This window comes from Rhodopirellula halodulae (assembly GCF_020966775.1).
In the GTDB taxonomy this organism is placed as follows: Bacteria; Planctomycetota; Planctomycetia; order Pirellulales; family Pirellulaceae; genus Rhodopirellula; species Rhodopirellula halodulae.
On sequence record NZ_JAJKFV010000002.1, the window covers coordinates 1 to 115,343 of the forward strand.

A 115,343-nucleotide genomic window follows, 5' to 3' on the forward strand; every position below is an offset into this window, starting at 1 on the left:
GCATCGCATCAATCGGACGGATGCTCCGAAGACTTGCACCCGCTGGCGACCAACCTCCGTTCAAATATCGACTTACAACCTGAATCGGTTTCCGGATAGGCTCTGAAACCTACGGCAGCGACGAGCCGCTTGGTGTTTTGGTGCGAAGGATTGTGGGGCTCGATCGCACCGCGGCAAAAGCAGCCTTGGCCGACTTCCTTGCTGAAGGTCAATACTCAGCGGACCAAATTCGGTTTGTCGATTTGGTCATCGACCACCTCGTCGACAATGGCCTGATCGACCTTGCACAGCTCTTCGAGCCGCCCTTCACCGACATTCACGCTGAGGGCGTCGCCGGTGTCATGGGCGAAAACGCCGAAACATTCATTGGTGCAGTGCGTCGGATTAACGCGAATGCCACTGGTGTCGCTCAGTGAAGTTGAACAGCCGAATATGTTCGATCGCGCTACTCTGCGTTTTGTTCATCGCCGCTGGCATCAATCACTTTGTGTCGCCGGGCGTTTACCTGAAGATCATGCCGGACTATTTGCCTTGGCCGTTGCCATTGGTTTACGTCTCTGGGTTCTTTGAGTTGCTTGGTGGCGTTGGCTTGGCGGTGCCACGAATGCGGCGAGCGGCGGGGTGGGGATTGATCGCACTGCTTGTTGCCGTCTTCCCAGCGAACGTGGATATGCTGATGAACGCGGGCCAGTTTCCGGCGATCCCGGTTTGGGCACTGGTTGCTCGGCTGCCTCTGCAGGGTGTGCTAATCGCTTGGGTTTGGTGGGCGGCAGTGAAATCGCGATGATGTTCGCGTCTCCCAGCTATTCTCAGTGTCTCTAAATCAGATGACCCGGCAAACGGCGTTTGGGCTCTGTTTCGGTGGGTCGCTACGAAGTGGGTGATTGGAAACGTCGCGATTTTCAGGGGCAAACGCGGTTCTCAACTGGACCGAAAGGGAGGTCGCTACGGCTCCTAACCCAAACCGGCTAAGACACAGAGAACGTAAGAATTCTGGCCCAGAAACCGAAATCCGGCCGCGAGTGCCGGCCTGAGTGTTCTCAGGATTCTGAGACGACAGAGAAACCTCCGCCACGAACATCGACGCAAGTCGTGCGTAGACAGCGGGATAAAACGAAAAAAGCCGATGCGGAGCACGCATCGGCTTTTCGTTAACCGTTGGGTCAGAACTTGTTCCAACCTTTCAGAGAAGTTGCGGGAGCCGGATTCGAACCGACGACCTCGAGGTTATGAGCCTCGCGAGCTACCGGGCTGCTCCATCCCGCGGTATGTGACACGTTGAATCGGACGCCAAGGTTCGATTTCTACAGCGAAATTTCGCAAAAAAATCATTTCGTGGCGGCGTCGCAACGATGCGAGGACTATCGGTCACAAACCGAATCTCGTCAACCGTCTTCCAGCAATGTTGCTGAGATTTTCGTTTTTTGGCGAGCGATTCGCTATGTTGTTCTAAACTAGAGCGTTGCGCACCGGTCCCGGACACTCCCATCTGAATATGACTCTTCCCCCCGACACGACCGCATCCGATTCTTCGGGTGGACTGGAAGCATCGGGGATGTTCTCTTCCGGCTCACCGCAGAGTTCGGGCCCACCGCAGAGTTCGGGCCCGCCGCAGGTTCCGGGCCCACCGCAGAGTGCGGGCCCATCAAATGGTGCGGGGCAGTCGAATAGTGCGGGCACACCGGTTCCTCCTCCACCCGTGCCGCCACCTCCTGCCAATCCAAACGCAGCCACGCAGCCAGTTCCAACGGCACAGCCTACTTCGCCGCAACCGTCTGCCACGCCTCCGCCACCACCCCCGCGGTCGACGTTGCCTCCGGTCAATCCACCCTCGTCCGCGAAGCCGGGGCCTCGGTCTGGCCAGGCGAAACCCGAACCGTCCAAACCGTCTGCCGGTCGTCCACCTCAACAGGCTGCCTCGCGAAAAGTCACACCGTCAACTGCAACGCCGCCCAACGTCACGCCAGCGAACAATACGCCAGGAATGAACGGTGCAGTGACTACTGCATCAGCGACCGCGGCTTCCTCGACACCTCGGTCACGTTGGCGAACCGAGATTTCGGACGAAAGCAAACCACCGTCCGAATCGGGTGATGAAGAAGGCGAGTTGGAACCAGTCAAACGATCCGTGCCGGCATGGCTGGTGAGCATGGTGTTTCACTTGGTCGTGCTGTTGGTGCTGGCACTGCTGACCACTCCCGTTGGTGAAGGCCTGGGCAGCATGGTGCTGGAGTTTGGTGAGGCCACCGAATCGGAGAACTTCGAACTCGACAATCTCAGCATCGAGACATCGGAATCGATGTTGGAATCCACCAATGACCTCGAAAGCGAAACGGTCGTGGACACGGATATCCAATCGCTCATGGAAACGATGGAGGTGCCGACGGAAACGCTCGAGATGGTGCCGTTGGAATTGGGTGCCGGTCCTGCCAGCGAAATCGTTCAGCCGATGTTCAATGGCCGAAGCGGTCCAATGAAAAGTGCTTTGCTGGCGGCTTACGGCGGTAACGAAGAAACGGTCACCGCCGTCGAACGCGGATTGCGTTGGCTGGTCAAGAATCAAGAACGATCAGGTTCGTGGAGCATGGCAGGCCCCTACTCCGACGGAGCTCCATTTTCCGAAAACCGTTGTGCCGCGACCGCTATGGCGATGCTCGCTTTCCAAGGCGACGGCAATACACATCTGAGCGGCCCGTACTCGGAAAATGTCGAGAATGGATTGCGAACGCTACTGCGTGGCCAACGCAAAGACGGCTTTTTGGCAACTCAAGTTCGCGGTGACGATCAACAAGCTTACGGGCACGCTCAAGCAACGATCGCTCTCTGCGAGCTGTACGGAATGACGGAGGACTCGGCACTACGTGGCCCGGCTCAGGCCGCCGTTGACTACTGCGTCAACGCCCAATCATCTGCGGGTGGATGGCGATACCGACCGCGTCAAGACTCCGATCTCTCGGTCACCGGTTGGTACGTGATGGCGCTGACCAGTGCCCACTCGGCTGGTTTGGAAGTTCCCTCGTCAACGCTCCGGATGGCGGATACCTACTTGGATTCCGTCCAATCGTACGATGGCTCGGCTTACGCTTACATGCGCAATCAAGGCGCCAGCTATCCGATGACGGCGGAAGGTTTACTCTGTCGCCAGTACTTAGGATGGCCGCGAGACCAGGAAGGCATGCGGGTTGGTTTGAGCGACCTGGTCGACAGCGCGATGCTGGATCCAAACAATCCCAACGTTTACTACTGGTATTACGCCACCCAGGCGTTGCATCACTACGGCGGTGAACCTTGGAGAAAATGGAACTCCGTCATGCGAAAGGAAATTCCGCGATTGCAATTGCGGAGAGGTGCCGAAGCCGGAAGCTGGTCCCCACAAGCGGATGAATGGGGACGCCGAGCGGGCCGCCTCTACACGACTTGCCTGTCGATCTACTGCTTGGAGGTCTACTACCGCCACATGCCGCTGTACGACCACAAAATCAACTGACTCGATGATCGGGTCGGTCCCGTTCCAGCGGACGATTGAATCCAAACCACCCGTCAGGGGACTTGGTTTGCCGTTTCGAGTGTTCGCGTGCATTGTCTAGGATGGCAGTCTCGTTTCGATTCAGGACATTCCTCCGAGAGCGATTGAGTGACCGCCTCCGTCTCCCCGCCGCGTGGTGCTGCATCTCCGGGCGCCACATCACCTGGTGCTGCGTCATCAGTTACGGCCCCAGCCGGTGCGGCATCTCCTGAGGTCGCAGCCATTGCCGTGGATCGATTGAAGAAATCGTATTGGCGTGGGGGCAAGGAACAGGCGGCGCTGAGAGGAATTTCGTTTGAGCTTCGGCGAGGCGAGCGTCTGGCCTACTTGGGGCCTAACGGCGCTGGCAAGACAACCATGATTCGCTGCCTGTCAGGGCGAGCCAAACCAGATTCGGGCAGCATCCAATTGCTCGGAGAACCGATCGACGCGACGTCCGTCCGAGACTCGTTGGGTTTGGTTCCGCAAGAAATCGCGATCTATGAAGACCTGACCACCACCGAAAACTTAGCAGCCTTCGGGCGGTTTCACGGACTGCGTGGTCGACGGCTGAAGGAAAAGATCCAGTGGGGCCTGCAATGGACCGGCCTGGCCGACCGAGCCCATGACCTGGTCGGCACGTTTTCGGGCGGCATGAAACGTCGCGTCAACTTGGCATGCGGCGTCTTGCACGAACCCGAGGTGTTGTTGCTGGACGAACCCACCGTGGGTGTCGACCCACAAAGCCGCCAACGAATCTTTGCGATGCTGGCGGAACTGAATGCCGACGGCACGTCGGTTTTATTGACAACGCATCACTTGGACGAAGCCGAAACGCAGTGCGACAGGATTGTGATCGTGGACCATGGCGAAGTTATCGCGACCGGCACGTTTGAGGAGTTGGTGCGACAAACCATCGGCGGCGACCGCGAAGTCACCGTGCGGCTGGATCAACCACTTCGTGGACATGGGAACGAACCGCTGGCCGTGACCGGATTGCAAGTCACCGCGAGACCGGGCGAACCTGTTGTCACCACCAAAATGCGAGAGGTCGCCAAGGGATTGCCTCGATTGATGGACGCTCTCAGCGAAGCCGAGTACGGCGTGCTTGATGTGGAAGTCCAATCGCCTTCGCTGCATCACGTGTTTCTGCATCTGACCGGCCATGCTCTGCGAGACTGAACATGGTTTGGAAAGTCATTGAGATTCACTTGAGGCGATTACGTCACAACCGTGTCGAATGGTTGCTGACGTTTGTCGTTCCGATCGCTTTCTTCAGCATCTTTGCCTTGATCTTCTCGCGAGGCGTGGGCGGCACACCGCGAGTGAAGGTCGCTTTGATTCGCGACGCGGCAACCGCGAACTCAGCCGATGAAGGTGCGACATCGACGACTTCGTTGCAGTGCGATGAGGTGATTCAAACACTTCGCGAAAGCGACGGTTTACGATTGGTCCGCGACAGCGAAGAGGATCCGCGGCTCGATCGCGCGGCGGGCGAAGACTTGGTCCGCCGTGGGTCAGCCACCATCGCGATTGTTCTGCGGGAAGATGGCGAACAACTCACCGCTGAGCTACTCAACGACGCATCGGACCAAGTCGCCAGCCAAGTGGTGTCGGCGTTGGTGATGCGCGCGATGATGATGGCCCGCGCCATCACGGCACTCCCCAGCGGCCCCAACGAGCGACCGATTCAAATGCGAGCGGACATCATGTCCGACGAACCGTCAGACGACTTGGTTCAACAAGCGAACTTTCAAGAGTTCGTGCGAAACGTCGCCCAAGAAAACTCGGCAACCACCTCGGATGCCTCGTCGGAAATCGCCACCGAAACAGGCCTGTCACCGCCATCGGTGAACGTGGTCAACGTGATTGGCGAAAACAAATCCAATCCGGTGATCAGCGTGTACGCCGCGGGAATCGCCGTCATGTTTTTGTTGTTCGGCGCGACCAGCGGCGGTGGCGTGCTGCTGGAAGAACGCGAAAACCAGACGCTGGAACGGTTGCTTTCCACGCAAATGACAATGGACCATCTGTTACTTGGGAAATGGTTCTACCTGACGTTACTTGGGTGCATCCAAGTCACAGTGATGTTTGTTTGGGCTCAGTTGGTCTTCGGTTTGGACCTGCTCGGCAACCTGGACGGATTTGTGATGATGACCGTGGTGACCTCCGCCGCCGCGGCCTCGTTCGGTTTGTTCTTGGCCACGTTGTGCAAGACACGCGGGCAACTCAATGGTTTGTCCGTGGTCGCCGTTCTGACCATGAGCGCGTTGGGTGGATCGATGGTGCCTCGGTATGTGATGAGCGAGGGTCTCCGCGAAGCGGGACTGTGGACCTTCAACGCTTGGGCACTCGATGGGTACGACAAAGTCTTCTGGCGGGAGCTGCCTCCCAGTGCGTTGCAGCCGCAGTTGACGGTGCTGCTTGGGACCGCGTTTGGACTGCTCATCCTCGCTCGTTTGCTAGCAATTCGCTGGGAAACTTCTTGAGAACTTCGCGGTTTTCGTTGCAGGAAACGCGGGATGCTTGCCTATCGTGGTTTGACGTCGAAGTAACGACAGACCGTTTGGCGCGTCGTTTGCCTGTCGGAGGTCCTGATCGGCCGATCTCAAACGACTTGGAATCGCAAGTGCTGCGAGCATCGGCATCAGGTTTCTAACTGGCTATTTTCCGTTTCTCATGCCTTGTTGAAAGCGGGGTTCCAAGATGACTGAACGAATCTGGGCAAATTTGCGACTGCTCCGTCGTGGTTCCATGAACGCAACCGCTTCCAACCGTCTGGCAAACGCGACCACCAGTGGTCTTGTAACGGCCGAGGTGGTGGATACAAGGTCACACGCGATAACGGCCAACGGAATTCGCTGGAAACCGGGTGATTGGGCCATCTATCGAAAGAGCAAACGCGGCAAGGTGCCAGGGCCGCGTGCAAGTCGCGTGAAACCAAACTTGAAGGGCGATACGTATAACTACGTCGTGGAGAAGTTCTGGATGGTCGACGAGGTTCATCTGGACGGAACGCTGACCATGCGAACCACGCGAGGCAAGACTCATCGCATTGGTGCGGACGATCCCAACCTGTCTCGTCCGAGTTGGTTCGCTCGTTTGCGATGGCGCGAGCGGTTCGTGGCCATCGAATCTCAGTTTGGAAATTCGACGTACGCCGCTTAACGCATACTGCTTGCACACTGCTTAACGTTCGCTGCTCGATGTCGCCGCTTCGCCCGCCGCTGCCAACATCAACGGACACTGGCCGACCTCATCGGGCCAAACGCGGAGCTCTACTTCGCGATTTTCTCTAGCAACGCGGCCACGGCGGCGGGGTCGTCCGATTCCCGCAGCTCCTCAATGCGAGCTTCCGGCACACCCACCTTTTCCAGGTGGCTGCACAATCGTTTCCATACGGTCGCCCGTTTCTTTCCCTCGCTCAGGTAGAGCTCGGTGACGGCTTCCTGAGCCTTCTGCAACCCGATGGCATCCCGGTTCTGGTAATAGTTCCGGATGATCTTTTCTTGGTGCGGCGTACGATTGGGAGCCATGGGCGATGCTTCAGCCTAGCGTTGGTTGCGTTTTTCTTCGGCACGGGCAGCTTGCAAAGCAGCTGCTTCGCGGGAGAGTTTAAACTCAGGCCCAGCGGGGAAGTACTGGACGTCGTCCTGCAAATAATAAGGACTTGGCAGCGTTTGGCCATTGAGCGAAACCTGACATCCGGTGTTGGTCGCCAACAGGGCCGCGAGAGCCAGGGTGCAGACCGTCCCGCGGGTGATCCAGTGCGTGTTCATCTTGTTTTCCATCGTTGTACGCCCCAACGCGTAAGGTTTTCGGACCGAACGGCTCACGCAACGAGAGCCCGTCTGCCTGAAATCGGTGACAGAATCGTTATCGGCGGAAGAACCGGAAAACCTTGACTGGATTCGCGAAAAAGTCCTGGGAGCCCCGAAAGACTCGCGGGGACCAAATGTCCAACGTCCAAATGCATGCGTTCAGCACTGCCTCGCAGTTTCACGCGGACGTTTCGACATGCCCGCAAACCACGCAACCACGCACGCTGTTTGCCTCGAGCGGCCTCCCCGCACCCCATCGGCCGCACCGCACCAATTCGGCGTGACTCACCGGGACGAATTCGCCACAATGGAAGAATGAACGAGACGCCACGCAACCAGCCTCCAAAGCTCCGATTGTCCAACATGTTTGATCGACGCCGATTTTTGCGAACCAGTTTGGCGGGTGGGGCTGCCGCAGCCACGGGAATGCTAAGCCCGCGAAACGCACACGCCGCCAACCGAGCCAAATGGGAAGAATCCATTCAGCGCGGACTGGAATGGCTCAGCAGCAAACAATCGTCTCGCGGCCAGTGGAACACCACCGTTTATCCCACCGCCATGGCTGCGCTCTCAGGCACCGCGTTGATTGGCAGCGGCAGCACGACGACTCAGGGTCCCTACGCCAAGCAGATTGCTCGCGCGTCGGACTTCCTGATCAGCAAGTCTCGCAGCAATGGATTGATCGGTGACCCTCAAACCGATTCAAGATACACCTATGGCCACGGGTTCTCGATGTTGTTCCTATCACAGGTCTTGGGCGAAGAAGGCTTGCTCGACCGACGCGAGGAGTTGGTGGAGGTTTTGCAAAAGGCGGTTGAATTCAGCGGCAACGCCCAAACAGCCGCGGGAGGTTGGGGCTATGTCTCGGCCAAAGAGGGCAACGACTTCGACGAGGGCAGCACGACAATCACCCAAGTCCAAGGTCTTCGCGGGTGTCGCAATGCGGGCATCCCCGTCAGTGGCGAGGTCATCGATAAAGCGAAGGAATACATCTATCGCTGCAAGAATCCCGACGGCGGAATCAGCTACAGCAGCCGACAAACGGGCAGCAGTCGCCCCGCCATCACCGCCGCCGCGTTGGCCGCGTTGTACAACGCGGGTGCGTACGACAGCGAACATGTGCCGGAGATGCTGAAGTACAGCAAAGAGACGCTGCACGACATCAACAACGGCGCGCGAGCCTTTGGACATTGGCACTACACGTATCTCTACTACAGCCAAGTCGTGTACCGGCAGGGCGATGAATTGTGGTTGCCGTTCCGCGATCGTTTGTACGATCGCATCGCCGCGGAACAAAAACCCGATGGCTCGTGGGAAGGCCAAATCCATCCGGTCTATGTGACCGCTTGCAACCTGATCATGATGCAAATTGACCGAGGCTTTTTGCCCATCTATCAACGCTAAGGCCAAACGATGGACTTGGAATCGTTCAGCCAGCGTGTACTCGAGATCGTCCAGCGACATTTCCCCACCGAAGGCTTCCGCATGGGTGAGGAACTGGGTGTCTTGTCCTGTGGCGAGATGCAATTCGGTTTGTCAAATCTGCTGGCCCAATACCATCAATCGAATCTCGACGATGACGAATTGGACGAAACCGTTCGCGTGACGTTCGCTCGGATGTTGGAAATGGTTCGCGCCGCGGACCAAGTGCTACCGGAAACATGGGAAGAAGCCAAGCCTCGCTTGCGGGTCCAACTTTGTCGCAGTGACATCGATGCGTTGCGGAAAGCCATCACGTTTCCCTTCGCCAGTGACATCACCAGCAGCGTCGTGGTGGATTCGCCACATGGTTACGCTTACATCCGACCGGAAGATGCGGAACGATGGGGCCAATCCGTCGTGGATTTGATTGAGATCGCCAAGACAAATCTGTTGGCCGATTCGTTGGATTGCCCGATGGGTGTGGTGGAAGGACCGCCCAAATTCATTGCGATTCAATCCGGTGATGGCTACGACGCCGCGCGAGTGTTACTGCCACAAATTCGCGAACGATTGATCCGAGAATTGAGCGAGGACTCGGAAGCGTCCGATGGGGAACCCGCCGCGATCGTCGGCGTCCCCAACCGAGATTTCTTGATCGCGTGGTCAGCGGCCTTGCCCACCGAGTTGCACGAGCAGTTGGCACGCACCGTTTCCGAAGATTCGCGACGGCAATCGCATCCGCTCTCCGAGCAGACCTTTCGCATCACCGCCGAAGCAATCTGGCCCATTCACGGGTTTTGAAACGCAGCAGGTATCGGCGTCGTTACCACAAACTCGCTATCTATTGCCTGGCTGCTTTCACGCACCGTGCGGCTTGCGCCGCGACGCTAAGAACGTAGGCCGGACCGAAGCGAAGCGGAGCTCCGGCAGCAGAACGTCAACCACCAAAACACACCGCGATCCAACTCGCGTCCTACCGTCTTAGCGGAATGGGCGCAAGCCCTCCGGTACCAGCAACCACCACCCACCTGTGACGCCCAACTCTGAAATCATCTTTTCGCAAACCAACACTCGAACACCCTTTACACACCGTGCGGCTTGCGCCGCGACGCTAAAAACGTAGGCCGGACCGAAGCGAAGCGGAGCTCCGGCAGAGGGACATCGCAAGGCCCAAATTAGGTCGACAACTTTTCCATGATTTGATCGGCGGAACGTCGTAGCAACACATCATCATCGAGTGTTTCATCGATCTTGCGAATCGCGTGCAACACGGTCGAGTGATCTCGACCACCAAAGGCGTCGCCGATTTGAGTCAAACTGAACTCGGTCATTTTACGAGCCAACCACATCGCCAACGACCGAGCACGAACAATGTTCTGTCGTCGCGAACCACTCCGCATGTCGGTCGATTTGACTCCGAGTTGACGCGCGACCGCGGTGGTGATGGCTTTGATCGAGATCGACTGAGCTCCACCGGCGGTTTCGATCGCCGACTGCACGGCTTCGCTGCAGATCGGTTGATCGTGCATCCGACACCACAACGCGATTTGCTTGATCGCGGATTCGAATGAACGCACCGTGCAATCCACCGGCAGCCCCGCATCCAACAACGACAACATCTCCGGTTCGACCTCCGGTAAATGAGCCAGCATCAATTCGCGGAGGATGGTGCGACGGGTATCGCCTGACGGAGGTTGCAACGTGACGGTCAATCCCGGCAACGTGCGGCTGACCAACGCCGGTCGAAGCCCGCGCACCTCGGACGGCAAACGACGACACGTCACAATGGTCAATCGACCTTCCGCATCACGGGCTTCCAACCGCTGAGCCAACTCTTCTTGAGCGGGCCCCTTGTCAGCGATCAGATGCAAATCATCCAGCACCAGAATCGGAACCGAATCAAGCTTCTCGCGAAATCGCGGCATATCCTTCGAATCAATCGACGATGCAAATTCGCGTGCGAAATCGATCGCTGGCTGATACAGCACACGACTGGACAGCACCCGCGAAGTGACCTCAGTCGGTCCGCCTTTGGGTGTTTGCTCATCCAATCCCATCGCGTCCCACACATTGCTGATGCTCATCCGTTTGGACAGATGCAATGCCAGCGCCGTTTTCCCCGTCCCCGGTTGACCGACCAACAGCATGGGTCGCGAAATTTCGAGCAGGGTCTCGATGGGGTTCTCGCACACGTATCCCGCCAGCCGATTTTCGTCACCGCAATAAAACAGCGGAACGATCGGCCGAACAATCTCACTATCGCGGCGACGGCGACGCAGCGAGGGCCGTTCCAGCGCGAAAGAATTGACGTTGGGAGACGAAGCAACCACGACGGGGCACGAGTTTAGAGCGAGGTGGTGAAATCCAGACAGCTTCACTCTAGATTGAAATTTCGTTCACCGCCATCCATTTCTAGGCAAGTTATCCACAGCCTACCCGTCGATTGCCCTCGAAAATTGCCGAGAAATCAGCTCAGCGGCCCGCTCAATTTCGGCCTCCGTGGAAAACCTCGACACGCTGAAACGAAGGGCGGAATCCAGCAGACTTTTGCCCACTCCCATTGCCTGCAGCACGTGACTGGGGGGACTGCTGCCGCTGCTGCACGCCGATCCGCTGCTACACGCCACCCCGGCCATATCCAGAGACATCAGCAAACTTTGGCGATCGGCTCCCGGCAACGAAACGCAAGTGGTCGATGGCAACCGAGCCGCATCTTTGCCGTGCACCACCAATGTCGGATGGTCGCGTAGTAACTTGGATTCCAACAGGTCTCGCAGTCGCCGCATTTGATCGGCGGATTCAGGCAACGCCTCACACGCGATGCGGATCGCTTCGGCCGTGGCAACGACCAACGCCACGGGTTCGGTTCCCGGCCGAGTCCCCAATTGCTGTTCGCCGCCCTGCAATCTGGCTCGGACTTCGAGCCCCGCCTCGAGCCATAAAAAGCCAACGCCGACCGGACCGTGGATCTTGTGCGGAGTAATCGTCGCGGCAGAGACACCCCATTCGGTCAAATTGACCGGCACCTTGCCAATGGACTGAGTCGCATCGACATGCAATGGAACTCGAAACTCTCGACAGATGTTTGCTGCCTGTTCGATTGGTTGGATCACGCCCGTTTCGTTGTTGGCTGACATGATTGACACCACGGCGACGGAGTCCGACTGCTGCGCATCACGCGTCTGCTCGATCAAGATCTCTCGCAGTGAATCCAACTTCACCACGCCATTTGGATCAACATCGATCCATGCCACCGTTCGTCCCGCCTGTTCCGCGGTCGCCGCGGCAGCCAAGACGCTGGGATGTTCCACTCGGCTAACAACGATTGCCGCATCCGGTTCTCCGATCCCGTGAATCGCCAAGTTGTTCGATTCGGTGCCGCCGCTTGTGATCAACAAACGAGGAGCATGCACGCGGGTGAGGTCACTTCCAAGACAACGTCCAATGCGGTCCGTCGCCTCGTCCAATCGCATTCGTGTTTGCTGTCCCAATCGGTGTTGGCTGGACGCATTGGCGGGCGTTTGCAAAAGGGCCTCGGTCAGCACTCGTGCCACGCTGGGATCCATTGCGGTCGTGGCGTTGTTGTCGAGATAGATCATGTGGTTTCTGCGCCGCCGTCTGACGCATCGCCAGTTGACGAATTCGCGTCGGGCATCAGGGATTGCAATTCGGGGTTGTCGGGTTGCTCCGCCAATGCCTCCGCCATCAGAGCATCTGCCAATTCATCGCGGCCCGCATCACGCATATCACGAATCAACGTGACGTACTCGCTGGCTAAATAGCGGTCGATTGATTGCTTCCAATCAGCTAAACCGTCCGCGTCCCGCGTCAGCTCCAAGATTCGCGGCATCAACACATAAAGTTCACGATTGGCTAGGTCTGCGATCTTTGGCCACAATTCCTTTGCCAGCTTGGGATGATCAACCGACCACTGCTTCCAAACCGCGACGCTGTTTTCCATCAAACGCAGATGATCCACCAGCAAGGCCGCGTCGCCCGGTGCCGCTTCGCTCGCCCCGCGTTCGACTTCGACCAAGTGCCACACCGTGGGTGCTTGATTGGGCAACGGCAACGTCTTGGACTGGGTGAGGAAACGAGCCGTTTCAGGCGTGTTGCTGACGCGGTGAATCGGTGTGATCTGCCATCGCAGCAACGGGATCTCGTAGAAAGAAAACCGACGCGTTTGAAAGTGCGTCGGGCTGAACTCGGTGCCTTGAACGGAACCCGTCGCCAAAATGATCAGAAACAGCACGCCGCCCAAAATGATGGTCGACAGGACGATCAGCCAAAACTTCGCGTTCAAGAAGAAGCGTCTCCGAGAACGCTTTTTGGACGAACGAGGTGCCACCAGCGGATCTGTGCTGGATTGGCTGGTTGAATCGGCAGCGGTCGCTGGCATCGTGGAAATATCCCGGCAGACGTCAATCAAACGGTTTGGTAGGTTCGCGACTCGTCCAATTTGTCCCGAGAAACCTTTTTCCAAGCGTAACAAAGATGAATGGCTACGCCACACCTTGGAAGCGAGGTCCATCCAGCGGCGTTGCCGGAATCGCCGCGTCGCGAACCACGCCGCAAGCCTCGGCTTGGACCAGCCCCACGCAAGGCCATCGGACTGCGACGCAACTGGCCGGGGCCGCACTCAGGCGACTCCTAACGGGCAACGGACAATCCACGCGGCGCTCGGCCTCCTTTGACCAGCCATTTGGGCAGGAAAACGCCGAGTCGATGGCGGGCGTAGACGCGGGCTCCAACGGTCATTCCTCGGACGCGAACCCGGCAGCGGACACCGACGCGGTCGATCCGGAAGATCGCCTGGCCGCTCGAGCTCGGGTCGAAGGCGTGTTGCTGATCGCGAAATCCCCGCTGAATTACCGACGTTTGGCGGCTCTGGCCAACGTCGAAGACGCTACGTCAGCACGCACCTTGGTGGGCGAACTGAACGAACTCTACGAGCGGATGGGCCGTGGAATTCGCATTGAGCAGGTCGCCGGTGGACAACGCATGATGACGCGTTCGGTCGTCGCCCCCTGGCTTCGGCGACTTGGTTTTTTGGCTCCAGCGGTCCGGTTGAGTTGGCCGATGATGGAAACGCTCGCGGTGGTGGCCTACCGGCAAGACGTCACGCGGGCAGACATCGAAGCCGTGCGTGGTGTCGCGTGCGGTGAAATTCTGCGACAGTTGATGCAATTGGATTTGGTCCGAATCAGCGGTCGCAGTGAAGAGTTGGGGCGTCCCTACCTTTACGGCACCACCAAACGTTTCTTAAAAATCTGCGGATTGGCGTCGATAAAGTCGCTTCCGCCGATTGACTGGCACGCATCCTGCGATGATGTTTCTGAATCTGACGACGGGTTGGATGAAACAGTCGTCCAGGATGAAAATGTTGACGAAGTGACATCGAGAGAAAACTCTCAAACCGAATCCCATCCTCGCCGCGAATCGTCTGCCGATCAGTCGGAAACGGATCCCTCGGCAACCGAGAATTTGCACCCCACCAAGGAGTCTGACGTGAGTATCGCCGCGACCGAAACTCTCGCCACTGAATTCACCGCTTCACTCGACGCTGATCTGTCTGGCGGCGTGGCCGTGTTGGATGCCCCCGTGGCCGATGAGGGCACTTCCTCCGCAGATCCCACCGCCGTGATCGAAGATGAAGAAGACGATCTGTACGAAAACGGATTTGATCTCGACGACGATGAGGACGACGACTTCGACGACGATGACTGGGATGACGAAGACGACGAGGAAGATGAAGACGAGGACGACGACGAAGAGTCAGATGACCTCGACGATGAAGACGACGACCTCGACGGCACCGACGACTGGGAAGAAGTCGACGACGACGATGCCGACGAAGACTGGGAAGACGACGATGACGACCTGGATGAAGAAGACGAAGACTGGGAAGATTGATCGCGTCCATTTCGGGTTGAGGTAGCCCCGGCCTCGCCGGGTGCTGCCACGCGTCCTCTGCTGCCAGCCGCGTATCCAGCAACACCGCGGACCGCTCGATCGGTCCAGCGTCGACGCGGCATCTCAACATGGGTCCGGCGCTACAGATCCAACAGCACGGATCCGACATCTCATTTGTTGGAACCGGACCTTATTGGAACCAGACCTGCCTTCGCGATCGTGATTCTGGTTGTGACGATTGCTCGCTTCTTGACCGTTGCTTGGGTCATGCCGATCGCACCTTCCATTGCGACTCGGCAAACTTCACCGGCTGACGACTTTCGTCATCCATGTGGTGTTTTTTCAACATCGAGCAAATGGTGACCTACCTTTCAGACGGTAGCTGTCCTTTTGTATCGCAATCGTTGCTCGAACCCATGTTTGAAACCACCCAAGCCCAACTGTTGATGCTGGAACCCGAACAAGTGCTCGCGGACTTGGCCGCGTTTCGCTTGGAACTCTTGGGTTATCGGTTGGAGGTGGTCGGCAGCGGTGCCGAAGCCGTCGATCGACTGAGAAGCCAACCGGCGGACCTGCTGATCTTGGACACCAAACTTCCTGAAGGCGACGGTCTGGAATGGCTGACCGAACTGCGTTTGGAATTTAGCCCCGAACAAGTTCCCGCCTTGGTCTTCTCGTTGGACCCCAGCTTGGAAATGGTTCGCCGAGCCTACCTCGCCGGTGCCCAGGACTACTTGATCACACCGTTTGATCCCACCGTCCTGGAAGAGAAGGTGCAAAAGCTCCTTCCGACTCACGCGGAAACCGTTTGAGCCCACGCCGCTGATCCACCACGTCGTAATCAATCACCCCTTGTTCCAACGAATCCTTAGCCTGCACGGACCGAAGCGATGAAACGAATTGGCGACATTTTGGTTGAACTGGAGATTCTGACCAAAGAACAAATGGACGCCGCGTTCTCCGACAAGCCTCGCGGCGTGATGATCGGTGACTGGCTCGTCCGTCAATCGTTGATTAGCAATGCGCAGCTCGGTGCCGCATTGTCCGAGCAATTCTCGGTGCCTTTTGTTGACATTGATTTTTCAAGCGTGAACCCACAAGTCGCGCGATTGCTGCCCGAGGATTTCGCACGGTCTCAAGAAGCCGCCGCCATCGACGTTGGCGAACAAATGTTGACGCTGGCAATGGTCGCTCCCGACGACATCGAAACCATTGCGGAAGCGGAGTTGATGACGGGGTACAAGATCCGTCCCGTTGTCGCGCTCGAAGATGACGTTCGCGAATTTTTGAACCGCATTTACGACGACCGAGCCTTCGCACGTCAAACCATCGTCGACATGAAGTTCGCCGAGATGGCGGAATCCGGCGAAGTCACCGAAGAAGACGAATTGGCAATGTCCGCCGTCAGCCAAGAAGACGCGCCCGTGGTGAAGTTGGTTCAAGCCATCTTGTCGGGTGCGGTGTCCGCCGGTGCCAGCGACATTCATTTGGAACCGCACAAACCCGAGATGCGAGTTCGCTATCGAGTCGACGGTGAGTTGCAAGTCGTCATGACAATTCCCAACCACATCGAAGATTCCGTGGTCAGCCGTATCAAAGTCATGGGCGACATGGACACCACCGAAAACCGACGACCGCAAGACGGCCACCTCACCGTTTATGAAAACGGTAAACGAGTGGGCTTTCGGATCAGCGGCATCCCCACGGTGGACGGTCAAAAATTGGTGCTGCGACTGCTGGACGAAGGCGGACAAACGTTCGACCTCGCCAACATCGGAATGCCTCAACGAGACTACGACTCCGTCCGTCGCATCATCGACAAACCACACGGCATGTTCGTGGTCACCGGTCCGACGGGTAGCGGTAAGAGCACGACGCTGTACGCGGCACTGCAGCACTTGAATGACGATGATCGCAATATCGTCACCGTGGAAGACCCGGTGGAATATCGCTTGGCCGGAATCAATCAAGTTCAGAGCGACAACGAATTCGGGATGGGCTTTGCCAACGCATTGAAATACATCATGCGGCAAGACCCCGACGTGATCATGCTCGGTGAAATTCGCGACTGCGAAACCGCCTCCACGGCCGTGCAAGCCGCTCTAACGGGTCACCTTGTGATCAGCACGCTGCACACCAATGACGCTGTGGGTGCCGTGCAACGTTTGGCTGACCTTGGCGTCGACAACTTCAAAATCGCCGGTTCGTTGATCGGCAGTGTTGCCCAACGGTTGCTGCGTTGTGTTTGCGAAAACTGCAAGGTGGACGCGCCGGCCAACTTGAACCTACTCGAAGCACTCGATCCTGAACAAAGGGTGCCTCGCAACACCACTTTCATTCGTGGTGCGGGCTGCAAACGATGCCTTGGTACCGGGTTCGCCGGACGGATGCCGATCTTCGAAATCATGCCGCTGAACTCTGAGATTTCGGCCGCGATCGAAGCCGGTGTTCCGCACTCGCAATTGGAAGATTTGGCCTTGGCAGCCGGCATGGTGCCACTGCGACAAGCGGGACTCGAAGCAGCCGTTGCCGGTCGAACATCGCTGGATGAAGTCTACTTCAAAACCAGTGGTGATCGACGCAGCACGCAATCGGCCCCGGTAGCGGGTGGACGCAGATCTGCGGACGGTCCAGTCCCCAGCGCCATCGCATGATGTTCGAACGAGTCGCAAGTGATCGATTGAAGAATTAGGAAACACGTTCATGTCCATGTCACCCAGCACCACAACCACACCGACCGATGGCGGCTTGATGGGGTTCTTGCGCAAGCTGAACTCGATCGAAGTCGGCGGTCCGAAACGAGGTGTCCCCAAAGGCTGCGATCCAACTCGCATTCCTCCAGTGCCACTTGCGCAGTTGATGCGAATGCTGCTGATGCTGCTTCAGAATGGGCTCACGCTACCCAAAGCACTCGGTTCGTTGGCCATGGACGCGTCCAGCCGCCGCTACAGCAACGTGCTATTGAAGATGCGAAGCACGATCATGGCGGGCGGCTCGATCAGCGACGCAATGGCGCGTTATCCGCGCACGTTCAACAAGATGCAAGTTCAACAGGTCCGCTTGGGTGAACGCAGCGGTTCGCTGGAAACCGCGTTGCTTCGCGTTTGCGAGCAAGTCGAACGCAAAGTCGCACTCCGCAAACGCATCATGAAGAAAATCAGCTACCCGATTCTGATCACGGTGGCTGGCTTTGGCTTGATGATCTTCATGTGTGTCGTGGTGGTTCCTGAATTTGAAACCGTCTACACCGCCAGTGGTGTCGACCTGCCTCCCGTGACGCAGTTTGTCACCGGTATGAGTCGCTTCCTGTTGACCAAGGGGATCTTCGCCATTCCCGTGATCATCGTGTCGGCCATTTTGTGGAGTCTGGGCAGAAAGAAGCCCAAGATCGCAGCCAAAATGGACGCGGCGTTCCTCAAAATTCCTGTTGTCGGACCATGGCTTCGCGACGCTGCGGTGTTGCAATTTGTGGAAGCCACCTCGGCCATGGTTCAGTGCGGTTACAAACCCATCGAAGCCATTGAAGTCGCGTCAACCTGCGTGAAGAATCGGTGCGTTCGCGGCGCCATCGAAGACATCAACCAAGGAGTGCGCCGGGGCGAGAAGCTCAGCGTTGAGTTGGCACGTTACGAACAGTTCTTTCCACCCACTCTGTGCCAACTGATTGGCGTCGGTGAGCAGTCCGGCGAATTCTCGCGATCACTGCAAGGCACCTGCGATCACCTACGCGATCGATTGGAATCACGCATCGATGCCTCCGTCGGCATGCTGGAACCCATCCTCACGATCTCCTTGGCGGCCATGATCGGCGGCATGGTGCTGTCTATTTACACCCCAATGTTCCACATGTTCGAGGTGCTTGAATGATCAAACGTTTCCTTCCACCCCAACGTGGCTTCAGCGTTCTGGAAGTCATCGCGGCACTGACCATCGCCACGATGTTCGCCATGACGGGTTTGGCATTCCTTCAAACCCATGGCGAAACCGCGCAGTCACGAGCTTGCGAAGCCCATCGCGCGGCATTGCAGAGCGACGTCACGTTGTACGAACAAGAAAACGGACGACTGCCGACTAGCGCCATGCGTGAACTGGCTGATGCGGACTACACCGGCGAAGTGCTACCCACGTGTCCCACCTCGGGAAACGCATACCGTCTCGACCGAGGCAACGTGGTTTGCCCCACTCACGGGCAATGATTGAATGACGGCCAGTGATCGAGCTAGCGAATCGAGATCGCGGTTTGAAGCGGCCGAAGCACGCTGTCGATCAGATACTCGTCGACCAAATCGCGACACAACTGCGATAGCCGAGTGAATTCGTCGGCGTAGTTTTCTTTCGCACCCAGCGAATCGTAGCGACGCACCATCATGTAAACGCTGAGCTGTTCTTCCGTGAACTCGCCCGTTCGAATTTGGAACGCTCCCGTTCGCGACTCGAAGCTGATCCGGCACTGCGTCTTGCAATCTTCGTCCAAAGCAAATTGGATCACCGGTTCGTTGGACAGCAGTTTGCCGTAGGGCAGTTGCGTGAACTTCTCCAGTCCCGGAGCAATCCCAATCGCTTCGGTCACGATTTCGTTGTGGTTGCCTTTGCAAGTGAAATCGAAACCGAGCATGACCGTCAACGCTTCGCAATCCAGCGGGCTAACCGACAGCTCATACGGAACCAACTCCAACACCGCGCGATGCTGCTCACACGCGTCTTCGTAACTGGGTGGGCTGACCATGCCGCTGTTGACGCGTTTGGGTTCGATCGAAACCCAGCGGTAGGCTCCGCTGTCTTTTTCTTTCTCCTCTTCCAGCACGTACTCGTCTTTCTCGCGTGCATAGAAGTTCGCCATCTTCGGATAACGACGCTGGACCTGCTCGAAGTAATGCAGGACTGATTCGCGACCTTGCGGCAACTCCATTTCAGTGGACAGGTTCATGTTCACGTAATATTCGTCGCCGAAATTGCCGTAATCACTCATATCGTTTGCACTCAATGAAAAAGCGTGTGAGGAAAAGGTCGAACCACCAGAACCGATCGTTGCTGACGAACCGTTCAGAAAAGAATTCTCGAACGAGAACGTCGCCCAAACATCCTGATCCGGCTGGTTCGCGACCGACCGCGGAGATGCGAGATCTCCCGTGACGGCACCACACAGTTTAGCAACGCGGGAGGCCCTGCAGTGTGCTTGGACACCTGAGTTTGCAAGCAAAGCCCTCACACAGGTGGAAGGGTGCCACACCGTCCAAAACAGCAACCGCGTGGCGGTCAAATGAGACGAAAAAGAGAAGCCGTTGGTTCATCCCAATCGCCGACAAACCACTTGCCGGCAAACCGATCACCGAACAAAAGTTCCGCGAAATGATGGTGTCGACTATTTGCACCACGTGCCGTCGTCAACCGACACAGGCGCTATCCAATGGGCTGCGACGCGGCCGCCAGTTTTCCCATCGACACGTCCGCATCCTCGATGGCATGGTCGCTCAGTCGGTACGGCAAGATCACCCAAAAAGTACTCCCACGTCCGAGTTCGCTTTGGAAATCAATTTCGCCACCAAGCAACACCGCCAACTCCTTGACGATCGACAACCCCAACCCGGTCCCAGCAAATTCGCGAGTCAGTCCATCACCATCCAGCACTTTTTTACTCTGGCGGAACTTCTGGAAAATGATCGGCTGATCCTCTTCGGCAACTCCGACACCGGTGTCCGTCACTGACAAGCGGAATCGGTCGTCATGCAAATCCACTACACGCACGGTGATCATGCCTCCCTCAGGAGTGAACTTGATCGCGTTGCTAAGCAGGTTGTTCAGGATCTGCCCAAGTTTGTTGGGGTCTTGGTAAGCGACCGGCAAATCTTCTGGCACCTCGACCGACAAGGAAATGTTCTTGTCCTCCGATAGCGACTGAATCATGTCGCATTGTGCGCCCACCAAACGAGACAAATGGAATTCGCTACGACGGACCTCCATCTTGCCAGCCTCGACCTTTGCCAAGTCAAGAATGTCGTTGATCATTTCCAAAAGCAAACGACCACTCTTCTGAATATTGGACGCGTAGCGACGTTGCTTTTCCGAGAGGGAATCAATGCCCTGCAAGACTTCCGAGAAACCGATGATGCTGTTCAGTGGCGTGCGGAGTTCGTGACTCATGTTGGCCAAGAAATCCGTCTTCAATCGGTTGGCTTCGTAGAGCTGAAGGTTGAGCTGAGCGAACTGGTCGACGCGCGCATCGAGTTCTCGGTTGACGCTTTGAAGCTGCGTCTGGGTTTCGGTGAGGTGACGAAGCATCCGATTGAATGCATCCGCCAGTTCACGAAATTCATCGTCGGTGGAAATGGTTGCCCGTTGATTGGTGTCGCCGTGCGTGATCGCATCGCTGACGTCACGCAGGTGCAACAAGGGTTGCAGCACGAGGTAGCGAACAATCGCGTGCAACACGAACAACGTGACCGCAACAATGAACATCGCAATCGACACCACGATCGCTCGGATCCCTGTCATGTCTTTGACGATCTTGTCGTCCGGCATGCTGATCCGCTTCACACGGTACGGCAACTGGGCGGCCAACTTCGTTGGGTCTTCGTCCTTCGACAGCGAGATGATTTGACCGCTGGGTGCGTGGCACGGCATGCAGTCGTGTGTCATGAACACCGGTTCGTAGTAAACGTAGCGACCGTTCGTCGGACCGAGTTCTTCAAAGACAGGCCGATTGGCCGGACCGATCCGGCTCATGGCGGCATCGTCCGCCAAGTTGACGGTCTTGCTCAGATCAATCGGGTCATCTGAAAGCAAACGTTCCAACCGAGCGCGGAACTGCGGCTCCAACGCTTGCAGCAATTGCAGTTCACTCGGCTCAGTGGGCTGAATCGGTGCGGACAAATTGTCGAACGGCTGCGGGTCTTCCAAACCCAAAATGTCAAACTGGATGTCTTGGCTCAGCAACTGCGATCGCAACCCGGCGATCTCTTGCCGAGTCATGTCGAGCTTGTCTTCGGGCAGATGAGCCGAATACATCGCCTCGGCGTGGATCAGCATCATCTCCGTGGCCGCCGCGTCGCGGGCCTGTTGCTGCGTCGTGCTGCTGACCCAGCGGTCGGCGAGCAAAAACACCATGCAAAAAGCGCCGCACATCAACACGACGAGCGCCGAGCCAAAGAACAACAAACACTTGCGTTCCAGACTCATCGAAGCAAATAGGCTTTGGACGATCCGCAGCATGGGCGTCCAGCGAAAACGCTGGTTCAGACGGGTCGGGCAGACTCAATCGGGCCGAAGATCGACCGCCGAAAGAGGGCCTCAAACAGGAGTTAAAACGGGACGGCAGCCCTCTATTCTGAACAATCCAGCGTCTCACGACGAGACGAATCGTCTGGATCCAGCCGGTCGGCAGCCGTTTCAATCGTTTTTTTTGTCATTTTTTGTCTCGGGCGGCCCGGAGTTTGGTCCGTAAATCGCCGCTGAAAAGCTTGTTTGCCCCCCTCACCACAACTAGGATGCGACACTCAAACACGATCCCAACCGATCAGATTTCGCCTCTTAACTTCCCGCCTTCTGACTCTGAGAATCCGATGAACCGTTCCCTTCGCCTCACTTTGCAGTGGACGTTGGTGGTCTGCATGATCGCCATCTTGAGCGTGAGTCCTGCTTCGGCTGGATGGCTGCTGAAGCGAATCCATGGCAACAATGCCGCCAGCTGCGAGATTGCGTCGGACACCTGCTGCCCAGCGCCACAACCTGTGTGCTGCGAGCCTGTTGCTTGTGAACCCGTCTGCTGTGAACCAGCTCCCGCCCCAACCTGTTGCGACAGCGCGGAAATCATTCCCGCCCCCGTGGTCGCCCCCATGGTCACTGATTGTTGCGGTGGCGGTGTGGTTGGCGAAGTGATCGTCGAGCAACCGCTGATGGGCGAAACGATCTTGAGCGAAACTCCCGTCGAAGGCGGAATCATCGAAGCACCCGCCATCGTGTCGGAAAAACCGGCTGACGAAGAAACGGACACCGCACCACCGATGCCCGCTGAAACGGAAGAGCCCGCCGTGGCTCCCGAAGCAGACCCGGCCGCCAACGCGGAACCCACCGAAGCCGAAGCTCCCGTGGAAGCGCCAGCCCAGGAAGCTCCCGTCGTGGATGAACCCGTGATGGAAGAGCCTGCCGTTGAAGCTCCCGCTGTGGAAGAACCAACGGTCGAAGAGCCAGTGATGGAAGAGCCGGCTGTCGAAGAACCCTTGACGGAAACTCCCGAAGCTAACCCATTCCCAACCGAAGCTCCCGCGGAAGAAGCTCCCTTCGACATGCCCGTTGAGGAAGCACCGGTCGAAGCCGAGCCTGCTGACGATGGCTTCGGTGACTTGTTCGGCGGCGACACTGAAATGCCAGCTGAGCCTGCCACTCCTGACGTGGAAGCTCCCGCAGCCGACCCCATCGACGACCTCTTCGGTGGAAACGACGCGGCTCCCGCCGACATGCCAGCCGAGCAACCTGCTGACGATGGCTTTGGCGATTTGTTCGGTGGTGACACGGACCCAGCTCCCGCAGAGATGCCTGCCGATCAGCCCGCTGACGACGGCTTTGGTGATCTGTTTGGTGGCGAAAGCGAAGCACCCGCGGATGCCTTGATGCCTGCTGAAGAAGCCGCTCCCGCCGAAGACGGCCTGAACGATTTGTTCAACGAGGGCGGCAATGACGCGGCTCCCGCCGACGGTGGATTGGACGATCTGTTTGGTGATCCACCAGCAGACAACAATGCTGACACGGATTTGGATGACCTGTTCGGAAAAGCGGAAACTCGTTTGGCCGATTCGGAAGTCACCCAAGTCGTGACCGAAAAGAAAGCCGCTGACTCCATCGACGTTTTGGAAACCACCAAAACGCGAACCTGGATCGACAACACTGGCAACTGGGGAACCGATGGCCGCTTGGTCGAAGTTCGTCCCAACGAAATCAAGATCCTGAAAACGAACGGCAAGACTTGCACGGTTCCGATGGAACGTCTCAGCGACGCTGACCGGTCCTACGTCGAATCGATTCGTGCCCAAGTCAACGAATTGTTGTTCGCGATGGCTTCGGCGAAGTGAGCTGGCGTCGGGTGAGTCTCCCCTTTGCCGCAAAAGGCATCACCGCGTTTGGCGGACATTGAGGGAACTGGCCCAGGCTCGGCTCACCCTCACTGCATTGCACAACGCCCAGTTGGTTCAACCGACTGGGCGTTTTTTATTTTGGGGCTCAAGCCGCCCGCCCTCTCAGCCGAATAGAACGGTATCAGCGATTGAATCGCTCTGAGCCGGAAACGCTCACTAGTCAAAGCAATGCATGCATTGCCCCGACGCTGGAAAACGCTTCCAACGGGACGGGCTTGACGGAAAAGCACTCGTTTCCTAACTTGCTCAGCTTGTGCAACAGGCAGTTTTTGACTGGCTCCAGCACGTGAAGGCGACGTGGCCAAGTGGCTAAGGCGAAGGATTGCAAATCCTTTATTCGTGGGTTCGAATCCCACCGTCGCCTCTGATGACGGCCGACTTCCGAGGTGTTGACCCTTTTCATCGCCGAATCGGACGGCTAACATCGTTTCCAACGGTGAGAGTGCTTGTAAGCACCCCTCACCATCGCCCTTGTAGCTCAGTTGGTAGAGCAACGGACTCTTAATCCGTGGGTCCTAGGTTCGAGCCCTAGCGGGGGCATCTTTTTGCCTCGCATGACGCTGAAACAGCGTGTTTTGCGATGGCTTTGGTCGGGGTGGAAACCTGGACCGGTTCTTGGCCCGCTTGATGCGGTTTTGGTCCGCGAATTTTTGCTTGGCCGCACGGCTCAACGCACCTGCTCTTTCCGTCGCCGCTGGCCCGTTCGTCTGATCGTTGGAAGCTTTGCGTTCGAGCGATCTCTACAGGTGACGCTGCCGCTTCTACAATCCACTTGGCGGATTGAAAATTGATTCGCAAGCGGACGGAACCGGCGTGTCTCTTTGAACCGAGACACGCCTTTCGCGATTCGAGAACGCTGGCACGCTCACCTATCACGGCCGCATTGATGAACGACAGCACGCCATCCGCCACCGGACGCAATCGGTTCGGCTTGGGACCGGGAATCTTGGTCACCGCCGCCTTCATTGGTCCAGGCACCGTGGTGACTGCCAGTCGAGTTGGCACGCAGCACGGATGCGAATTGCTGTGGACGGTGTTGTTTGCCGTGATCGGGACCATTCTGCTTCAATCGATGGCCGCCCGACTCGGGATCCTCACGGGCACCGGTCTGAGTGAAGCCATTCGCGAGAATCTGCGGGAGTCGCGTTGGTTAAGGCCAATCATGCTTCTGACCATCGTGGCGATCGGATTTGGAAACGCCGCTTATCAAACCGGGAATCTCACCGGTGCGGTGGTGGGCGTGTCCGCTCTCTTCGGCGGTTCTTCGTTGGCATGGAACCTTGCGATCGGAACCTTCGCAACGTTGGTCATCGTTTCGGGACGCGATCGGTTGCTCCAAAGCGTCTTGATGGTGCTCGTCTTTGCGCTCAGTGCTGCGTTCTTGTTCACGGCTGCCACCCACATGCCCTCGCTACAACGTGTCGCCTCGGGATTGCTGATTCCAAAGATCACGTCAGAGAACTTGACCTTGGTACTTGGCATGATCGGTACGACGATCGTTCCCTACAATCTGTTCCTGCACGCAAGTCGTTCCGCAGCGACCTGGAAGGCCACTCCACCGCAAGAAGCCATTCGCCAATCCAACTGGGACACCGGCCTGTCAATTTCGTTGGGCGGTTTGGTGACGGCGTCGATCTTGCTCACGGCATGCGTGGGGTTCCACGATCGAGGCAGCAACTGGGAAACGCCAGAACAGATCGCCAATGGATTGGGTCCGGTGCTGGGACCGCTCAGCGGTCATGCATTTGCGATGGGAATGTTTTGTGCCGGGCTCACCAGCGCAGTCACCGCACCCCTTGCCACTTCCTACGCGGTGTGCGGTTGCATGGGTTGGCCCGCCAATCCATCGAGCCGGCCATTCCGCGTCATCGCCGTTTCGGTCATCGTAATCGGAGTCACGGCGGTCCTGGTCCTGAACGGAAGTCCTGCTGCGACAATCATCATTGCGCAAGTCGCCAACGGCATGCTGTTGCCGATCGTCGCAGCGGTCATGTTGATTGTGGTTCGACGATCCTCACCATCCACTTCGCGAAGCTTGTCGCCTTGGGCAACAACGATTTCTTGGATAGTGGTCGCGTTCGTCACGTCGCTCGGACTTTGGCGAATCTACTCAGCCTTGCCCTTTTAGATGCGTTCGCGGCAATTTCCAAATGTGAGCCGGCTCGCTCGTTGAAGCAATTTGGTCATGCATCGCGACTCAGATATTGATGCACGCAAGTGATGGCGAGTGCACCGTCGCCGGTGGCGAACGCGCATCGCTTGGTGGTTCCGCTTCGAACGTCACCAGCCGCGAACACACCGGGGCAGGTCGTCTCCAATTCGCAAGGCTCCCGTTCCAGCATCCATTCCCCGCGACCGCGAATCGCGGGACCGGTCAACACAAAGCCATGATCATCGAGTGCCACACCCTCGGGCAACCAATCGGTGTGAGGTTTCGCACCAACGAAAATGAACACACCCGAACACGCGACTGCTTGCTGATCGCCGCTGCTTGAGTTGCCGATCACCACCTGCTCCAACTGCTGCTCGCCGCCCAATGCTTGGATTTCAGTGTTGAACAAGACTTCGATGGCGTCTGTTTTTTCAATCCGATTGGCCAAGTAGTCGGACATACTCTTGCGCAAATCATCTCCACGCAGCAACATCTTCACGGAGCTTGCATGCCGAGACAGATACATTGCGGCTTGGCCGGCTGAGTTCCCACCGCCCACCACGATTGCGGTGGAATCGCGACACAGACGTGCCTCGACGGAGGTCGCCGAATAGTAGACACCCGCGCCTTCCAATCGGTCACAATGTTCGATCGGCAAACGTCGGTACGAAGCTCCCGTCGCGATCAACACCGTTCGGGTACGCACGGTTTGCCCTGTGCACAACGTGACCAGATGATTTCCATCATCCATGCACTGCATCGAGCGGACTTCTACCGGGGCAGTAAATTCAGCGCCGAACTTCATCGCCTGCAAGAAACCCAAGTTGGCCAGTTCGGTTCCGGGCAATCCCGCCGGAAAGCCCATGTAGTTTTCAATCTTGGAGCTCTGCCCGGCTTGGCCTCCCGGTCCCATTCGATCGACGACCAACGTCTTCAATCCTTCGGAAGCTCCATACACAGCTGCGGCCAAGCCCGCCGGACCAGCGCCAAGAATCAACACATCGTAGAGGTCCTCACGAATTTCTCGCGAGATTCCCAAGCACTCCGCAACCTTCGCCAGACTCGGTTGGCTCTCGACGTGTCGGCTGCAAACGATCACCGGCGTTTGTTCGGAGGTCATGCCCACCTCTTGCAACGCTTGCTGACCAACGGACTCCGCAACATCCTGAAACGTGTGCGGCACCTTGTTCTTGTAAAAGAACTCTCGCAGTCGCAACAACTCTTTGCAATTCGCATGGCCGATCACACGAATCCCGAGGAAGTCGGACTCCTCCAATAACTTGCGTCGCACCTGGAAAGCGGCCAGCAGTTTGTCGCTCAACTCAGGCACCTCGGACAGCGTGTGCCGGATGGTGCAGGACGTGATTTCAATGACTTGCACATCGCCGCGAGCCCGCGCCGTGACCACCGCAGGACGCCCGGTCAACATGGTCACGTCGCCGGTGAATTCACCCGGCCCATGGGTCGCCACCGTTTGGTCCACACCGGACGTCGCTTCGGTGACGACTACTTCCCCCGATTCAATCGCGAAGAACGAATAATCTCGCTGACCGTCCTCAAACAAGACATCTCCATCACGAAGCTGTTTTCGCGTCCCCAATTTGGCAAGACAGTCCAATTCGGACTCGGTCAATCTCGGAAAGGCGGTCGATTCATTCTCATTCAACATCAGTGGCGCCTTCGCGAAAAAGTTGGGACAGGAACGTCAACGGTCGGAACCTGCCACTACATCCTACGCGAATCGCAAAGAGTCACTGCAAAGACTCATCGTACGGACGAACCCCACGACCCCAAAAATGGGATCGATTGGCAAAGCGGGCTCACTGCGTGTTCGCTCGAAAGACGAATCCCTTTTGCTCATTCGGATCCGCCAAACGGATCTGTCCATCGCATCCTTGGGCTGACGAGCACGTCCCCGACGCCACCAGCAGGCCTCCCTCGGGTCCCGCTTCGATGCCCAGCGCGCAATTCGCCTCGTAGCGACCCACCATTTCGAAATCACCATCGGTGACCAGCAAGATCGCAGGCGAACCGTAACAACCAAACCACCACCGACCGTTTGCAAACGAAGCAGTTTGGATTCCCAAATGCGTGTGCCCACTGGCCACCACATGTTTTCGGACGAACTGAAATTCACCGTCATATTCGTAGACGTAGTTTTCATCGATGGACTCCGGCAAGCCACCAACGACGAAAAAATGGCCATCCCGATGCCCGATACCGCCAGCACCGTGGAAAACCTCCTGCACCTCGTGACGACTGATCTCTTCCAGCGTCTCGGCATCGTAGACGTAGACCCATGAGTCGGCGTTGCCCTCGGCGTCATTGAATCTCCCCAGATTCACGGCCACGTAGATCTTTCCGTCGCGAACGCAGAGGTCACCGTGATGGTTGGCGGCGGACACCTTCTTCAGAACGATTCCGGACGAATCCGTTTTGACCAGAGATGTCGTGAAGGACCAATAAAGATGCTCACCATCGGAACCAACGCCTTGCAGGTGATGTGAGTAGTGCCCCTCACAGTGAACCGGCGACGGGTTTGTTTCCGCAGCGATCGTGAGGCTGGAATTGCCGCCGAACGCGATGAGAAAGCCAACGAGCATCGCGGTAGGCAAACGCAAAAAACAACAACGAAAAGAAGTCAGGGTGCAAAGCATAGGAGGAACCGTTTCAAAAAGGCGGATTGACCAAATCGAACCGGACTGTCGCGAATGCCGCAGGCTCATGCAAACCTTCTTCAACGAGAATTCATGAACGGAGTGTTCAGTCCAAGTTGGCTTTGCGAGCCAGCAACAACTTCATCATTTCCTCTGCGGATCCGACAGCGATGTTGCGAATGCGTTCGCGGTCGGTCTCATCGCCGAATTCGTATGTCACGGCGTGGATACCAATCTCACGTGCCACCCATGCTTTGCTGGTGCTCCGATGAGCATTGTGACCATCGTCACGAATCATCGTGGATTCGCCCAGTCGATTGTTCATCGACTGCAACCAATCCGCGGTGAAGCCTTCCGGGAAAAGCTTGGTCTTCTTGGGAACGGTGTAGAAGACTTCGTTGTAGGTGCTGTGGAAGTCGAGGAACAACCACATACGTTTGCCTTGTTCGCCACGCAGGCTGACAATGTCGTTGTGGATGGCACGCGTTTCGGGTTCTTTGAATTGCAGCCAATCACGATTGAGATCCACACCGTTGGCGTTGGAACGCCAGTACCCCTTGGCGACTCCGTCCGGGTTGGCAATGGGAATCGCAACCGTCAGGAATTCTTGCCGGTATCGTTTGGCAAGCTCGCTATCACCACACAATGCTTCGATGAAGTGCATCATGCCGATCGTGCCGGTAACCTCCGGCGGGTGCTGGCGTGATAACGCGTAGACCACGTCTCGCGTGTCGGGGTTACCGATCGCCAAACGATGAATGGGCCGATCCATGACCGAGTGACCAGCGACGGACGATTCCACAAACGGCAACTTCGCCAGCGTGTCGACCCAATTGGCGATGTCTTTGTTGCCAACTAATTCTTGCCCGGCCACCCATAGCATTTGGTTGCTGACTGGCAAACGTAACGTCACCTCGCGACCGCCAGGATGACGCGCCACGATCAAATGCTCCGCCGGTTCCCAGTTCACACGGTCGCGGCTGATCTTGGGTTCGTACCGATGCGATCCGCCTTCGTACCGCAAGCGAACTTTGATGTGACGTGGGTTTGTCGAAGAGACCCGGAACGCGTACCAGGCACTGTCATTGATGGGTTCGTTTTCAGGGCGGATGAGGATCTCAAAATCATCGCCGCTGTATTCGACCAATTCGTCAATCTTGCCACCGGCAAAGTCCGTCTCGAAGCTGACCTCATTGTCTTGAGACAGGAACTTCAGCGTCGGCGTGATTTCCGCAGACGGGTCTGCGAAAACGAATGATGCACCGACGATCGTAAAGACAATCACGAGCGACGCGTTGCGCAACAGGAGACGTGCGTAGGACAAAGTTTCCCAGCGGGATAGAGAAAAAACAAATCGCATGATCAACCCTTAGGTTTCAACGCTTCACCTGACGAAGTGTTTTCCGACCGGGGGCGTCCATTGCGGAACGACGAACGGGGGCACACCGGGTTAACCGTTTTGACACGGTGATTCCGGCAGTCGCGCGTCGACGTTGGCTTCCAGCGGACTGGTTCAACAGTGGGTGGAAGCAATCGCAAGCGACGTACCTCGGGGGCAGCGTCTGGTTGCTCGGTGGGAGTTGGGTGGGAGAAAGGCGGGATTCCTGTTGGAATTTTCAAAGAAATTCTAGACCATCGTGAAACAGGCCGTACTTTCCCAGTTCCCGTGCTCGCCTGATTGGCAAATGGTTTTCCGCTAACTGGAAATTAGGTTTCCACCTCAGCAGTACGCGTCGGAAGATCAGTTATCGAGCGGTCGAATTCGAAGGTGTCTACCAAGCAAATTGGAACGTTCGGTGAAATCATCTGTCGATCGCTCCAGCGGGACATGGATTGGTCCGGCAGATGCGTTGCTGCGGCGAGTCCGTTTCCCCGCGACGAGGCTGCGTCTGGTGCGATGCCAGCAGATTGACGGGGATGGATTTCACCCCGGAAAAACTCGTGAAGCGATTGTCGTTGCGATCGGATTTCTTGGCCGTTGTCTGTGCCGCATCCACCGTGTTTGGTCCGTTGTTGATCGGCCAAGCCTCCACCCATGCCGCAGATTGGCCCAATTGGCGTGGTCCAACTCAAAACGGAATCTCCACCGAGGTCGGTTTGATCGAAGCGTTCGACCCCAAAGGCGGTCCCGGCAGCAATGTGCTTTGGAAAAGCGAACTGGCGGCGGGGACCTCTACGCCGATCGTGATGAACGGAAGACTATTCACAATCGTTCGCGATCAGCCGGGCATTCGAAAGGACGCGGAGAAAGTCATTGCCCTCGACGCGGATTCAGGCGAGTTGCTCTGGGAGAACGTTTACAACGTTTTTCTCTCGGACTTGCCCGCCGAGCGTGTCGGGTGGTCGCATGTTTGCGGTGATCCTGAACTGGATCGTGTCTACGCCCTGGGAGCGTGTTGCTTCCTTCTGTGCATGGACGCCGCGACGGGCAAAACCGTTTGGTCGCGATCGATGAGTGAAGAGTTTGGCATGCTCAGCACCTACGGCGGCCGCACGAACACACCGGTCGTGTTTGAAAATCTCGTCATCATCAGTGGCGTGACGACGGGCTGGGATGAGAACGCTCGTCCCGCTCATCGGTTCTTTGCCTTTGACAAGCAAGACGGCACGTTGGTTTGGAGCATCAGCACCCGACCTCTGCCGGAGGACACCACCTACAGCACGCCCGTCGTCAAAGTCATTGGTGACCAAGCGGTCATGGTGGCGGGAAGTGGCGACGGAGACGTGTACGGGATTCAACCTCGCACGGGAAAGATCCTGTGGCGTCAAGCAATTTCGCGCCGTGGCATCAACACTTCGGTGGCGGTCGATGCGGAAGGCAATGTCTTTGCAACTCACGGGGAAGAAAACCCCGCAGGAACCGCCATGGGCGCGGTGGTTCGGATTGATGCGCGTCATGCCTCTTTGGAATCGGCTTCTGCAGAAGCTTGGCGAACCGAAGAAATCATGTCCGGAAAAAGCTCCCCGTTGCTTGTGGGCGACCGCCTCTACGTGGTGGAAGACTCATCGCGATTGCGAATCCTGGACCGGCAATCCGGCGAAGAGGTTGGCGAGCCGATGAAGCTGGGCACGTCGATGCGTGGCAGCTTGCTGTACGCCGATGGCAAAATCTACGCCTGCACCGTACAAGGTGTCTTTCATGTGTTGCGACCCACTCAGGATGGCGTGGAATCGTTGTTCAAAATCCGATTGCCGCGGGGACACGAAGCGGGCGGGTCACCCATCGCCGCGGAAGGTCGGATCTACTTGCCGACCACCGGCGGACTGTTTTGCCTAAAGAACGAAACCGTCACTCGCGGGCAAGGCAATCAAGAAGATGCGGCCAACTTGACCATCTCGGGAAGCGACCTTTTGTCAATGGAACGCGATCCCGCGGAAGATCCAACTCCGGCGCAACTGCAGTTGGTCCCGGCCGAAGCGATCGTTCAACCGGGCCAATCCCTTCCATTCAACGTTGCCATCTTCAATTCGCTGGGCCAGCAATTGAAGTTGAGCGAGGAAGCGTTGAGCTTTGACATTCAGGGTGCCGGCACGATTGACCGGGATGGGTTGTTTGTTGCTGATTCGGAGTTGCTGCACCGTTCCGCCGTCGTGCGAGTACGAATGGGCGAGTTGACCGCCACCGCGAAATTGCGAATCGTCCCGGCGTTGCCTTGGGCTTTCAACTTTTCTGATGGAGACGTGCCGATCACTTGGATCGGGGCTCGGTATCGACATGAAGGTCGGCAAGCGGACGGCAATGGCGTGATCGCGAAAGTGTCGACGATTCCTAAGGGCACGCGAAGCCAAGCTTGGTTTGGTCCGACGGACTTACACGATTACACCATCACCGCGGACGTGAAGGCTCAACCGGGCAACAAACTGCCTGACATGGGAGTCATCGCCCAACGCTACACCTTGGATTTGATGGGTGAGTCCCAGCAATTGCAGATCCGGACTTGGGCGGCCCAGTTGCGGATGGCTCAGAGCGTTCCCGTGACTTGGAAAGCGGGCGTGTGGTACACGCTGAAATTCCAAGCCACGACGGAAGGCGACCAGGCCGTCCTGCGGGGAAAGGTTTGGCCTCGCGACAAAGTCGAACCAAGTGAATGGACGGTGACCGCAACGGACGAGGCTCCCAACCGCAGTGGAAGTCCCGGTTTGTTCGGAAACGCGACCAACGCTGAGTTTCTGATCGACAACGTGACGGTTCAGCCCAACTGATCGCCATCCGTTTCCTCAACGAACCAAGGTTTGTCACTCAAGAGTGGCGAGGCTTGGTTCCTGCATTCGTCCGCACGCCAACCTCGTTTGAATCATCCTTCGTTGTCCAACTCTTCGCCATCCAAAACCACCGTCGCCATTGTCTGCTTCATCGCGGCGATCGGTTTCGCTTTCGATATCTATGAACTGTTGATGCTGCCGTTGATATTGCGGCCAGCGTTGCAGGAACTCGAAGGAATCAATCCAGGCACGCCTGAGTTTGAATATTGGCGTGGCATGTTGTTCTTTGTGCCCGCGATGGTGGGCGGTGTTTTTGGATTGTTCGGTGGCTACCTAACGGACTTGATGGGACGTCGTCGCGTTTTGACGTTCAGCATTTTGCTTTACGCCATCGCCGCGTTCGCCAGTGGCTTTGTAACCTCGATTGGTATGTTGCTGTTCCTGCGATGTCTGGTGTTCATTGGGGTTTGTGTCGAGTTCGTTGCCGCCGTGGCTTGGGTTGCGGAATTGTTCCCCAATGTCAAACAACGTGAAGCCGCGCTGGGCTACACCCAGGCGTTCTCGTCCGTCGGTGGATTGTTGGTCACGGGAGCCAACTACTTGGCCATTCAATACGCCATGTCATTGCCGGAAATCGTCGGCGGTCATGAAGCGTGGAGATACACGGTGATCTCGGGTGTGATTCCCGCGATTCCGCTGGTGCTGATCCGACCGTTTCTTCCCGAATCGCCAGAATGGGCACGCAAGAAGGCCGAAGGAACTTTGCAACGGCCGAGTATCTCGGCTTTGTTTGCACCCGATTTACGACGCACAACGATCGTCACCACGTTGATGTTCGCTTGCAGTTACGGAGCTGCGTTTGGTGCATTGCAGCAAGTGCCTTCGATCGTTCCAAGCCTACCCCAAGTCAAATCGCAAACTGCTGGACTGACTCCGCCCGCAGCGAAGAAGGTCGAACAATCAACCGCTGCAACGGTGAACGGTTATCAGGAGATCGGTGGATTGCTTGGACGTTTTGCTTTGGCGGCGTTGGCCGTGGCCGTGGTCAGTCGACGGTGGCTGCTTCGAATCTTCCAGTGGCCAGGATTGGTGATCGTCCCGCTCGTGTTTTGGTTTCCCGCTCGAGGTGACTTGGAGTGGTTGAAGTGGGGCATCTTGCTGTGTGGCTTCTTCACCGTTGCTCAGTTCAGTTTCTGGGGCAACTATTTGCCACGAGCGTTCCCACTGCACTTGCGAGGCACCGGCGAAAGCTTTGCCGCGAATATTGGAGGACGAATGATTGGGACGTCCTTTGCCGCGGTGACGGCTTGGCTGACCACCATGCTGCCATCGGGAAGCACGGCGGTCGCGGCGGCGGTCGTTGCATTGTTTGTCTATTCGGTGGGATCTCTGCTCTCGTTTTGGTTGCCAGAACCACTGCCGGAAGAAACGATCTAGCAAACGTTCAGGTCAGCCTGCCGTTCCTGTTCAGTGGTCCGCGTGTTCGGTCGCAGCCGGCAATTGCAACATGCAATCTTTGTAGCCCGTCACCACGGGATACCTCGCCGCGAGCTTGATCGCGTGTTCGAGTAACGCAATTGCCGTTTCTCGGTCGCCGACGCTGGCTCGTGAGAACGCTTGCTCGGCAAAATCCGAAGCCTTGCGAGCGTCCGTTTCGACCTGTTCCAGCCAAACCGCCGCCAAGTTCCAACATGCGGCCTCTTCACCACGGAGTGCCTTCGCGGCCAAGGAAGCCTGTTGGCTGGTCAATCCATTCAGATTGACTTCGCAGGTTCCAAATTGGGTGTCCCAGCAGCAACCCGACCAGGCGTTCTGTGCGGCAAGGATGGATTGCCGAAGGGACTCAAGCATGGAGCGAGGTTTGAATGAGGAATGTCGGTCCATTGCGTTCGCTTCATGGCGTTCCGCGAATCCCGAATCTACAATGGACCAGTCCCCATCGGATGCAAACGCTGTACCCGCCCCTCATCGCTCTTGCCGTCTTTCAGTTTCATTCGCAGTTCTCTTTCCACCGTCGTCTACTGCATCGCACTCGCGGTCAACTCGTTGTTGTTGACCAATGCGATCGTGCGGAGCGAATCGAACTGGGGTTACTTCGTTCTGCTAACACTGCTGTTGCTCTACGGTGTTTTGCAACGATTCGAATGGCGGCGGAAACAACGGATTCAAACATAGGAATCGCTGGCGAAGCAGCAAGTTGAGCGACGACGGCAACGTTTGGAGTCGCTTGGGACACTCGCCAGTGGAATCGCACATGACCTCAACAACTTACTGACACCAATTTTGATGAGCGGCAAAATGCTGCAACGCGAAACACCCAACGTCGACCGAGTTGCGTTGGCAGACACGATCGTCGCCGGGGCGACACGCGGAGCCGACTTGATTGCTCAGTTGCTAACGTTTGCGCGAGGTGGCGATGGGAATCAGTCTCCGGTGCAGCTGGCGAAACTCTTGCCAGAGACCGGTCGCATTTTGGAAAGAACTTTGCCGAAAGGAATCTCGCTTCATGTTTGTGTGGATTCGGACTTGCCCGAAGTTATCGGCGACGAAACCGAAATGAGCCAATTGTTGATGAACTTGGCCATCAACGGTCGTGACGCGATGAACGGTAATGGCGAACTGATAATTGCGGCGGAACGAGTTTCGTTTAACACCGAGCATTCCTGCTCCTACACCGTTTTGCCTCCGGGCGATTACGTGAGAATCAGCGTGACGGACAACGGACATGGGATCGATGAGTCGATCCGAGATCGCATCTTCGAACCTTTCTTTTCCACCAAGCAACGTGGCAACGGAACAGGGCTGGGGCTCAGCACCACCATTGGAATCATCCAAAGCCATCGAGGAGCCATCGAAGTGGACACCAAGGTCGGGGAAGGAACCACGTTTCATGTCTTGTTGCCCTCGGTTTCGCACTGAATGAATCATTTAATGAACGATCGTCCCACGCTGCTGGTGATTGATGATGACCCGCTGATCTTGCAGTGCATGCAGTTGTGCTTGCCGGAGCCTGACTACCAAGTTTTCACCTCAACCAACGCGGCAACGGGGATGGAAAGCTTTCGCCGTCATGAACCGGATGCCGTGCTATTGGATGTGCAGTTGCCCGACCAATCGGGTTTGGCGTTGATCCACGAACTGCGAGAGACTGACCGGCGTGTCCCGGTGATTCTGATGACCGGTCATGGAACAGCCGAGACAGCCATCACCGCGATGAGCGGTGGCGCGTTTGAGTACATCACCAAACCGTTTGAACCAGATGAAATTCTTCCGCTGATCGATTCAGCACTCGAAACCAGCCGAATGGCACGGCGACCTGCGGCTTTGCCAAACGATCCCAAGCCAACTGGTGGCGGCAAGTCACCCGTGGCGGCCCGAGCAGACTTGGTCTTGGGAAGCTGCCCGCAAATGATCGAGGTATTTCGTAGCATTGGACGTGTGGCCTCCCGAGAAGCCACCGTGCTGATCTTGGGCGAAACCGGAACGGACAAAGAAGTGGTTGCTCGGGCGATCTATCAACACAGCCAGCGTCACGACCAAGTTTTTCACGCGATCAATTGCGCAGCGATTCCCGAGACGTTGCTGGAGAGCGAACTGTTTGGACACGAGAAAGGTTCGTTCACCGGCGCGGACCAACGGCGAGTCGGCAAGTCTGAACTCTGCGATGGCGGCACGTTGTTCCTGGATGAAATCGGTGACATGTCGCCGGTCATGCAGACCAAGCTGCTGCGGGTGTTGCAAGAGAAGGAGTTCGAACGAGTCGGTGGAAGTCGGCCGATCAAGACCGATGTGAGAATCATCGCGGCAACCAATCGCGATCTGAAATCCGCCATGAATGACGGCAGCTTCCGAAGTGACTTGTTTTATCGCCTCAATGAGTTCACGATTGAGTTACCACCGTTGCGACAACGCGGTTGCGACCTCGTTGAAATGGCCGAACACTTCTTTGCGTTGTATGCGACTCAACTCGGAAAGGACTTCGTTTCGATTGCGCCGGAAACCATGCAGGGACTGTTGGCTCACCCGTGGCCGGGCAATGTGCGTGAGCTTCAAGGCGTGATCAAACAAACCTTGCTGAAGGCCAGCGGCCCCGTCATTGTTCCAGCATTCCTGCCCAACGCTTTTGGCTACGAGAGCGAACCCGAGATTCATCATCCGGTTGCGATCGGCTGGCGTGAAGGATTGGCGGAAGATGTTCGGCAGCGAATCGCCGCGGGTAGTTTTTCGGTCAGCTCAGACGTCCACGACGAAGCCGATCGGATACTGATCTCCGAGATGTTGAAAGCAACAGGGAACAACCTCAGCGAAGCCAGTTCGCGACTTGGGATTAGCCGACCAACCTTGCGAAGCCGTATCCGAGCTTTGGGGTTGCGTCCGGACAGGATGTGACAAACCACGCTGGCTTCTCCGATCACATCGTGATGCAGTTAGAATGTGGCGTTCCTCACACCCGCCTACCTCCCCCCACCGAGTCTCCGTATGTTTTCAAGTCCCTTCCGAAATGTCGCTTCACTCTACCGACGCACCGATCGGCGTTTTCGAACATCTCTTCTGCTCACCGTATTTTGTGTGCTTCTGACACCTCTGCCTCAGTCATCTGCCCAGGACAACAGTGAGTTCCCGCTGAAGAACGGTCGCGTGGTGGTGGGACCCGATTTCTCAATGGCGGAAGAGCTCAAGGATCTCGGCAACCCGAAGGGCAAACAGATTGAGTTCATGATGCCGTTAGCCGACAGCGAGATCTTCGATGGAACCGACAGCACTCTGAATCGACGCAAACCCGTCCGCAAAGAGCGCAAGATCGTGGTCTACGTTCCCGCGGCCTACGAAGACGGCACAGCTGCCCCGTTCCTGGTGATGCACGACGGCCCCAGCCGTTTGAATTTGGTCCGCAATGCACTCGACAATATGACGATCTCAAAAGATCCACACCGCAAGCTTCCCGCCTTCGTTGCCATCGCGGTTCAAAACGGTGGCGACGACAGCAAAGGCAGCCAACGCGGATTGGAATACGACACGATGTCCGACCGACTGGCTCGCTTCATTCAATTGGAAGTCTTGCCCGCCGTGAAAAACCACCCAGCGATTCGAAAGGCCTATCCAAACTTCGAACTCACCGATGATCCATGGGGCCGCGCGGTCATGGGTTGCAGCAGTGGTGGTGCGGCGGCCTTGACGATGGGTTGGTTCCGTCCCGAATGGTTCCGCCGTTTGATCACCTATTCCGGAACGTTCGTTGATCAGCAAGACGACGATGCTCCCGAGGAAGCCGACTATCCGCTGGGTGCGTGGGAGTATCACTCGAGCATGAAGCTAATTGAAAACAGTGACAAGAAACCACTGAGGATCTTCACGCACGTGGCTGAAAACGACAATCGTGCGAACGATCCGGAGTCCACCTATCACAATTGGGTGATGGCCAATGAGCGAACCGCGGACGCGTTGGAGGCGAAGGGCTACGACTATCGCTACGTGTTCTCCAAAGCCAGTCGTCACTGCGATCGCCGAGTCTTTGAAGCCACGCTCGCCGACACGCTCGCCTGGATGTGGCACGGTTACGAGCCCGCTGATGATTGACGGTCGCCGCGAGATCATGCGAACAACTCATATGGACGCTGCTTTTGCGTAGCAGAAGGCGACGATGGAGTTGGCAGTTTGCGTCGTGATCAGTCTTGATCGGTGCGAAGAACCGAGATGAAGGCTTTTTGCGGAATGTTGACGCTGCCAAATTGCTTCATTTTGGCTTTGCCCTTCTTCTGCTTCTCCAGCAACTTCTTTTTGCGAGTCACGTCGCCGCCATACAACTTGGCGGTGACGTCTTTGCGATACGGAGCGATCGTCGTCCGCGCGATGACCGTGCCACCGATGGCTCCTTGAATCGGGATTTTGAATTGGTGACGAGGAATCGCCTCGGCTAATTGCTCGCAGTAGTGAAGCGCGCGGGCACGTGACTTTTCTCGGTGGACCAAGTAAGCCAGTGCATCCACCGGTTCTTTATTGACCAAGATGTCGACTTTGACGATGTCAGTCTTGCGATATTCAATCGGCACATAGTCGAACGAACCATAGCCGCGAGTGATCATCTTCAGCTTGCCGTAGAAGTCGAACAGGACTTCCCCCAGTGGCATCTCGCTGGTCACTTCCAAACGTCCGGCTGAGAGATAATTCATCGTTTGGCTTTCGCTGCGATGTTCACGGCAAAGCTCCATGACCGGACCCACGTATTCTTCCGGGATCAAAATTTGAGCCTTGATGTAGGGCTCGCTGACCGAATCAATCGCGGATGGGTCGGGCCAATAAGTCGGGTTGTCGATGTCGAGTATTTCGCCATCTTTCATCCGAATCTGATACAGCACCGAAGGCGCGGAGATCACCAAACCGATGTCAAATTCTCGCTGCAATCGTTCTTGAATCACATCCAGGTGCAACAGTCCCAAGAAACCGCAACGGTAACCAAAGCCAAGTGCCGCTGAGCTATCTTTTTCGAACGTCAACGCGGCATCGTTGATCGACAGCTTTTCAAGAGCCTTGGTCAGGTCTTGGTATTCGTCGGTGCTCATTGGATACACCGACGAGAACACCACTTGTCGAGCGGGTTGATAACCGGGAATCGGTTCGTCAGCAGGTTCGTTCGCGAGCGTGATCGTGTCGCCGATTTCGATGTCCTGCACCGACTTCACACCCGCGACGATGTAGCCGACTTCACCCGCAGACAACGATTTCTTCGGCACCAACTTGAACTGGTTGTAGCCCAGTTCATCGACGGTGAAATCTCGATCGGCATGCATGAAGTGAATGTCGTCTTTGGGACGCAATGTGCCCTGCATGATGCGGCACTGCAAAATCACACCGCGATACTTGTCGAAGTAAGCGTCAAAGACCAATGCTTTCAGCGGTGCTTTGGGATCGCCGGTCGGCGCGGGCAAGTGCTGCACAATGCCTTCCAACACATCCTCGATCCCTTGCCCCGTTTTCGCGGAAACGGGTATGGCCGCGAAAGGATCCAGTCCCAGATCTTCATCGATTTCCTCCCGGACCCGGTCGACGTCGGCGGCCGGCAAATCGATTTTGTTGATGACCGGCAGCAGTTCCAGGTCGTACTCCAACGCCAAATACAAATTCGCGACCGTTTGGGCTTCCACGCCCTGCGACGCATCCACCACCATCAGCGCGCCTTCACAGGCCATCAGCGACCGGCGGACTTCATGGGAAAAATCCACGTGACCGGGCGTGTCGATCAAGTTCAGTTGGTACTCCTGCCCGTCTTTGGCGGTGTAGTCCAACGTGACCGTGTTGCTTTTGATCGTGATCCCACGTTCGCGCTCGATGTCCATCGAGTCCAGCATTTGGTCGTGAAACTCGCGCTGCGTGACGCCTCCGCATGCCTGGATCAGTCGGTCGGCCAGGGTCGATTTGCCGTGGTCGATGTGGGCGATGATGCAAAAATTGCGGATCTGTTTCATGTCTGTTCATTGGACGTGGGAGGGAACGTCTCATCCTAGTGAAAGAGGGGTTCGATCAACAGGGATTTGCGACGTGGTTCGCTTCGGGCAATTTGCGAATTTTTTTCGTTTGAACTGAATTTCCTGCCCAGCCGTCGCCGATACCGAGGATGAATTGATCTTCCGCCGAAAGCCGATCTTCGAGATGATCGACGATTCGGAGGACCGTTTATTTTGTTTTCAAGGATGTGTCATGCGGACATTGCTTTTGCTGGGACTGGCTGTCGGTGCGGCATTCATGGCGGGATGGTTCACCATCGAGCGTGATGGCGACACCACTCGGATTGAAATCAACAAAACCGAGATCCGCAGCGACGCCCGATCCGCAATCGATCGCGGCCGAGAAATTCTGGACGAGCGTCAACAGGCTCAGGAAGCCCAGCAAAACGGCGGGCAGCCCGGGTATCCACCTCAGGGTGGCTATTATCCCAACGGTGCCGCGGCCAATCCCAACGCATGGCCTCCGCAGGGTGGCACACCTGTCCAAGGTGCGGGTTACTCCACGCCCCGCCAAAACCCGCCGAACTACAACACGGCCCCCAATTACAATCCGGCGCCCAACTACAACGGTTACCCACCAAACCAACCGGCCCCCGGGTATCCAACCCCAAACTACGGTGGCAACGCGCCGACCGATGGACAAAACCGATGGGACTCGGCTACCGCACCTTGGAACCAGCAATATCGCTAACAGCACCGATTCCGGTCGGAAGTCTCCCCCGAAGTGGCCCCGCAAACACAACCATGTGATTGCTGAATTCGGCTGCTGAGGACAGAAATTTTCTCCCCTCGAGAGTCTGTGAACCATTACCTTTAAAATGGTTCACTTCTCTTCTCAACGACTTCTCGGGGATTCGCGATGTTGGTTCACCATCCGTCGCCCGTCTGCCGCCTCGCGGTTTTCGTGGTTTGCTTGATGCTCACCGTGGTGCCCACCGCCGCGCAAGACAGCCTTGATGCTTCCATCATTGACGATGGAACTCAACCAGCAATTGCTGATCCGGGTGCAGCGGGTGGTCAATCGCTCGCGGATTTCAGTCAACTGATGCAACTGATCCAAACCACGGTGGAACCCGAGTCATGGGAAGCCTTGGGCGGCGTGGGAACGATGGCTCCTTACCCCGCCGGGATCGTTGTCTCGCCCGCTGGCTTGCTGAGCGAACACGAACCAGCAACCGACAACGACTCAAAAGACGTGGACTGGCAACAACAAGCCAACTCATTGCTGCTGGATGCCACCCGATCTCGTCCGGATTCAATCCGCTGGAGTGCAGATGACTGGAAGTCGCCTTGCAAGATTCGATGCATTTCGGTCCGACGTTGGATGCAAGCACTTGCTGCCGCCCCGCGGCCAACAACGCCCGACGCGCCAAACAACACGAACATCGATGCACTGACGATGGCCGGCGGCCTGTCCAAGATCTCCTTGGTGCTGATCACCGAAGACGACATTCTCTTGGCTGGAACGGTCGGGGGCTTTGAGAAAGTCGACGGTTGGTGGATTGATCGCAAGAGCGGTTTGCCGCCGGTGAACTTGACGGCTTTGGCGGTTGGGTTGTCCGCTGCTCGCAATCAACAACCGTTTGGTTGCACGATCGATCCCACCACGGAAGGACTGCAACGTGCAGCGGCGGTTGGACAACAAATTGTGTCCGGTGCCATCGCAACAGGCACCGCGGCGGAATCGCTGGCGGAGGCGCTGGGTCGTCAAGACATCCGAGTGTTTGGAACACACGCGAATCATGAGGTTGCTTGGCTGCTGATCGAAGCGGACCGCCACATGAAGCGATTGGCTCTCGGTGAAACGGACATGCCCGACGGCGTGAAGAACTACTTGGAAATCGTTCGATCCACCGCCGCCAACTCGCCGCCTTCGGACCTATTGCTTCGATTGTGGTTCACGGGCCAACCGCTGCACGTCCGTCACGAGAAAGTGAACTCCGATCACGTGTGGCAATTGGCGGGAACGCCTTTGCGACTGAGCGGAGAAAACGAATTGGCGTTGCTGAGCGGCCAACGCGGCAATCGTGTGCTTGATCCATCCACCGAAGCGTTCGTGAATCACTTCAACCAACAGTGGCAGACCATTCGAACGAAGTACCCGCTCTACGGTGCATTGGAATCTGTCTATCAAGCCACCGCGGTCGCACAGTTATGGTTCCTACATGCGAGCGACACCGCGGCACCAAGCGACCACGAAACTCTTCAACGAGCCCTGCTGCATTTTGCATCAAAACGATCGACACAGTTGGCAACGCCAACGGAAGTGGAATCCATCGCCGTCATGCATCGCTATCGTCAACGCAATAAAATGCATCAATTGGTCATGGCCAGCGGTGGCGTGAGCATTCAACCTGCGGACTTGCTGCCGACGCAAATGCAACCCCATGCCAGCTTGCGAGAGTATCGAACCCTCGCCGAGTCGCGTCCGGACGATCGTTGGTGGTGGAATGCCTTCGACAACTGATCGTGAGTGAAATTCACTTGTCGAATCAGTGAATTTGCGACTCTCGCTAGAACACTTCGCGATAGAGTGACCGGGTGGAGTCCTCATCGAGTTCGATCGGATTGAATGTGCCGGTCCACTGCTGAAGGGCATCGTCAACGAACTGACCGATGTCGGACGTGGGAATGGAAAGCTCGTCCAAGCTGGTCGCCAGGTCCGCTTCGCGCATCCAAGCCTGAATCAATTCGGCCAAACGGTCCGGTGCCGCGTCCACACTGACGTTGGGTTCGACTTCACGAAGCAACTCAGCGTACCAATCGGCATGACTTGTCCCATTGAATCGAACCACGGCCGGCAGCATCAATCCAACCGCTTGACCATGAACCACATCATGCCGCGCGGTCAGCGGATTCGCGGTGGCATGAGCGGCACCCAACATCGATGTTTCGATGGCCATGCCGGCGAGGCATGCTCCCAATTGCATGTCGGCACGAGCTTCCAAATCATCGGGCGTCTGCAGAACACGAACGAAAGACTGGCCGAGCAATCCAAACGCCCGACGACTGTAGGTGATCGACATCGCGTTGCGTTTGCGACTGACGTAGGTCTCGACCGCATGCGAGATCGCATCGATTCCGGTCAATGCGGTGACCCCGCGAGGCTGCGTTAGCGTCAACACAGGATCCAAGACCGCGATTCGGCATGCGGCTTTGGGATCACCACACGCCATCTTCACATGCGTTTCGGCATCGCTGATCAAAGCAAAACTCTGGGCTTCGCTTCCTGTCCCGGCTGTCGTCGGAACGGCGATCATCGGCAACATGTCCGCGGTGGCTTTTCCGACGCCATGGTAGTCATGGATCCGGCCACCGCAGCTGTAGACGAAGTTGATTCCTTTGGCGCAATCCATGCTGCTTCCACCGCCCAACCCGATCAGCAAATCCGGCTGGAATTCCGCGGCAACTTGAACGCCCGCATCGACCATGGCTGAAGTGGGGTTCTCCGCGAACTCATGAAAGGCCTGAACCTCCCAATCGCCTTCGCGAAGTGAGCGAGTCAAACGCTCGAAATGGCCCGCCGCCACGATGCCAGGATCGCACACCACCAACACGCGAGGTCGACCGAGGCTGAGTGCCCCTCCGATCGAACGAGCCAGCTCGCTGATTTGATCGGAAACGTTCGGTCCAAACACGATGCGAGTTCGTGGATGAAGATCAAACGATTGCATACGGAGACTTCCTCGATGCGGGGCGGGAAAAGGGTGGCGGGACGTAATAGTTGAGCGAATTCAACGCTCACGCCAAACCCCACTGGCGTCGCAGGGCCCATTCAACGGACAAAGCCCCGGCAAACAACAGAAAAATGAGCCATCCGCTGAGTGGACCGTCACCCAAGCGAAATTTTTCGATGACGGTCCGCACGGATTCGGTGCGTCGTGAACGAATCGTCTCCACCAATGCGTCCACATCCTCGGGCTGGTAAACACGGCCGCCCACGCCGGAAGTCGCATCGGCCAACTGCCGCAGCAACGAATGATCGGTCTGCGACGTGGTCAACTCTCGCGTGTCGTCCAAAACCTGAAACGCAACTTCCGCCGGCTCCAGCGATTCGGCATTCGCCCCCTCGGAACGAACTCTCAGTCGATGAAATCCCGGTGGAAGCTCAGGCAACTTACCCGACCAAATCCGCTCCGCCTGACGCCCACTGTTTTCTGCGCCGCCGATGGGCACGGGGATCGTTTTTCCAGACTCCAAGATCACCTCCGCCGCTAACTGCCGGTTGGATCCGTTCGACTCAGCATCACTTCGATCGGTCGCCGTGAACGATGGTTGTTCCGTTCCCACGAACCTTCGCGGTGATAGCTGCAACTGAAGCGATAAAGAAGCATCCTCCTCCCGCGCCAGCGACCACAAAATCAACTGCCGCCAAAACCGTCGATGAAAGTCACCCAACCCGGCACGACGCCATGTCCAAGTCGAATCGAACGCCAAAGCAGCCACACGGCCTCGACCGTATTCGCCGATCACCATCAACGGTTTTTGCCGCGGCGACTGCAACAGGACCTGCACGCCAGGAGCCACTCTCACCGATGGCCACGGATTCACCCCGGGCATTGCCGGCAAGTCTTCCCAACGAACCAAGCGGTCTCGTTGCATGACTTGGATCGAAGTGATCGGATGCGATGTCGCGGGTTGCATTGTCACCGGAGATCGCATGGCATCCGGAACCGTTGCTTCGACTGGATCCAGCGGACCGGGCGGTTGCCGCAAACGATCGTCCAGTTGGACCGGTAAAACATTCGCCAATGGCGTATTCGCGTAACCGCCGCGACTGTAAGTGTGTTCGCCACCCAGCATGATCAAAGCCGTGCCTTGGCCAACCGCTTCAGACAACTGCTGCAACTGCTCGTCACCGAGAGCCGCCGAATGCAAGTCGCCCAAAATGATCACGTCGTAGCGTCCCGGCGAAAAATCATCCACCAAATCGATCGGCCATGAATTCACGGTGTCGCGAGGGATCCACCGGTAGGTCAATTCAAGATCCAAGAACTGTCCGAGAGCCCAACGCAAATCCTTCTGCTCCAAACGCGGTGTTCCCTCCAAATACAACACCCGGCCGCCACCTTCACGAACATCAACAAAGGCGACCTGCGAATTGTTGTCCGTGATCGTTTCTCCCGTCCGAGTCTCCATTTCCGCAATCAAACGGTACTGCCCAGGCTTGGGTGCAACGATTGGTATCTCAAGCGAGGTCACTTGATCCATCTTGTCAGGTGTGATCGTTCGGTTCGCGGCCGTCGCCGTTTGACCGTTCTCATCCAGCCAACGCAGAGACACCTTCACCGGTGATTGCACGACACCTCGCGAGCGAACTTGGAACGCGACCAAAGACTCATTGCCGGTGAACATCCGCAACGTTTCCGGCAACGACTCCACCGACAGATCAATTCGCCGTGAAGCCTCATCCGGTGGCCCCAATGGCACCGTCCAAACCGGTACTCCCATCGCTCCAAGCAGTCTCGCCTCACGCTGCGGATCCGCAGGAACGTCGGCCGACGCCTCGCGACTGTTTGCGATCTGTGTGCCGTCGCTGAACAGGACCACGCCCGCCAGCGGGCTGGTCCTGCCGCGGTCCATCGCCAAGGTCAGGGGCGCAGCCAAATCGGTCGCTCTGCCGGTGTGTTCTTGTTCCCCAATGCGATCGGCGATTGTCGCCAGTTGCTCGGTGCCACTCTCGTGAATCGATTGGGCTGCTTCGTCAAAGCCCATCACTACCACTTGCAACGCTTGATCCGAACCCGACAAACCTGAAATCAGTTTCTGCGCCGATTGTTTTTGTTGCTGCCAACGATTCATGGCCTCGCCCGACGACAATTCCATGCTGGCCGAGGTATCCAATGCAATCGCCAACGTGGCCGCAGCCGGGCGATTGTCAGACTGAACCAGCGACGGACGTAGCAACACGAGCACCAAAGCAATCGATGCCAAACCACGCAGCGTCAACAAAATTTGACGTCGCCGTCCGCTCACCCCCGGCGGCAAGATGACAAACATCATTGCAACGATGATCGCCACCAGCGTCAACGCGATCGGCAGCGAACCGTAAATGGGATCCAGCCCCCAACTCATATGGCTTCTCCCGCTCGGCGATAGAAGCGGTTGCTCAGCAGTTGTTCTCCTAAGAAAACGATCACCGCCAACAACATCATCGGGCCATGCAACGAGACCGGTGGCGAACCACCCAGCCGGCCCTGAATTGACAATTCGTTGCCCGATGAAGATGGCGTCCATTGCTGACTGCCGAACCGCCGATCCATGTCGGCCGGCTGTGCACGTTCATCGACGGACCAGACTGGATCCAGATTGGTTGAAAAGCCTCCCCAGTAATTCGGGCCACGTAAGAATGTGGTTCCGAGACGGCCATTTCCTACAAATACTCCATGTTGTTCACCAAGACTCACTTCCGCAACGTCAGTGGTCTCGCCCGCCCCCACAGTTGTCGACACCGGCGGAAACACCAAAACCCGCGAAGCCTCCGCTTCCTGCGACACAGGCTCTTTTCCCGCAATGATCGCGGGGTCTTGATCCGGAACGACCACGGCGGCTCCCACTAACGCATTCAGCGACGAATCGGTGACTCCCGTGGCCCAGTGAACCATGCTTCGCCAAGTCACGAAGGCAGGCCAAGGATCCGATCCGCTGAACAACTCGTTCCACGATCGTGACGCCGCGGCCAACGCCGGCAGAGGCGTGGTCATGATCAGCAAACGCCCATCCGACTGGTCATTGGAAGTCTTGATTGTCCGAGTCAGCATCGCCGGATGTTCGGTTCCCGCAAACTGCATCGGAATTTGCCAACCCGAGTTGGATTTGGGCCGGCACTGCCAATACCGATGAATACGAAACGCGTTCCAGGCGGGCTCATCATCCAATTGTTCCAACGCTCGCAACGCCGGGTGAGAGGATTGCTGCACATCCAAGAACGTGCCAGGTTCAGGCACTCGCCAAGACCGCACGATATCAGGCAGCCGCGTGGCGTTTTCGTCGGCCGCGTCTATCCGGTCTTTCGGACGTGGGACCCCCACCACTTCCATTGATGGCCCCAGCAACACCAAGGCACCACCGCCGCGCTCGGCCAATTCAACCACCTGCTGCCATGCGTTCTGGCTCAGGTTCTCGTGTGAAAGCACCCTTTGCGACTCACCATCGACCCGCAAAGGAGGGTCGATCAGAACCACCGCATCCAACAGATCCCAATCAACGGCGGACAGATCCTGGTAACTAATTCCGGCGACTCGAATGCCAGCCGAATCATCGTCCGGAGGCTGCGGCGCGGTGAGTGCCGCCCCCAGCAGATTGCGTTCGTCAACGTTTTCGCCGACCAACAAAACGCGTGGCGGTGTTGGAAGATGGATCGTCAGATAGCGTCGATCGTCCCACGCAAATCCGTCGTTGCCAATCAACTCGATCACCGCGTGGTGGATTCCCAACTCCAATGGCGGAAGCGTCATCACCACATCCGCTTGGGCACCGGGACTGACACGCACCGAGGCTCGGTCGACGCGACGCAGCGATGGCAACACGACCTCACCATCGCGAATCACGGGCAGCGTTGGATCGCGATCGTACAAACTCATCTGCACCGTCACGCTCAACGAGTCCGCCGGTGCGTCTCCAGTGTTTGACCCTGCTTCCACACCGATCGACATGGAAACCGGAATGGGAACCTGAGGAGCGGGCGCGGCGTCGACCAGCTTTGGCGTCGTCAAAAATCGATTCAGCGGGACTCGATCAGCAGCGGAATCAGCACCTTCCTCCGCAACATCGATTTGCAAAAGAGTGACCGCGACATCGTCCCAAGAGGCTTCGGCTGAATCTCCATCACGAGCCCAGGTTTCAGCGTTCCAGTCCGACACCACCACCAACTGCTTGCCAGGCAGATCACTCGAACGCAGCAACTCCACCGCCGATCGCATGCGTTCATCCATTGGCAACGGATTCGGAAGCGATTGAATCTGTGACAGCCGAACGCGAGCCGACGCGATATCCAATGAAAATCCAACGGGAGTCGCGGAACGATCCAGCACCACTAAACGACTGCCTTCGGGGAGCCGATCCATCACCGCGATGGCTTCGCCGATGGCCCGACGCAAACGAGTCATCCCAGCATCGGAGGAGCCGCCGTTTGCAGTGCTCGTGGAGTTGTTGTTTGGCGACGCTTGGCGGGCGGAGGATGGACCATTGTCAATCAACAACGCCATCGCCACTGGTTGTTCTTGTCCCAGATCGATGTCCTCAGAATTGGCCCACGCTCGCGTCGCGAGCAACATCGAACCCAACAGAGCAACCACCCCGGCGATTGCCATTCCAATCGCGAGCGACCGCCCCATTCCTTTCGCGATCGCGACGCTTGCCAAAACCAGAAAACCAACCCCGGTCGCACCAACCAAACCGATCGTCCACCAAGTGGATGCGGCCGCCGAGGCAATGTGCGGCCGCGCGAGCGCCAACGCGAGTGCCATCACCGCCAAGATTCGCAATGCCAACAGCCACCACCGGCGAACCTGCAACTGGCTGCGTTGCGTGGTCAGTTTGGGACGCAGAAACTGCACGCCGGGGAACACCACCCGCTGCGGTTCACGTTTGGCCAACATGTGCAACGCGATCGGTACCACCGCGGCCAGCGTCCCGAAGATCAGCGTTGCGTTGAAAAACGTCACTGCCCGTCCGTCAGTTCAAGAATCCATTTAGCCAACTGATCCAACGTGCCGGCTTCAATCGTGTGCGGTCCTTGGAAGGGCCGGAACTCCCACTCAGCGGCTTCTTCGTTCAGTGTATCGGCCAACGTCGCCGCACTGGAAAATGGCAGGATCGAATCCATCGTGCCGTGCGATTGCAACACGCGAGTCGACGCCAACCGAGCCTTGCCCTTTTTCGATGCGGCTTCGATCCATTGCGGGCCACACACCAATGTTCCGGAGAACTGAACCAAAATTTCAGGAGGAGGCAGCTCGCTGGTCAGCGCCACATTCATCGTGACCATCGCACCTTGCGAAAAACCGCCCAGCACATACGGCACCTGCGCGTTGGCTTTCGCATTGGGCATCGATTCCAACACCGCTCGAACCGTGGAAGTCAGTTTCTGACTCGCGTCGTCAATTCCGGGTGGTGTCTGGTCATGCAATTGTTCGAACTGAGACGTCTGCAGTAGCTGTTGCAAAGACGCCATGTTCAGAGGCCACCACGCGCGGCCGCCGGGCATGCCTTGATCCGCCAAATCACCCGGTGCCACGGGAAAGACGAAACGGACCGACGTGCCCACCGGCCCGAGCTTCTGAAACAGATAATCCGTCAGCCCGACCAGATCATCGCCGGGGGCACCGTATCCATGACACAAAATCACCGGCAACGTGGGTGCATCCGAACCGTCGACCACGGTGCAAGCCAACTCACCCAACGAGTTTGCATGAAAAGTTTGTTTGGGAGTATTCATGTCTCCCAAGATAGTGCTTTGGCACTGGATGAGTCAGCCCAGGTTTCGTTCGCAATCAAGCGATCGAAAGCCGCTCTGACATGCCATTCAAACGATCATTCCAGCCAAATGAACCCCGGATGCCAAACGTCGCCGTTGCCGCAATCGCCCGTCAGTTGGAAGTGGGCATGCCGAGCTGTCGCATTTTTCGGTAGAGATTGGAACGGTGCAGCCCCAGCTTGCCAGCCGCTTCGGTCATGTTGCCGCCGCACGAAGCGATCAACCGTTCGATGTGCTGAATTTGAAACGCTCGCGTGGCATGATTCAAATTTCCGTCCGCGTCTTCCGCCCAACCCGTGTCCGCCGATGGACGATTCACGGACGGAGTCATCATCAAGTCTTCGGATCGAATCACATCGCCTGAAGTCAGGTAACAAACACGCTCGATCGTATTACGCAGCTCCCGCACATTGCCTGGCCAATCATGGGACAACATCGCTCGCCGAGCATCTTCCGAAAACGTCGGCATCGTACGCCCAATCTGGCGACAGAAATCCTCAAGGAAATGGTTGGCCAGCTCCATCACATCGTCGCCACGTTGCGACAACGATGGCAACGTCAGTGACACCACGTTCAGACGGAAAAACAAATCCTCACGGAATTTCTTGGCTTCGATCAACTGTTGCAACGGTTGATTCGTGGCGGCGATCACTCGAACATCCACCGGGATGGGTTGCGATCCTCCCACGCGAACAACGACTTTTTCTTCCAGGACTCGCAGCAACTTGGCTTGCCCGCCGGCACTCATGTCCCCGACTTCATCCAGGAACAATGTGCCGCCGCTGGCCAGTTCGAATTTGCCGACGCGAGTGTCCGACGCATCGGTGAAGGCGCCTTTCTCATGCCCGAACAGTTCGCTCTCGAGCAAAGTTTCCACCAGCGCCGCGCAGTTGACCGCGACAAAAGGGCCGTTGCGACGTTCGCTTTGATAGTGAATGTGTTGGGCCAAGACTTCTTTGCCGGTCCCATTGCTTCCCAACACCAAGACACTGAGATCCGTGGGAGCCACCTTGGTTGCGTTACGGCGAATCTCTTCCATCGAATGATGGCTGCCGATCAGTGGTTTCGATTGAGCCGCTTGTTCCACCAACCGATCGCGTGTCTCGGTCAAATCCACTCGGGTGCGATAGGACTCGATGGCGAGCGCCGCGTGCATTGCCAGTTCGCTCAACGTTCGCACGTCCGCCGCATCAAAGCTCTCGTTCCGATGATCTCCGGGATCCGCGTTGATGGCTTCGAACACGCCGATCACTTGATCTCGCGAATTGACCATCGGGACCGCGAGCAACGAACGCGTCGTGAAGTTTTGGGCCCGGTCGATCCGCCGGTTCACACGTCCTTCATCGGTGCCGCCGGCTGACCACCAGCGCGGGCTCTTGCTTTGCAATGCTTCGCCGACAATGCCCGCGTTGTCCTCCACCTCCAACACGCCGCTTTCAATTCCGATCGCGGGTCGGCCAATCAACTTCTTCGTTCGTTTGTCCCACAAAAAGATGGTGGCTCGTTCGCAATTCAACACTTCACAGGCACAGTTGGCCATCGAATTCAGTAGCGATGCGTCATCATCCAGTTGCTGCCAAGCCGCCGCGTGCTGCAGCATTTGAGTCGTCTGCCACAACCGACGCGTGTCGTTTTGATGAGACCGTTGTAGCGACAGGTATCGCCCCAACACGGATGCCAACATTCGCAGCGTGGCTTGATCGGCGGGCTGCTCATTGATCGACAACACGATCGCTTCGCTGCCAACGCCGGGCAGCACATCCGACTCGGGTTCGCCGGCGGAAGCAGTCGCGTCAGGTTGCACCAGAGCGTCCACGCCGAGAGCAGCAAAATTGCCCGACTGAACCCATTCGTCGTCCGCAACGGCCTGGCTGGCCAGCGACTCCGCCTCGTCCCAAGCATCCCCGGTCCAAAAAGCGGTCTGCCATCGGTCTCGGTTCTGCTCCACGACACCGCCGCGCAAAGTCGCGTTCTGCCCGACCAACCCCAGCAAAACGGGCATGAACGACGACAACGAGTCAGCAGATGTCATGACATCCTCCGGCTTGGCAGAAGCGCGAACCGAAGGCAAAACCGAATGCGACCGATCCATGGCAGAACGCGATTTGACAACATGAGGGGATGAGTAACCAATCACTCGTCTGATTTCCCAGAGAGAACGTCGGCTTGTCGGTCACGGAAACCACCGCGATGATGTTCACCGCTGGACAGTAAAAAACAGAACCAAGCCGAAAAGGTTGAAGATGCAATTTGAAGGAAAAAAGGGTTTGATCATTGGGGTCGCTAACGACCACTCGATCGCATGGGCGATCGCACAACAGATCTTGCAACAAGGCGGCACCTGCGGTTTCACGCACCTTCCTGACCGAGAAGACGATGAAAAACAGCGAAACCGACGCCGGGTTGCCAAATTGACAGACCCCGAAGATGGCGCCGCATTTTTGCTACCTATGGACGCGAATAACGACGACGACATCCGCACCGTTTTCGAACACACCGAGAAAACGTTCGGAAAAATCGACTTTTTGCTCCACTCGATCGCCTTCGCCGACCGTGACGATCTGGGCCGAGAAACGATGCACACGTCGCGATCTGGATTCAAATTGGCGATGGAATCCAGCGTCTATTCGCTGCTGGCCGTCACCGCCGCCGCTGAAAAGATCATGAACCCCGGCGGTGCCGTGCTGACCATGACCTACTACGGCGGCGAAAAATGCGTGCCGGGTTACAACGTGATGGGCGTCTGCAAAGCCGCTCTGGAAGCCTCGATGCGGTACCTGGCATTCGACATGGGTGCCCGCAACGTCCGCGTCAATGCTCTGTCGGCCGGCCCCATTCGAACCCTGGCCGGTCGTGCCGCGGGCGTGGAAGAAATGCTGACGATGTACGAACACATGGCTCCCATGGGCCGAAATGTGACTCACGAGGAAGTCGGCCAGTCCGGTGCATTTCTGCTGAGTGACGCCAGCAGCGGCATCAGCGGCGAAATCCTGCACGTCGACGGTGGCTACCACGCCATGGGCAGTCCCGGCCGCCTCCTCGACGAAATCAAAAAGCACCAGTAGCTCCTCAGCCCTCAGCCCTCAGCCCTCAGCCCTCAGCCCTCAGCCCTCCCAAAACTCCCCATGGTTCGCACCGCTTCCACAATGATGCCGCTGGGCACCGCTGCCCCCGACTTTTCGCTTCCCGAGACCGACGGCGGCACGGTTTCGCTCGCTGATTTCAAAGATCACAAAGCCCTGCTGGTGATCTTCCTTTGCAATCACTGCCCCTACGTCAAACACGTAGCCGAGCAACTCAAGCTTCTCAGCGACGAGTACATGCAGCACGGTGTCGGCGTGGTTGGGATCAGCAGCAACGACATCGAGAAATATCCCGATGACAACTTCGACGCGATGAAGGCGGAAAAGGAATCTCGCGGCTACGCGTTTCCCTATGCCTTGGACGAAGACCAATCGGTCGCCATCGCTTACGGAGCCGCTTGCACCCCCGACTTTTTCCTCTTCGATGCCGACCACAAACTGACCTACCGCGGCCAACTCGACGCCAGCCGCCCCGGGTCGGACTTGCCCGTGACCGGAAGCGATTTGCGAGCCGCTTTGGACGAAACCATCGCCGGACGATCACCCAAGGAGGACCAACGTCCTTCGATCGGCTGCAACATCAAATGGAAAGAAGGCAACGAGCCGACCTACTTCGACCCCAACGGCACCGCGTGAACCAGCACGCTCACGGACCGCTGATTGACGACGCCCGAGCCATGTTCGCTCGCGGCGTCGATGCGGTACTGGGTGACCGCCTGCTGCTGAACTCGCTGTCCGCCGACGCCACACATCTCTGGGTCGGCGACCTTGCCATCCCACGCGATTCATTCGACCGTTTGGTGGTCATTGGGGCTGGCAAAGCATCCGCCGCAATGGCCGCGGGTCTGTCGCAGTTCATCCAGTCACAATTGCCGACCCTGACTGGCCAACCGATGCCGGTCATCGGACACGTCAATGTGCCCGAAGGCTGCTTTCGCGATTTGCCAGGCATCACAATTCAAGAAGCCCGGCCTGCCGGCGTCAACGAACCGACCGAAGCCGCGATCCAAGGCACGGATCGAATCCTCGAACTGGTCAGCAACGCGGGTCCACGTGATCTGGTGATTGGGCTGATCTCCGGTGGCGGCAGCGCTCTCCTTTGTCGGCCATCGCCCGGCATTTCATTGACGGACAAACTCACCGTCACGCGCTGGCTCAGCTCGCACGGTGCCGACATCGTGGCCCTCAACACCGTTCGCAAACACCTCAGCGACGTCAAAGGAGGAGGACTGCTTCGCGCCAATCGCCATGCACAACTGCTGACGCTCGTGCTGTCGGACGTCCTCGGCGACCCGCTGGACCTGATCGCTTCCGGTCCCACCGTCCCCGATCGCTCCACACCACAAGACGCCCTGTCCGTCCTGCAGCGTTTTGATCCCGAACAACAACTGCCTTCATCCATTTGGAATCGCCTTCGACACGCAGCAGACCATCCCATCGCCACCACCGCCGACGAAGACCACCACCAGACGATCGTGTTGGGCAACAACGCGGTCGCAGTTGACGCGGCGGGCATCGAAGCCGAAGCAAGAGGCTACAACCATGTCATGCACTGCCACCGCGAATCCGAAGGCGACGCGGAAGTCGCGGGGCGACACTTGGCCGACCTCACTCACGCCATGCTCATGGCGGCCCCCAACGTCCACCGGCAGGATGCCTTGCTCAGCGGTGGCGAACCCACGGTTTCATTGGCCGACGCATCCATCCGAGGCGTCGGCGGTCGCAATGGGCAACTGGTCCTGGCGGCCTACGCCAGATTGCTCGAGATCGGTTTGACCGACGACCAATGGTCGCGTCTGGCAATTCTGTCCGGCGGCACGGACGGAGAAGATGGCCCCAGCGAAGCGGCGGGCGGCATGGTCAACGGGGAGATCCATCGACGCATCCAAGAACAAAACTTGGACGTTCACGACACGCTCCGACGCAACGACTCCCATGGCTTCCTGCGACGCGTGGGAGGCCTGCTGCTGACCGGCCCCACTGGAACCAACGTCTGCGACCTACGCATCGCCCTCGTCGATCACCCTCAACACCGCCGCCACACGCCGTCAGCCTCCTAATCAACCACCTATTCCCCACCGCTCCCATCCGCCACAATCAGAAGCGTGCTGAACAAGCACAAGCACCCGTGGCACAACTGGATAGCGCATCGGCCTCCGAAGCCGAAGGTTGTGGGTTCGAATCCCGCCGGGTGTACTCGATCCAAAACCTCTCGGTCTCATGCTTCCACTTCGCACGGACGATTTGAAATGGCTCCGCAATCGGCGCGGCGCCAACCATTCGATGTCGTGATGACCATGGTGCGACCGCCCCATGCGACTCAACGCATCTTCTTTCCAGTGAGGGGCACACCGATCATGCGATCACATTTCTTTTCCTGCAGACTGTTCGTGTTTGCTCTCATGGTTCTGATGTGTGACTCCTTCAAGTCACTGGCTGATGAACCTTCTGCTCCTGCAGACGTGGTCGAATTGCTGGACGGGGCGGACTCTGCCGAGGCAGCCCTGAAGGCGATGATTGCCGCCTCCAATGCCGGGGACGATCAGGCCGCAATGCTGTTGGTCGACCCTGCGATTCGTCCCTTGTTACTGCCCAGCATTGCCATCGAACGATGCGCCATTGATTCTTACTTCTTAGAAACGTGGGCGTTTGGAGAGGACAAAAAATTCCTCGGAGGACAGCTATTCCATTTCACACTCCGAGATCTCGTTCGCATCCGAAGCATCAAACAGTTGGAAAAGCGATTGGTTGATGACAAACGCGTTGTGTTCACGGTACTCACAACCGAGAAGAGCTACCATGAGGAAAAGCACATTCACAACGTGCGATCTTTCCTAGCGATCCGACGTTCGGATCGTTGGTATCTGTTTCGCCCATTCGGAGAACTGACAAATCTCGTTATTGGTTCCTCGGATTGGCAAGACACGAACGAACCGGTGAAATTGGTGAATGCTCATGCCCCTGGTGAGGAAAGTGACAATCGCCAAAACGTCAATTGCGAGTTCGAGTATCTAATCCCCATCGAACTTATCCACGAACACTTGGCGGAAGCAGCAACTGCCCCGGAGATCAAAGAGGCCAATCAATTGGCAAGCAGATTGCAACGCCACTACGACAGCATCGTCAACCGAGCGAAGCGAGGCGACTACCAAAGTCGAAATGAACTCAAAGACGCGATGGATCCGATCGACGATTGGGCTGACATACTCTCAGGAACAACCGCTTCACTGGCCCCGGGCTTGATCGAATTTGCGAAGAAACACGGCCTACAACCAGAGCCAGAATGAATTTAATTGTCATCACAGCGAGGGCCGGGACTGGTGATGATATCAACGCCATCGCAAATTCAAGAGCGATTGTCGGTCGAGATTGATCTGCCCGGCGACAATTTCGTCAGCGATGATCTCCACGAGCGGGGCGATGAAGGAGAAGTGGTCGTGGCTGGGGATCCTGAGAAATTCAATCTTTGGATTCCCGTTCGCATCGACCATGAGCTCGATTGCTCCGGTGCAGTTTCGGGAGGCACCTGCGAAGCATTTCTCACAACTTCGCCCCGGACGGGGCCAACTTCACTAGCTCGGGGTGGAAGCCCCGAGAACGTTGGCGGACATCACTAGGCCGCCCCGAACGGGGCCGCCGTCGATGATGCGTCGCGAAATCAATGAATCTCTGCGCATCCAGGACTCGCTTCAGCATCCACTGCATAAAAACCAAGTTGACATCGACATCTCCCCCCTCGGCAACGTGGAAAGTCCCGCAAGCGAAGTCCACCAAGTCCGCATTGATTCTTACACATCCCAATCGAAATGACGATTGGTGGGTGAACCCGAGATGAAGGTGTTGGCCCACGTGTACATCGAATTTGTCGGGTGTGGTATGGTTTACAACAAGCAGTCGTTCAAGGTGTTCCTATGCCACTCACAGCCGCAGTTGGCAGCAACCTATCCAAAAACCAGTTCGATCAACGTGGTCACCTACGTCGAGGATGCCGGGGATTCGATCAACATCGGAATCACGCCGATCGCGACACGCTCCTTCGGACCGCCGAACCAAGTCAGCATCCCGGTCGAAGAGTGTCCCGAACCGCCGTACGACGAGGACGATTGCGAATACACCTGCAACGCATCCACCGAGGAGTGGGTGAAGACGAAGGATTGTCGCGAACCATGCAACTGCACCGGCCCGCCGGTGGGTGATGGTGTCGAAGACGGCGAGGTGCGTTTGTTCGCGTGTTAGGGCGGCTAGTAACCGCTTGGTTCCCGCAAAGCGGGACACTGATCGGCAAGCGAAATGTCGGGTTTCTCTGGATTGTAGTAAGATTCTCTGCCGATTTTGACCAAACGTGTCATGAGGGCTCAAGTAGAATCGAGTTATGAGCAGAAAGAAGAAACCAGCAAGTTTCACGATTCGAATCAAGGGAGACGGTGTCGACCCTGAGTCGATACCGGTCCGCACGTTGTCCGAAGCCGCTTCTGCCGTCATGCGCCTCGCTGTCGGCGATAGCAAGAGTGAAGCAAGCAAGGTCCGCGTCCTGGACGTGAAACGCGGTTCAGCGATGTACCCGTGTTTGATTGACGACGGGCATGATGTGAACCGGAACCTCGTTGACGCTGGGGAGGCTGCTTCTAACCCAATGTCGGAAAAGCTCGACGCTGAAATGCTTGGTCCGATCAGAGAGCTTTCGTTGATAGCCGGGAAGTATGATGCGGGGTCCGTCGAAATTTACCTTGGTGAGGTCTCGACGAGGAAGCTGAAGGAGGTTCGTCCCGTGGTTGTTTTCAATGGCGGTACCTATTCAGCAATCGAATCGAGTGTGATCGTTCGCGACACCGCATCGATTCGGGGCTACCTTGTCGGCGTCGGCGGTGCTCAAGAGCGGAAGTGCCGAATCAGGATTCCGGATCGTTCAAAGTTGCTTTACTGCAAGGTGCCAGACCAAGACTTGAGCCGTGAACTTGGCGAATGCTTGTACACCTATGTCACTCTCTACGGACGCGGCACTTATTTTCAGCGAACGTGGTGGCTTCTCGATTTTGAGGTGTTCGAACTTGAGAAGAAGTCGGATGACTCCGTGGAGTCCATTCTCGGAAGAATCCGAGAGGCAAGTGGCGATGGCTGGAGCAACGTACAAGACGTTGATGCTGAGTTGCGTTCCCTGCGATGACGAATTCAACGGCCCGTGCCGGCATCGACACAAACATTTTGATCTATTCGACCAGGACCGATGCGGATATACGGAAGCTAATAGACGAGCAAGCGAGGAAAGAAGCTAGAAAGCTCCGTGCGGCTTCACAACGACTACTAAAACGATTACGTCAAGACGATTGGCAAATCTTCATCTCGACAATCACGCTCGGAGAGTACTTGGTCAAAGTCGATCCAAGGGCGCATGCCAAGACGATCATTGAGTTGCGGTCTTTGTGTACGTTCGCAGAATTCAACATTAGAGCCGCAACGCTTGCTGCAGAAATGACGGGAAAGGCGAAGGCTGTCAAACAGACGATGCGTCTCAAAGTCGACCGACCAGTGCTGATGGCTGACGTGAAAATTATCGCTTCCCTCAGAGCAGCCGGCGTCCAGCATTTCTACGTAAACGATGGCGGGTGCTGCAAAGTTGCTCAACAGTTCATGAAAGCAAGCTTGCTGCCGATGGAACCAGTCACTCTCCTAGAAATCATGGAGCAAGACGAAACGGAGAGTGATTGAAACGCCGGCGGTCTGACCTCAAACGTTTTGGGAGGTCTTGCTCATATCAAATACCGCAAACAACGCGACAGCACGAAACGCCTTGCGACAGAGAAAAGCGGGTGATAGCGTAGGTTGCTACGGGAAAACGTTTGGTTTTCGCACCGCGCCAAAAAGGCCTTCAAAGCCGAAGGTTGTGGGTTCGAATCCCGCCGGGTGTATTGGCGTTAACCCCCGTGGTTCGTGGAGCCTCGCGATTGGCTTTTTGGGAACACCGAATCGCGTTGCTGGTTCCGCGCACGCTCTTTTGTTGCCTGGCCAACATTTCTTGACGCAATCAGTCCGGTGGGCCACGCCTTACCAAACGCCCGAACTCGGCATGTTGATTGGATTGTGGATTGGATATTGAAATCGGCGAACTTACTCGTCGGACGAGGCGGGTAAGTCCTCAAAGGGCGCGGGTTCGCCACTGGTGAAGGGCGACAAGTGTGGAGCACGTTTCCCGGCGACCGGGCGGAAGACTTCAGGAAGTGGCAGGAGTTGATCGAGATAGTTCAGTGACTCGTTGCCGTGCAATGCCCGCAGTTCTCCGCCTCGCGCCCACGTGCCGCAGGTTCCGCACAACGTGACGGTGTTTGTCTTCGCTGTGACCACTGTCTTCTCTGCACCACCACCGTCTCGTTTCTTGGCGTCCTCCCCAACGGTGACAACCACCGCATAAGCCGGACTGTGACCGCAGAAAGGGACGTTGTCATCATCCGCCAATTCTTTACGCAATAGCGTGCGAAGCCGGTTGGTCTCGTCGCGGTTCAGCAAGCGAGTCCCAATCACATCAGCCCGGCAATTTTGCCATTCCGTTGGCATCGTGTGATCACCCGCGATCACGCCACGTGGATCCAGCAAGTGAATGACCACTCGGCCCCGAGGAGGATCCGCCGATGCAGGAACAGCCAGCAAAGCGATCAATGGCAAGGCCGAAAGACAGCGTGCGATCCACACAACACTCTTTCCACCATCGGTCACAACATCACCGTCTTGATTCACCATGGTTTTTCCGCAAAGGTTGCAAGGAACGTGGGGCTGTATTGCGACAAAAGATCATCGGAATACTTGTCTTCAAAGATCTCTTTCAATCGAAGCCCCGCTTGAAGTTGCCCGCCGATCAGGTCTTCCAACGAGTGGCTGAAACACAACGGTTCGGAATCTGTTCGTAACTGGTCCAGCTCTTCGGCACTCAAATGCGTTTCGTCGGCATACGGCAAACGGTGCCGGACGGTCAGCTTATCTTGCTCCAGATCATTTTCATCGAACATGAATCGGATGGGATGAACGAAGCCAGCCAACAACCGACCTCCTGGCCGCAAAACGCGACTGACTTCTTCAAAAACTGATCGGACATCAGGTACGAAGCAAACCGAGCAAGGATTGAAAACAACGTCAAAGCTGTTGTCGGCAAAGCACGACAGATCTCGCATGTCCCCCAACACCGAGCGAATCGAAAGACCCTCGCGACGAGCGACCACCTGATCCTGCTCCAATTGATTGGGCGAGTTGTCGAGCACCGTCACCTTCGCTCCCGCAGCCGCAAGCACGGGTGCTTGCTGACCTCCACCGGACGCCAAGCCCAACAGATCGGCACCGGAAAGATCAGGAAACCAAGACATGGGAACCGGTTTGGTTGGCGTCAGCACGACCTGCCAATCTCCAGCTCGGGCTTTGGAAATCACGTCAACGGAGACAGGCACCGTCCATCGGTTCCGCTTCGTTACCTGCGCGTCCCAAGCCGCACGGTTGTAAACCGCGATGTCTTTCATGGAATCCTAGTCCTGAGGGCGTTCGCATCACTCATGCCCTTCGCAAGAACGCAATCCGGAATGCGATAACTTCGGTGATGAACGCATCGCAGACTGGAGCGTTCCTTTCCAAAGACACACAGCCTAACCTGCGGATGCATGACGCATCAAAACGCCAACTCGATTAGGATCAATTCAGGCGATCGCTGGCTCGGGAAGCGGAGCCGACGCCGGGATTCGCGGCGGGACACCTTGAGCCGACTGTTCAATGAATTGCGTGTCCATTCCCAAATCTTGCAGCAACAAACGAGAACTGATGCGGCTGGATTCGTAGATCACGGGCAAACCACTGCCGGGGTGGGTTCCTCCGCCAACCAAGTAAACGCCATCCAGTTCTTCAAATCGGTTGCGAGGCCGTCGATGCAACATTTGCCCCAAGTTGTGAGCCAGATTGAACGTCGCACCCTTGTAGATCGCGTAGTCCGATTGCCATTCATCCGGCGTGATCTGATGCTCCACCCGAATTCGATCACGAAGGCCGTCGAAGCCGACCTCTTCGAGCTTGTCCAAAGTGGTCTCCCTAAAACGCGGAGCTTCCTTGGACCAATCCACGTTTTCGGTTTCGTGGGTGACCGGTGCCAAAATATACAGCGTGCTATGACCGGATGGTGCCAAACTGGGATCGGTCACCCCGGCGTTCTGCACATAGACCGACGGATCCTGACTGAGCACGTGATCGATTTCGATCTCACGGAGATTTCGGTCGTAATCTTTGCTGATGTGAATGCCATGATGCGGTTGGTCTTCGTACAAGCCTTCCACACCCAGATACAACATGTACGTGCTGCAGGAAAATTTCTTCTTCGCAATTTTCTCGTCGGACCAACGGCGACGAACCGAATTGGGAATGGTTCGTGTCATCCAGTGAGCAAAGTCGGCGTTGACCACAAAAGCGTCCGCGTCGTAACGATCGCGACCGGTGTGCAACGCTCGCACACGCCGACCTTCCATTTCAATGGACTCAACGGGTTCATCCAACCGAATCTTCACGCCCATGTCCTGAGCAATCTCGGCCATTCGTTCGCTGACTCGGCTGCACCCGCCGATCGGATGAAAGACACCGTATTCGTATTCGAGGAACGACAGAATGCTGAACAAGCTGGGGCAGTTAAACGGCGACATGCCCAGGTACTTTGATTGGAACGCGAAAGCGATGACCAGCCGCGGATCTTTGAAGTAACGCTGAAGCTCCTTACCGAGCGTTCGCATGGGATGCACGTGAGCCGCCGCCCCCAACAACGATGGCTTCAGCAAATCCATCGGTGAGTTGAAAGGCGACTCCAGGATCGGACGAAACTTTTCGAGTTTGACACGGTTGTCGTCCATGTAGCGTTTGAGTTGCCCGACATCTTCGGGTGAGATCTTGGCGATCTGGCGATCCATCTCATCCATGTCCGGCGTGCAATCCAGCTGGCCACCCCCGCCGAAGGTCAACCGATATTGCGGATCCAACCGCTCCATCGGCACCTCTTCCATCAGATCGTGCCCGGTCGAATGAAAGATCTCATCCAAAACGCGCGGGTACAAAAAGAACGTCGGTCCACAATCAAACCGATATCCATCAATCTCGATCGCGGAGGTCCTGCCGCCGACTTGGTTTCGTCGTTCCAGGATGGTGACATCGCAACCACCGGCCGCCAATTGCATGGCTGATGCCAACCCACCGGGGCCTGCCCCGACAATGACGACTTTCCGCTGCGACATGACTACCTACCGACCGAACCGTGAAGACCACTCAACCGCACGCCCAAACGGTGCTGCGGGACTGGGTATCTTACGCGTCTGACCAGTGTCACCGATACGGCAGGTCAATTTGCACCTGCGATCGGGCTGACGCCATCGATCGCGACAGGGCCGTGGGTCACAGATATTGCTGGTAGGCAGCGACCGCCAACTGATCGCAACGTTCGTTTTCGGTGTGACCCGCGTGGCCTTTGACGTGATGGTAGGTCACACGATGCGTTTGCATCTGCTGATCGAGTTCCTGCCACAGTTCGACGTTCTTGACGGGAACCAGCTTGGAACCGTCTTTTCGCTTCCACCCGCGACGTTTCCAACCCGCCATCCAACTCGCGATGCCTTGACCGACGTAGTTGCTGTCGGCGTACAGCTCCACCGCACAGGGTTCTTTCAGCGTTTCCAGCCCGCGAATCACGGCCATCAATTCCATTTGATTGTTGGTGGTGTGCGGCTGGCCTCCCGATCGCTCGATCTCTTTCAACGTGCGAGGACAACGCAGCACAAACGCCCATCCGCCGGGGCCCGGGTTTCCACTGCAAGCACCATCGGTGTACAGCTCCACCGGCTTCAATGCCTTGCCTGAAGTTGATTGCGTCATCGTCGTTCCGCCTGTGCCTTGAGATTCCGTTCGGATCGTGTTGCCAGTGGTGCTGCCGTTAAAATTTTCAGCCGGTGTTGCGTCCCAACTGCAATCCGTCGGGGGCAAAGATGCCACGCCCACCATCCACCGGCAGACAAACTCCGGTAACGAAAGTGTTTTCGCACAAAAAGCTGACCGCGTGAGCCACATCGTCTGGGGTGCCGACGCGGCCGACCAAAGTGCTCTGAGCCAACTCGGCCACGGTTTCTTCCGTCACGTCGTCGGACAACAGCACCGGACCGGGCTGCACACAATTGACTCGAAGGTTGGAGTTCATCGCGCCAAGTTCTACCGCCAACGACCGAGTCATGACCTCGATGGCACCTTTGCTGGGGAAGTACGCCGCGTGGTCAGCGTAGGGTCGCACCGTCGCCCAATCACCCAAGTTGATGATGCATCCGCCGCTGGGTTGCGATGTCATGTGACGCCCCGCCGCACGAGCGCACAGCAGCGAGGCAACCGAGTTGATCTGAAAGTAGCGACGGATCTCGTCACCGGTGATTTCGGCCAGCGGAGTCGGCGTCCAGATCGCGGCGCTGTTGACCAAAATATCCAGCCGCCCGAAACAAGCCGCGGCTTCGTCGACGATGCGGTCACAGGCCTCGTCGTCTTCCAACGTTCCCTGAACAACGGCCGCACGACGACCGAACCGCTCCTTCCAAGTTGCGGCCGCTTCGTTTGCCTCGTCGGTGCTGGTGTTGGCGTGCAGCACCACATGACAACCGCGACGCGAGAGCTCTTCGGCGATCACGCGACCGACACGGGGTGCTCCACTACCGGTGACCAATGCCACCGGATCATTGGTTGCAAACGTTTCCTGCAATCGCGAGCGACGTGTTCCGCTACTCACGTCAGACGCTGACCTCTTCGCACGATCCGGTGACTTCAAAACCCAAGTCACGAATCATGTCGTAGTCAGCTTGAGGAGCTTGCCCCTGCGTCGTCAGGTAATCACCGACGAAGACACTGTTCGCGACGTACAGCCCCATCGGTTGCAATTGACGCAGGTGCAGTTCACGACCTCCCGCGATGCGCAGTTCACGATCGGGATTCACAAAGCGGAACATCGCGAGTGACTTCAAAGCGTCTTGGGGTGACATCGCATCGGTGCCCTCGAGCGGCGTTCCGTCGATCGCGTTCAGAATGTTCACCGGAATGGACTTCACGCCCAAGTCCCGCAGGTCAAACGCCATCGAGACAATGTCCTCTTTGGATTCGCCCATTCCGATGATGCCGCCGCTGCACATCTCCATACCCGCGTCGCGAACATTTCGCAGCGTTTGCACGCGGTCTTGATAAGTGTGCGTGGTGCAGATCGTTTCGTAGTGCGATTCGCTGCTGTTCAAATTGTGGTTCACGCGGTCGACGCCGCAAGCTTTCAAACGCTGTGCTTGCGACTCATCCAGCAGTCCCAAACAAGCACAGATATCCAATCCATACTTCTGCTTGATTTCAGGAACGATGGTTTCCACCGCTTTCATTTCACGCTCGTTGGGCCCCCGTGCGGAGATCACCAAACAGTACGTTTTCGCACCTCGTTCGGCGGCCACCTTCGCGGCTTCCATCAACGCATCGCGTTTCAGGATGTTGTATTTCGGAATGGGTGCGTCGGAGACCTTCGACTGGCTGCAGTAGTGGCAATCCTCGGGACAAAGACCACTCTTGGCATTCATCAAGAAATACAACTGAACGCTATTGCCAAAGTGTTGATGCCGGATCCGATAGCCCGCCGACAGAATCGCGGGCACATCCAAATCAGACGCCTCCAGCATCGCCAACGCTTGCTCGCGAGTGATCGGGGTGCCATCGAGGACTTGTTGAGCCAGCGCGTCGTAGTATCCCGGAGGAGAGAACTCACCGGCTTTGGCAGCCGGGGCAACAACGGAATCAGCAGCACTGGAGTCAGCAACGCTCATGGAACCAATTGGGTCAGCGGGGAGGGGACGAAGACGCGAATATTTGATCGTCGGCACGATTCAGCGTGTCATTTCAGACTGCATCGTCGACGTTTGGACTTCCGACGACAAGCCGGGGCGTTTCCCGGTGGGTGAGGACGGGACAGCCAACTCCAGAATTTGATCCAATTGCTCTCGTAATTCAATCATCTGATGCTTGCTCAAACCTTGCCCAATCCAACTGGCAATGTGCAGGCCGAGGATCCCCAGGATCGCGATCGGCAGAGCCCACACCGCACTGATAGCACGGCCCAAACTCCACTGCACGTAAACCACCAGCAATCCACCACAAAACAGCAGCCCCAACGCGAAGTAGAGGAACATGCAGAACGTCCAAATCTCGGGGCGTGGCGAAAAACGTCCAAATAGCTGCGAGCGTCCCGCAGGTGAATCCTCGGAAGAAACCAAAGCTGACGAGACGTGGTCGTGTCCCGACTCAGGGACGTCACTGATCTGCACCGACAGATGAGGCGACCAGAACCGAGTCTCGTCTTTCGGTGGCGCTATCTCGACGCATGTCCCAGCGGTCACCGCCCGAGTAGACGCCCCCAAGGAAGCGATGGCGTGCCGCACCCGACCCATCAACTCTTTTGACGGGAGCGGAAAATCCATAGAGAATGTCGGTTGCATTTCAAGGGGGGACATCGTTCAGAACCCTTTTTGCGGCGGATGATCAGCACAACTGTATTCTGGATTGCCTCGACAACGGAGACTATCACAACAAAAAAGGCCACCACAGGAGCGATCCCGCCCGCTGCCGTTCCGGCTGGTTGCTGACTTGGCGATTGGTCGCGACACTTCGCCGCCTCGTCACTTATTTCCGCTCTTCGAGACGCAACCGTGCAGGACTACCGCCACACAAAAATCATCGCCACGATCGGCCCCGCTACCCAGTCCCCCGAAAAACTGGCTGCGTTGATTGAAGCGGGTGTCGACGTCATGCGTTTGAACATGGCGCACGGAACGCCTGAGTGGGTCCTAGAAATCGTTGCTCGCATTCGCTCCGTCTCGAAATCCATTCACCGCCATGTCGCGGTCATGATGGACGTCAAAGGCCCTGAAATCCGCACCGGGGCGGTGGATGACCCCATCGAGCTGAAAGCCGGCGACGAACTGGTCCTGTTCACCGACGAATGCTCGAACCAATCCGCACTCGAATCGGATGGCACACCACGCGTCAGCGTCAACTATCCGGGACTGCCGGGTGCCATTGATTTGGACAGCACCATCTTGGTCGACAGTGGGCTGCTGCATTGGCACGTGTTGGCAAAGGATGCCACGACGATCCGCTGCCGAGTGATCACCCCCGGCGTCTTGGAATCGCGACGGCACATCAACCTGCCCGGAATTCAAGTCAATCTCCCCGCGATCACCGACAAAGACAAAACCGACTTGATCGCCGGGATCGAAGCGGGCATCGATTTCGTGGCGTTGTCGTTCGTTCGCCAGGCCGAGGATGTCGAGACCCTGCGCGAATTCCTGGACCAACATGATTCACATGCACGTATCATTTCCAAAATCGAAGACCAAGCCGGTGTTCGCAACATGGAAGCGATCATTCGCCAATCCGACGCCATCATGGTCGCTCGCGGTGACCTCGGAATCGAAATTGACTACCACCGCCTGCCGCTGGTCCAAACGGAGCTGATCCGTGCCTGCCAAGTCGAAGGCAAACCGGTCATCATCGCGACTCACTTGTTGGAGTCCATGATTCACTCGCCGGTTCCGACCCGAGCCGAAGTGTCCGACGTCTGCAACGCCATTCGCGAACAGGCCGACGCCGTGATGCTTTCGGGCGAAACCACCACGGGCAAATATCCGCTGGAGTCCGTCGGTGTGCTGCAGAACATTATCGGCAGCATTGAACCAACGGTCAGCCGCCAATTGAATTCCAAGATTGTCCTGCGGGAACCCAAATCAAAGATGCTTCGGTCTTCAGCCATCTTGGCTCAGGAGCTTGGCGAATCAGGAATCGTCGTCTTCACCCGCAGCGGTTTCCTGGCTTACGTCCTTGGTGCGCTGCGACCGCGTGGCGTGCCAATTTTTGCGTTCACCGACATCGAACACACCTTCCACCACCTGTTGCTGCCTTGGGGCGTGGAACCTTTCCTGATGGACTTCTCGGAAGACCACGATGAGACGATTTCCAACGCGTTGGAAATCTTAAAGGAGAAAGGCTGGTGCAAACCCGGCATGTGGCTGGGCGTGATCACCAACGCGCTCGCCGACGAGAAGATCGTCGACACGCTCCAGCTCCGCGAAGTCCAGTAGACCCGCGCGAAGCCCAGCAGAGCCAATAGTTGGCCAAACCGTCTTCTACGCACCGCTCGTGCGATTGGTTTGGCCGACTGCCAACATGTTCCTTTCGCAGAGTCCCGGCTCGCGAATTGGCACACTCGTTGCATTTTCTGGGTGTCACTCAAGCTGCCACTGTCAATTTGTCAAACTGACATACCGACCGCTGGCGGCTCTTTTCTGACACCCATTCTTTTGTTGCACACCCGTGTAGCTGGAGGACAAAGATCATGCTTGCGACCCGCTGGGAACCCTGGAACGAACTGAATCGTTTGTCACGTGAGATGGATCGACTCTTCACCCGCAATGGGGCGTCCGTCCCATCGTCGGTGACCTATCCCGCGCTCAACGTATGGGAAGACGAAGGGCACTTGCACGTCGAGGCCGAACTGCCCGGTTTTCAATCTGACCAGATGGAAATTTACGTGGATGCCAATCAACTGATACTCAAAGGCGAACGAACGGCACCCGAGCGGAAAGAGGGAACATGGCATCGACAGGAACGAGGCTTTGGAAGCTTCCACCGTTCACTGGAGCTCCCCGCTGATGTCGACGCAGACGGCGTCACGGCGGACTTCAAAAACGGAATCTTGCACGTGACGCTACCTAAAAGCGAAGAAGCCAAACCGCGACGCATCGAAATTCAATCTCATTGACCTTCGTTGCATTGAATCAAAGCGTTTGCCGTTTCAACACAAAGCCCATTTGCTTGGAGATCCATCATGAGCACAACTCTCACAACTCAATCGAATGAATCCGCGTCTTGCCACGAGGTGCAACACACCGGAGGCGAAGAACCACTTCGCAGCCGAACGTTCATGCCTCGGTTTGACATCTGGGAAGACGAACAAGAACTCACGCTTTTTGGCGACTTACCAGGTGTTACACCGGAGGACCTCGACGTCGAATTCGAAAATCGAATGCTCACCATTCGTGGCAAAGTCGCCTCGGGTGACCGACCAGCCAAATCGTTGCAATCGGAATACGAAGTGGGGGACTACCAACGCAGTTTCACCATCGGCGAAAAGATCGATGCTGCCAACATCACCGCTGAACTGAAGGACGGCGTGTTGACACTGCATCTGCCGAAAGTGGAAGAAGCCAAACCCCGCCGTATCGAGATCCGCTCGAACTGACCGGCCGGACGGGAAGCAAACCCGCTTTGCCGTTCATCCAACTGAATCGCCTCAATACAAACGTCCGCGTGGGATTTCCCATGCGGACGTTTGTCGTATGGCTGCGTCGTGTGAACGCGTGGATCAGTCGACCAACTTCATGGTCTTCAGCGCTTCGCGAATCTTGGCTTGTGTCTCCTCACAAACATTGCTCAGCATCGGCTGGATCGGGCCTGTTTCAGCGACACCCGCCAACCTGACTGCCTCGTGCAGCACCCGAATCGGATGGATCCCATCTCGCAAATCTTCCAGAGGGCGGAAGTACTGGCGAATGGATTCGGCCATCTCGATGTCATCGCTTTGGATCGCTCCCAACATGTCCATGCTCTTACGAGGCGAGACACAAACACAACCGCTGGTGAAACCGGTGATGCCAAAGTCACGAAGGTGAACGATGGCGGGTTGCTCACCGATGCCGCTGACGATCCGCTCCGCGGGGAATACGTCGGTGACCTCGCGAAGGTAGTTGTCTTCGGCGGGGTTCTCACGCACGACGGCGTACTTGATCCACGAGATCGCACCGTCTGCTTCCAATGACTGGATGTCTTGCGGTTCCAACCAACGGTCGTGTTTGAGATAGACCACCAACGGCTTGCCATACTGCTCGGCCAACATCCGAATCCCCGTTGCGATGCCCGCCGAATCGACGATGTCTCGCGAAGGCAACAACATGGCGGTGCCGAAATCGAACTCTTGCAAAATGCCAATTTGGTCCGAGGCGATTCCGTAGGACGGCCCGATCGATGGCACGACGGTCGTGTCGGGACCAGCCGAATCCGAAAGCATGGCGAGCAAGTTGTCAAAGTCAGCGAGGCTGGTGTGATACAGCACCGCGTTGCCACCGTAGAGTAGCGAACGCACGCCACCGGCTTCGAGGTAGCGGATGATCTTTTCGTTTTCGTCAGCGTCGATTTGATAGTCGGAATCACGAGCCAACGGTGGCACGGCAAAAACAGACTCAGGCAACAAAGCGGGATTGAAGGGTCCGGTTTTCATGGTGGGAACTCAGGAGGCGGGTCCGCAAACAACCACGTCGAGTTTTCGCGGCAAAGTGTGGGGAGAAAATGAGGCCAGTAGTAAGGCCAACAAAGTAACCACTTCCAACGGTGGAAGCGACGGTGCCACAGCTCGGTCCCTCGCGGACCAGTGCCAAACCGACCACGCCAGACGGCCGACTCCACGATCGCTGACCGGAAAATACCAAGGACAACGGCCCGGAGGTTTGGGTGGATTGTGCGATGTTGCGAAAACGCAACGTCTGTGCGTTTGACGAAACGGCCTCGGCAAAATAGTGAAGATGACTGCCCGGGTGGCTTGCAAAAGTGTCGTTTTTTACGGGTTTTTTATGCATTTGGCTTAAGTCTTGCCTACGCTTATTTGTGCGGCCAATTTTGGCCGGGGGATGCTTGCCGCGCTGATGGCAAGCCCTTTCCTTTGGACACGCCATTGCAACAATCCGGTGTGCTCCGCGAATTGGGAGCCGGCGAGTTCGTCTCGACACACTCGCCGTCCGAATTGCGGAAAGTCCCATTTGAGAATCGCCAACATGAACGCATCCAACGGCCTTCGCCTCAAAAACTTTGGTTTGATCGAACCTATGATTCACTCCGTTCTGTCATCGAAATCTGCCAAGCTCGCTGCTCTGGGCGTTATGCTCTCAGCCACCAGCGCCGAGGCTCAAGATGCGTGCTGTTTCACTCCCCAATACCGCTTGCAGACTCAGACCGTCATGCAACCGGAACTGGTCGAGCGAACTCGTCTCACTTACGAGACCCAATATGTTGAAGAAGAGGTGACCAGCTATCGACCGGTTCTGAAGACTCGAGTCGAAGAACGCGAAGTCACCGTCCCCGAAACGGTCACGGAAACTGCCTTTCGCGAAGAACGCTACACGATCTACAAACCGGTCACCGAAACCTCTTATCGCGAAGAAACGGTGACGCAAACTCGCTATGTGAATGAGCAAGCCGAACGCGAAGAACAGGTGACGACGTATCGGCCCGTGACCGAAACGCAGATGTACCAACGCCAGTACCAGGTGCAACGTCCGGTGACGGAAACGCAAATGGTCCAACAACAGTACATGGTTCAGCGCCCGGTGACGGAAACTCAACTGCAAACGCAGCAAGTGACCTCGTATCGTCCTGTGACGACGGTTCAGCAACAAACTGTGGATGCCGGCGGATACGTGCCTCAAACCACGGTCACCCCTGGACAACTTCAATACGGTCTGACTTGGAATCCGCGTGCCTATTACAAACCCGGACCGCTCGGTTTGCTGGCGTACCCTCGCGGCGCAGCGGCAACCGTTCCGATGGTCACGCCACCGCAAGTTCAAACGCAAATGGTCTACCGACCGAATTACATCAACCAACAAGTGGCTCAGACACAGTACGTGCCTGAAGTTCAACAGGTGCAACGACCGATTCAAGTGACTCGGATGCAATCGGAAATGGTCACGCAAAATGTGCCCGTGACCGTGCAACGCATGCAAACCGAGATGGTCACTCAAAATGTGCCCGTGCAAACCACTCGCATGGTCCCGCAAACGACCGTTCGCAAGGTGCCTTACTTCGTTCAGCGTCCCGTGACGGAAACCTCAACACGCAAGGTTCCTGTCCAGACCAAACGCTGGGTCGCCGAAGAGGTTGTTCGCAAGGTTCCCGTTCAAACCAGTCGCGTGGTCTACAAGACTCGCCGCGAACCGATCACGGTGAAGTACTACGAACAAGAAGAAGTTCGCCAAATGGTGCGTCGCCCCGTGTCGGTGCCGCGTTACCAAACCTATCAAGTGGAAACGATGGTTCCGCGAACCGTGGTTGAGCGTGTTCCACTGTCGTACGTGGATCCATTCAGTCCCGCGATCACCAGCGGTTACTCCTCGTTCCGTCCGATCGTCGACACGACGCCTTATTCCAGCGTGATCAGCGAGCCCGGAACGATTATCAGCTCGCGACCCATCGTCGAAGAAACGGAACTGGACGCTCCTTATCAGTCGGAACCAGCAGAACCTCGCTCGACCATGGGCAAGGTGGACATCGGAGCTCCCGAGCCTGAGTCCAATAGCGATCTGCCGGACAACTACGACTACCTGTTCGAATCGGAGGATTCGGATTCCGCCAGTGACAACGACGAAGTCGAACAACCACAACTTGGCGAGAAAGAAGCCAACTGGCGTCCACGGGGAACTTCCAGTCGCCCCGCCAGCGTTCGCAACATCTCCCATCGCGTGAAGTGGAATCCAACCTTCGCTCGCGAACTTTGATCGAGCGAAACCCACAGCAGTCCAACGAAAAGGCGAGTCAAATGACTCGCCTTTTTTTGTGTCCCGTTCACCGTTGGATTTCAGATCAATCTGTGACTCACAGATTCTTGGGCTCAACGGTTCATCTGCTCGATCGTCAGATCGTAGATTTCATCCGCGTCCAAAACCAACGAATTGGATGTAAACAGTTTCGCGATCGCCGCTTTGTGCGTTCGCATTTTCAGACCGCCCACGCCAATGGGTCCGTAGGACACGGGACCATCTTCGCTGCCCTCACGCATCGGCTTGGCTTTGTCAAAGGCTTCCACGCCGCCCAGTCCCGCCGGCGGCACCGCATTGAGATCAATCGCGACGCGCAACTTGGAAAGGTCCTGCAGGATCTCCTTGGACGCCAGTTCGACACCAGCGGCTCCACTGGCAATGATGATGTCCGCGCGTTCCAGCAATGCCTTCAGCGCCGCTTCGTCTTCCGGTGCAACAGCTTCCAAGTTGCCGGAGCTGACATTTTGGCCAATCTCTTTGCAAGCCGTTTCCGCTCGATTGAGTGACCGGCTGGTCAGCAAAACATTCGCATTTTGTCGCGCTAGCATTTGAGCGACACGTCGCCCCACGGGACCGGTTCCGCCCAGAACCACCGCCGTGCACCCATCCAGCTCCACGTGCTTGGAGGCGGATGCCACGGCCGCTGCGGCGGTCGTGTTGCAGCCCGACGCATCCAACATCACCGAGACCCGCACCGGGCCAAAGAAAGCCTTCTGCGTCTCACGGAACAAAGCTTCGGCTTGGACGACATCGTTGCCGCCAATGAAGACCGCAGAGTTCTTCAGGTCGTCACCGCCTCGGGTAAACATCGCGCCGTGCACCAACGCCTCGACAGCTTCGGCTTGCACGCTGCCGTACTGGAACAGGTGGTCCACTCCCGCGTCCACCGCGACCACGGCGTCGAAGGAACTGGGATGCGGATCCACATCCAACTGAAAGAGAATCGTTTTGGTCATCGCTCAACCGCTGCTGAAAAGAAAACGTCGACGGGGACAAAAGAAAAGCTTCGAGTTTGCACCCGAAGCTTTTCGTCATTTGCATTGGACCGAAGTCGTTGCTCAGAAGCCCTTGAATGGGTGAGCCGCGTTGTCCTTTTTGGCCAGCATGTCATCTGCGGATGGCTTGCCTTGCATTGCCGACTTCAGTGCGTCCTTGGTGGCTTCGTAGTTGTACTTGTAGATCTTTTCGTCGTCTTCGGCTGCTGGGTGGATGAACACGCCGCAGACGCAAACCAGGTCTTCGCACTGGTCCTTTGGAATGATGCCTTCGCTAACGGCGTCTGCAACAGCTTGAGCAACAGCGGCTTGGGCAGGGCCGAACATTTGGACGGCTTGCTTCATGCCTTTGATCGTGACCTTGGTCACCATCACGGTCGATGGCTTCACAGCAACGTTGGGCTCGAGAACAGCCAACAGGTTGGTGTGACCTTCGCTCTGGTTAGCCAACGCGTTGGCGAATGCGGCACCAACAGGTCCGTCCTTGCTGCCGATCATCAGATCGATGTGCGAAACTTCGTTACCGTCGCCGACGAGGGATTCACCAATGTGAAATTGCATGAGAAGATGCCTTTGGAGAGGGGAAACAAACGCCCAAAGATTTACCGGTGGGAACACATGGTCCTTACCCCACACGCAGGATGAACGTACCAATGGCGATGGGTGGGTCGGGCAAGCTGGAAACGGTAACAAACCCCCGCGACGCTGAAAACCTCCCCGCAATCCTGCTCGTGGGGGCTTCTGTTCGCTGGAGTGCTGAATCCCTGCGTCGCGGCCTGCCGAATTCTCGGATTTTGGGCCTGGATTGGTTCGGTGACTCGGACACGCGAGCCGCCTGCGACCGAGTTTGGCTGCTGCAATCCCCTGGCGGCGGCAACGCCAGCATCGCCCAACAATGCCGTGGGATAGCCAGCGTGAGCGATGCCCAAATTGTTACGGTGGGCGGCATTCAGGACCCTACATTGCTCGCGGGCCACGCCCATGGCTCAAATCTGATTGAGGACGGGTCGCCCAATGAGAGGCTCACCCGATTGCATGCCGCCGTGCATTCAACCGCGAAAGAGATTGCTCACAACCCTCTCAACGCGACAAAACTGGACCGCGAAAATTTGGTGAAGGTTCCTCGGACTTTTTGGTGCGAAGCGGGCGTCTGCCAGCCGCTGGGAACAGAGGATTCCGCGCGGCCAACGGCACAGTTGCTTTCGGAACTTTCGCGACCGTCCGCGGGTGATGCTGGGTGGCTTTGGAAAGCCCCCAACTCGACGGCGGGGCTGGGTGTTCGAAGTTTTAAGCCGTCCGCTTCAACCTTTGGCGACGAGGCTCGTTCCGGATGGATCCAACAACGCATTTTTGGACGTCCGCTCGGACTGGTGGCACTTGCGAATGGCGAAGCGACTCGGATCCTTGGCATCACCCGCTCGTTGACGCGGCGACTTTCCGACGCGAGTGGCCACCAAACTCCCTTTGTCTATTCAGGCTCCTACGGTCCTTTGCATCCATTCGCTCGGCCAATGATAGAGTCCCACTGCGACATCCCTTGGAGACACCTGCACGCCCTTTGCGAACGCGTGCAACAAACCTTTGACATCCGAGGCTTGTTCAACCTGGACTTCATCCGAGACCAGGACGGTGGGTGGTGGCTGCTGGAATTGAACCAACGCCCCAGCGCGTCGTGCGAAGTGATCGAACGAGCGGCCATCGACAACGGTCAATTGCCGCCGGGAAGTTCACTGATGCGCATGCACGTCGATGCTATCACGCGATCGCACCGTTCGGTTCCATCCAACAATGATGGTCTCTCCCCAAAAGATGGTCTCTCCAACAACGACGGCTTCTTGGCATCTTGGACCGAGCCCGCCAACCAAAGTGTTTCTGCACACTCAACATGGATCAAACGCATCGTTTTTGCCAATCGCGATTGCCGCCTGAGCGGTGAACGCATTCGCGAGGAATTGCGGTCTGCGGACTTGGACGTTGTACTCGCAGATGTGCCTGTCGGAATCGCGAATGTCCGAGCCGGAGATCCGATGCTCACGTTGCTGGTTCCGATCCGCGCTGACAACGAAGCCAAGCAGTACCGACAAAAAAAAATGGCCGCAACGCGAATGCGCCGGGCCATTGAGATCATTCGATCAAGCTCACTTGCGTAGCAAGATCGCCCAATCTTGGTCTTCATCCGAAGGCGGGTTGCCGATCAAGACCGATTGTCCGGCAGCGACCGCGGGAATCGAACCCGTTTGCAGCTCGCCGCCGATCCGAGGGTTGTACCAGTGCACTTGGAATTCTCCATCGGCTTCGCTGAGATCAATCGAGGTCGTTCCACCATCGGCCAAATAGACAACATAGACCTCACCGGACTTTGCCAGGCAATACTTTGAATTGCCATGGTCACTGTTTCCGACCAACTCATCGGCATTGATCATGCTCCAAAACGGGATGTCATTGTTTTGGAAGAACTCGATCGCGATGCGGCAGTAGTCCCAGCTCTGGTCACGACTACGCCAGTCTTCGCATTTCAAATCGTTCTCTTCGTATTGGTAGCCGAAGTAATACTCGACTCCGCCACCACCACCCATGAAGTTGCCCCACAAAGTTTGCTTGCGGACTTCGTGTTGGGTGTAGGTCATCTTGCCGGTTTTGTCGCGACCATCGTAGCCACGGTATCCCAGGTCGGGGCACTGTCCGTGAGCGGCGGAACCCGACTCATCAAAGGCGACCACCCACGGCTTGCCAGCCGAACGTGCCTTCTCACTCCACTTCACCGTTTGCCAGTGCGTGTCTTTGATGTGGCTGTTCTGCAGTGACACTCCCGTCAAGTTGGACTTGTCACCGAGCAACGGATCGTACTTCTGGTCCTGCTGGCTCGGATAAGTGTGCAACACACGGTGATGACCGTAGGGATCCATTGCTTCGATGTAGTTGAGCATTGCCAAATGCTCGTCCGTGGTCTGCGTGGTCTCTTCGGAAAGGTTCCAGTTAAGCGCCAAGTTGTGCCCAAAACGAGCGATCATTTCACGGAGATACAACTTCCGTTGCGGTCCGAGCTTTCCACCGTCCAGCGACTCGGGCTTGTAACCCGACTTACCTAGTCCCGTACGGTGGTCGTCGTTTTCCGTTTCCTGAAGCTTAAAGTGCAGGTACATGCCATTGTGGGTGCCGTGCTCGAAGACGATGCCCCACTGGTCCAATTTGCTGCAGTCGTAGTGCATCTTGTCATCACGCTGGATGAACGGCCAAACATTGTCGCCGTCTCCCCCCGCGTTGTACGTCAAGAACGAAAAGGCGTTGCAGCCTTTCGCGGCCAAGTAGCTGATCGCACCGATCAAGCCTTTGCCTTTGCCGTTTTTCCATGTTGGGTTGCCGCCTCGCCAATCACCAACGTGCGGTTGATAAGTCTTCAGCGGCACTTTCTTCGCCTTGCCAGCGACTGTGTTATCAAACTCGGTGTAACCAAGCAGTGTTTCGGGTGCGTCGGCTCCCGCTTTCAGGAAGTACTCTCCGCTGCCCGCAAATTGAAGATGTGATTTGCCGACATACTGCAAACGCCCGTGGGCTCGGAAGTCACGCCCTTTCTTGTTGCTTTTGCCGATTTGGATCGAGCCCGTTTTGCCGTCAAACGGTGACACGGATTTCGCCTCGGCATCGCGATCGATCGCGGCGTGCTTGCCGGTCAAGAAACGAATCGTGTAGTCCCATTTTCCGGTTTCATCGGCTGCGAAATTCACTCGCCACTGAGTCCCGTCTTCTGCGGAAGAATTCGCAGCATCGCCATCCGCCGCGAAGTAACCGGGAACCAGATAGGTCTTGCCGCTGGAATGCTTGAACTCCACTTCCATTCGATGATCCGTGAATGGATTGGGCGAGTTATCTTGTTCGTGTGCATAGGGCCCGTTCAGTGTCAGCGTGACCTTGTGCCACAAACGCTTTTCGCCAGTGACTTGAACCGATCCGTCACCATCAGCTTTACGAGGCAGATGCAGCGGAGCAGCGCTGACTGGTTTGGTGGGACTGCCGTCTCGCCTGGCATTTTTCGCAACCGCATCGTTGGGATTGTTTTTGACAAACTGAGCCACCGCTTTCGCCGTTGCTTCGTCCGCGGGAGTGAACGTCAATCCGCTCCATCGAGCACGGCTGTATTCTTGCCCATCAGCGGAAGCGATCGTCGAGCTGACTTCCAATTCCGCTCCGTCGGTGATCTGAACATCCGCGAAAGTCTTGTGGAACTTGTTGCCTTCTTGGAACGTGTCGCTGGCCAATGGGCAAGTGAACGTGCCAAGGACTTCTTTGTCGGCTGACAGTTTGTACGTTGACTGCCCGTCGTTCTCACCCACGGCTTTCAACGTGACGTCGTAGTGACCGCTGGGGAAAGGAAAGACTTTCTGCGCCGCGGCCGTTTTGTTTCGATCGGGATTGATCGCCAACCATTTTCCTTGGTCGACGTAATACCCTGAATTTTCAGTTTGGAATGATTTGGCCGGAAGCGTCAGCGTTTCCTTCGCCGTGTTCTGCTGCGGCTTGTCAGTCGGACTGGCGGCGGGACGCTTAAAATTGCGATCGGTGGTCATCAACCACTGGTCGAATTCAAAACCGTCTTCTCGCATCGAGAAATGAATGGTGTGCTCGCCTGGTTCTTTGATCTCAAGATAGATTTTGCCTGGCTCGCCGCAGTGCTGAGCTTCTGTGCGTTGTTTGCTGTCCCAATACCATGAATGCTTACCTTGGCACCATTGGAGACGTTGTCCCGTATTAGGCCACTGTCCGTTCAGGCCAACGTGCAAACCGTTGTCTTCGCTGCCGGTGGAATAGGCTCGCACCCAAACGTAGTAGCGACCGGGCGTGTTGAACTTCACCCGGTAAGTCAGCACGGCCATCTGACCGGGCTCGGGTGAGAAGTTGGTTCCGCGGATCAACTTGTCCGCATGTGTGCGGCGCGTGTCGGGAAGGATTTCCAGATAAGCACCACCGCTGGCGTGCTTCGCGTGCGATGGATCACCGTCCGGCCGAATACTTGGTTGCTCGTCCTGGGTGACCAAGTGAAAAGCCCGCTTCTCGGTCTGGCTTTGAGAAGCGTAATCCTCCGCTTCCACTTTCACGAAGCCATTCGTCTCTTCGAAAACGACGTCGGGTTTTTGCGCCCAAGCATGAACGCAACCGACCAATGTGAGGGCGATTGCAAACGCTGAAAAGCGTCTTGTAATTTGATCTAATCTACACACTTGCATGGTGTTGGAACTCCTCATAGGGGTGATAGGAGCGAACAATCTAGTCCAGCGTGTGATCAAATAACAGCATTGGCTCACTAGGTTGTTTTGTATTCCTCTGTCCACTACAAACGGGTGGTCGCTTCCGCCCATTTCGAGTCCATCAAGCAGAGATAGCAGACATGGAAAAATACCTCGCCAACGTGAAGAAGTATGTCCCCAACCCGAACGAAGATGCCGTGGAGTCTTTGGTCAGCCATTTGAGGCTGGCCTTGGCCAATCATGACTCTTCTATTGTCGCGGCAACCGACCCGGATGAGCTTGCGGGAATCAAGAAAGGCTATTGTTCGGTGAACTTGGATTTGACCTCCGAAGAAGCCGATGCGGCAATCGACAAGGTGTGTAAGATCATGAAAGGCGACAAGGCAAAATGTCGCGTGACCTTCTACTATTTGCTGGCTCAAGAAAGCGATACGATGCACCGAGTGGCGGGATGATCATCTAACTCACTCACTGATTTTCGCGGGGTATCGGTTCATGTTTTTTGCGAGTGACAATTGGGCCGGTGCCGCCGATCCCGTTGCCGAGTCTCTCAGCCGTCACGCGAAAGGGATGTCACCCGCCTATGGGACCAGCGACCTCGATCGACGTCTCGAACAACGCTTCAACGAGTTGTTCGAAACCGAACTCGAGGTCTTTTTCGTAGGCACGGGAACCGCCGCGAACTCGTTGGCGCTTTCTGCGGTCAATCGCCCGGGTGGCTTCGTGCTTTGCCACCGCGATGCGCACTTGATCGAAGACGAATGTGGTGCCCCCGAATTCTTTACGTCGGGCGCTCGCTTGGCCCCCATCACGGGCGACCTCGGCCGAGTTTGTCCCCGCGCGTTGCAGAAACAACTGCGTCGCTTTGACCCCAACTTTGTCCACCACGGACAACCCATGGCGGTCAGCATCACCCAGGCGACCGAGGTGGGCACAGTCTACGACGTTGATCAGCTCAATGAGATCAGCGGCATCGTTCACGATTATGGATTGCCCCTTCACATGGATGGGGCGCGATTCGCCAACGCGTTGGTGCATCTCGACCTGACGCCAGCCGAGATGACTTGGAAAGCCGGCGTGGATGTGCTTTCGTTTGGCGGAACTAAAAACGGATGTTGGTGCGCCGAAGCGGTGATCTTCTTTCGGCCCGAACTGGCCAAACAGATGCCGTTCATCCGGAAACGTGCGGCACAATTGTTTTCGAAAACTCGTTTCATCGCGGCACAGTTTCATGCTTACCTCGATGATGATTTGTGGCTGGGATTGGCCAAACACGCCAACGAAATGGCCACGCGATTAGCCGAAGGCATCGAACAATCGTCCACCGGCGAACTCGCGTGGAAAAATCAAACCAACGAGGTCTTCGTGATCCTGCCCAAGAGCGAGGCGGAGCGTTTGCAGGACGCCGGTGCACGCTTCTATCCTTGGCCGGCTCCGAATGACCCCAATTTGGAACTCCCCGACGGACATTCCATGTACCGCTTAGTGACCTCCTTTTGCACCGACCCCAGCGAAATCGAGCAATTCTTGAAATTGCTTTGGTGATTTCGCGGCGTGTCGTTATTTGTGGCCTAGGTTTCAACGTTCTATCGAATTGTTGAATCTAGTTTTGGGGCCACCGACGTTATGCATATCGAATCGATCCGTTTGCTGCTTGTCGAAGACAACGATCTCGATGCCAAATACATCACGCGTGTGTTTGCTCGAACGGACATTATGCAAGCAACGATCGTACGAGCGACGTCGCTCAGCGATGCACTTTCCAAGCTGGAAGTGGCTAGCTTTGATGTGATCCTACTGGATCTCGGTTTGCCCGATAGCAATGGCCTGCAGAGCATTCGTGAAATCCGCGAGCGTTCGCCTTCCACCCCGATCGTCGTTCAAACCGGAGACGATCATCGCGAAACGGGTTTCCAGGCCATCGCCGCTGGAGCACAGGATTTCCTCTCGAAGAACGACCTCAAGGATCACCTGCTGACCCGAGTGGCAGTTCATGCCATCCTGCGTCAAAAGCAACTGATCGAGGTGCAAGAGGCTTCCTTGCGAGATTCGATGACCGGCATCGCGAATCGTCGCCGTTGTGACATCGAGTTTCAAAAGCAACTCGACATCGCAGCACGGATGGGCACGCCTTTCTGCGTCGCAATCGCGGACATCGACCACTTCAAATCCATCAACGACTGCGGTGGCCATGATTTGGGTGACCGCGTGATCAAGGAAGTCGCTCAGGTTTTGCACAACACTTGTCGAGCGAAAGACATGGTCGCCCGAATTGGTGGCGAAGAGTTCGCATTGATCTTCCCAGATACCAGCATCGATGAACTGGCGTCTTTGCTCCAAATGCATCGACGTTCCGCCGAGCAACTGGAAATTGAAGGCTACGACCACAACATCACGGTCAGCATCGGAGCGACCTACGTGCTCTCCTCCGATGACAACCGCTCGGCGTTCAGTCGGGCGGACGAGGCACTTTACTCGGCCAAGGACGATGGACGGAATCAGTGCAAAATTCAACCGGCAATCCGCCCGGTGTTGAGCACTCAAATCGCCTGATTTGATTCAGTTTGCCGAATTCAATTCAGTCATCTGATCCCGAGTTGTCGTTCCATTTGTTCCAGCGACACGCCTTTTGTTTCCGGTAACAAGCACGTCACCCAAAGTGCTTGCAGCACCATCATCAAACAAAAGAAACCGAAGATGATTGCCGGTGAAAACGCGGCGACCACGGATGGAAAGACCAAGGTCAGCAACGCCGCGAAAATCCAATGGGTGAAGCTGCCAAGCGATTGCCCCGCCGCTCGGTGCGAGTTGGGAAAGACCTCGGAAATCAAAACCCAAATCACCGCTCCCTGTCCCATCGCATGAGCGGCGATGAAGGCGAAAATGCAGATGGGAACAATCGAAAACGTTTCGGATTGGAATGCGTAGGAACAAATGCCAAGCGACATGATGTAGCCGGCTGAACCAATCAGCAACAACGTGCGGCGTCCCAACCGATCGATCAGATACAAACCAACGAACGTGAAGATCAGGTTCGTCACGCCAATGCCGATCGATTGCAGCAGCGCGGTTTGCTCTCCCATCTCAGCAAGTTCGAAGATCCGCGGTGAGAAATACAGGATCGCATTGATGCCGGATAGCTGATTGAAAAACGCGACAAGAAACGCGATTGAAATGGGCGTCATCAGGCGACGACTCCAGAACGGTGTCGATGGCGTTTCGGACAAACGGTCGCCCGCCGACTCCGCGATCTCATTTACCAATCCTTGCACTTCATCCTCCGAGGCATCCGGTCGCAATTGCCGCAGAACCTCTGCAGCGGCTTCACCGTTGTTTTGAAATGCGATTAGCCAACGTGGACTCGATGGCAATTGAAGGCACATCGCGGTGAATACCAAAGCAGGAATCGCCTCGACAACCAACATCCACCTCCATGCATTTTCCTGCATCGCGGATCCGATCACATAGTTTGATGCAAACGCGATTAGAATCCCGAAGACGATGTTGAATTGGAACAGCCCGGTGAGTCGACCACGTCGCTCGGGCGGAGCGATCTCGGAGATATAAAGCGGTGCCGCAACCGTGGAGATCCCGACCCCCACCCCGCCAATGAACCGGGCGATCATGAACGAAAACACGTCCGTGGCCATTCCAGACCAAACAGCAGAAACCAAATACAGAATTCCAATCCACAGCAGCGTCGTCTTCCGACCAAAACGATCCGTTGGCCAGCCTCCGACCAGTGAGCCCAACACGGTCCCCCAAAGAGCCGCACTCATCGCAAGTCCATGTTGAAGGTCGCCCAGTTCCCAAAGTGACTGAATGGACTTTTCAGCCCCCGAGATCACGACGGTATCGAATCCAAACAAGAACCCGGCCAGCGACGAAGTCAAACTCCAGAAGAAGACTCGTTGATTCAATTTGGTTGCCTGTGCGAACGCGGGGTCTTTCGAGGGGGAACTCCGCAAGTCTAACAGGACTTCCTTCGGTCATGTCTCTGGATTCAATCCCTCTTGCTGGGCAACCGTCGTGACGGGCGTGGGACTCTTGCCTGAAATTTCGCCACGAATGCGAGTGAGTTCTTTGGCGGCGTGATAGCGAGAAGAGATTCCCGGCTGTGGATACAAACCGCCACCCAACAGAAGCAAAGTCAATAACAACACTGCGAAGCGTTCTGCGGGACGGGCCTTCATCGAGATCGACGATCGATTGTCAACTCCGGTGAAGATCCGGAAGTACGTTTGCAACACCGTGATTCCACACAATGCCGTCGCGACCACCACCAAGGTTCCCACTAGTGGATACACCTCAACAGCACCCTCGATCAGCAATTCCATTCCCACAAACCCAACCGTCGCTGGAAACCCAATCGACGCCAAACCTGTGAGCAAGAAAAAACCGGCCAGGATGGGCATCTGCGAATACAACCCATGAAACGAAGCGAGCGAGATGCGCGACAGACGAGCTTCCACGCTGCGAAGCGTGATCCCAAATCCAGTCATCGACATGGCGACAGACAACCACAAACACAGAGCCCCAGTCAATCCGATCGGTGTCACCAGTTCCAAACCGACTAGAACGAGCGAGGATTGCGACAACAACAGAAAGCAAAACATTCGACGCGCGTCGACCTGGATCAATGCCATCGCTGCTGCGTAAACCGCCGTGACCAGCGACAACACAGCGATACTTTGCAAAGCCCACGAAGGTGCAATGGGCAAGACCAACCGCATCACGGCATAGGCTCCCACCAAAGGCGTCGTGTTCAGGATGGCGGTCCCCAATGATGCTTTGTTGAACACATCGGTCATCCACAAATGCAATGGAAAGACCCCACTCCTCAGCAACGCAGCGACAGTCAGCATCGCGCCAGGCACCAGCACGGAACTGCCGCTGCGATCCGCGATGGACAACCATCCATACCCCACCAAAAGCAGTGCCGCAAAGGTCGCCATGTGTAAACAATATATTCGCGTGCACTGCCTTCGGCGTCGAAGTTCCATGTACGGCGGGATGGTCGAAACAATCAACAGTGCAACCAAAGCCCATGATGCACGACAACTAAAGATGGCCAGCAACAACGACTGGGAAACCAACGTCGATTCGAGAGAGAAAGTTCTCGTTTTGGTTCGCAGTGTTGATGAAACGACGACCAAATGAATCAGCGATGCCAGCGGTAGTTGAAACGCACTCAACTCATCGATCACCAAGACGTCAGGCGGAATCACCCAGCGAAAGAACGCCCAATGATCGTGGGCTTCAAAAGTTTCCATCCAAAGAAAATCGGCGCACTCGCCCAGCGTGAGCAGCAGAGTTGCCAAGCAGAAGAAGATCGCGTGCGTCAGGGCCCGTTCGCGATCACGCAGCATCCAAACCCAAGCGGCCCCGACGAGCGGCAACAAAATGGAACACTCAATCCATGGAAAATGCAGTTCAGGCAAAGCGATTCTTTCAGGCTGCGGTGGGGAGATCGGACGGGGAATCATTCGCAGCGTTCGCGTGGTTGATCTCGGAATCGGCCTTTTCGCTGCGTGAAAGACTGGATGTGATCAACTGCTCCCAACCTTCACACCAGCGAAACGTTCGGACGAAGGGATCCACCAACCAGCGTTGCAAGACTGTGTCCATGAACCCACGTTCGTACCCGAACCGGAAACACCATCGCTGAAAAGGCTTTGGCAGCCACCCCAATGCCGTCCCGGAGTTGGGTGACAACGGCGTTCCAATCTTGTTCTCGAGATCCTGATAGTCACGAATCAGCGTGGGTGCTCGAAGCAGTTGCATCGTTCGCAAAATTGCGTGTCCCATGATGTGAATCAAAGCCAAGTATCGAAGCCCCAATCCAATTTCCACGACAATGATTCCGACTTGCGTGAGCGACGCAAAAGCAAGTGACGTTTTGACGTCGTTCTGAACGCGAGACATCAACGCCCCCGACACAGCCGATACCGCTCCCAAGCCGAGCACCAACCCTTGCAAGGCTACGCTCGCCTCTAGCAGCGGGCTTAAACGCAACAGCAGATAGGCACCGAGGTGCACCGACAACGCTCCGTAGAAAATCGCGCTGGAAGGCGTTGGCCCTTCCATCGCCCGTGGCAACCAACCACTGAACGGAAACAAGGCCGACTTCCCCGCGGCTCCGATCAAGAGCAATGCCCCGACCAACAAAGCTTGGCTGGAACTGACCGACACGGATCCATCAGGCCAAATGCTGGAATTCATCAATCCACCGAAGTCCCCCTCGCCAACCATGTGGTGCATCGTGATCGCCGCGATCAACAACGCCGCGTCGGACAAACGATAGATCACCCAGACCCGCTGTCCATTGCGCACCGGACTCTCGCGATCATGGAAGTAGGCGATCAGCAATGCGGACGACAAACCGACCATTTCCCACCCGACAAACAATGTCTCAATCGTCCCCGCCAGCGATGACCACACCATCCCGTCAAAGAAGATGGCATAGAACAAAAAGAATCTCGCGAACCCCTCTTCGCGATGCAGGTAACGACGGGTGAACTCGCCCACGACACCGCAAAGCACGCACGACAGCATCATGAATGGGATGCTCAGGCGATCAAACACGAACTTCAGATGGAAATGAAACGCTTGTTCGGGAATGGTGACCCAGTTCCCGAACTCGATCGGCAAGTTGCGTTCGCCCGTGATCAACATCACCGCCAGGACCAATGTGGTCGCAAACAGAGACAACACCACACCCAACTGGTTGAGCCTGACAATCCACAATTCGCTCAGCGGCCTGTTCAGCAACTGAGTCAGTCCTAGGACCGCCAGCAAGACGACGGGACTCGCAACGGCAATCGCCCCCAACACCTGCACAAACAGTTCCTGCTGGTTCATCGAACGGCCTCCTGCGGTGCAGATTCGTCGATCGATGCAAACCCCAGGTGCCCCCGCCGCCCCCGATACCAATGAGATGACGATGGCGCACGCGGCAGTTCGTGTTCCGCGATGAGGTGCGGTTCAAAACGTCCCTTGACGTATCGCGAAATCACGGCTGTCTCCGGATCGATCACGGCGACCTGCACCCAATCGCCTTGCACCAATCGCCTGATCGCTTCGTTCGCCTGGATAATGCGTGAGAGTCTTTCCGGAGTCGTTTCGATCACAAACAGAATTCGCATTGGCTCGTGAATTTCAACCATCTGTTGCGAAAGCCCGGGGCGTAGATCGCTGCTGGCCCCGGTCATCACTCCGATCATCGAAACCACGTTGTGAGGCAGCTTCGAACCGCATCCGTAACCCTCCACGTCCACCGTCGAAAAGTAGTATTCCAAACTGATTCCAGCACAAACAGGAATCGCTGCTTGGAGGATCCGACTCAGGATTGAATTGTCATCATCATCCAGTGCCGGGTCATACTCCGTCAGAAATACCCGCCGGTCCATGAACAGACCACGAGTCCATTCGCGTCTTCCTACCGTGACCAAGGCGTTGGTCGCGTGGTTGTATTCCGGTCGTGCCTGCGACAAATCTTCTGCCCGTTCTTCGACGTGCTTGAGGGCTTCCCTCGGAGTCAGATCGAGCGAAGCCGACTCGAAACGTCGCGCACGTTCATGAGCATTGCGTGCTCGCGTCTCCTCGATGTCTCGTTCAATCTCTCGAAACAGATCTCGGTGGGAACGCGGTAGCCAATCCAGATCGTAGTACTGCACCGCATCGTTGCAGGTGTTGTGATAAGCCCCCAGCACACGGAGATCGTCGGGTAAATCAATTCCTAATGCACGCATCCGGCGACGAACCCTCGCGTCGTTGGCCATCATCGCAAAGGCTCGGGCGTTCGGCCCACCACGTCCTCCACTGCACGCACCACAGTTGTATGCCGATTCATGCGGGTTGTTCAGACTGCCGCTGCCATGACCAAAGAACAAAATGATCGGCGGAAATTCACGAACGATGCCGATGTCCTGCAACACACGAACGACGATCGCCGCCATCTCATCCAGGCTGTACCCCATCGCATCGGGTTCCGGTCCTGGATCCTCCGCCAATCGCTCCAAATGCAATTCGGTCGCCGGCGGACTGACAAAAATGCCCGCTGAATCTCTCACCCGCGAGGTCAAACGAGGTGCCAGAATGCGAGCGACCATCGGGAACGTTGCCACTGCTCCCAAGACTCCGGTGACCCAACCGCCCAACATCGTCCGAGAGTGCTGATGCACCTGATGATTGAATCGACCGATACGGCGTCGGCGAATCGCGCGTCGTTCGCTAACATCGATCGCGGAGAATAGCGGTTCTTCTCGGACATAGTGCTTCGGCGTGACGATCGCTGGACAAAGAGGCCGAAAACGGGCGTGATCCGTTCCCCGATAATTCATCGCTACACCAAAGAATCCCGCGGCGGCTGCGGTCCGACACATCGGCTGCACTTCCTCCAAGTGACGCCGAAAAGATTCCTCGCGGTCATCGATGCAAAAGATAGCCGCGTATTTTGTTTCCACTGGCGTGGCTTGCTTCTCTCGCCGCCGTTGAGCGTGAACTGCAATCGCGTCCAATGCGGATTGGCGGTACTGACGTTCGTAGGCCAAGTGCAACAACCGTCGGCGGTGTATCGATGAAAACGAATCCACTTCACCCACCAAACACCGCCACTGCGCTGGCGACATGTTGGTCAATTGCTCTGGGGTCCATCCACCAAGCTGTGCCAGTTGGAACACGGTATGAACACGCGATCCGGTGCCGAGGTTCGTCTGCGATCCGGCTTGTTTTCGCACACGTTGAACAATGTCTGACGCGAGCAACTGGGAATTGCCGAAATGTTGTTGCCCGATGGATTCAACTGCACCTCGAAACAGCAACAACCGAATCGCGAGGTATTCGCTCAACGTTCCCGAAGAAACCGATTGCTTGAAAGCCTTGCCTTGCTTCTCGGCTTGCCACACCATGCCCGCCCACCCGCGAAGGGCCAACAACGAATGCGTTAAAAACGATTCTCGGTCTTGGCCTTCCAAACCAAGCCGCGAAAGCGAACACTCGATGCTGTCGAGAGCGTCCCACGAGGAGTGACAGACTTGCTTCAAGTCTTCTTTGATCGATGCCATCCACGTTGGTCGCAGGTTCCACGATCCTTCCAACAACAAGGAAAAGGCGCAAGCAAACCCATGCTGACGATCTGGCAACATCCAGTCGGCAAATCCCTGGTCCAAATAGCTCGCACAGAACCGAATCAACACCTGATCGACCAAGGCATTCGGATTCTCGCCGCAGACCCGACCGATGGATTCCGCGATTGGAACATCAACACGCGGCAACGCATCTTCCTTCTGCGATGTCGTTTCATCGGCGATGTGCACTCCGCACTCACATAGTTTCCACAAACACCGCAGCGTGAATCGCTCCCACTGCTCATCGCTCCAACGGTGAATTGGCTTCGACTTGTCAGCAGCCAGTTCGGATCGCACAACTTGAGGCAGAGGAGAAGCATGATGCTTGGACGTGCGACTTTCGACTTCGTCCGAACACTCAATGGCCCATTGCCGGGTGACCCAAGCTCGCGTCTGCGTCAATACTCTCTCGCGGAAGGCCGCCGGGACGTCATTTCGGAATGACCTCAGCAACTGAGTTTCGGCCAACATCCAGTGCAGTTCAGCATCGGGAATTGGCGGCAGCAGTGTTTGAAGCATGGACAATCGCAGCGTGTACCGCGTCCCAAAACTTGCGACTAGGATGTCCGCGTCGTCTTGTAAATCATCCATCAACACTTCGCGAAGGTCTTCTCGCGTGATGCGACCACGCGTGAGTTCTTCGTGGTAACGTTGCTCGCTCAAGTACGGCTCGCACCCAAACAACCGCTTTCCTTCGACCACGGCCTCCTCGAACGGCAATGCCTCCAATGCGTGCAACGTGTTGTGATGGACGAAGATCGAGAGTGGGCCCTGGGTGGGAAGCAGATGAGCCGCGTGTTCAATCGCCCTCGCAATCTCTTCTCGACCATCCGCTTCTTTCGCGGAACCCCAATCCACGGAATGGGAAACGGATGCATCAGGGGTGGAAGTGGGCATGGATGATGACTTGATTGAAATGACGTCTCGCGATTCATCCATCGACAAACAGGAACGTCACTGCCTGATGAAACCGCGTTCCGCTCTGCCGAAGAAGGTATCGAGCGAAGCTGGGCTCGAACGCACGTGTTGTGCCAAATCCATTTGTGAGTCAAAACGGAAGTCCGCTTGGCGAGCACTTCAAACGCGAATCAGCAAGCATTCCCCGCTCGAGTCGACCAAACCCAGAAGCTGGAATGCATCGCTGAAACGCTCGTCCACGGCGATGCGATCCAACGCCCCACCTGCAGAAACTTGCAGAACGCCCTGCAAGGCTTTGCAGCCGCTCGTTCCGTTTTTCCCTTCACGACCGACGCGAAACGATGTTTGAAAACCATGACGGCCCGAATGTGCGTCGCTTCGCGATTGTCTTGGCGCTGCTGAGTTTGTTGGCTCTCGGAGTCACCGCGTCGATGCTTTCCAACGTTCGCCATGAGCAAGAAATCTTTGCTCGCTTGACCCAGCACCTTCCCAAGAGCGACTTGGAAGCTGCCCGCACGCTTTCCGGTGAACTCAGCTTACAAAGCGGTTTGAGTGTGCTGCTGGGATTGAACATCATTGCGACGGCGGTGGCGGTCGCTTGGGTCGTCCGTGGCTACCTCAGCAACAAACGCACCCTGGAAGACGTCAAAGTTTACTCGGCAGACGTGCTCGCCAGCATGGACGCTGGGGTCATCACCACGGACCGGAACGGTCGCATCACCAGCATCAACCCAAGCGGCAAACAACTGATCGACATCGACGATGAGTCCGTCGGCAGAACATTGGACTCGCTCGGAAACCGCCACGCGTTGCTCGCCGAAATTCGTGAAGAGGTGGCGACCTATCATCACCCCATTCGTGATCGAGACTACAACCTTGATGAGCAAGGTCACCGTCGAACGTTCCGTGCCGGTTGCACGCTGTTGCAAAACCGTCGTGGAGAAGAGATCGGCACCGTGCTGCATGTGCGAGACGTTTCGGAAAAAGCGTTGATGGAAGAACGCTTGAGACGCATGGAACGCTACATGGGGTTGGGTTCGTTAGCCGCCGGACTCCAGCATGAGATCAAGAATCCTCTCAGTGCATTGACGCTCCATATCCAACTCCTTTGCGAGCGGTTGGAATCCACCACGCAAGACGACGAGGTCGACGAACTGCTGGATGTCTTGCGAACGGAGATTCACCGAATCAATGACGTCTTGGATGGTTTTCGCAACTATGCCTCCACCGATCATGTTGGATCGAGCTCGGTGGACGTGGCGGTACTGATCGAACGATTAGTCCGATTGCTACGTCCCCAAGCGGAACAGCAATCGGTGCGTTTGCACATCGAACAGTCGGTCGAGTTGGTGGGGCTGGTGCAGGGTGACTCCGTCGGTTTGGAACAAGTCCTGTTGAATTTGGCGCTCAATGGAATGATGGCCATGCCCGAAGGAGGCACGCTCACCTTTCGTTTGTCGCGACAAGAGGAACAGATACGGATCGATGTTCGAGACGAAGGAAACGGCATCCCCGAAGAAATTCGCCCACGCGTTTTTGATCCGTACTTCACCACTCGCAGCAACGGCACTGGCATGGGTTTGGCGTTGTGTGACAAGATTGTTCGTCAACACAACGGCAGCATCGATTTTCGAGTGATTGATAGCGAAACCGAAGGCAAACCCGCGTCCGTCGCCGGCACTGAATTCACCGTCTTACTCCCGCTGAGCCAACCAGAATGACACATAGTGGTTTCCCGATTTTGATCGTCGACGATGAACCGAACATTCGGTCGGGTCTCAAAAAGGGATTGGTCAAAGAAGCGGATCGGATCGAAACAGCAGCGAGCGCAGAGGAAGGTCTCGAGAAATTCCATTCGGCCACGTTTCACTTGGTGATCGCCGATGTGCGGCTGGGCGGTGGAATGGATGGAATCGAACTTCTGAAACAACTTCGACAAATTGATTCCGATGTCGCGGTAATCGTGATCACCGCCCATGGAACGGTTGAAACCGCCGTTGATGCGATGCGTGCGGGCGCGTTTGACTTCATCTCCAAACCACTCGATTTGAACTTGGTTCGGCAACAGGTTCGCAAAGCCCGCGAACACCGAGAGCTGCGTCAGGAAAATCAATCGCTGCGAACACGATTGGCGGACGCAGGCGAATTGTCCAACATCATCGGCCAGTGCGCCGCGATGCAGGATGTGTTCCATCAAATTCGCCAAGTCGCGGCGACCGAAGCCACGGTCATGATTCAAGGTGAAAGTGGATCTGGAAAAGAGCTCGTTGCGAGAGCGCTTCACGATTTGAGCGACCGAAGCGGCGGTCCTTTCGTCGCGGTGAATTTAGGTGCCATGCCAGAAACACTGTTGGAAAGTGAACTGTTTGGTCACGAAAAAGGTTCCTTCAGTGGTGCGTCGCGGCAAAAACCAGGCTGCTTTGAACAGGCTGCGGGGGGAACACTGTTCCTCGACGAAGTCACAGAGATGTCCGCGAAAAGTCAGGTCGACCTACTGCGGGTGCTCGAGTCAAAACGCTTCACTCGCGTTGGGGGAGAACAAGTCATTGAAACCGATGTTCGCGTGGTTTCCGCAACGAACAAATCGGTCCCCGAGTTGATTCAAGACGGGTCTTTTCGAGAAGATTTGTACTACCGACTGAACGTGATCCCAATCGAAGTCCCTTCGCTTCGACAGCGACGCGATGACATCCCCTTGTTGATCGAACACTTCCTTCAGCACTTTTGCACGCGGCATGGCCGACCGATGAAACAGATCGCGCCAGATGCCATGCGAGCATTGGTGGCGGCGCAGTGGCCAGGAAACGTTCGGCAACTGCGAAACATGGTCGAACGATTGGTGGTCACTCATACCGGGGACGTCATCGATTCCGATGAATTGCCCGGCGACATTCAATCGTCGCAGCCCGCGGCGGCGAATGCTCTGCCCGCGTCCTTGAGTGAGGCGGTGGAAACTTGCGAGCGAGAAATGATTGCCGCAGTGCTGGCCGAGTGCGATTTCCACCGAGAAAATTCGGCGAAACGGTTGGGCGTCAGCGTTCGCACGCTGCACTACAAAATGGGCCGATACGGGCTGCACTGAACCGCGGCGAGAATGCTTTCGCCAGCGTGAAACACCCCTCTGCAATTCTTTGCACACGCCACGCAATCGTTTGCAGACTCTGGTACGGGCGTCTCAAACGCTGGCACAATCCGCGGAGAAACCCAAAGTAATCGAGGGTAGTTTCACAGCGGAAATTGCGTGATTTCTGAAATTGAAATCGGCCTAGAGCGTTCTTCAGGCCCTTTCCCGAACTGGCTCGGCACGCCCCATGCTTTGGTGCAGGTGAGTCACTGCAGATGCGGTGATGTTCTCCCACGCCGAGCATCGACGCCACCATGAACCAACCTCAGGCCTCCTCCGCCGACCAGGTCGACAGCACGCCCCAAACGTCCGTTTCGGAACCAATTCCTCGCGGCGACGGGAATGGATTCAAACGTTTTTTAAAAGACGATTTGATCGCGGGCGGGTTGGTGTTCCTGATTGCCTTGCCACTGTGTTTGGGCATCTCTTTGGCGTCCGGATTCCCCGCCATCGCAGGAGTTTTCACCGCAATCGTCGGATCTGTCTTAACGACCTTCCTGAGCAATAGCGAACTCACGATCAAGGGTCCCGCAGCAGGGATGATCGTCATTGTTTTGGGCACAGTCACCAGCTTTGGCTACACCGGCGGAGCGGATCCGGTGGCCGACATGCAGGCCTATCAAATGGCGCTCGCAGTGGGCGTCGTGGCGGGCCTCGTTCAAATTGCGTTCGGATTTTTGCGTGCGGGCATCTTGGGTGATTTCTTTCCCACCGCCACCGTCCACGGCATGCTGGCGGCGATTGGTGTGATCATCATGGTCAAGCAGTTGCCGATCGTCGTTGGACAATCAGCGTCCGGTGAACCGCTTGAGATCTTGCTGGAGTTGCCGCACCTCTTGATGAACGCGAATCCGCAGATCGCACTGATTGGTGTCGTCTCGCTGGTGATCTTGTTTGGGCTGTCCTATCTGAAGAATCGAACCCAGAACGAATTCGTCGCGAAGTTGCCGGCACCATTGGTCGTGTTGCTGGTTGCCATTCCGATGGGCATGGCTCTTCACCTTGCTGACGACCACACCTACACCTTGATGGGAAAGAAGTATTCTGTCGGCGAAGCGGACTTGGTCACCGTGCCGTTCAATCTGTTTGGTGCCATCACTTTTCCGGACTTCGGCGTGTTCATGAACAGCGAGACTCTGCCAGCAGCGCTGGGCTGGGTGCTGATGTTCGCCTTGATCGGATCACTGGAGTCTCTGTTGAGCGCAAAAGCCGTTGACATGTTGGATCCCTATCAACGCAAGACCAACCTGGATCGTGACTTGCTGGCCGTCGGCGTCGCCAACACCGCTGTCGCATTCATTGGTGGATTGCCGATGATTTCGGAAATCGTTCGCAGCAAAGCCAACATCGACAATCAAGCCAAAACGCGTTTTTCAGGCATGTGGCATGGCATTTTCCTACTGGGTTTTGTCGCCTTGCTGCCGGGATTGATTCACAGCATCCCGCGATCCGCATTGGCCGCCATGTTGGTGTTCACCGGATTTCGTTTGGCTTCCCCTAGCGAGTTCCGCAGCGTGTATCGAGTCGGACGCGAGCAATTGGTGATCTTCGCCACCACCTTGATCGCCGTCTTGGCAACCGACCTGTTGATCGGAATCGGAATCGGAATCGCGACCAAGTTCATCATCCACATGATCCACGGGGTTCCGGTTCGGTCCATGTTCGTCCCATCCCTCGAGTTCGACGAAACTCAGGAAGACAAAGTCAACGTGCACGCGGCTCAGTCAGCGGTATTCAGCAACTGGATTGGGTTTCGCCGCCGAGTGGTCGAAAAGTCCCTCCAACAAGGCAAACACTGCACCGTCGACTTCAGCGACGTTCATTTGATCGATCACAGCGTGATGGAAAAATTGCATGAACTGGAAGGTGAATTTGCCCGCGAAGGGATTGAATTGAATGTGGTTGGCATGGATCATCACATGCCGTTTTCAACTCACCCGATGGCAGCACGCAAGCGTCCGATGGTGAGGCACTGACTTCCCCTGCAACCTGCTGATTCCATGACACGTCTTTTCGCGGGAACCCCGTTTGATATCCCACCGACGTGCGACCTCTGCGGAAAGCAGGAAACGGATTGCCTCTGCACGGATCAGCAGAAAGCCGATGCGGAGGCCGCTCGTCAACGCGAAGCCGATCGACTGCCGCCCGAACAGCAAACCGCTCGCATACGATTGGATCGCCGGAAAGGTGGCCGCACGGTGACCTTGGTGGAAGGACTGACCTCGCGAGCCAACGACCTGCCAGCCCTTCTTGGCCAATTGCAATCCGCGTGTGGCTCGGGTGGAACGGTGAAAAAGGCAGACGATCTGATCGAATTGCAGGGCGACCACATCGAACGAGTTCGACAAAAGCTGAGCGAAATCGGTTACCGGCTGAAGAAATAGCCCGCCGCTTCCAACCGCGAGATCGCTTCCATTCGCGTTCGACTTTCGTCCGTCAGTGCTGGCATTTTCTTGAGGTAGTCGAGTTCTTCCCGCAGCAAACGTCGTAGCTCGGCGTCTTGTCGCAATAAGAACCACGGACCGAATTCGTAGCCCAATTCGGAATCACACCCTCGCTGCTGCAATTGCTGGTAGGCAGGATCTTCCGCCTGGTCTGTTCGCTGAAACGAAAGGATTTCAAATCGCCGCCCGCCTTGCGTGCAACGTTCGTCCAACAACTTGAATCGATTGTTTCTAGCCCAACGTCGCACAACATTGATTGACTTGTTGGGCTGCAGCATCAAACGGTCGGGCACTCGTTCAGGAAAAGCTTCCAGGATCCTGACAATGGAACCGCCACCCATTCCACAGATACTGAGTGAATCCACTTCCGCCGGCCGCAGTCCCGCCAAGCCGTCAGCGAAACGCACTTCGGCTGCATAGCCATTCAAGGTTGTCTTGGAATTCTTGAACGGTTGACGTTTGTTTTCAATCGCGAATCCAAACTGGATCCGCCCAGCGGCGAGCAACGCCGCGAGAAGATGACCGTGATCGGAACCGATATCGGCATGTCGCTCGGATCGAATCATCGATGCGACACATTTGAGTCGAGCGTCAAGTCGCGGCATCAATCATCCAACGACCGTGGCCGTGGTGCCTGACTTCGAGACGCGGCGCGTTCATTCAAGAATTCTCGCAGTTCCTTTGCAAGTTGCCCGGCTGTCTGCGGTCGATCGTCGGGATTGTCGGCCAAGCATCGAGACAGAATCGCTTCCAATTGTGGATTGAACTTTGGATTGACCTCTGTCGCGGGACGAGGCGATGTGGTCGCGATTGCATGAATCGTTTCTTCGCGACTCATCGAAAGCGCGCCGTGCGGGTGCTCTCGCAAGAGAAACAGATAAAGCATGGTCGCCACCGCGTAAAGATCCGATCGGTGATCCACACTTTCCGCATCCCCGCGAGCTTGTTCTGGTGACATGTAGAGCGGTGTTCCGAGCACGGCGCCGTCATGCGTGCTGCTGTTGGATGTCGGCAGTTTGGTCCGGAACATCGATTTGCTCAAACCAAAGTCAACCAGTTTGGGCTGGCCGTCCTTGCCAACCATGATGTTCGACGGTTTCACGTCGCGGTGAATGACACCGTGATCGTGCGCGTGCTGCAACGCGTCACAAACCTTCGCCATCATCTCAATGATTCGCGTCGCCCGAGGAGCCTCCGAAGCGATGTAATTCGCGAGCGATTCGCCTTCGACCAGTTCCATTGCGTAGTACGCGAGATCACGTTCCAAGTGACTGGCATAGATCGACGCGATTCCCGGATGATCCATTTTCCGCATCACTTGAATTTCGCGAGCAAACCGCTCGAACACCAAATCTGTCGCGAGGTCGGCACGAATGATTTTGATGGCTGTCGGTTTGCCAGACGACCGATGAGTGCCTTTCCAAACCGTCGCGAATGCGCCACGTCCGATCAGATGATCGATCTCGAATCCTTCGATTTGCGGCTTGGTCCACTTCATGGGTGGAACCGCTTCGATGATGCGACGCGCCGCGGCCAATCGACTTTTTAGCAGCGGCGCAACGATCGGTTTGGTCAGGTAATCGTCGGCTCCCGCGTCCAAACCTTGAATCATGTCCTCGTCACGATCGCGACTGGTCAGCAAAATGATGTAGGTAAACGGATGCTCGGGATCCTGTTTGATTCGGCGGCAAATCTCGACACCTTCCATGCCCGGCATCAACCAGTCCAACAACGCCAATCGTGGCGGGTCCTCGGATCGCAAATAACCGTACGCTTCGTTGCCATCCGAAGCCGATTCGATCCGGTAGCCCCAGTTCTCGACAGCAGCCGAGATCAAATTGCGCCACACGGGATTGTCGTCAGCGATCAGCAATTTCATGGGGATTCAATTCCGGGATGTTCAAGACCGGAGGAAGAGTTCAAAAACTCATCCAATTCCGTCTGGGCGAGGTCGAAAGCAATGATGAGGGCTTTCGCACGGTCGCGTAATAAATGCATCCTCTCTTGTTCTGACGTTTGCGTTTGGCAAAAGGTTTCCATCGTATCCGCGATTTTTTGAGCCTGGGTGGCACCAATCGCCGCTGCCGTCCCACGAAGCTGATGAGCCGCTCGCTCGATTTGCCTCCGGTCCCGCGAATTCATCGCCGTTTGCAACGCTTCGATTTGCGGTGGAAGCTCCTTGCGAATTGTATCCACCAGGGAACGCAACACATCGAGGTCACCTCCCACATTTTGCATCACAACGCTGGGATCCAAACCCGGCGATTCATCCATAGCCGCTGATGAATCATTAGTCAGCGATGAATCACTGCTCGTCGATGAAACACTGCTCGGTAACGTCGCCGTTCCGCCCCGCGGCAGAGGTTGCATCAAGTCATCATCCTCCAACGCACGCTGACAATCAAATGCCTCGATCGTTTGAAACAGCAACTGAGGTGGATACGGTTTGGTCAAACAAGCATCCATCCCCGCCGCCAAACATCGATTGCGATCTTCGGTCATCGCGTGAGCGGTCAGAGCAATGATGGGCACATCTTTCGATGGCGCCGGCAATTCTTCGCGAATGATTTTGGTTGCCGTCAGACCATCCATTTCGGGCATCTGCACGTCCATCAAGACAAGGTCATACGAACGCTGACGCAAGCGCTCAATCGCCTGCATTGCATTGGGCACCGACGTGACCCGATGGCCGCGTGCCAGCAGCATTGCTTCGGCGACGGCACGATTGATCGCCCCATCTTCGACCAACAACAAATCGCACGGTCGATCGCAGGTACCGAACTCCTCCACCGGTTCTTCTTGCCGCTGCACCGCCTCAAACGTTTTGGTTTGCTCGGGTGTTGGAACCTGCAATGGAATGTCAAAACGAAAGTTGCTGCCTTGCTCCGGCACACTGCAAACCTCCAATTGGCCTCCCATCAATTCAACCAGTTGCGAACTGATCGCCAGCCCCAAACCTGTTCCGCCAAAACGCCGCGTTGTGGACGAGTCGGCTTGCATAAAGGCTTCAAAGATTCGGTCTTGCTGCTGTTGCGTCATCCCAATTCCTGTATCGGCGATGACAAAAACGATCCTTGCCGTTTCAGTCTCGGGGGAGTCCAGATTTGTCGTTCCTTCGATGTCGCGACGGATGCTCAGCGTGACTTGTCCTTTCGAAGTGAATTTCAAGGCATTGCCAACCAAGTTGATCAACACCTGTCGCAAACGTGTGGGATCGCCCAGCAATAGATCAGGAACATCCTCGGGCGAACTGAACTCCAATGCAACATTCTCGTCTCGCAAACCGCCGACGGCGTCCATGGTCTGCTGCAACAAATCAGATAGCCGAAACGGCACCAACTCCAGCCTCATTTGACCGGAATCCACCTTCGAAAAATCCAAGATGTCATTCAAAACCGTCAGCAAGCCTTTGGCCGACGATTGGATCATCCGCATGTAACGTCCCTGTTCGTCGGTCAGCTTGCTACGAAGCATCAGGTCCGTTGTACCGAGGATTCCGTGCATCGGAGTCCTCAATTCATGACTCATGTTTGCCAAGAATTGATTTTTGGTGACGGCCGCCTGCCGTGCCTGTGCCGCTGCCTTCGTCGCCAAGTCACGTTGGTCTTGAAGCAAAACTTGGTTGCGTTCCTTCGCCACGATGCCGATCTTCAACATGCCGATGCTGACCACGCCCCCCAAGTACAGAGACAGAATGGTCGCGACAATTCCGATCATGCCAACACGAGCAATGATGATCGATTGGACATAGCTCTCGGCAGGAAAGTCGACGCCAACCAAGGCTTCGACCTCTCCATCGTCGTTGCGCAGGGGCGCGTAGGCGGTCACCCAAATGCCCCAACGGTCTTGGCTGGGCACCTCCGCGAAAGTTGGGCTGCCTTGAAACGCTTGGCTAATCTCGGCTTGGCTGGAATCGTAGAAGATCTCACCAATGTGAGTTCGTGATTCCCGCGGGCCACGAAAGATTCCGTTTCGGTCGTAGTCGGTTTCGGAATCAACAATCAGTTGATAGGGCAACCCTTTTGTGTTGCTTCGAAGCGATTGCAATCGTCGCGACTCATCCGGATCGATCCGACGCATGGTGTAGATATCGCTGACCTGCGAGTTGACCCGCAGCCAACGTTTCTGAGCTTCGATCATTCGCAAATAGACCGGATCGTCCGCGGGCGTTCCAGGGTCGATTTGCTGGTGCCCCAATTGCTCAAGCTCTTCAGCGTAGGTCGGTGCAAACCCACTGACCTGCTGCCTCAATCGCGAACGTTGATAGCGATCCACCAACTCCACGGCCACAAACCCAGCGACCAACAACAGGATCAAAACCAAACACGATAGCCGAAAGCGATTCTTCATCGCCTGATTGGAAAGCCCGAACGGAAGCTCCCCATGGGATGAATCAGGCGGCATTTGACGACGCACCCGATGCATCAGATACGCATGCCCAGCGAAGAATACCAATGTAAACAAAGCGTAGTCGATTCGATATTCGTACCACGCTTGCCACATGGCCTAGCCCCCGTTTGCCGAATCGAGTGTTCGCAAGACCAAAATTGTGACTCCCACAAAAAGTGTAATCGTGTACAGCGTCACCACCAGAGACCAAAAAATCCGCTGCCACAGCGAGAAACTCGGCCTGCGCCACAACAACGGAATGCCAAAGGCGCCGGTCACAAAGAACAAGACCGCCAGGGTCGCGGCAGGCCGGTTGGTCCATTGCCCCGCATCGTCGTCTTGGTCCGTATCGAGATACGACGGCGCCACGGTGCCCGGCTGAATCACGATGCAGCGATGCCGAGGCGATGTTGCGACCGAAGCCTCGGCAACACAGGTGCCGGCGTGGTCGGAAGTGCGGACGGCACTGGATTCGGCTTCGCTCATTTGCAAACTCGTTACGGCAATTGCTCCACGGCGGATCCGCCTGATGTCTCCGCCAAACGATCTTGAGCCGTGGCCACCAAAGGCTCCACCGCGGCGTTGGATGCGTACAACTCAACGATGCTGTACCAGATTTTTCGTGCGGCGATCGTTCGGCCATCCAAGAACAGGCGATCAGCTTCTTTCATGCGATCGCTGATCAATCGAGCAGCTTCCGTCTGATCGGTATCCACCTCCGAGATTTTCGCGATTCGGCTGCGAGCCAAGTTCACCAACGGTTTGTATTGTTCTTCGTCTCCCAGCACCGTGATCATGGATTGATACTTGTCGACCGCTGTCGCGTTGTCACCAAAGGTCTCGTACCGCATGGCTTCCGCCACCAAACGCTCCGCCTCATTCTGCAGCGGCAGGTTGCGATTCAGCTTCACCGTCAACGCATGCTCCGCTTCGATCATTCGCACGCGGTCAACTTGCTCGGACGCCCATTCCGCGTGCTCGCCATCAGGAAACTGCGCCAACATGGGTTCCAGGTAGCTGATGCGAGCCTGAGACATGGAGGAACGGGTCTCTTCCGCCAGCAACTGTTCGGCTTTCGCTTTCATCTTGCCTTCATTCATCGGCCACGCCACCCAGACCAACATTCCGATGATCAGTGCCAAGATTGGCAGCAACACCAACGCTTGGTCGTGCCACGGCGTCGCATCGGGGATCTCGTCAATGTCCGCCGTGACCTCAGCTCGCCCAAGCAACTTGCGAGCTTCTTTTCGATCTTGATCGTCGGTCACTGACAGCGGACTGAACCCGCTGGATGCGTGCTCGGCAACGCCGCTGCGTGACATCGCGCGTTTGCGAACTTCCGCCAATTGCAGCTTGACCGCTGCGGCGGAAACCGGACGTTGTGCGGGCTCTTTGCTCAGCAACTGCATCACCAACCGGTCCATCCACACCGGACATTCCATCACCGTCGAGGCAACGGAAGTGGGCGATTGATATCTCAAGTTGCTGGTGACTTCCTGCACGGTCGATCCGGTGATCGGTGGCGATCCAGTCAACGCTTCGTACAACAACGCACCGAACAAATACAAATCGGTTCGCGGAGTGACTTGTTCGTTTTGCGTTGGTGCTTCCGGTGCGGAACGCATCATCTGCGCCGCCGAAGGAGGGCGGGAAACGTGGTAGGGGCCGCTGCGAAACGGAGGTGTGCCGTCGACGCCTCGCACATCAATCAATACCGGGCTCAACCCGGCAATGATGACTTTGTCCGGCGTCAGACGCCCATGCACGATGTCGCGATCATGCAGGTACAACAACGCATCAATCAGAGGCTCCGCCAATTCCAACACGGACTCCCATGGCAGCCGGCCTCTTCGCTCGATCTCATCCGCCAAAGTCGGGCCTTCGACCAGCTCGTGCGCCAGGTAAGCCTCGGATTCTTCAAACCCACCGCCGTAACACTTCACGATCGCCGGGTGATCGAGCTTCTTCAGTCGATCCCATTCCTCTGCGAACGCCTGGCGGGATTCCAAGGTGCCGCCGAATGGCATTTGGAACACGCGAACCGCGACTGCCTTCCGCATCTTGATGTGAACCGCACGCCAAACCCGAGCGTCTCGCGCTGATGGATCCGATCCCAACGGGGATTCGATGGCGAGCGGACCGAGACGACTGCGTGGCATGAGAAGACAAACTCAAAGGAAAAGATACGAACCTCGCTCTATCATACCCTCGACGCGGCAAATTGGCTTGCGAGAGCGAGCAGGTTGGATCAAGCACCAACGTTCAGGCCGCCGAAACGACGCTGACGGTTGCCAAATTCGTCCAGAGCAGCCTGGAAGTCTTCTCGCTCAAATTCAGGCCAGCATTTCGGTGTGAAGTACAGCTCGGCGTAGCTGATCTGCCAAAGCAAGTAATTGCTGATACGGATGTCGCCTCCCGTGCGAATCATCAAATCGACTTCCGGCAAACCAGCCGTGTCCAACGTTTGATCCAATCGCTCTTCGGTGATCTCGTCGGCGGTGATTTCGCCCGATTGGACCTGCGAAACGAGCTGCCGCGTCGCTCGTGTCAGCTCATCGCGACCGCCATAGTCCACGGCGAGAACCAACTCGGTTCCGGTATTGCCTTTGCAAACCGCCCGCGTTTTCGCGATTTCGCGAGTCACCTCGTCACCGAGTCGATCTTGGCGTCCGATGAAACGCAAACGCATGTTTTGGTCGCGAATGGTACGTCGCTCTTCCACCAGATATTGCTGCAACAACTGCATCAGGAAGTCCAGCTCGGCCTGGGGGCGTTTCCAATTCTCGCTGGACAGGCAGTACAGCGTGATCGCATCCAGTTTCAACTCGCTCGCGGTCTCGGTCACCATTCGCACGGTGGAAACCCCTCGTCGATGACCTTCAATCCGAGGCAGATCACGAGCCTGCGCCCAACGGCCATTGCCGTCCATGATGATCGCGACGTGACGTGGAAGATTCATACTAGCGAGTGGAACTGTTGTCATGCGAGTTTCGTGAGAACCGCGTCGATGCAGGGCTCCCAAGATCCAAGCTCGGGCTGGCGAACGATTTCGACACTGGGATACCACCGCGTGGACTCGCCCGATCGAAGCCAACGCCAATCAGGAACTTTCCCCAGCAGCAATATCGTGCGGACACCAAGCGATCCCGCCAAGTGGGCAATCGCCGTGTCCGTGGTCACCAACGCATCCAAGTTGTAAAGCACGGCGGCGGTATCAACGAATTGACCGCTCGACTGATCCATTCCGGGTGGCAAACGATGAATTCGCTGGCCCAAATCCGATTGGTCAAGTTGCTCCGTCCCGTGCCCGAATTGCAGACTCACACACGTCAGCGATTCGGACTCAACGACCGAGCGAAACGCTTCCAGCGGAACGCTGCGATAAACATCGGCGTGATGCTCTGGGTTGCCCTGCCAATTCAACCCAATCAATTTTTTGGCCGGTTGCCGCAGTGGAGAGAGTGAGTTCTGCCAATAATGCCGGGTGGATTCGGGGACGCTCAAATACCCCGCATGCGATTTCGACTCGGTCCACCGGAACAGTTCCGCCCCGTCATAAAGTTCACCATCCCGCTGGTACAAACCATCCAGGACTTCCAAGAACGAACCTTGGTAGTCGACCGGCACACCGGCGGGCAAACTCATTGCTGCTGAATGAGCGTCCACATCGGGGATCAGACGTTCGATTCCCAATCCGTCAGAACCCACCGCGGATGAAAACAAGGGAATCAGCTTCGGCGGGCAAACCACCATGACTCGGTCGGCCTCTTTCGACAAAGCCCTGGCGACTCTCAGAAAATGAATCGCATCGCCGAGTCCCTGTTCGGGATAGATCAGCACGGTTTTGCCGTTCAGCGGCTGCCCCGACCATACAGGCACGTGGCCGCCGGCCGATTGCAAATGGGACGCGATTTCGGGTCGCCCCACGCCGGGCATTCGCCAACGCCAACGGTACTCGTTCCAACCACGTTCATAATCGCCCAGCAACAGCGAGATCACGCCGAGGTTGCGATGCAGTTCCGCGTTCTGAGGCTCGATGGCGAGGCCTTCTTCGTACCATTTCAGACCGCGTTCGATTTCCCCGTTCCAAATCCAGAGTGTGCCCCGGTTCTTGATGGCTGAGAGATAGCCGGGCTGCTGCTGAAGTGCTTGATCGAAACAGTGCTCGGCCTGATCCACATCGCCGAGCATGCGAAATGCGTTGCCGAGATTATTCCAAGCGATCGGGAAATGGGAACGCAAACCAATCGCACGTTGATACGAGTCCACCGCACCGGCGAAGTCTCGTTTGTCGAACTGGGCAATGCCGAGATAGACCCAGGCATCTGCGGACTCAGGCACTTGACGCAAAACGCCGCGATACATTTGCATCGCGGCGTCCACGTTACCTGATTGATGAACTTGCCAGCTTTGCTGCAAGATCTCAGCCAAGGTTGGCATCAGTCTAGGAAACCAACCAAATCTTGGCTGCGGCTGGGTTGCTGCAGTTTGCGAACCGCTTTGGCTTCGATCTGACGAATCCGTTCGCGGGTCACTTTGAAGATGTGCCCGACTTCTTCCAGCGTGTAGCTGTATCCGTCACCCAAACCGTAACGCAATTTGATGATTTCGCGTTCGCGGTAGGACAGGCTCTTCAGCACACCCGTGATTCGTTGACGAAGCATTTCTTGCGTCGCACCGATTTGTGGGCTTTCTGCGGTGCCGTCGGGCAGCAAATCGCCAAACTGGCTGTCTTCGCTGTTTCCAACGGGACGGTCGAGCGAAATCGGGAAACGGCTCATGGTCAACACGCGACGGGCTTCTTCGATGGTCACGTCGGCGCGGCGAGCGGTTTCTTCGATCGATGGTTCGCGACCGAGTTCTTGCAACAATTGACGAGCAACGTTGCGAACGCGGCTCATGGTTTCGACCATGTGAACCGGAATCCGAATCGTGCGGCTTTGGTCAGCAACGGCACGCGTGATTGCTTGGCGAATCCACCAAGTCGCATACGTACAGAATTTGAAACCACGACGATATTCAAACTTGTCGACCGCACGCATCAAACCCGCGTTGCCTTCTTGGATCAAATCCAGGAACGACAGTCCACGATTGCGATACTTTTTCGCGATCGAGACGACCAAACGAAGGTTTCCTTCGCTCAGTTCACGCTTGGCTTGTTGGTAATCGCTGTACACGGTCCCCAACATCTTCACGCGGTTGCGAAGCGAGGTTGGCGTTTCTTGGCACGCGGTCAAAATCTGACGACGCTCGTGCAGCAACTGCTCACGAACTTCTCGTCCGTGCTTGGTGCGTTTTTGCTGACGGATCAGCTCATCGATTTCGTCGAGTCGCTTGGAGAATTTCTCCAGCAAGCCGATTCGAGTTTCGATGCGTTGAGTCCGCAAACCGAGTTCCTCGACCAAGCGAACCGCACGGCGGCGACGACGAGCCAGTGCACGCCATGCTTCCGCACGACGACGTGCCGGGGCGCTTTTGCTCATCGCGACTTTCCAGTCGTGACGGTTGCGGTTGAGCAACGTTTGCAGCGTCTTCAAGTTGTGAGGCAGACGACCAATGATCTGCTCTTTTTCCAAACGGTCCGTCACACTGACTTGGACGGTTCGGTCGAAAGGCAGTTGTCCGCGGTAGACCTTTTTCAGCGTCTTGTAAGCTTCGACCAGAACGTAGTGGTTCTCGAGCAACTTCGTACGGAAGCGGCGTCGAGTCTCTTCGATGCGTTTGGCCAATTCGATTTCTTCACGACGCGTCAGCAACGGGATTTCACCCATTTGCGTCAGGTACATGCGAACAGGGTCATCCGACCAAGTTTCCGATTCGTCCAACGCGATCAATTCATCGGGGCTGTCCAATTGGACTTCGCCCTCGGGCGCATCAGCAACACTGACCGCGTTGTCATCTTCGCTGTCGTCGACTGGTAACTTGCGGAATCCTCCTGTGACCACGTCGGTGCTTTGAGCCGAAACGTCGTCGAAATCATCCATCATCGGATCGAACAAAGTAGATACTCCTTTAGGTGGCATGTCTTTTCTATGGCGGACGACCTCAAATGGTTTGGTCGGTCGTCACGGAGAACACTGTGGCGAATCAGCGTTCAGCAATTTTGGGGATCAAACGTCCGTGTCGTGGGGCAGCACTCCGACGGAGTGTAGTTACGGCGACTACAAGGTCGAGACGTAATTTGCCGCCCAGGCAAGAGGTCGTTGGCGAAGTCGATCACGGAGGGTTCGAGTGGCACGTGGGTTTCGAGAAGAACAATCAACGAATAAAAATTCCGAAACGGCCAATGAGGAAACCGATGCGGTGAATGTGCAAGGAATGTTGCCAGGGCGAGAGACGCGGGTGCAGATCGTGCGACCGACCGACGACGTCCATTGAAGAAAATTCCGACACACAGTCACTCTACCACCCGTGAACCTGCGAACCTCCGAACAACTGCCAATTGGAAAAATTTTCCGATTGACCCGATATTCCATCCTGGAGGCTGAAAAGGGACGGTGGACCATTTGTGGCGCGAACCGAATCCCATTCGGAAGCGAAGACGAACGATAGTTCGTTGTGGTTGTATCGCGACTCATCCAGCGGATGTCCGGTCAGGCAAACATGACTCCCTCGATCGATTGGTCGGGCTCGATGAATCAGCAAAGATTCGCGAGCCGCGTGGTTGGGCAAGACAGAGAATCTTCGATGAAGATCATGACTGAATTGCCGCCAACTGACCTCTCGAAATATGCTGCGTGACAGCTTCGAGGAAAGTGATGTCCTGACGGGAGCGATTGGTCGTGTGTTACCCTCAGCACACCGTGATTCTAGTTCCCAGAATGACTCGGTCCACCCGGGCGTTGTTCTTTTGATTCGTGATTTCAGCCATGTATTTGCTTCCTTGCCCGCATTGCGACCACTCCGCCACAGTTGGCCCTGCTCAGGCGGGTGACCAAATACCATGCCCGCAATGTGGTCAAAGCATCGCCGTTCCCAAGCTGGGTGAACTCCGCCAATTGCCCACCGCTGAAACGAGCGATTCCGATCAAAAGGAACGAGATGCCGGTTCAGCTGGTCATGCGAATCGCCCGACCGTGCTCTTCACGGCACTCGGTTTGCTAGCTGCGGGGCTCTTTTTGGCAGCGGCGTTTTGTGCCGTGAATTGGGCCACAATCAGCGTTCCCACGACGACCGAGGGACACATCGCCCAGTTCGAAGAGGCCTACCAAGAAGTGAACTCGGCCCAGATGATCCGAGAATGGGAAGAAATCAATCGCAACGGCGTGGACCTTCCGGCCATGTACAAGTACCGAGCGATGGAGCTGGACAAACAGGCTTGGCTCCGCAACACGAGCCTCTTTTTCGTGGCCGGAATCGTGGCTGTGATGGCGGCTGTTTTCGTCGGCCGGGGCTCGCGTTCGGCGGACGCCTGATTGCTCCTCTGGCAGCGAAAAATTTTTCGCTGATACGGTCCTGATACTGAAAGCTGGGGGGACACTTGGTCGACTGCGTCAATCGAGTGGTCGGCCTGTCAAAAACCCACGCAATCTCGTGAAACTCATCCGCGGTTTCGCAGCACATAGACGACGTCTTCCGTGGACGCGTCAACGGCAATCGGTTCCGCGATTTCGTAAGCGAAGTCGTACGTTGCCAAACACTCCCACTGACCATCCGCCTCAATCAATCGATTCATTTGTGCTGGCGTGTAGCTTCGCAAATGCAGTTCATCGTTGATGCGGAAACTTCGGCGTGGCGTGTGAACGTCGAACCGAATTCCAAATCGCTCCATGCGTTTCTTTTTGTTTCGATCGATCGTCCACATGTGCGTGTTGATGGCCAGGTTGCCTCTTCGTGCGGACCAGGATTCGGTCTCGCTGGGAGGCACAGCCGTCGGGGTTAAGTGAACGCCCAATAAGTAGATCCCGCCCGGCCGCACCATTCCGGCCATGCTCTGCAAATGCCCGCGGGCTTCTTTTTCGGATCCGACGTGCCGAAAGCTGTTGATGGTGTTGAAAGCGACGCAGGCCGGCCCCGTCGGTTTTGATGTTTTTGCCTTGCCCAGCACCGGCCGAAAATCGGCGGCGGTGAACTCGCACATGTCCGCCACGATCGCGGTTGGCCGGAAGCCGGCGCGTTCCAAACGCTCGTTGCAAAAGGCGACGGCTTTTTCATTCAAATCCAATCCACACGTCGCGTGCCCCTTCCGCTCCAGCGAAGCCATCAAACGACCGGTGCCACAGGCGGGCTCAAAGAAGAGCTTGGGTTTCTTGTCCAGGAAGGCGTCCGCGCAGTCCAAGATGAACTGCGTCTCCGCCGCCACATCGGTCCCGAAGACCAAGTCGTAGTACTTGGGATGGTCGTAGATCGATTCTTCCAACACTTCCATCGTCATCTCCGATCAGCGAACCGATTCCAATCCCAAACCGCGGCGCAGCACACCGATCTGTCCGGCATGCAAGCCTTCGTGAATGGGACAGAACAGAACAGCGCCCAACTTGCACGGATAAACCGCGTAAGGCATCTCGATCTCGACCAGCAGTTCAGCGGGATCAAGCTGATCCAACACCTGCGAGGACAATTCGTGCACCCGATTCAACTTGTCCAGAAACTCTTGCGGGGTGGGTTGGCCTTCGGGCGACTCCGGTGGTTTGCCGCCTCGACCGTAGGTCTTTCGAAATTTCCCAGGGATCAATTTCAGATCCTCGGGTTCGCGACCTCGCATTCGGAACATCAACAATCCGTACTGGCTGACCGCAAGATGCCCAACCTGCCAAGCGACGTGGGACGACGCGCCGGCTGGCATTTCATACCAACGATCCATCGGCGTTGCTTCCAACAACTCCAACGAATAGCGACGGGCGAATTCGATCTGGCCCCGAGCGGCTTCGAACATTCGGATGGCGTCCGAAAGGTCGGGCAGCGGTCGGTCGGTGGGCGAAGGGGTGGTTTGGCTCATCGCCGAACTTTATCCAGACCGCCGGTTTCTGTCACCCAGAGCGAATGGGTGGGGCTCCGCCGCGATCAATCCTTCAATTGATCATCTATCAGTGAATCGAACAGCTGCCGGAGTCGCAGGACTTGCCGGCCAATCGGTACCGGCGTTTCGCAACCTCGCGATACAGCCGTCGCCAAATTCCTGCGGTTCCGGGCAGATGCAGAATAGGAGCCGCCAACCAAAGCGTCGGCAAACGCCGGGATAGATAGCGAACCGCGTCGGCACCGCCGTGACGCCGATTTTGCTGGTCCACCACGTACATTTGCTCCATCAGTTCTTCTCGCGTCAGATCGGGGTACCAACTGGCCACGCGAGAATCATGCAGTGAGAGATAAGCCAATCGCTTTCCGCCCCAATCCAACCGACGCAGATTTTTGACTGCCGCCCGACAGAAATTGCATTCGCCGTCGTAAATCACCACATCGCAACCAGGACACTGATCCGGATCTTGAAGCGGATTGGACGTGTCTGGCTGAGGGCGATCGGACGACTCACAATTGGGGGTCGTCTCGGCGGCTGGCAGTGTGCTTTCAGTCATACAATCAATTGTAGGCTACAGATCAGTGTTCCGACCGGACTCTGGGTTCCGACCGGACTCTGGCTAGTTGGATCCCAAAAGCATCCAACCAATACATGCCAGTACAGGATCGCATCCCGCGTGATTCCGGGGAACCAGGACAATTCTGCTGCGGACGGTCGCGTCGTCGCGTTATAATCGTTGCAACGACGTCTCAGATTGTTGCAATCGCTATACCGCGAATTCCGCGATGGCTTCACAATGGCGGGTTCGTTTTGCGAGCCTCCCAACCCCTCGGGCCTCCCAAAGAGATCCATTTATGAACGTTCGGCCACCATCGCACGGTTCCCACTCGTCCAGTCCGCATGACGAAGGGCTGCCCTTGTCACCGGAGCAGGCTCAGTCCGCGGTCGAGACCAAAGTGCGGTCGGCACGTCACCGATTGATGTTGGGACAGTTTGGACGCTCGTTCGCGGTTTTTTGGTTCGTCGGTCTCATTGTCGCCACGATCGCAATTGCCGCGGTCGCGATCACCCCCGTCCCGCTTGAAATACTGAATCTCGAACCGTCCGCGGAATCGGTCCAGCAATGGTCAATTGGCTGGATCGCCGCGGTCACCATCGTGTCAGCGATCGCAGCAGCGCTGGCCATGTGGTGGAAAGCACCATCGCTGCTTCAAGTCGCCGCCGAAGTGGATTCGCGATTCGCACTGAAGGCGCGGCTGAGCAGCGTGCTCGCTTCGCAACAAACCGTCGATGTCGATTCGCGTGCCGGCAAAGCATTGCGTCAGGATGCCGCCCGCCGCGCGAGCAAGCTTTCGATTGCCGATCAATTTCCTCTGACACCTCAACGTGTGTCTTGGTTGCCGCTGGCCATCATCCCAATTTTGTTGGTGATGGTCTTCGTGGTGAAACCAGCCACCGATGCTCCCTTGGAAGGTACCGAACTCGTCAACGCCAGCGAGATCCGCCAGGTCAAAATTGCTGCCGCGGAACTGAAGAAAAGGTTGGCTCAGCAGAAACGACAAGCCGATGCCAAAGGCTTGCTCGAAGCTCGCGAAATGTTTGAGAAGATGGAGTCTCAACTGGACAAGATCACCGAGAGCAAAACACTGACTCGCAAAGACGCATTGCTGGAGCTGAATGACATCAAGGAACAAATCCAAGCTCGCAAAGACCGCTTGGGTTCACCCGACGAGATGCGAAAGGTCATGACCCAAATGAAAGGTTTGGAAGGTGGCCCCGCCGAGAAAGTTGCCTCGCAAATTCAAAAGGGAGACTTCGGAAAAGCGGCGGAGGAAATCAAGAAGCTGGCCAATCAGGTCAAAGACGGAACGCTGTCAAAAGAACAGAAAGAGAAACTGAAAAAACAAATTCAGCAAATGGCCGAACAAATGAAGAAGGCCGCCGCGGAGCATCAACAAAAGAAAGAACAGCTGAAGAAGCAAATCGAACAAGCTCGCCGAGAAGGCCGCAACGAGGATGCGGCCAAGCTGCAACAGAAATTGAACGAAGCCGAAGCGGCCGATTCTCAAACAAAGCAAATGCAGCAAATGGCGGAAGCATTGGAGCAAGCCGCGGAATCAATGGAACAAGGCGACGCAGCGGCAGCAGCCGAAGCGATGGAGGAGATGTCGCAGCAACTGGGCGACATGCAGCAAGCCCTGTCAGAGCTGGAAGATCTTGAGTCCGCGCTCGGTGACTTATCGCAGTCCAAAAACCAAATGAATTGCAAACAATGCAACGGCGATGGCTGCCAAGAGTGTCAAGGTGATGGGTTCGGCGACGGCGACAAACCCGGCCAAGGGATGGGGAAAGGCAAGGGCAAAGGTGACCGTCCCGAGGAAGAATCCGACACCAACACCTACGACACGCAAGTTCGCGGCAAGGTCAAACGTGGCCGCGCCATCATCGCGGGCTTTGCCGATGGTGCGAACCGAAAAGGTGTCACTCGCGAGGACATTCAATCCGCGATCGAATCCAACCTCAGCGAAGAAAGCGACCCGTTGGAAGACCAGGTCCTGCCCCGCGACGAACGTGAACAAACTCGCGAGTACTTTGATCGACTTCGAGAAGGTTCATGAATCGAGTTCAGCTGGTCAGTCTCGGCTTGATCACCGCCGGATGCGTCTGGCGCGCCCTGTGGATTGTCGCCTGCGTGCCGGATCGCACTGACACCGCCGACCAAGTTCGAAAAGTTGTCACCACCTCCATCCAACAAGATCTACGGGATGCCGGTTGGAGCGAATCTCAGATCGATGCCGCTGAGTTGTCGTTGCTGGTTCGCGCCGCGAAGTCGCCCGCCTCATCCGACGTCAACCCAGATCTTTCGAATTGGAATCGCACGTCGGTTCAACGCTTTGATCCGGAAGCCGAAGTCTGGATTGTACCTGGCAAGGATGGCCAACCAGGATGGGACGGTTGGGATGATAACCAGAATGGAACCGTCGACGATCGATCGGAACTCGGTGCCGCTTGGAGCGACGATCACTGCGTGACGCCTCTTTCGCCGGACTTCCCAGCCATTCCTCGCGAGCGTTCGCGAATCATCAACCGAGGAACCTTCGTCGCCTCGGATTGGAAGACGGTGGCAACCGCGAACTCAACCGATTCGCAATCGTCCAATCTGCGTTGGCGTTTTGTCTACACCAACTCATCGATCGAACGTGATCAAGCTGCTGCTGAGTGAACCGAAGCCCTAGCGTTTGCCCTGGCGGATTCGCGTTTCTGCGTCAGCCACTCTTCGCTCGCCACCACGTTGCCGCGAAAACGAAGCAGTGACTTCAAGTCCAAGCGAGGCACTTTTTCGCGTGCTCCCCAAATCAATGCGAGATGGGTCAGCAGCCCCAAACGGTGATAGTTGCCTTGCGACCATTCGGCCAATTGCTCAGCCGCATCATCTGTAACGCAGGATTTCGGTTGACCCGCGTGACGGAAGTTGTCCAACAAGCATTTCGCCATGGCTCGCGTGGAAGTTTCGAAACGGTGCGTTGGCATGTGACCATGCCCCGGCACGATGAATGAACGAACCACCAACATCGTCATGGGTGCGTGCCGCGGATCGCGGCTCACGGTTTGTTCATACCACTTCAGCAGTGAAGACTTAGAAGTCCCATCCACGATCGCCAGTGTCCGGATGCCTTGGTGTTGATTCTGGCGTGAGACGTCCAACCAATTCTGCAACCGCTGCCTGTCAAAGCCAGCTTCAGTGGAGGCCAACACCTCCAATGGCATGCGTTCAATCCCCTGCGTGGCTTTCCAACGCCGCGTCCAGGTCGTGATGCCCGCGCCCGGTGCAGCGTGCACAACCGCGAGAGAAACGTGATTTCGCAACTGGGTCGTAACCCAAAGATTCGCCTTTTGATGCTCAGCGGTTGGATAAATGTATTCGTCGCGATGGACGGGCACTTCCACATCCGGTGGTTCCGTGAAAGGTTGACGGAACAATCCCCAGTGGCAGCGATCGGCCGGGCTGAGCAACGGGATCGGCATGAACAATGGTCTCTCAAGAACAAACTGCTATCGCTAGTCAGATCGACTGCCCCCGCTCGCCGATTGCTTTCTGTTTCGGTTACCTTGCGAGATCGTTGTAACCCGCACGACCGGCCCGACTGATGTCCGTTGATCCATGACTCGACGCTATTTTGTTCCAGACCTGAAAGCCCAAGCCCCGGTGGTCCAATTGCCGGACGAGGAAGCGTCTCACGCGGCGCGAGTGATGCGGGTGCAAACCGGTGACGCCATCGAACTGTTCGATGGTTCAGGGAACCAATGCACGGCGGAGGTGATGTCGGTCAGCAAACGAGAATGCACCGTTCGCTGCGACACCATTGTGCATGTGAACCGTGAGCCGAGCGTGCACTTGGATTTGGCCATCGGTTTGCCCAAACCGGATCGTGCAAAAGAATTGATGGAACGCTTGACGGAACTGGGCGTCTCTCGTGTCATCCCGGTGGTGTTCGAGCGGACCCAACGTCCTCCCGCGGACAACCTGATGCAAAAACTTCAACGAATTGTGGTCGAAGCCTGCAAACAATCCGGCCGCAACACGTTGATGCAATTGGATGCACCAATCCGTTTCGCTGAACTGCTGACACTGGACGCTTACGATTGGCAAACTCGACTGGTCGCAATGCCGGACTCGCCTCCGCTCCCCTGCACGGTACCGGTCCAGGATAAATCTCAAAGCCAGCACGAAGCCAAGAGCTCAGAGCCCCAACGTCCGCGTCAACTCGCCGTGATTGGCCCCGAAGGCGGACTCTCCGACGTGGAACACCAGCAATGCTTGGCAAAAGGGTTCGACTCATTCGGTCTCGGCAAACGAATCTTGCGGATTGAAACGGCTGCGACGGTTATTGCGGCGCGACTGCTAATGGATTGATAGATCCGTTCACTATGAACAGCGGTGAAGCTTTGGCGTGAAATCGCAAGCTAGGTTTGCGTGGTCAACGAATCTGTGAGGGTGGAATCCATCGTCCCAGACGCGTTGAAGTCCCATGTGACCTCATCAACGGCTTGCTTCAAGCATGAATGCCCTGCTCACCGACACGCACAATTTCGAATCCGCCGCTCTGGGTGGATTGCTGACAGACGATACGTTCTGGCCAGCCGAGCCTCGCTCTTTGAATGAGCTGGGTCTGTCGGTCAGTTTCATCGAGGCGTTGACGCTGAAATCGATTCATCAGATTGGAACGATCAGTGGCCGCAACGTGGCAACCATGATGGGACTGCCATTCCGGTTGGTGGAACCGATCGTGGACGCACTTCGCACGCGAAAATTTGTGGCTCACGTCCGTCCCGCCGCGTTCAACGATTACTACTATTCGTTGACGGAGCTCGGACAAAAACGTGCGCAAACGCACCTGCAGCAATGCGCCTACATCGGTCCCGCACCGGTGCCGCTATCTGACTACACGTTGAGCGTTGAAGCTCAAGCCGCCGGTGTCGATCCAATCGAACGCGACGATCTGCAGGCGTCTCTTTCCAACATTTCCTATCAAGACGAGTTGCTGGACCAAATTGGGCCGGCCATCAACAGCAACACAGGTATGTTTCTGTTTGGGCCTCCCGGAAACGGTAAAACCACCATCGCTCGCAGTCTCACACATTGCTTGGGCCAAGAGATCTGGATCCCGCATGCGATTCTGGATGATGGAAACCTGATCAAAGTCAAAGACGACGCCTATCACCAAGAGGCTCCCATCCCGGAAGGAGATGGCCAACTTCTGAAGGCTCAAGAATGGGATCGCCGCTGGATTCGTATTCAACGCCCCAGCGTCGTTGTGGGTGGCGAGTTGGTGATGGAGAACCTCGAAGTTCGCCACGACCATCGCTCCAACATTTGCGAAGCACCGCTGCAGATGAAAAGCAATTGCGGATGTTTGCTGATCGACGACTTTGGGCGGCAACGAATCGCCCCCGAAGAACTTCTGAATCGTTGGATCGTTCCGCTTGAGAACCGTTGCGACTACCTGACGTTGCCGACCGGCAAGAAGATCCAAATTCCATTTGAACAGTTGATCCTGTTCTCCACCAACTTGAATCCCGATGACTTGGTGGACGAAGCGTTTCTGCGACGCGTGCCTTACAAAATTTTCGTCAACGATCCATCGCCAGACGAGTTTCGCTCGCTGATGAAGACGGTTGCCGCACAAATGGGTTTTCCGGAAACCCCCGAAGCCGCCAACCACCTGTTGGCTTACTACCAAAAGAACAATCGTCCGCCACGTCGATGCCATCCGCGTGACTTGCTGACTCAAGTCGCCAACTTTTGCCGCTATCGACGATTGCCGCTGACGTTGCGTCCAGAATATCTCGATCAAGCGTGCCGAAGTTATTTCAGCGCGTTGTAGTCAACTTCGATCCTTTGCTTCGTGCCTCGCTGAGGTTCTTCAAAGCTTCACCAACTAAACAGTATCACCCACCTCCTTCGTTGTTTCGCGTCGTCCCATGACCGTTCAATCCACTCCAAACATCGCTCCCGGCTATGAGCCCATTGCTGGCTACACGCTGGAAAAGAAGATCGGCGAAGGCGGCTTCGGCGAAGTGTGGTTGGCCAATGCGCCTGGTGGATTGAAGAAGGCGGTCAAATTTGTCTTTGGAGCAACCGATGCCAAGCGAGGCTCTCGCGAATTAAAATCGCTGGAGCGCATCAAAGGCGTCCACCATCCGTTCCTGTTGACGCTGGAACGATTCGGCATTGTCGACGACCGGTTGGTGATCGTGACCGAACTTGCCGATGGTTCCCTCGAAGACATTCTGAAGCGTCACCAAGACCGAGGTTCGTGCGGCATTCCGCGTGCGGCTTTGTTGTCTTACTTGCACGATGCCGCAGATGCGCTGGACTACCTGCACAGCAACTATCAACTTCAGCATTTGGACGTGAAGCCTGGCAACCTTTTGCTTGTTGGCGGTCACGTCAAAGTTGGTGATTTTGGTCTCCTCAAAGACCTTCGCGAAAACGACCATTCCGTGGTGGGCGGGCTGACACCCATTTATGCACCACCGGAACTCTTTGACGGTCGGCCCAGTATCAACAGCGATCAATACTCGCTGGCGGTGATGTACCAAGAACTCTTGACCGGAACACGTCCGTTCACCGGACGCACGATCGCTCAATTAGCCACGCAGCATATCCACGCCGCGCCGGTGCTGGATCCGTTGCCCGCAGCCGATCGAGTCGCGGTGGCGAGGGCGCTAGAAAAGAATCCGGATCGTCGCTTTGAAAGCTGCAAGGACTTTGTCGAGGCATTGCGAACGCCTCGCGGTCGCGATGAGACGGTGGTGAAGTCGTCCGCCAACCCGAATGTCAAGCAACGCAAAGAAGCGGTCGAAGACCTACCCAGTCTCAACTCGGGCCAGCAAGCCTTCTCCGGTCGAGTGACCGGTCACGCGATGGTGATCGCCGTCGGCGGCCTGGGAGCGGAATGTTTGCACGAACTGCGACGCCGTGTCGCCACACTCCACAGCGCATGTCCCTTGGATTTGCATTCTGTTTTGATCGACACCGACATGAACACCATCCATGCGGCACGATTGACGGAAGCATCCGATCGCATTCCACCGGCCACCACGCTACACACACCGCTGAAGTCACCGCAGCAATACCGAGAAGGTCGCACCGATCACTTCCGGTCCATTTCGCGACGTTGGATCTACAACGTTCCGCGAAGTGGTTCCACCGAAGGCATGCGTCCGCTGGGTCGATTGGCGATGATGGACCACGCGCAGACCATCGATTCCAAACTGCGTGAATGCATCGACCACTTGGCCGCTGTCTGTGGTGATCGCGTGCCGTCGATCTATTTGGTCGGCTCGCTGTCGGGCGGCACGGCCAGCGGCATGATGCTGGACTTGGCACCAAGACTGCGCACGCTGCTCGATGAAGCCAGTTTGGAAAGCGCATCGATCCTTCCGCTGTTCTCAATGGTCTCCGTTCAAGGCAACCCACACCAACCGCTAACCCTGCATGATTCGTATGCTGCGATCGCCGAGATCAGCCACTACATGCATCCGGAAAACAGCTACCCGGGCGATCCCGGGTTGAACTGGCCGGGAGTCCCCGCCTCTCGCAACCCGCTTCGCAACGCCTACGTCATCGCTGGTGGTGAAACCAGCGCCGCCGGATGCACCACCATCGTGGATTATCTCTGGGCCGATGCCACCGGGGCCGGTGAGTTATTGGCGGAAGCTCGCAAGAGTGACATCGACGAACGTTCGCTGCATAGCAAACCCTCGCTGCGCTCGGTGGGTGTGGCGAGACTGAAGTGCGTTCGCGCATTGGAAGAAAACCTGTTGGCTCCCGCCGCGGCACGTCACCTTCTGCTCAATTGGCTTGGCAACCCCACCGAGGCTCGTCAGATCGCCTCGGTCACCTGCGAACGTTTTCGAAAGCGTTGCGGGCTGGAACTCGGCGTCTATATCGACGAAGTCAAATCGGCTATTGGAACGGACGCCAACGCGGTCTCCGCTGGCTTGTCGCGAATTGTTTCGCAGGTGCCGGCTGATCAACTCCTGCAACCCGAGCGACTGAACCGGTTGCTGCGTGAACGTCTCAGCGAATGCGATGTGCTGGATCGATTGGATCGAAAGGCTG

Annotated in this window: 92 protein-coding genes and 4 tRNA genes (1 of these 96 running past the window's edge); 51 read left to right on the forward strand and 45 right to left on the reverse strand. The window is 56.5% G+C overall.

What is annotated here, in order from left to right; all coding sequences use genetic code 11:
• The first annotated feature begins 95 nt into the window (after positions 1 to 95).
• Both LOC70_RS00600 and LOC70_RS00605 read left to right on the forward strand, forming a co-directional pair.
• On the forward strand, positions 96 to 416 hold the full coding sequence (locus LOC70_RS00600; RefSeq protein ID WP_390888981.1) for a type I restriction-modification enzyme R subunit C-terminal domain-containing protein: 321 nt from the start codon (positions 96 to 98) through the stop codon (positions 414 to 416).
• Positions 417 to 418: 2 nt separating this feature from the next.
• Positions 419 to 787 carry a DoxX family protein gene (locus LOC70_RS00605; RefSeq protein ID WP_182868896.1) on the forward strand — a complete coding sequence of 123 codons (369 nt, stop codon included), beginning with the start codon at positions 419 to 421 and terminating at the stop codon, positions 785 to 787.
• Between the two features lie 405 nt (positions 788 to 1,192).
• Here LOC70_RS00605 and LOC70_RS00610 read toward each other — a convergent pair.
• Positions 1,193 to 1,266: transfer RNA gene (locus LOC70_RS00610), tRNA-Met, on the reverse strand.
• Between the two features lie 730 nt (positions 1,267 to 1,996).
• On the opposite strand from LOC70_RS00610, the gene LOC70_RS00615 reads away from it, so the two are divergent.
• From LOC70_RS00615 to LOC70_RS00630, 4 genes are all read left to right on the forward strand, one after another.
• Complete coding sequence (locus LOC70_RS00615; RefSeq protein WP_230251326.1) at positions 1,997 to 3,487, forward strand: prenyltransferase/squalene oxidase repeat-containing protein; 1,491 nt, start codon at positions 1,997 to 1,999, stop codon at positions 3,485 to 3,487.
• 267 nt (positions 3,488 to 3,754) lie between these two features.
• Complete coding sequence (locus LOC70_RS00620) at positions 3,755 to 4,687, forward strand: ABC transporter ATP-binding protein (RefSeq protein WP_390888974.1); 933 nt, start codon at positions 3,755 to 3,757, stop codon at positions 4,685 to 4,687.
• Positions 4,688 to 4,689: 2 nt separating this feature from the next.
• The gene (locus LOC70_RS00625) at positions 4,690 to 5,994 is read left to right on the forward strand and encodes an ABC transporter permease (protein ID WP_230251328.1); all 1,305 of its coding nucleotides are present in this window, start codon (positions 4,690 to 4,692) and stop codon (positions 5,992 to 5,994) included.
• A gap of 217 nt (positions 5,995 to 6,211) precedes the next feature.
• Positions 6,212 to 6,673: a hypothetical protein gene (locus LOC70_RS00630; RefSeq protein ID WP_230251329.1), complete on the forward strand. Its 462-nt coding sequence runs from the start codon at positions 6,212 to 6,214 to the stop codon at positions 6,671 to 6,673.
• Between the two features lie 110 nt (positions 6,674 to 6,783).
• On the opposite strand, the gene LOC70_RS00635 is transcribed toward LOC70_RS00630, so the two are convergent.
• Positions 6,784 to 7,041 carry a hypothetical protein gene (locus LOC70_RS00635; RefSeq protein WP_230251330.1) on the reverse strand — a complete coding sequence of 86 codons (258 nt, stop codon included), beginning with the start codon at positions 7,039 to 7,041 and terminating at the stop codon, positions 6,784 to 6,786.
• A 15-nt stretch (positions 7,042 to 7,056) separates the two neighbouring features.
• Positions 7,057 to 7,296 carry a hypothetical protein gene (locus tag LOC70_RS00640; protein ID WP_306796870.1) on the reverse strand — a complete coding sequence of 80 codons (240 nt, stop codon included), beginning with the start codon at positions 7,294 to 7,296 and terminating at the stop codon, positions 7,057 to 7,059.
• 393 nt (positions 7,297 to 7,689) lie between these two features.
• Between LOC70_RS00640 and LOC70_RS00645 the strand changes: the two genes are divergently transcribed.
• Positions 7,690 to 8,730: a prenyltransferase/squalene oxidase repeat-containing protein gene (locus LOC70_RS00645; protein WP_230251332.1), complete on the forward strand. Its 1,041-nt coding sequence runs from the start codon at positions 7,690 to 7,692 to the stop codon at positions 8,728 to 8,730.
• A 9-nt stretch (positions 8,731 to 8,739) separates the two neighbouring features.
• Entirely contained in the window at positions 8,740 to 9,549 is an 810-nt protein-coding gene (locus LOC70_RS00650; RefSeq protein ID WP_230251333.1) for a hypothetical protein, read from the forward strand.
• Between the two features lie 374 nt (positions 9,550 to 9,923).
• Here the strand turns inward: LOC70_RS00650 and LOC70_RS00655 are convergent, their stop codons facing one another.
• From LOC70_RS00655 to LOC70_RS00665, 3 genes are all read right to left on the reverse strand, one after another.
• A complete protein-coding gene (locus LOC70_RS00655; RefSeq protein ID WP_230251334.1) occupies positions 9,924 to 11,078 on the reverse strand; it encodes a helix-turn-helix domain-containing protein in 1,155 nt (384 codons plus the stop codon).
• A gap of 102 nt (positions 11,079 to 11,180) precedes the next feature.
• The gene (locus LOC70_RS00660; protein WP_230251335.1) at positions 11,181 to 12,347 is read right to left on the reverse strand and encodes a cysteine desulfurase family protein; all 1,167 of its coding nucleotides are present in this window, start codon (positions 12,345 to 12,347) and stop codon (positions 11,181 to 11,183) included.
• Positions 12,344 to 13,147 carry a hypothetical protein gene (locus tag LOC70_RS00665; protein ID WP_230251336.1) on the reverse strand — a complete coding sequence of 268 codons (804 nt, stop codon included), beginning with the start codon at positions 13,145 to 13,147 and terminating at the stop codon, positions 12,344 to 12,346. Before LOC70_RS00665 ends, LOC70_RS00660 begins: the two co-directional genes overlap by 4 nt.
• A 95-nt stretch (positions 13,148 to 13,242) precedes the next feature.
• On the opposite strand from LOC70_RS00665, the gene scpB reads away from it, so the two are divergent.
• From scpB to LOC70_RS00690, 5 genes are all read left to right on the forward strand, one after another.
• The gene (scpB, locus tag LOC70_RS00670; protein ID WP_230251337.1) at positions 13,243 to 14,661 is read left to right on the forward strand and encodes an SMC-Scp complex subunit ScpB; all 1,419 of its coding nucleotides are present in this window, start codon (positions 13,243 to 13,245) and stop codon (positions 14,659 to 14,661) included.
• A gap of 329 nt (positions 14,662 to 14,990) precedes the next feature.
• A complete protein-coding gene (locus tag LOC70_RS00675; protein WP_230251338.1) occupies positions 14,991 to 15,473 on the forward strand; it encodes a response regulator in 483 nt (160 codons plus the stop codon).
• Positions 15,474 to 15,551: 78 nt separating this feature from the next.
• Complete coding sequence (locus LOC70_RS00680; protein WP_230251339.1) at positions 15,552 to 17,315, forward strand: GspE/PulE family protein; 1,764 nt, start codon at positions 15,552 to 15,554, stop codon at positions 17,313 to 17,315.
• A 49-nt stretch (positions 17,316 to 17,364) separates the two neighbouring features.
• Positions 17,365 to 18,528: a type II secretion system F family protein gene (locus tag LOC70_RS00685; protein ID WP_230251340.1), complete on the forward strand. Its 1,164-nt coding sequence runs from the start codon at positions 17,365 to 17,367 to the stop codon at positions 18,526 to 18,528.
• Entirely contained in the window at positions 18,525 to 18,857 is a 333-nt protein-coding gene (locus LOC70_RS00690) for a competence type IV pilus major pilin ComGC (protein ID WP_230251341.1), read from the forward strand. The genes LOC70_RS00685 and LOC70_RS00690 overlap by 4 nt, the downstream gene beginning before the upstream one ends.
• A 23-nt stretch (positions 18,858 to 18,880) precedes the next feature.
• Here LOC70_RS00690 and LOC70_RS00695 read toward each other — a convergent pair whose 3' ends face one another.
• A complete protein-coding gene (locus tag LOC70_RS00695) occupies positions 18,881 to 19,630 on the reverse strand; it encodes a hypothetical protein (RefSeq protein ID WP_230251342.1) in 750 nt (249 codons plus the stop codon).
• Positions 19,631 to 20,061: 431 nt separating this feature from the next.
• Positions 20,062 to 21,870 (reverse strand): sensor histidine kinase, encoded by a 1,809-nt coding sequence (locus LOC70_RS00700; protein ID WP_230251343.1) that lies wholly within the window; start codon positions 21,868 to 21,870, stop codon positions 20,062 to 20,064.
• 350 nt (positions 21,871 to 22,220) lie between these two features.
• Between LOC70_RS00700 and LOC70_RS00705 the strand changes: the two genes are divergently transcribed.
• The 4 genes from LOC70_RS00705 to LOC70_RS00720 all read left to right on the forward strand — a co-directional run bounded on the left by LOC70_RS00705 (position 22,221) and on the right by LOC70_RS00720 (position 25,917).
• Positions 22,221 to 23,726 carry an SHD1 domain-containing protein gene (locus tag LOC70_RS00705; protein ID WP_230251344.1) on the forward strand — a complete coding sequence of 502 codons (1,506 nt, stop codon included), beginning with the start codon at positions 22,221 to 22,223 and terminating at the stop codon, positions 23,724 to 23,726.
• Positions 23,727 to 24,080: 354 nt separating this feature from the next.
• A tRNA-Cys gene (locus LOC70_RS00710) sits at positions 24,081 to 24,153 on the forward strand.
• A gap of 103 nt (positions 24,154 to 24,256) precedes the next feature.
• Positions 24,257 to 24,329 (forward strand) — tRNA-Lys (locus LOC70_RS00715).
• A 346-nt stretch (positions 24,330 to 24,675) separates the two neighbouring features.
• A complete protein-coding gene (locus LOC70_RS00720; protein WP_230251345.1) occupies positions 24,676 to 25,917 on the forward strand; it encodes an Nramp family divalent metal transporter in 1,242 nt (413 codons plus the stop codon).
• A gap of 55 nt (positions 25,918 to 25,972) precedes the next feature.
• On the opposite strand, the gene LOC70_RS00725 is transcribed toward LOC70_RS00720, so the two are convergent.
• From LOC70_RS00725 to LOC70_RS00735, 3 genes are all read right to left on the reverse strand, one after another.
• Positions 25,973 to 27,610, reverse strand: coding sequence for an FAD-dependent oxidoreductase (locus LOC70_RS00725; RefSeq protein ID WP_230251346.1), 1,638 nt, complete (start codon positions 27,608 to 27,610; stop codon positions 25,973 to 25,975).
• 151 nt (positions 27,611 to 27,761) lie between these two features.
• Complete coding sequence (locus LOC70_RS00730) at positions 27,762 to 28,598, reverse strand: hypothetical protein (protein ID WP_230251347.1); 837 nt, start codon at positions 28,596 to 28,598, stop codon at positions 27,762 to 27,764.
• Between the two features lie 106 nt (positions 28,599 to 28,704).
• Positions 28,705 to 29,883, reverse strand: coding sequence for a M14 family metallopeptidase (locus LOC70_RS00735; protein WP_230251348.1), 1,179 nt, complete (start codon positions 29,881 to 29,883; stop codon positions 28,705 to 28,707).
• Between the two features lie 632 nt (positions 29,884 to 30,515).
• Here LOC70_RS00735 and LOC70_RS00740 point away from each other — a divergent pair.
• Both LOC70_RS00740 and LOC70_RS00745 read left to right on the forward strand, forming a co-directional pair.
• Positions 30,516 to 32,801 carry a PQQ-binding-like beta-propeller repeat protein gene (locus tag LOC70_RS00740; RefSeq protein ID WP_230251349.1) on the forward strand — a complete coding sequence of 762 codons (2,286 nt, stop codon included), beginning with the start codon at positions 30,516 to 30,518 and terminating at the stop codon, positions 32,799 to 32,801.
• 87 nt (positions 32,802 to 32,888) lie between these two features.
• Positions 32,889 to 34,238, forward strand: a complete 1,350-nt coding sequence (locus LOC70_RS00745; RefSeq protein ID WP_230251877.1) for an MFS transporter — start codon at positions 32,889 to 32,891, stop codon at positions 34,236 to 34,238.
• Positions 34,239 to 34,268: 30 nt separating this feature from the next.
• Here LOC70_RS00745 and LOC70_RS00750 read toward each other — a convergent pair whose 3' ends face one another.
• Complete coding sequence (locus LOC70_RS00750) at positions 34,269 to 34,652, reverse strand: hypothetical protein (protein WP_230251350.1); 384 nt, start codon at positions 34,650 to 34,652, stop codon at positions 34,269 to 34,271.
• A gap of 21 nt (positions 34,653 to 34,673) precedes the next feature.
• Here LOC70_RS00750 and LOC70_RS00755 point away from each other — a divergent pair, with 21 nt between their 5' ends.
• From LOC70_RS00755 to LOC70_RS00770, 4 genes are all read left to right on the forward strand, one after another.
• A complete protein-coding gene (locus tag LOC70_RS00755) occupies positions 34,674 to 34,976 on the forward strand; it encodes a hypothetical protein (protein ID WP_230251351.1) in 303 nt (100 codons plus the stop codon).
• A 42-nt stretch (positions 34,977 to 35,018) separates the two neighbouring features.
• Complete coding sequence (locus LOC70_RS00760) at positions 35,019 to 35,720, forward strand: two-component system sensor histidine kinase NtrB (protein WP_255715095.1); 702 nt, start codon at positions 35,019 to 35,021, stop codon at positions 35,718 to 35,720.
• A 12-nt stretch (positions 35,721 to 35,732) separates the two neighbouring features.
• Complete coding sequence (locus tag LOC70_RS00765) at positions 35,733 to 37,190, forward strand: sigma-54-dependent transcriptional regulator (RefSeq protein ID WP_230251352.1); 1,458 nt, start codon at positions 35,733 to 35,735, stop codon at positions 37,188 to 37,190.
• A gap of 180 nt (positions 37,191 to 37,370) precedes the next feature.
• On the forward strand, positions 37,371 to 38,378 hold the full coding sequence (locus LOC70_RS00770; protein ID WP_230251353.1) for an alpha/beta hydrolase: 1,008 nt from the start codon (positions 37,371 to 37,373) through the stop codon (positions 38,376 to 38,378).
• 89 nt (positions 38,379 to 38,467) lie between these two features.
• On the opposite strand, the gene lepA is transcribed toward LOC70_RS00770, so the two are convergent.
• A complete protein-coding gene (gene lepA / locus LOC70_RS00775; RefSeq protein WP_230251354.1) occupies positions 38,468 to 40,264 on the reverse strand; it encodes a translation elongation factor 4 in 1,797 nt (598 codons plus the stop codon).
• A 232-nt stretch (positions 40,265 to 40,496) separates the two neighbouring features.
• On the opposite strand from lepA, the gene LOC70_RS00780 reads away from it, so the two are divergent.
• Positions 40,497 to 40,994 carry a hypothetical protein gene (locus LOC70_RS00780; protein ID WP_230251355.1) on the forward strand — a complete coding sequence of 166 codons (498 nt, stop codon included), beginning with the start codon at positions 40,497 to 40,499 and terminating at the stop codon, positions 40,992 to 40,994.
• 168 nt (positions 40,995 to 41,162) lie between these two features.
• Positions 41,163 to 42,770, forward strand: coding sequence for a DUF1598 domain-containing protein (locus LOC70_RS00785; RefSeq protein WP_230251356.1), 1,608 nt, complete (start codon positions 41,163 to 41,165; stop codon positions 42,768 to 42,770).
• A gap of 46 nt (positions 42,771 to 42,816) precedes the next feature.
• Here LOC70_RS00785 and LOC70_RS00790 read toward each other — a convergent pair whose 3' ends face one another.
• From LOC70_RS00790 to LOC70_RS00810, 5 genes are all read right to left on the reverse strand, one after another.
• The gene (locus LOC70_RS00790; RefSeq protein WP_230251357.1) at positions 42,817 to 43,977 is read right to left on the reverse strand and encodes an iron-containing alcohol dehydrogenase; all 1,161 of its coding nucleotides are present in this window, start codon (positions 43,975 to 43,977) and stop codon (positions 42,817 to 42,819) included.
• A gap of 67 nt (positions 43,978 to 44,044) precedes the next feature.
• A complete protein-coding gene (locus LOC70_RS00795) occupies positions 44,045 to 46,378 on the reverse strand; it encodes a glutamine amidotransferase (RefSeq protein ID WP_230251358.1) in 2,334 nt (777 codons plus the stop codon).
• Positions 46,375 to 48,969 carry a BatA domain-containing protein gene (locus tag LOC70_RS00800; protein ID WP_230251359.1) on the reverse strand — a complete coding sequence of 865 codons (2,595 nt, stop codon included), beginning with the start codon at positions 48,967 to 48,969 and terminating at the stop codon, positions 46,375 to 46,377. Before LOC70_RS00800 ends, LOC70_RS00795 begins: the two co-directional genes overlap by 4 nt.
• Positions 48,966 to 49,742 carry an alpha/beta hydrolase gene (locus tag LOC70_RS00805; protein ID WP_230251360.1) on the reverse strand — a complete coding sequence of 259 codons (777 nt, stop codon included), beginning with the start codon at positions 49,740 to 49,742 and terminating at the stop codon, positions 48,966 to 48,968. Before LOC70_RS00805 ends, LOC70_RS00800 begins: the two co-directional genes overlap by 4 nt.
• 151 nt (positions 49,743 to 49,893) lie before the next feature.
• Positions 49,894 to 51,813, reverse strand: a complete 1,920-nt coding sequence (locus tag LOC70_RS00810; RefSeq protein WP_230251361.1) for a sigma-54-dependent Fis family transcriptional regulator — start codon at positions 51,811 to 51,813, stop codon at positions 49,894 to 49,896.
• A gap of 211 nt (positions 51,814 to 52,024) precedes the next feature.
• Here LOC70_RS00810 and LOC70_RS00815 point away from each other — a divergent pair, with 211 nt between their 5' ends.
• From LOC70_RS00815 to LOC70_RS00850, 8 genes are all read left to right on the forward strand, one after another.
• On the forward strand, positions 52,025 to 52,846 hold the full coding sequence (locus tag LOC70_RS00815; RefSeq protein WP_230251362.1) for an enoyl-ACP reductase FabI: 822 nt from the start codon (positions 52,025 to 52,027) through the stop codon (positions 52,844 to 52,846).
• Between the two features lie 60 nt (positions 52,847 to 52,906).
• A complete protein-coding gene (locus LOC70_RS00820; protein WP_230251363.1) occupies positions 52,907 to 53,500 on the forward strand; it encodes a thioredoxin family protein in 594 nt (197 codons plus the stop codon).
• 41 nt (positions 53,501 to 53,541) lie between these two features.
• Positions 53,542 to 54,924, forward strand: coding sequence for a glycerate kinase type-2 family protein (locus LOC70_RS00825; protein WP_230251879.1), 1,383 nt, complete (start codon positions 53,542 to 53,544; stop codon positions 54,922 to 54,924).
• A gap of 62 nt (positions 54,925 to 54,986) precedes the next feature.
• A tRNA-Arg gene (locus LOC70_RS00830) sits at positions 54,987 to 55,060 on the forward strand.
• A 215-nt stretch (positions 55,061 to 55,275) separates the two neighbouring features.
• On the forward strand, positions 55,276 to 56,151 hold the full coding sequence (locus LOC70_RS00835; RefSeq protein WP_230251364.1) for a hypothetical protein: 876 nt from the start codon (positions 55,276 to 55,278) through the stop codon (positions 56,149 to 56,151).
• Between the two features lie 529 nt (positions 56,152 to 56,680).
• Positions 56,681 to 57,100 carry a hypothetical protein gene (locus LOC70_RS00840; protein ID WP_230251365.1) on the forward strand — a complete coding sequence of 140 codons (420 nt, stop codon included), beginning with the start codon at positions 56,681 to 56,683 and terminating at the stop codon, positions 57,098 to 57,100.
• Positions 57,101 to 57,236: 136 nt separating this feature from the next.
• Positions 57,237 to 58,028: a hypothetical protein gene (locus LOC70_RS00845; protein ID WP_230251366.1), complete on the forward strand. Its 792-nt coding sequence runs from the start codon at positions 57,237 to 57,239 to the stop codon at positions 58,026 to 58,028.
• Positions 58,025 to 58,570 carry a hypothetical protein gene (locus tag LOC70_RS00850; protein ID WP_230251367.1) on the forward strand — a complete coding sequence of 182 codons (546 nt, stop codon included), beginning with the start codon at positions 58,025 to 58,027 and terminating at the stop codon, positions 58,568 to 58,570. Before LOC70_RS00845 ends, LOC70_RS00850 begins: the two co-directional genes overlap by 4 nt.
• A gap of 399 nt (positions 58,571 to 58,969) precedes the next feature.
• Here LOC70_RS00850 and LOC70_RS00855 read toward each other — a convergent pair whose 3' ends face one another.
• The 7 genes from LOC70_RS00855 to LOC70_RS00885 all read right to left on the reverse strand — a co-directional run bounded on the left by LOC70_RS00855 (position 58,970) and on the right by LOC70_RS00885 (position 65,349).
• Entirely contained in the window at positions 58,970 to 59,596 is a 627-nt protein-coding gene (locus LOC70_RS00855; protein WP_230251368.1) for a hypothetical protein, read from the reverse strand.
• Positions 59,590 to 60,363, reverse strand: a complete 774-nt coding sequence (locus LOC70_RS00860; protein WP_230251369.1) for a class I SAM-dependent methyltransferase — start codon at positions 60,361 to 60,363, stop codon at positions 59,590 to 59,592. The genes LOC70_RS00855 and LOC70_RS00860 overlap by 7 nt, the downstream gene beginning before the upstream one ends.
• Positions 60,364 to 60,537: 174 nt before the next feature.
• Positions 60,538 to 62,106 carry a phytoene desaturase gene (locus LOC70_RS00865; RefSeq protein WP_230251370.1) on the reverse strand — a complete coding sequence of 523 codons (1,569 nt, stop codon included), beginning with the start codon at positions 62,104 to 62,106 and terminating at the stop codon, positions 60,538 to 60,540.
• Between the two features lie 157 nt (positions 62,107 to 62,263).
• Positions 62,264 to 62,740, reverse strand: coding sequence for a ribonuclease HI (gene rnhA / locus LOC70_RS00870; protein WP_255715097.1), 477 nt, complete (start codon positions 62,738 to 62,740; stop codon positions 62,264 to 62,266).
• Between the two features lie 67 nt (positions 62,741 to 62,807).
• Positions 62,808 to 63,632 (reverse strand): SDR family NAD(P)-dependent oxidoreductase, encoded by an 825-nt coding sequence (locus LOC70_RS00875; protein WP_230251372.1) that lies wholly within the window; start codon positions 63,630 to 63,632, stop codon positions 62,808 to 62,810.
• Position 63,633: 1 nt separating this feature from the next.
• Positions 63,634 to 64,698 (reverse strand): biotin synthase BioB, encoded by a 1,065-nt coding sequence (gene bioB, locus LOC70_RS00880; protein WP_230251373.1) that lies wholly within the window; start codon positions 64,696 to 64,698, stop codon positions 63,634 to 63,636.
• Between the two features lie 60 nt (positions 64,699 to 64,758).
• Positions 64,759 to 65,349: a hypothetical protein gene (locus tag LOC70_RS00885; RefSeq protein WP_230251374.1), complete on the reverse strand. Its 591-nt coding sequence runs from the start codon at positions 65,347 to 65,349 to the stop codon at positions 64,759 to 64,761.
• A 228-nt stretch (positions 65,350 to 65,577) separates the two neighbouring features.
• Here LOC70_RS00885 and pyk point away from each other — a divergent pair, with 228 nt between their 5' ends.
• The 3 genes from pyk (at position 65,578) to LOC70_RS00900 (ending at position 68,168) form a co-directional block, all read left to right on the forward strand.
• The gene (gene pyk, locus LOC70_RS00890; RefSeq protein ID WP_230251375.1) at positions 65,578 to 67,008 is read left to right on the forward strand and encodes a pyruvate kinase; all 1,431 of its coding nucleotides are present in this window, start codon (positions 65,578 to 65,580) and stop codon (positions 67,006 to 67,008) included.
• Positions 67,009 to 67,262: 254 nt separating this feature from the next.
• Complete coding sequence (locus LOC70_RS00895) at positions 67,263 to 67,688, forward strand: Hsp20/alpha crystallin family protein (RefSeq protein WP_230251376.1); 426 nt, start codon at positions 67,263 to 67,265, stop codon at positions 67,686 to 67,688.
• Between the two features lie 66 nt (positions 67,689 to 67,754).
• Complete coding sequence (locus LOC70_RS00900; protein WP_230251377.1) at positions 67,755 to 68,168, forward strand: Hsp20/alpha crystallin family protein; 414 nt, start codon at positions 67,755 to 67,757, stop codon at positions 68,166 to 68,168.
• A 123-nt stretch (positions 68,169 to 68,291) separates the two neighbouring features.
• Here LOC70_RS00900 and LOC70_RS00905 read toward each other — a convergent pair whose 3' ends face one another.
• Positions 68,292 to 69,203, reverse strand: a complete 912-nt coding sequence (locus tag LOC70_RS00905; protein WP_230251378.1) for a dihydrodipicolinate synthase family protein — start codon at positions 69,201 to 69,203, stop codon at positions 68,292 to 68,294.
• Between the two features lie 550 nt (positions 69,204 to 69,753).
• Here LOC70_RS00905 and LOC70_RS00910 point away from each other — a divergent pair.
• Positions 69,754 to 71,472 carry a hypothetical protein gene (locus LOC70_RS00910; RefSeq protein ID WP_230251379.1) on the forward strand — a complete coding sequence of 573 codons (1,719 nt, stop codon included), beginning with the start codon at positions 69,754 to 69,756 and terminating at the stop codon, positions 71,470 to 71,472.
• 113 nt (positions 71,473 to 71,585) lie between these two features.
• Here LOC70_RS00910 and LOC70_RS00915 read toward each other — a convergent pair whose 3' ends face one another.
• Both LOC70_RS00915 and fae read right to left on the reverse strand, forming a co-directional pair.
• Positions 71,586 to 72,470: an NADP-dependent methylenetetrahydromethanopterin/methylenetetrahydrofolate dehydrogenase gene (locus LOC70_RS00915; RefSeq protein WP_230251380.1), complete on the reverse strand. Its 885-nt coding sequence runs from the start codon at positions 72,468 to 72,470 to the stop codon at positions 71,586 to 71,588.
• Positions 72,471 to 72,572: 102 nt separating this feature from the next.
• A complete protein-coding gene (gene fae, locus LOC70_RS00920) occupies positions 72,573 to 73,070 on the reverse strand; it encodes a formaldehyde-activating enzyme (protein ID WP_230251381.1) in 498 nt (165 codons plus the stop codon).
• Positions 73,071 to 73,150: 80 nt separating this feature from the next.
• Between fae and LOC70_RS00925 the strand changes: the two genes are divergently transcribed.
• Positions 73,151 to 74,659: a hypothetical protein gene (locus tag LOC70_RS00925; protein ID WP_230251382.1), complete on the forward strand. Its 1,509-nt coding sequence runs from the start codon at positions 73,151 to 73,153 to the stop codon at positions 74,657 to 74,659.
• On the opposite strand, the gene LOC70_RS00930 is transcribed toward LOC70_RS00925, so the two are convergent.
• Positions 74,648 to 77,602 (reverse strand): DUF5060 domain-containing protein, encoded by a 2,955-nt coding sequence (locus LOC70_RS00930; RefSeq protein WP_230251383.1) that lies wholly within the window; start codon positions 77,600 to 77,602, stop codon positions 74,648 to 74,650. The genes LOC70_RS00925 and LOC70_RS00930 overlap by 12 nt on opposite strands.
• A gap of 290 nt (positions 77,603 to 77,892) precedes the next feature.
• On the opposite strand from LOC70_RS00930, the gene LOC70_RS00935 reads away from it, so the two are divergent.
• The 3 genes from LOC70_RS00935 to LOC70_RS00945 all read left to right on the forward strand — a co-directional run bounded on the left by LOC70_RS00935 (position 77,893) and on the right by LOC70_RS00945 (position 80,305).
• Positions 77,893 to 78,207, forward strand: a complete 315-nt coding sequence (locus LOC70_RS00935) for a DUF2853 family protein (RefSeq protein ID WP_230251384.1) — start codon at positions 77,893 to 77,895, stop codon at positions 78,205 to 78,207.
• 40 nt (positions 78,208 to 78,247) lie between these two features.
• Positions 78,248 to 79,297 (forward strand): threonine aldolase family protein, encoded by a 1,050-nt coding sequence (locus LOC70_RS00940; protein WP_230251385.1) that lies wholly within the window; start codon positions 78,248 to 78,250, stop codon positions 79,295 to 79,297.
• A gap of 81 nt (positions 79,298 to 79,378) precedes the next feature.
• Positions 79,379 to 80,305 carry a GGDEF domain-containing protein gene (locus tag LOC70_RS00945; protein ID WP_230251386.1) on the forward strand — a complete coding sequence of 309 codons (927 nt, stop codon included), beginning with the start codon at positions 79,379 to 79,381 and terminating at the stop codon, positions 80,303 to 80,305.
• Positions 80,306 to 80,334: 29 nt separating this feature from the next.
• Here the strand turns inward: LOC70_RS00945 and LOC70_RS00950 are convergent, their stop codons facing one another.
• From LOC70_RS00950 to LOC70_RS00965, 4 genes are all read right to left on the reverse strand, one after another.
• Positions 80,335 to 81,672, reverse strand: a complete 1,338-nt coding sequence (locus LOC70_RS00950) for a sugar porter family MFS transporter (RefSeq protein ID WP_230251387.1) — start codon at positions 81,670 to 81,672, stop codon at positions 80,335 to 80,337.
• Positions 81,673 to 81,741: 69 nt separating this feature from the next.
• Positions 81,742 to 83,193 (reverse strand): proton-conducting transporter transmembrane domain-containing protein, encoded by a 1,452-nt coding sequence (locus tag LOC70_RS00955; protein ID WP_315857188.1) that lies wholly within the window; start codon positions 83,191 to 83,193, stop codon positions 81,742 to 81,744.
• 10 nt (positions 83,194 to 83,203) lie between these two features.
• Positions 83,204 to 84,613, reverse strand: coding sequence for a proton-conducting transporter transmembrane domain-containing protein (locus tag LOC70_RS00960; RefSeq protein WP_230251389.1), 1,410 nt, complete (start codon positions 84,611 to 84,613; stop codon positions 83,204 to 83,206).
• On the reverse strand, positions 84,610 to 87,777 hold the full coding sequence (locus tag LOC70_RS00965; protein WP_230251390.1) for a DUF2309 domain-containing protein: 3,168 nt from the start codon (positions 87,775 to 87,777) through the stop codon (positions 84,610 to 84,612). The genes LOC70_RS00960 and LOC70_RS00965 overlap by 4 nt, the downstream gene beginning before the upstream one ends.
• Before the next feature lie 362 nt (positions 87,778 to 88,139).
• Between LOC70_RS00965 and LOC70_RS00970 the strand changes: the two genes are divergently transcribed.
• The 4 genes from LOC70_RS00970 to LOC70_RS00985 all read left to right on the forward strand — a co-directional run bounded on the left by LOC70_RS00970 (position 88,140) and on the right by LOC70_RS00985 (position 93,306).
• Entirely contained in the window at positions 88,140 to 89,519 is a 1,380-nt protein-coding gene (locus LOC70_RS00970; protein ID WP_230251391.1) for a two-component system sensor histidine kinase NtrB, read from the forward strand.
• Positions 89,516 to 90,880, forward strand: a complete 1,365-nt coding sequence (locus LOC70_RS00975; RefSeq protein WP_230251392.1) for a sigma-54-dependent transcriptional regulator — start codon at positions 89,516 to 89,518, stop codon at positions 90,878 to 90,880. The genes LOC70_RS00970 and LOC70_RS00975 overlap by 4 nt, the downstream gene beginning before the upstream one ends.
• Positions 90,881 to 91,176: 296 nt before the next feature.
• Positions 91,177 to 92,898, forward strand: coding sequence for a SulP family inorganic anion transporter (locus tag LOC70_RS00980; protein ID WP_230251393.1), 1,722 nt, complete (start codon positions 91,177 to 91,179; stop codon positions 92,896 to 92,898).
• Positions 92,899 to 92,922: 24 nt separating this feature from the next.
• Positions 92,923 to 93,306 carry a translation initiation factor gene (locus LOC70_RS00985; RefSeq protein WP_230251394.1) on the forward strand — a complete coding sequence of 128 codons (384 nt, stop codon included), beginning with the start codon at positions 92,923 to 92,925 and terminating at the stop codon, positions 93,304 to 93,306.
• Here LOC70_RS00985 and LOC70_RS00990 read toward each other — a convergent pair.
• The 8 genes from LOC70_RS00990 to LOC70_RS01025 all read right to left on the reverse strand — a co-directional run bounded on the left by LOC70_RS00990 (position 93,288) and on the right by LOC70_RS01025 (position 103,754).
• On the reverse strand, positions 93,288 to 93,971 hold the full coding sequence (locus LOC70_RS00990; protein ID WP_230251395.1) for a tRNA (adenine(22)-N(1))-methyltransferase: 684 nt from the start codon (positions 93,969 to 93,971) through the stop codon (positions 93,288 to 93,290). The two genes, LOC70_RS00985 and LOC70_RS00990, sit on opposite strands and share 19 nt — an antisense overlap.
• A complete protein-coding gene (locus tag LOC70_RS00995; RefSeq protein ID WP_230251396.1) occupies positions 93,971 to 95,245 on the reverse strand; it encodes a protein kinase domain-containing protein in 1,275 nt (424 codons plus the stop codon). Before LOC70_RS00995 ends, LOC70_RS00990 begins: the two co-directional genes overlap by 1 nt.
• Positions 95,242 to 97,869 (reverse strand): hybrid sensor histidine kinase/response regulator, encoded by a 2,628-nt coding sequence (locus LOC70_RS01000; RefSeq protein WP_230251397.1) that lies wholly within the window; start codon positions 97,867 to 97,869, stop codon positions 95,242 to 95,244. The genes LOC70_RS00995 and LOC70_RS01000 overlap by 4 nt, the downstream gene beginning before the upstream one ends.
• Positions 97,870 to 97,872: 3 nt before the next feature.
• A complete protein-coding gene (locus tag LOC70_RS01005; RefSeq protein ID WP_230251398.1) occupies positions 97,873 to 98,241 on the reverse strand; it encodes a hypothetical protein in 369 nt (122 codons plus the stop codon).
• A gap of 11 nt (positions 98,242 to 98,252) precedes the next feature.
• On the reverse strand, positions 98,253 to 99,914 hold the full coding sequence (locus tag LOC70_RS01010; RefSeq protein WP_230251399.1) for a serine/threonine-protein kinase: 1,662 nt from the start codon (positions 99,912 to 99,914) through the stop codon (positions 98,253 to 98,255).
• A gap of 89 nt (positions 99,915 to 100,003) precedes the next feature.
• A complete protein-coding gene (gene uppS, locus LOC70_RS01015) occupies positions 100,004 to 100,738 on the reverse strand; it encodes a polyprenyl diphosphate synthase (RefSeq protein WP_230251400.1) in 735 nt (244 codons plus the stop codon).
• Positions 100,735 to 102,195, reverse strand: a complete 1,461-nt coding sequence (locus tag LOC70_RS01020; RefSeq protein ID WP_230251401.1) for a tetratricopeptide repeat protein — start codon at positions 102,193 to 102,195, stop codon at positions 100,735 to 100,737. Before LOC70_RS01020 ends, uppS begins: the two co-directional genes overlap by 4 nt.
• Entirely contained in the window at positions 102,195 to 103,754 is a 1,560-nt protein-coding gene (locus LOC70_RS01025; RefSeq protein ID WP_306796857.1) for a sigma-70 family RNA polymerase sigma factor, read from the reverse strand. Before LOC70_RS01025 ends, LOC70_RS01020 begins: the two co-directional genes overlap by 1 nt.
• 870 nt (positions 103,755 to 104,624) lie before the next feature.
• Here LOC70_RS01025 and LOC70_RS01030 point away from each other — a divergent pair.
• Positions 104,625 to 105,170, forward strand: a complete 546-nt coding sequence (locus LOC70_RS01030; protein WP_230251403.1) for a hypothetical protein — start codon at positions 104,625 to 104,627, stop codon at positions 105,168 to 105,170.
• Between the two features lie 125 nt (positions 105,171 to 105,295).
• Here the strand turns inward: LOC70_RS01030 and LOC70_RS01035 are convergent, their stop codons facing one another.
• The 3 genes from LOC70_RS01035 to LOC70_RS01045 all read right to left on the reverse strand — a co-directional run bounded on the left by LOC70_RS01035 (position 105,296) and on the right by LOC70_RS01045 (position 107,270).
• Positions 105,296 to 106,123, reverse strand: a complete 828-nt coding sequence (locus LOC70_RS01035; protein ID WP_315857189.1) for a class I SAM-dependent methyltransferase — start codon at positions 106,121 to 106,123, stop codon at positions 105,296 to 105,298.
• A gap of 12 nt (positions 106,124 to 106,135) precedes the next feature.
• Entirely contained in the window at positions 106,136 to 106,693 is a 558-nt protein-coding gene (locus LOC70_RS01040; protein WP_230251405.1) for a DinB family protein, read from the reverse strand.
• 88 nt (positions 106,694 to 106,781) lie between these two features.
• Complete coding sequence (locus LOC70_RS01045; RefSeq protein WP_230251406.1) at positions 106,782 to 107,270, reverse strand: thiol-disulfide oxidoreductase DCC family protein; 489 nt, start codon at positions 107,268 to 107,270, stop codon at positions 106,782 to 106,784.
• 298 nt (positions 107,271 to 107,568) lie between these two features.
• Here LOC70_RS01045 and LOC70_RS01050 point away from each other — a divergent pair, with 298 nt between their 5' ends.
• Positions 107,569 to 109,332 carry a hypothetical protein gene (locus LOC70_RS01050; protein WP_230251407.1) on the forward strand — a complete coding sequence of 588 codons (1,764 nt, stop codon included), beginning with the start codon at positions 107,569 to 107,571 and terminating at the stop codon, positions 109,330 to 109,332.
• Positions 109,329 to 109,937, forward strand: a complete 609-nt coding sequence (locus LOC70_RS01055; protein WP_230251408.1) for a hypothetical protein — start codon at positions 109,329 to 109,331, stop codon at positions 109,935 to 109,937. Before LOC70_RS01050 ends, LOC70_RS01055 begins: the two co-directional genes overlap by 4 nt.
• Here LOC70_RS01055 and LOC70_RS01060 read toward each other — a convergent pair.
• Positions 109,919 to 110,740, reverse strand: a complete 822-nt coding sequence (locus LOC70_RS01060; protein WP_230251409.1) for a hypothetical protein — start codon at positions 110,738 to 110,740, stop codon at positions 109,919 to 109,921. The genes LOC70_RS01055 and LOC70_RS01060 overlap by 19 nt on opposite strands.
• Before the next feature lie 136 nt (positions 110,741 to 110,876).
• On the opposite strand from LOC70_RS01060, the gene LOC70_RS01065 reads away from it, so the two are divergent.
• The 3 genes from LOC70_RS01065 to LOC70_RS01075 form a co-directional block, all read left to right on the forward strand.
• A complete protein-coding gene (locus tag LOC70_RS01065; RefSeq protein WP_230251410.1) occupies positions 110,877 to 111,629 on the forward strand; it encodes an RsmE family RNA methyltransferase in 753 nt (250 codons plus the stop codon).
• A 145-nt stretch (positions 111,630 to 111,774) separates the two neighbouring features.
• Complete coding sequence (locus LOC70_RS01070; protein WP_230251411.1) at positions 111,775 to 113,100, forward strand: AAA family ATPase; 1,326 nt, start codon at positions 111,775 to 111,777, stop codon at positions 113,098 to 113,100.
• A 97-nt stretch (positions 113,101 to 113,197) separates the two neighbouring features.
• Positions 113,198 to 115,343: the 5' portion of a protein kinase domain-containing protein gene (locus LOC70_RS01075; protein WP_230251412.1), read on the forward strand. Its footprint extends 1,073 nt past the window's final position; 2,146 of the gene's 3,219 nt are visible here — the first part of the coding sequence; it begins with the start codon at positions 113,198 to 113,200; the stop codon falls past the right edge of the window.

Bases quoted from the DNA above. Each gene is read 5' to 3' on its own strand.
- LOC70_RS00625 (WP_230251328.1), top strand. From the start codon at position 4,690: ATGGTTTGGAAAGTCATTGAGATTCACTTGAGGCGATTACGTCACAAC.
- LOC70_RS00630 (WP_230251329.1), top strand. From the start codon at position 6,212: ATGACTGAACGAATCTGGGCAAATTTGCGACTGCTCCGTCGTGGTTCC.
- LOC70_RS00635 (WP_230251330.1), bottom strand. From the start codon at position 7,041: ATGGCTCCCAATCGTACGCCGCACCAAGAAAAGATCATCCGGAACTAT.
- LOC70_RS00640 (WP_306796870.1), bottom strand. From the start codon at position 7,296: ATGGAAAACAAGATGAACACGCACTGGATCACCCGCGGGACGGTCTGC.
- LOC70_RS00645 (WP_230251332.1), top strand. From the start codon at position 7,690: ATGTTTGATCGACGCCGATTTTTGCGAACCAGTTTGGCGGGTGGGGCT.
- LOC70_RS00650 (WP_230251333.1), top strand. From the start codon at position 8,740: ATGGACTTGGAATCGTTCAGCCAGCGTGTACTCGAGATCGTCCAGCGA.
- LOC70_RS00660 (WP_230251335.1), bottom strand. From the start codon at position 12,347: ATGATCTATCTCGACAACAACGCCACGACCGCAATGGATCCCAGCGTG.
- LOC70_RS00665 (WP_230251336.1), bottom strand. From the start codon at position 13,147: ATGCCAGCGACCGCTGCCGATTCAACCAGCCAATCCAGCACAGATCCG.
- scpB (WP_230251337.1), top strand. From the start codon at position 13,243: ATGAATGGCTACGCCACACCTTGGAAGCGAGGTCCATCCAGCGGCGTT.
- LOC70_RS00675 (WP_230251338.1), top strand. From the start codon at position 14,991: ATGTGGTGTTTTTTCAACATCGAGCAAATGGTGACCTACCTTTCAGAC.
- LOC70_RS00680 (WP_230251339.1), top strand. From the start codon at position 15,552: ATGAAACGAATTGGCGACATTTTGGTTGAACTGGAGATTCTGACCAAA.
- LOC70_RS00685 (WP_230251340.1), top strand. From the start codon at position 17,365: ATGTCCATGTCACCCAGCACCACAACCACACCGACCGATGGCGGCTTG.
- LOC70_RS00690 (WP_230251341.1), top strand. From the start codon at position 18,525: ATGATCAAACGTTTCCTTCCACCCCAACGTGGCTTCAGCGTTCTGGAA.
- LOC70_RS00695 (WP_230251342.1), bottom strand. From the start codon at position 19,630: ATGAGTGATTACGGCAATTTCGGCGACGAATATTACGTGAACATGAAC.
- LOC70_RS00700 (WP_230251343.1), bottom strand. From the start codon at position 21,870: ATGCTGCGGATCGTCCAAAGCCTATTTGCTTCGATGAGTCTGGAACGC.
- LOC70_RS00705 (WP_230251344.1), top strand. From the start codon at position 22,221: ATGAACCGTTCCCTTCGCCTCACTTTGCAGTGGACGTTGGTGGTCTGC.
- LOC70_RS00720 (WP_230251345.1), top strand. From the start codon at position 24,676: ATGAACGACAGCACGCCATCCGCCACCGGACGCAATCGGTTCGGCTTG.
- LOC70_RS00725 (WP_230251346.1), bottom strand. From the start codon at position 27,610: ATGTTGAATGAGAATGAATCGACCGCCTTTCCGAGATTGACCGAGTCC.
- LOC70_RS00730 (WP_230251347.1), bottom strand. From the start codon at position 28,598: ATGCTTTGCACCCTGACTTCTTTTCGTTGTTGTTTTTTGCGTTTGCCT.
- LOC70_RS00740 (WP_230251349.1), top strand. From the start codon at position 30,516: ATGGATTTCACCCCGGAAAAACTCGTGAAGCGATTGTCGTTGCGATCG.
- LOC70_RS00750 (WP_230251350.1), bottom strand. From the start codon at position 34,652: ATGCTTGAGTCCCTTCGGCAATCCATCCTTGCCGCACAGAACGCCTGG.
- LOC70_RS00755 (WP_230251351.1), top strand. From the start codon at position 34,674: ATGTCGGTCCATTGCGTTCGCTTCATGGCGTTCCGCGAATCCCGAATC.
- LOC70_RS00765 (WP_230251352.1), top strand. From the start codon at position 35,733: ATGAACGATCGTCCCACGCTGCTGGTGATTGATGATGACCCGCTGATC.
- lepA (WP_230251354.1), bottom strand. From the start codon at position 40,264: ATGAAACAGATCCGCAATTTTTGCATCATCGCCCACATCGACCACGGC.
- LOC70_RS00780 (WP_230251355.1), top strand. From the start codon at position 40,497: ATGCGGACATTGCTTTTGCTGGGACTGGCTGTCGGTGCGGCATTCATG.
- LOC70_RS00785 (WP_230251356.1), top strand. From the start codon at position 41,163: ATGTTGGTTCACCATCCGTCGCCCGTCTGCCGCCTCGCGGTTTTCGTG.
- LOC70_RS00790 (WP_230251357.1), bottom strand. From the start codon at position 43,977: ATGCAATCGTTTGATCTTCATCCACGAACTCGCATCGTGTTTGGACCG.
- LOC70_RS00795 (WP_230251358.1), bottom strand. From the start codon at position 46,378: ATGAGTTGGGGGCTGGATCCCATTTACGGTTCGCTGCCGATCGCGTTG.
- LOC70_RS00805 (WP_230251360.1), bottom strand. From the start codon at position 49,742: ATGAATACTCCCAAACAAACTTTTCATGCAAACTCGTTGGGTGAGTTG.
- LOC70_RS00810 (WP_230251361.1), bottom strand. From the start codon at position 51,813: ATGACATCTGCTGACTCGTTGTCGTCGTTCATGCCCGTTTTGCTGGGG.
- LOC70_RS00815 (WP_230251362.1), top strand. From the start codon at position 52,025: ATGCAATTTGAAGGAAAAAAGGGTTTGATCATTGGGGTCGCTAACGAC.
- LOC70_RS00820 (WP_230251363.1), top strand. From the start codon at position 52,907: ATGGTTCGCACCGCTTCCACAATGATGCCGCTGGGCACCGCTGCCCCC.
- LOC70_RS00825 (WP_230251879.1), top strand. From the start codon at position 53,542: ATGTTCGCTCGCGGCGTCGATGCGGTACTGGGTGACCGCCTGCTGCTG.
- LOC70_RS00835 (WP_230251364.1), top strand. From the start codon at position 55,276: ATGTGTGACTCCTTCAAGTCACTGGCTGATGAACCTTCTGCTCCTGCA.
- LOC70_RS00845 (WP_230251366.1), top strand. From the start codon at position 57,237: ATGAGCAGAAAGAAGAAACCAGCAAGTTTCACGATTCGAATCAAGGGA.
- LOC70_RS00850 (WP_230251367.1), top strand. From the start codon at position 58,025: ATGACGAATTCAACGGCCCGTGCCGGCATCGACACAAACATTTTGATC.
- LOC70_RS00855 (WP_230251368.1), bottom strand. From the start codon at position 59,596: ATGGTGAATCAAGACGGTGATGTTGTGACCGATGGTGGAAAGAGTGTT.
- LOC70_RS00860 (WP_230251369.1), bottom strand. From the start codon at position 60,363: ATGAAAGACATCGCGGTTTACAACCGTGCGGCTTGGGACGCGCAGGTA.
- LOC70_RS00865 (WP_230251370.1), bottom strand. From the start codon at position 62,106: ATGTCGCAGCGGAAAGTCGTCATTGTCGGGGCAGGCCCCGGTGGGTTG.
- rnhA (WP_255715097.1), bottom strand. From the start codon at position 62,740: ATGACGCAATCAACTTCAGGCAAGGCATTGAAGCCGGTGGAGCTGTAC.
- bioB (WP_230251373.1), bottom strand. From the start codon at position 64,698: ATGAGCGTTGCTGACTCCAGTGCTGCTGATTCCGTTGTTGCCCCGGCT.
- LOC70_RS00885 (WP_230251374.1), bottom strand. From the start codon at position 65,349: ATGGATTTTCCGCTCCCGTCAAAAGAGTTGATGGGTCGGGTGCGGCAC.
- LOC70_RS00895 (WP_230251376.1), top strand. From the start codon at position 67,263: ATGCTTGCGACCCGCTGGGAACCCTGGAACGAACTGAATCGTTTGTCA.
- LOC70_RS00900 (WP_230251377.1), top strand. From the start codon at position 67,755: ATGAGCACAACTCTCACAACTCAATCGAATGAATCCGCGTCTTGCCAC.
- LOC70_RS00905 (WP_230251378.1), bottom strand. From the start codon at position 69,203: ATGAAAACCGGACCCTTCAATCCCGCTTTGTTGCCTGAGTCTGTTTTT.
- LOC70_RS00910 (WP_230251379.1), top strand. From the start codon at position 69,754: ATGAACGCATCCAACGGCCTTCGCCTCAAAAACTTTGGTTTGATCGAA.
- LOC70_RS00915 (WP_230251380.1), bottom strand. From the start codon at position 72,470: ATGACCAAAACGATTCTCTTTCAGTTGGATGTGGATCCGCATCCCAGT.
- fae (WP_230251381.1), bottom strand. From the start codon at position 73,070: ATGCAATTTCACATTGGTGAATCCCTCGTCGGCGACGGTAACGAAGTT.
- LOC70_RS00925 (WP_230251382.1), top strand. From the start codon at position 73,151: ATGAACGTACCAATGGCGATGGGTGGGTCGGGCAAGCTGGAAACGGTA.
- LOC70_RS00935 (WP_230251384.1), top strand. From the start codon at position 77,893: ATGGAAAAATACCTCGCCAACGTGAAGAAGTATGTCCCCAACCCGAAC.
- LOC70_RS00940 (WP_230251385.1), top strand. From the start codon at position 78,248: ATGTTTTTTGCGAGTGACAATTGGGCCGGTGCCGCCGATCCCGTTGCC.
- LOC70_RS00945 (WP_230251386.1), top strand. From the start codon at position 79,379: ATGCATATCGAATCGATCCGTTTGCTGCTTGTCGAAGACAACGATCTC.
- LOC70_RS00960 (WP_230251389.1), bottom strand. From the start codon at position 84,613: ATGAACCAGCAGGAACTGTTTGTGCAGGTGTTGGGGGCGATTGCCGTT.
- LOC70_RS00965 (WP_230251390.1), bottom strand. From the start codon at position 87,777: ATGCCCACTTCCACCCCTGATGCATCCGTTTCCCATTCCGTGGATTGG.
- LOC70_RS00970 (WP_230251391.1), top strand. From the start codon at position 88,140: ATGTTTGAAAACCATGACGGCCCGAATGTGCGTCGCTTCGCGATTGTC.
- LOC70_RS00975 (WP_230251392.1), top strand. From the start codon at position 89,516: ATGACACATAGTGGTTTCCCGATTTTGATCGTCGACGATGAACCGAAC.
- LOC70_RS00980 (WP_230251393.1), top strand. From the start codon at position 91,177: ATGAACCAACCTCAGGCCTCCTCCGCCGACCAGGTCGACAGCACGCCC.
- LOC70_RS00985 (WP_230251394.1), top strand. From the start codon at position 92,923: ATGACACGTCTTTTCGCGGGAACCCCGTTTGATATCCCACCGACGTGC.
- LOC70_RS00990 (WP_230251395.1), bottom strand. From the start codon at position 93,971: ATGCCGCGACTTGACGCTCGACTCAAATGTGTCGCATCGATGATTCGA.
- LOC70_RS00995 (WP_230251396.1), bottom strand. From the start codon at position 95,245: ATGAAATTGCTGATCGCTGACGACAATCCCGTGTGGCGCAATTTGATC.
- LOC70_RS01000 (WP_230251397.1), bottom strand. From the start codon at position 97,869: ATGTGGCAAGCGTGGTACGAATATCGAATCGACTACGCTTTGTTTACA.
- LOC70_RS01005 (WP_230251398.1), bottom strand. From the start codon at position 98,241: ATGAGCGAAGCCGAATCCAGTGCCGTCCGCACTTCCGACCACGCCGGC.
- LOC70_RS01010 (WP_230251399.1), bottom strand. From the start codon at position 99,914: ATGCCACGCAGTCGTCTCGGTCCGCTCGCCATCGAATCCCCGTTGGGA.
- uppS (WP_230251400.1), bottom strand. From the start codon at position 100,738: ATGACAACAGTTCCACTCGCTAGTATGAATCTTCCACGTCACGTCGCG.
- LOC70_RS01020 (WP_230251401.1), bottom strand. From the start codon at position 102,195: ATGCCAACCTTGGCTGAGATCTTGCAGCAAAGCTGGCAAGTTCATCAA.
- LOC70_RS01030 (WP_230251403.1), top strand. From the start codon at position 104,625: ATGTATTTGCTTCCTTGCCCGCATTGCGACCACTCCGCCACAGTTGGC.
- LOC70_RS01035 (WP_315857189.1), bottom strand. From the start codon at position 106,123: ATGGAAGTGTTGGAAGAATCGATCTACGACCATCCCAAGTACTACGAC.
- LOC70_RS01040 (WP_230251405.1), bottom strand. From the start codon at position 106,693: ATGAGCCAAACCACCCCTTCGCCCACCGACCGACCGCTGCCCGACCTT.
- LOC70_RS01045 (WP_230251406.1), bottom strand. From the start codon at position 107,270: ATGACTGAAAGCACACTGCCAGCCGCCGAGACGACCCCCAATTGTGAG.
- LOC70_RS01050 (WP_230251407.1), top strand. From the start codon at position 107,569: ATGAACGTTCGGCCACCATCGCACGGTTCCCACTCGTCCAGTCCGCAT.
- LOC70_RS01055 (WP_230251408.1), top strand. From the start codon at position 109,329: ATGAATCGAGTTCAGCTGGTCAGTCTCGGCTTGATCACCGCCGGATGC.
- LOC70_RS01060 (WP_230251409.1), bottom strand. From the start codon at position 110,740: ATGCCGATCCCGTTGCTCAGCCCGGCCGATCGCTGCCACTGGGGATTG.
- LOC70_RS01065 (WP_230251410.1), top strand. From the start codon at position 110,877: ATGACTCGACGCTATTTTGTTCCAGACCTGAAAGCCCAAGCCCCGGTG.
- LOC70_RS01070 (WP_230251411.1), top strand. From the start codon at position 111,775: ATGAATGCCCTGCTCACCGACACGCACAATTTCGAATCCGCCGCTCTG.